Here is an 84439-nt window from a genome sequence, read left to right as displayed (position 1 = left end):
CAACTGCAGCGCCGCTACATGCAACTCGAAGGACTCACGGCGCTCAGCGACAATCAGGCCGCTAGGCTTTCAGCGGTGATCACCGGCTGACAGCCCACCTCGCCGAGCCGCGGTTCATACACCACGCGCTGGGACACGATCACCATCCAGCTTCCGTGTGTCGGGTTCATGGACTAGTTTGTCCTCCGTCCCCAGGTAGGTTCGTTTCCATTGCTTCCAAAGTGCGTCGAAGACGGCTTCATCGGATTCGCGTATTATTACGGCGCCCAATGCAAACGCCTTGAATTTCTCCTTGGCGCTTAATGTATGGCTTCCGCATTCGTCTATATAAACATTGCAGCGTTCCGAGGAGGAGAGCTTTGGGTGAGCACGTCTGATAACTCGACCCTCCGTCGCGGCAATCGTGGCAAACTCGTCTTGACCCTGAGATAGCGCAGCATCTATCAGAGAAATGTCCATCCCCAGATCGAGCCGCGTCCTCCTGGCTAGCCGAAGATAGGTCAAATATTCCTGATAGGCGTGTTTACGCTGCCGCGCCACACGCGCAGGTATTGCGTCAGTGAGCTCTTCTCTGGAACCCTCCTTCTTTGCCATTCGGATTCGATGATACCACAGCCAAAGCGTGCGATTTTCCGCAAATCAGTTCGGCGCGCGACGTTTAAATATATAGAGTGCGCCAAACGGAACGTCGGTGACGAGCGTCCAGCCCCGCGTGCTCTCGATCGTCGCGCGTTCGACCGGCGTATGATACAGCAGCCACGTCTCACCCGGATCGCGGCGCCCCTCGATGCTCGCGAGCGTAGCACGCAGCGCCGTCGCGTCGAACGGATTGAAGAGAAAGGCCACCAGGTCGCCGGGCGGATACAGCGCGAGGCGCGCGTCGGCGCGCTGCACCCGCACGTCGCTGCAGCGAAAGCCGCGTTCGCGGGCGATGGCGAGATTCTCTCGTGCGACTTCGTAGAGGCCGGGCGAGACCTCGATGCCGCAGATTTGTTTGAACGGATACTGCGCGGCCAGGATCATCGCGCGCCCCATACCCGCGCCGACGTCGACGAATGTTGCGCCGGGCAACGCGGCTTTCGGAACGAGCTCGAGCAGCGCGTGAAAGTCGGCGACGGGCACCGCCTCGTAGTGGGTGGCGTGCGCGCCCGCGTCGCCGACCGCGTCGGGATCGAGGTCGGTGAGGAAGAGCACCGCGTGCGTGGTAACACCGTAGTCGTGATCGAACCGGCGTCCTCCGCTGCGCTGCGATTTGGGCACGCGTGAAGCTTCCCTATCGCGCGGGCGACTCATTCGGCCTTCCGCTCGGCAACGGAAGCCTCGTGCGCGCGCGCATTCTCGCGTGCGGGCGTCACACGGTCGACATCGCGGTGGCCGATAGCGTGCTGCGCGTGAGCGACGAGGCGCTCGTTCTGCAGCGATGGCGTTGCATTGATCGCGGCGCTCCCTCGCCCTTCGAGGCGCGCGTTCCGCGCGCATCTCGGGATGACGATGGCGCGAAGTGGACCGGGGCTGCGCACGCCGAGCGGATCGTCGCGACGCGATTGGGGATCGCACTGCTCGAACTGCCGCCGCTCGCCGTTCGTGCGCGCGCGTTCGCGCCCGAATATCCAACCGTGCGCAGCGAAGGCGAACTTGCTGGGATGTTGGCCGAGCAACCCGACGTGCGCGTCCTGCGGATCGCCGCGCGGAATCTCCCGCTCGACGCGCGCCGGCTGCGCGGGCTGCCGCATCTGCAAGTACTCGATTTGTCGGGAGTCGCGCTGCACTCGATCGAGGCGCTCGCGGCGTTGCCGCTGCGCGCGTTGCGTCTGGCGCGTATCGATGCGACGATCGATTTGCACGCTCTCGACGGCCGGCCGCTCGACGTGCTCTCGCTCGAAGACCTGCGTGAGGTGCGCGGCCTCGACGTGCTTCCGCGCTGGGTGTCACTCGAGCAGCTCGAACTGCTCGGGTTCTGGCAGCTCGATCTCGATGCGGTGATGCCGCTGACGCTCATGCCCGCCCTGATGCGCGCCGAGGTCGACATCGGCGGGCGCCGCAAGAACCGCGAGCTCTACCGCCGCGCGAACTGGGCGTATCCGTGGCCCTTTGAAACGATCGCGCTTATGACCCGCGGCCCAGCGCAAGCGCGGCCGCCTGCACGAAGCGATGAAGCTCTTCGGTAACCTTCGGGTCGGGGTCGACCCACTCCAGACTTTGAATGTAGCGTCCGCGGTATTGTTTGATGCCGGGAAGCGCGCGCGCCATGATCCGCATCTCCTTGAACGGCTTCGCGTCTTTCGACCGCAGCACGTCGCTGGGAAGGGTGAAGCTCAGCATCAGCTCCCACTCCTGGCGCAGCACCTTCTCGACGAGCAGACGCGTACCGCCGGTGCCCAGATCCATCGCGGTGGCATCGAAGCTCACCGGGGAATTCGCGATCGCGACCCGCACCGGGACGTTCACGTCGACCCGCCGCTGCGTTCGTTGCTCGTGCAGGCGCGTCTGGACCCCCGGCTTGGACTCCTCGCCGCGCGTCACGTTGATCGTCCGGCGCTGCTCGGCGATGATGAAGCGCAGCAGCGCGTCCCGATCCTCTTCGCTCAAGCCCCCGAACTCGATCGCGTAGTGGAAGGTCCGATCGTTCGGCCAATAGGTCACCTTGCGAATCTTCCCGGCCAGGCGCAAGAGGGGCGCACCGTCCCTGGGCAGATCGAATTCGACCGCGATGTGCGGCTGCAGCATCGTCCGCGCGGTCACCATGCTGCCGCCGCCCGAGAGGTCGACCAACGTCGCCGGCACGGGCGCCCGCAACCCTGAGACCCGCAGATTGATTCGCAGGTACATGGGCTGACGGTAGAATAGCCGGCGGTTCGTAGAAGACGCCATTGCACGTAATCATGACCCAGGTGGGCTTACCCTGTCGAGGGCCTGGCGGACCAAACCTTTCCGCGCGGGGCAGGTTCACCCGCCGGCTCTCCTGAACGTGGGAAGCGTTTTAAGATTTCTATCAGGAGCGGTGCCCTACGGTTGGTGGCCACGGTCGCCAGTATAGACGCTCGCAGCGTCCCGTCATCCTGAGGTGCGCACGCAAGTGCGCCTCGAAGGGCGCTCTCCTAGACAACTGAGGAAAATTTGTCAACCGAGATTCTCATCTCGAGCGACCCGTGGGAAAACCGGGTTGCCATACTTGAGAACGGCACGCTTGCCGAACTCTACATCGAGCGCGAAGAAAAAGTCATCGGCTCGATCTACAAAGGAAAAGTCCAAAACGTTCTGCCCGGGATGGGCGCGGCATTCGTCGACATCGGATTGGGACGCAACGCGTTCCTCTACGTCGACGACATCAACAAACAGCCGCTGAACATCGGTGACGTCGAGATCACCCACGGTCACTCCGGCTTCACGATCAGCGAAAAGGTAAAGAAGGGCGACGATGTGCTGGTGCAGATCGTCAAGGAGCCGCGCGGGCTCAAGGGCGCGCGCATCTCGACCAACATCTCGCTGCCCGGGCGCTACCTGATCCTGATGCCGACCGGCAAGTACTCCGGCGTCTCGCGTAAGATCGAGTCCGCCGAGGAGCGCAATCGCCTCAAGGCGGTGATGAAGCGCATTCGTCCGGAAGGCATGGCCACGGTCGTGCGCACGGCGGCGGCCGGCGTGAGCGAAGCGGAGCTGATCGCGGATCTGGGTGTGCTCATCCGCATGTGGCACGGCATCCTCGAAACGTTCAAGCGCGCGCCGTCGCCGTCGCTGCTGCATCGTGACATGAACCTGGTCTACAAAGCGGCGCGCGATTTCGTGACCGCCGACGTCGAGAAGATTCTGATCGACGACGAAGAGGAGTACCGCAAGGTACGCGAGTTCCTGCAACTGCTCGGACCACAATATCTCGATCGCGTACAGCACTACAATCACGGCCACAATCTCTTCGACGATTACCGGATCACCGAAGAATTGCAGCGCTTGATGAAGCCGAAGATCAACCTTCCCTCGGGTGGATCGATCGTGATCGAGTCGACCGAAGCGCTCACGGTCATCGACGTGAACTCGGGCAAGTTCACCGGCGGTAAGAACCTGGAAGATACGATCGTCAAGACCAACGTTGAGGCCGCGGCGGAGATCGCGCGCCAGGTGCGTTTGCGGGACATCGGCGGGATCATCGTCGTCGACTTCATCGATATGGCTTCCGAAGGGGCGCGCAGCAAGGTGATCAAGGCGCTCGAGGATGGGTTGCGGCGCGACCGCACGCGCGCCACGATTCAATCGTTCTCGAATCTGGGATTGCTCGAGTTCACGCGCAAGCGCGTCGGCAAGGACCTGGGCGCACAACTGCGCGGCGCGTGCCCGACCTGCAGCGGCCTGGGCTCCGTGCTCTCGCCGCAAACGGTTGCGATCGATACGATGCGGCACGTGCGCGAGAACGGTCACCGCAATCACGACCACCATCCGATCCTCGTGCACGCGGCGCCGACGGTTGCCGCGCAGATGGACTTCTGGTACGAAGACGACGTTCAAGAGCTCGTCAAGGAACTCGACACGCCGATCCACGTACGCGTCGATCCGCTGCTCCATCCCGAGCACGCGCGGATCGAACGCGTCGCCAAGCCGATCGAGCAACTGCGTCCGGTTCGCGTCGGTGACGAAATCGAAGTCGAACTCTTGCCGGGACGCTTGCCCAACGCAACGTCGGCGGCGGCGGTTGTCGGCGATCGCGTCGTCGAAGTCGAGAACGCCGCGAACAACGCCGGCAACAGCGCGAAGATTCGCATTCTCGACGTTGACGACGAGCACGACTACGTCTTGGCCGAACTCATGGCCGCGGGAGCGGGCGAGGGCAAGAAGAAACGCCGGCGCGGCGGGCGCAAGGGCGCGCTGACCGCGGCCGAGCAGACCGCGCAGCTGCGAGAACTTGCCGAAGAGGCCGCTTCACAGCAGCAGGCGCGTGCGCCGATCGGCATCACCAGCGCCACCGAGGAAGAGGAGGCGGAAGATCCCGCCATCGCGGCCGAGGTCAAAGGCGAACACCAGCCCGACGCCATCATTATCGAAGGCGAGACGGCCGCGGCCGAAGGCGGGCGCGGCAAGCGTCGTCGCCGGCGGCGCCGTCGCGGACGCGGTGGGCGCGGCGGAGCGGATCGCTTCGACGTTGCCGCGCAGGTGGGCATCACGCCGGCGAGCGCCGCCGCGCAAGCCGATATCGACGAAGAGGACGAGGACGAGGACCAGCAGCCGCCGGTGCATAGCGTCGCCGCGGGCGCCTTCGGCGAACCCGGCCACGGGAAGCGCCGCCGGCGCCGCCGCCGGCGCGGACGCGGTGGTGCCGCTCGCGAGCAGGAAGGCATGACCGGGTCGCTGCCGATGAGTTCGATGGTCCCCGATCGTCACGTCTTCCGCGTTGATCCGGAGGGGCGCGCGCAGCCGACCGGCATGACCGCACCGCGCGAACCCTCACGCGCGATCGCGCCGGTGCGCAAAGCCAAGCCGCTCGCGGTCGAGGCGCCGCCGCCGCACTTGACGCTTCCGAAAGAAGAAGAGCCGCGCCGCACCAAACCGGCGCGCCGCCGCCGCGAATCCGGCAACGGCGTCGTGGCCGAACTCGAAAACACCCCGATGGCCGCGCTTCCTGCGCCGGAAAAGCCTAAGCGCACCCGCAAGAAGGCCGCGGCCGCGCCCGAGGACGGCGAGGTCAAAGCCAAACGCGCGAGCGGCGTGAAAAAGACGTCGACGCGCAAGAAGAGCGCGTCGACGACGAGTACCCGCAAGAAAAAGACGAGCTAGCTATTCCGTAGAGCCGTTGATCTCGTTCAAATGCGCGATGCGATCGTCGACGAACTGCATCGCGCGCCGCAGCTGCGGATCGGTCTTCGGATCGCCGAAACGTGCCGTGCGCGGTTCGCTCACCACGATATCGGGTTGGATTCCCAAATGGTTGATGTCGCGGTTGTGCGGGGTGAGATAGCGCGCGGTCGTGATTTTCACCGCTGACCCGTCCGGCAGCGGGTAGATCGTTTGCACGACGCCCTTGCCGAAGGTCTTGGTGCCGATCAGCGTGCCGACGCCGCTGTCTTGAATCGCACCCGAGGTGATCTCGGAGGCCGACGCGGTGAACTGGTTCACCAGCACGGCGAGCGGAAGCGGCGGAATCGCGGTGTCGTTGGCTTCGAGCGTGGTGATGTTCGAACCGCGCGACTCGACCGAAACGATCGGACCCGAAGAGATGAACTCCGAGCTGACTCCGACCGCCGCGTTCAAATAACCGCCGCCGTTGTTGCGCAGATCGAGAATGATCGCGCGTGCGCCTTTCTTCTGCAGACGGCCGAGCGCCGACGTGAGTTCGCTTGCCGTATCCTTACCGAAGACGGTTAGCGCCACGTAGCCGATGTTGCCGGGCAACATCTTATCGAACACGCTCAACTGGTGAATCTTCGCCCGCGTCACCGTGATGGGCGCGAGCGTCTTACCCGCGCGCAGGATCGTGATCGAGACCTTGGTGCCTTCTTTGCCGCGCAAGTGCGCGCTGGCGCGATCGATTGACCAGCCCTTCGTCGATTGCCCGTCGATGGCGGTGATCAAATCGTCCTGCTGGATCCCGGCCTTGTCGGCCGGACCGCCGGGAACGACGTCGCTGACCGCGATGTACTTGCTCGCGTCATCAGCTTGAATGACGATGCCCGTACCGCCGAAGTCCGACCCGTCTAGGCCGCTGTTCAGTTCGGCGTATTCCTTCGGATCGAGAAAGACCGTGTAGCGGTCGTGCACCGAGTCGAGCATGCCCGAGATGGCGCCGTAGGTGAGCTCGGTCGATGAAACGCGTCTGCCCGCCGCGCGCTCCGCGGCCTCGACGTCCAATTCGATGTCCTGCACGTTCGCCGTGTCGTTCGATGCGTGAAACTTCGGAATCTTCGCGGTGACGTGATGCCGGGCCAACGATCGTGCGATCCCGATGCGCGCGCCGTTCATCACGTTCTGATCGTCGATGCGCTTGTAGAATTCGCCGGTTAGATAGTGGTAGCTGGTCGCGATTTCACTCGCCTGCGTCGCATCGAGATGGGCGGGCGCGGCGTTGACTGCCGGGAATCCGAAAAAGGCGGCGGCGACGCAGCCGGCCAGGGCAAGGGGGAAAAAGCGCTTCATGGTAACCGATCTATTTCAGAAGTTGTGCGAGTTTGGCCTTGGCCGCAGCCAGTTGCTTGTCAGCCGGAGTATCGAGCGGCACGTCGTCGCTCTGTGGAACGATAACGTCCGGAACGATGCCTTTGTGTTGGATTTCTCGCCCGAGCGGCGTTAGGTAGCTCGCGGTCGTGATCTTGAGCGCGCCGCCGTCGGGCATGTCGTAGATACTCTGGATGACGCCTTTTCCGAAGGTCTTCACGCCCACCAGCGTGGCGGCGTGGTAATCCTGTAACGCACCCGCCGTGATCTCGGATGCGCTGGCCGTGTACTTGTTGACCAGAACGACGAGCGGCTGCACGCCGCCGATCGCGTCTCCAAGCGCCTCTTCGATCTGGCGATGTCCTTCGCGGTCGACGGTCGAGACGATCGTGCCCTGCGGGATGAAGAGGCTCGAGATTTTGACCGCGGCTTCGACCAGGCCGCCGCCGTTGTAGCGCAGATCGAGGATGTAGCCCTTGGCGTTGTGCTTGCGCCCGTAGAGCAGCGCGCTCTTCATCTCGGCCGGCGATGTTATGCCGAAATCGCTCAGCCGGATGTACTCGTACCCGTTTTCCATGTGTTTGCTGACGGTGGGCACGTGAATGATCTCGCGCGTGATCGTGAAGCGGCGTTCGGCGGTCGACTTATACTGGTGGGTCGTAAGCACGACTTGCGTGCCCTGCGCGCCGCGAATCCACCGCTCGACGATATCGATCGGCACGCCGTGTACCTTGCGCCCGTCAACGGTGTCGACGATCGCGCCCGGCTTCATCCCGGCGCGAGCCGCTGGTGCGCCGTCGATCGGCTGCAGGAGCACGTCGCCGTCCTTGAGCTGTAAGATGTAGACGCCGATGCCGCCGAAATCGCCGCCGTTGAGCGATTCGTTCAAGCTCTGGATTTCTTTGGGCGTGAGATAGACGGTGTAGGGATCGTCGACCGAATCCATCACGCCGCTCAAACCCGCCTCGGTCAGATCGGTCGCGCCGTCGGCTCCGAGCCGCTTACCGTACGTGTGCTCTGCGTACGCGACGTCGTGCGCGAGCGTTTGCGCGTCCTGCTCGGGATCGCCGGTGGCGAACTCGGTTGGAAGCTTGGGATGCTTGACGTGGTTGGCCTCGAGATACTTATCGATCGCCGCGGTGCCGCCGCGAAAGGGCGCCCGCGGATTGAACGGCTTATAGTACTCCGTGCTGAGATCGGTTATGGCCTTATCGAAAAGGTCGACGGGAGCGGCGCCGCCTGCGCCGCCGGCGGAATCGGGCAGCTCCGCGACGTTGAGGCTGATCAGCGAGTGCGGGGTCCCGCTCGTCATGCTGTGCGCCGCAACGTAAAGAGCGCCGCAGAGAGCGACGATGAGAACGACGAGCGCTGCGATCAGCGCGCGGAACCTTCCGGCCATGGGATCGATCATACCCGCCTAGCTTAACGACGGGTGAGGCACAATCCGTTTCCTTCCAAAGGCGCTACGCCCGAGGCTCCGCGCCCCCCGCTGCGCGGGGCCCCCACGTTATGGGGCGCGTAAGCGCGCTGCCGAGCCGTTGATTCCCCTAGGGCGCCCCTAATAATCGTGTCGTCGTCGCCTACGAATGCAAACGGGGGGCGGGGTCGACCGGTTTGCCGTTGATGCGGATCTCGAAGTGGACGTGCGGGCCGGTACATTCGCCGGTGCAGCCGATCGCGCCGATTGCTTGCCCCTGCTTGACCTGCTGGCCAACCGAGACGTAGAACGCCGAAAGATGACCGTAGCCGGTCGAGTAGCCGCCGCCGTCGTCGATCAAAATGTAGTTGCCGTAGCCGCCGTACCACTGAGCCATTATCACGGTACCGGCGGCCGACGCGGTGATGGTGGTACCCATCGGCGCGGCAATGTCGAGCCCTTGGTGAAACTCCGGTGCACCGCCGAACGGGTTCGAGCGCCAGCCGAAGGGCGAGGTGACCGGCCCGGAAACCGGCCAGTCGAACATCCGGGCAGCCCCGGTCACCTCCGGCGCGGCGATGCCCTCGGCTTTGCGTTGCGCCTCCTCTTCGCGTTCGCGTTCTTGAATCAAGCTTTCGAGCTGCGCCTCTTCGGAGGCGGAGAGTCCCTCCATGTCGGCTACCTCGGTTGCGACGCGGCGCCGTTGCTGGTCGGCGATCGCAACCAGATTTTGGCGCTCCTGCGCCAGCGCGCCGAGTTGATCGCGCGCCTGCGCTTGCGCGTGCTCTTCGTCGTCGAGCTCGAGCTGAGTGCGTTGTAGGTCGGATTGCACTCTCGCAACGCGCTCCTCCGCCGCGCGCCGCTCGCGCACCGCGGTCTCATTCGCATCGATGAGCAAGCGCAGATCTTCCCAGCGCTCGACGAATTCGCTGAACGAGCGCGCCGAAAGCAGCACGGCCGCATAGCTGAGGTCGCCGTTTTCGTAGATGTCGACGAGACGTCGGCGCAGTGCTTCGTCGTGGAGTTTGAACGACCGTTGAGCGGCGTCGAGTTGGATCGTGTTCCAATCGACTTTGCGCTGCGTCGAATTCTCCTGCGCGCTCAAGGAACCGATGCGCGCGTTCACGGTGCCGATCGCAGCATTGGTTTGGTCGAGTTCTGCCCGCAGGCTCGTAACGCGAAGGGTCGCCATGCCGAGTTCGGCTTTCTTGGCGTGCAGCTTCGCCTGGAGTGCCTGGGCCTTGCGCCGCTGGGCGTCGATGCGTTGTTGCAGCGACGAGGTCTTCGCACCGGCCGCACCGGCGGCGGAAACGAAGACGAGCAGCAAAACACAGAAGATCGACCGAACTTTCATGTATGCATCCTCACGGGCGGCGCTTGTCTTTCACGTAAACGGAACCGGCGATCGATTTGGCATAGCGCTTGAGCTCGGCGGCGGCTTCACCAACTTGCGCGTAGTTGCCGAGCTGACCGCGATCGTTGAGTACGAGAGCCATCGAGATCGTCATGATCGGAAAGCGGTTGAGGGCCCCGCGGCGGTCGCGCGTTTCGATATAGCCCGCGCGCAGGTCTTTGGCGGAATACAGATTGCGGATGTCGCGGTCGAATTCGGCAATGATCTCTTTGGCAATTTCTTCGGACCGGTCGGGCTGCGTAACGACGATGAAATCGTCGCCGCCGATGTGACCGACGAAATCCGTGTTGGTACCGCGCCGACGTACGATGTCGACGGTGATCCGGGCGAGCATTTGGATCGCTTCGTCGCCGTGCGTGAAGCCGTAAACGTCGTTGAACGCCTTGAAGTTGTCCAAATCGATGTAGATCACCGCGAATGACTCGGCGTCGTCGATGCGGCGGCGCAATTCCGTTTCGATGGCGAGGTTTCCGGGCAGCCGCGTGAGGGGAGAGAGCGAGGAATCGACCTCGACGCGGCGGATCTTGGCGCGCACACGCGCGAGCAACTCCTGCGGACCGAACGGTTTGGTGATGTAATCATCGGCGCCCGCTTCGAACCCGCGCAGCTTGTCTTCCGTCTCGCCTTTCGCGGTGAGAATGATGATCGGCACGTTGGCAATCGAGGGGTTTTGATGCTTGCGAATCCGGCGCGCAACTTCGTATCCGTCCATATGCGGCATCATCAGGTCGAGCAGCACGACGTCGGGCTGGGCTTGCTCGATCACGCGCAGCGCCTCGGGTCCGTCGGACGCGGACTCGACGGTGAAACCCGCAAGCTCGAGATTGGTCGAGATGATCTTGCGCAGGTTGCGATCGTCGTCGACCACGAGCACGCGATGACCGTCGCCTTGCGCAAGGTCCTTCACGGATCCACCGGCCTACCCGGCAGCGAGATCGTGATGGTCGTGCCGCGGCTGGGCGTACTTTGTACGGCGAGCGAGCCTCCGTGTGCCTGCACGATCTCGTGCACGACGGTGAGACCGAGCCCACTGCCGCCGGTCGCTGCGGTCAAGTTTTGATCGGCCCGGTAGAATCGTTCGAAAATGTAGGGCAAGTGTTCGTCGGCGATGCCGATTCCGCGATCGGTGACGCGCACCTGAGCGGTCGAACCGTCCTCGCCGCCTTCGATCAGCACCTCCGCCGTATCCGGCGAGAACTTGAGCGCGTTGTCGACCAGATGCACGATCGCATCGCGCAAGAGCGCCGGATCGCCGCTCAGCGTGATCCCGGTCGAGCGGCGCTCGATGCGGCTCGCCGCGCTTGGGCCAAGACGCGCCTGCGCGTCGTCGAGGATTGCATCGAGCGTAACGCGCTCGCGCTTGGAAAGCAGATGTTTGGGCCCGACGCGCCCGAGCAGGAGCAGATCGTCGACGGCGCGCGAGAGCCGGTCGGCCTGTTCTTCGATCGTCGCCAAATAGTCGTGGCGCTCGGCGGCGAGCGCTTCCGGATTGTCGCGCATCGTAATGGCAAAGGCTTTGATGGTTGCGATCGGCGTCTTGAGTTCGTGCGAAACCGCAGCCACGATCTCGTCTTTGAGTTGTTCGATCACCGCGAACCGCATCTCGCGGCCGAACGAGATGAGCCATCCCTCGTCGATCGAGAGTACGGTAGCGTGCACGATGCGCTGCCGCTCGTCGCTGCAGAGCATTTCGAGCCGTTCGGGAACGACGGCGAAACCGAGCGGCGGATCGACCCGCGCGAAGAGCTCGTCGAGTCCCGTTCCAATCGCCTTGGATCGGTCGATCCCGGTAATCGCGGCTGCACCGTCGCTCCACGCCGCGATCCGGCCGTCGGCGTCGAGATAGGCGATGCCGTCCGATATGCACTGCGCGAGCGCATCGAAATCGACGTCGACGCGGAGGTGCATCGATGTGACGCTACGTTCGGAGATGGCGCCCGACCGAGACCCAGGACGCGATTGCGCCGATGGCGCCCCCGGCCGCGATCAGCTCCGCCACGAGCACGGGCGCGTCGACGGTCCCGGCGTTCAACTGAATCCACGGAAGAGCGAGCATCAGTTTCGGCCAGAGCGCGTAGCGCGCGATCGTTAGCATGGCGACCGCAAGGAGCGAACCGCAGACGCCGTCCAACAGCCCTTCGCAGATGAACGGCGCGCGAATGTAGAGGTTGGTTGCGCCGACCAGCTGCATGATCGAAATTTCGCGGCGCCGCGCGAAGACCGTCAGGCGGATCGTGTTCGAGATGATGATGCCGGCGACGACTAGGAAGAGCACGATGACGCCGATTCCGACGCGGTGGAGCACGTCACCGAGTTGCAGCAGCCGCGCTACGACGGTCTGCGGAAAGACGACCGTATCGACGCCGGGGCGCGTGCGCAATTCTTGCGCGACGGTTTGCACGAGTTTCGGGTCGCGCACCCAGACACGCAGCTTATCGGGCAGCGGGTTCTCGGTGAGCAGCGAGGTGTCGATCTGGCCGTGCGTCTCGGCGCTCAGTTCGGCCAAGCCTTGCTTCTTCGGGACGAACTGCGTCGAGGCGATGCGCGGGTCGTGGGCCAGTGCGGAGCGTAGCGCGTCTTCCCGAGCGCTCGAAACGTCGGTCGCGAAGTAGACGGAGATCTCGATCTGATTGAGCAGATCGTTCCCGACGCCGGCGAGGGCGGTTCGTACGAAGAGAAACGCACCGAGGAGGACGATCGTCATGGCGACCGTGCCGATTGCGGTCGCCTGCATGCCGGCGTTGCGCGTGAAGTTGCGCAACACCTCACCCAGAAAGAATTTGACCTTGCCCGAGTCCAAGATAGTAGTAGCCCCGTTCTTCGTCGGTGACGACCTTGCCGTCTTCCAGGCGCACGACGCGCCGACGCATGCGATCGACGACGGCCTGGTTGTGCGTGGCAACGAGCACCGTCGTGCCTTTGAGATTGATGCGCAGCAGCAGCTCCATGATCTCGGTCGTGTTGGAGGGATCGAGATTGCCGGTCGGCTCGTCGCAGAGAAGAATCTTCGGATTGTTGACCAGGGCGCGCGCGATCGCGGTACGCTGCGCTTCGCCGCCGGAGAGTTCACCCGGATACATGCGGCTCTTGTGCGCGAGCCCGACGAGATCGAGCGTACGCGGCACCTGGCGGGTGATGTCTTTCGTATGCGCGCCGGTGACCTGCATCGCAAAAGCGACGTTCTCCCAAACCGTTTTTTCGTTCAGGAGCTTGAAGTCTTGAAAAACGACGCCGAGGTGGCGCCGTAGGGCCGGAACGCGTCCGCGACGCAGGTGTTCGACGCGGATACCGTCGACCGTGATCTCACCGTTGGTGGGAAGCGCTTCGCGATAGAGCAGCCGCAGCAAACTGGATTTGCCCGTTCCCGAATGGCCTACGAGGAACACGAAGTCGCCTTTAGCGATCTCCAAGCTGACGTTGTCGAGAGCACGCACGCCATTTTGGTAGACCAGCGAAACGTTGCGAAGGGAAATCATCGCTGCAAAAGGGTTTTTCCGCAGGGCACGACCTATACCTCCGAGCTATGAATTTCGACCTGACCGACGATCAGAAGGCGATCCAACGGCTCGCGCGCGATTTCGCGCAAAACGAGGTGCGGCCGCGGGCCGAGGAGATGGATCGGGAAGAGGCCTTTCCCTACGAGCTGGTCGCGCAGATGGCCGAACTCGGGTTCATGGGTCTGCCGTTTCCCGAAGAATACGGCGGCGCCGGTGCCGACACGGTGAGCTACGCGCTCGCGGTGATGGAGATCGCGCGCGTCGATGCGTCGACCGCGATCACTATGGCCGCGCACATCTCGCTGGGTGCCTCGCCATTTTATTTGTTCGGCACGGAAGAGCAGAAGCAGCAGTATTTGGTGCCCCTTGCGCAGGGGAAAGCGCTGTGGGGATTCGGCCTGACCGAGCCCAATGCGGGCAGCGACGCCGGCAACTGCCAAACCAAGGCGCAGCTGCGCGACGGCCACTGGGTGATCAACGGGACCAAGGCCTTCATCACCAATTCGGGGACGACGATCAGCGCCGGCACGACGATTACCGCGGTGACCGGCGCCCGACCCGACGGGAAGCCGGAGATCTCGAACGTCATCGTGCCGCAAGACACCCCCGGCTTCAGCCGCAGCAAGAAGTATAGGAAGATGGGGTGGCGCGCGTCGGACACGCGCGAGCTCAGTTTCGTCGACGCGGCCGTGCCCGAGGGGAACTTGCTCGGTCCACGGGGCGAGGGCTACCGTCAGTTTCTCCGGATTCTCGACGGCGGGCGGATCTCGGTGGCGGCGCTTTCGGTCGGCCTCGCGATGGGCGCCTACGACGAGGCGTTGCGCTACGCGCGCGACCGCATCGCCTTCGGGAGACCGATCAGCAAGTTCCAGGCGATCCAGTTCAAGCTGGTCGACATGCTCTGCGAGATCGAGCACGCCAAGATGATGGTGCTGCGCGCCGCCTGGGAGAAAGACGAAGGCCGCGACTTCGTGCAGACCGCAAGCTTGGCCAAGCTCTACTCCGGCGAAGTATCACGCCGCGTCGTCAACGAGGCGGTGCAAATCCACGGCGGCTACGGATTCATGGACGAGTATCCCGTCTCGCGCATGTACCGGGATCAAAAGATCAACGAGATCGGCGAAGGCACCAACGAGGTCCAACGTTTGGTCATCGCCCGTCTCATGGGCTTGTAAATCACCCTGCATCGTCCTCGTCTTCATCGAGTTCGTCGTCGTCGGGATTGATGCCCCAGCCCTCGTACGTACCACCGAGCGGCGTAATCACGCCCTCGATTTCTGCGCGCGCGGCTTTGAGGTTCTGCGGCGTGAGCAGCATCGTGCGGCCGGCCTCGACCACGGTTTCGAACTCTTCGTCCTCCTCGGACGTGCTGAAGCCGGCACTCTGCAGGGCGCGCATCGCCGCGCGAACCGATTCCGCCGGAACCTCGCAGTCGAAAATGATCTCATAGCGCCGGGTGAGATCCTCGCCGGCCTCGTCCATCTGCGCGATCTGGTCGGCGTCGCGCGCCTCCTCGAGTTCCTCACCGCGTAAGATGTAGCGTTCGTACGTCGTCCAGGCGGCGTCGCGTTCGACGCGAACGTCGACGCGCAGCGAAGTGCCGGCAGCGGCCGCTTTCAATCCATCGGCCGCGGCCGCATCCGCCGCGTAACTGTAGATTTCGTACGTCCCCGAACGGCTAACCGTGCAGACCGGTTCCGCATCGTGTTCCTCACCCGCAGCTTCGAGGCGCCCTTCGAGTTCGAAAATCTCACTAGCCGCCGCGTCGGTTGGTTGTCCGTCGCCGTCGGTCGCGAACTTCGTGATCGCGAGCGTCACGAGGTACGGGTGGGATCGTTGAAACTCGCGCTCGCCGTCGAAATCGACGTCGATCGAAACCTCGGTTGAAGGGTCATCGCTCGTCGCGTAGGGAATCCATTCGGACATGGCCCGACGGTTCTCCGCACCCGCGAAAACCCATGTCGGGGACGAATAGGGGTGTCAGCATGGTTCGTCAATCCATCCTCGCCGGCCTGATCGCCGGAATCTGCATCATCGCTCCCGCGCTCGCAGCGCTACCGAACGGAACCAAGGCGCCGGATTTCACGCTGCAGGCGACGCAAGGCGGAAACGTGTTCACGTTCAGTCTTGCCGACGCGCTCAAGCAGGGGCCGGTGGTGTTGTATTTCTATCCGGCTGCCTTCACGCCGGGATGCACGATCGAAGCGCACGATTTTGCCGATGCCATCGATCGATACAAGGCGCTTCATGCGACCGTCATTGGTGTCTCGCACGACCCGCTCGACAAACTGCAGAGATTTTCGGTGAGCGAATGCCGCAGCAAATTTCCCGTCGCGGCCGACACCGATCAAACGGTCGAGAAGGAATATGACTCCGTACTGGCCGGGCACCCGCAGTACGCCAACCGCACGTCGTATGTGATCGCGCCGGACGGCACGATCGTCTATAGCTACACGTCGCTCAACCCCAGCGAACACGTTGCCAACACGCTGGCCGCGCTCAAGACGCTCGAGAGCAAGAGTCAATAATTCTGGAAGAGATTCGGCTCGGCCGGATCGCGTTTAGCGCGGCGGTCGCGCGACTCCGCATCGAGCGCGGTCACGGCGCGCGGAGACAAGTCGATCACGCTGGGTTCGGGCAACTCCTCGCCCCCGATCGAGGACTCGTCTTTGAGCTTGCGTCCTTGCGGTAAGAGCCGGGATTCGTACGTGCCGACGGCTTCGTTATACGCGCCGACCGAGCGCTCCAGATGGCGCCCGAGGTTGACGAGACGGTCGGCAAAACGCGCGGTGCGCTCGTAGAGTTCGCGCCCGAGCGCGGCGATGCGTTTCGCGTTCTCTTCTTGCTTGACCGCTTGCCAGCCCATGGCGAACGAGCGCAGCAGGCTTATCAATGAAAGCGGACCCGCGATCAGCACGCTGCGATCGAGCGCGTACTCGATCAGCATCGGATTCTCGGTGCAGGCCGCGCTCAAGAACGCTTCGCCCGGCACGAACATGATCACGAAGTCGGCCGAACCCTCGCCGCTCTGATAGTTGCGCTTGGCAAGCGCGTCGACGTGATCTTGCAGCGCGCGGGCGTGGCGTTTGACCAGGTCGCGCCGCGCGTCGTCGTCGGCCGACTCGAGCGCCGCTTGGAGCGCGTCGGTCGGCGCTTTCGCGTCGACGAAGACGCGGCGCCCGCCCGGCAATTTGATCGTCATATCGGGTCGGCCGCGGCCCGATTCGAACGCGACGGTCTGCTGTTCGTCGAAGTCGCAGTAGGCGAGCATACCGGCCTTCTCGACCACGTTGCGCAGTTGGATCTCACCCCACTTGCCGCGTGTCGTCGGGCTGCGCAGCGCGGTGACCAGCGTGGAGGTTTGATTGGAGAGCGCGTTCGCGGCCGACTCGATCTTGTCGGCGCGGCTGAGCAGCTGCGCGAGCTGCGCGCGCAGGGCACCGCTATCCTCGCTGCGTTTGTTCTCGATCTCGCGCACCATGCGATCGAACTCGCTCAGCCGTTCGGCAATCGGCGCCACGATCTGCCCGACGCGCTCTCCCGCCTGGTGCGTCGTTGCCTCGCGCAGGTCGTTTTTCGCCCGCTCGAGCAGCGCGTCGATCGCGGCGCGCTCGCCGCGCTGACGTACGAACATCACGAATGCACCGAGCGCGATGCCGACGAGCAGGAAGAGCAGATCGACCAACGCGTTCACGATCGATGAACTTCGACTATTGTCGCAAAAGACATGCTGCCGGCACCGCGAAGCTGCGAGCCATGCTCGGCTTTTTGCTCGCGCTCGCCGTCGCCATCGTTGCTGCGGTGTTGGGACACGCCGTACCGATCGTCGGCGCGCCGGTCTTTGCGATCGTCATCGGCGCGATCCTCGCGACGCTGCGCGCGCCGAGCCCGGTGCTGAGCCCCGGCATCACCTTCGCCGCCAAGCAGCTCTTGCAATGGTCGATCGTCTTGCTCGGCGCGCACTTGAGCTTGAGCGAGATCGCGCAGGGCGGCGCGCATTCGCTGCCGGTGATGCTCGGCACGCTCGCGATCGTGCTCGTGCTCGCCTACGTCGTGGGTCGTCTGCTCGGACTCGATCGTAACATTCGCCGCCTCGTCGGTGTCGGCACGGCGATTTGCGGCGGATCGGCGATCGCTGCGGTGGCGAGCGTGATCGAGGCCGATCAAGCCGATGTCGCCTACTCGCTCGGCGTCGTCTTCCTGTTCAACGTCGTCGCGGTGTTGATCTTTCCGGCGCTCGGCCATCTGATGCAGCTCTCGCAACACGCGTTCGGCCTGTGGGCCGGCACCGCGATCAACGATACGTCGTCGGTGGTCGCGGCGTCGTTTTCGTATGGACGGGTCGCCGGGAACGCGGCCGTGATCGTGAAGCTCACGCGCACGACGCTGATCATTCCGATCGTGCTGTTTTACGGGTGGCGCAAGATTCAGCACGCGCGCGGCGAGGCGGCCATCAACTGGCGCGCGATCGTACCCTGGTTCATCCTCTGGTTTCTCGCGGCCGCGACACTCAACTCGTTCGGCCTGATCCCACCGGCGGCGCAAGGGCCGCTGCAAGAACTCGCGCTCTTTTCGATCACGGTCGCGCTGGCCGGAGTGGGCCTGGGAACCGAGGTCGAGAAAATCCGCCGCGCCGGGATGCGCCCGCTCGTCCTGGGCGCGATCCTCTGGATCGCGATCGCGCTCTCGAGCCTCGCGATCGCGCGGCTCGTAGGGGCGGCCTAGCGCCGGGCGCCCCTGGTCGTATCCTCGCGCGCCAGGGCCGGGTTAGAATGGCGGGAAGTCTTACTTTCCCCTTTACTAGGACGGAGCATTCGAACGTGGCTGACGCGGTAGTCAAGGTAACCCTCCCCGAGATGGGCGAGTCGGTCACCGAAGGCTCCATCGTCGAGTGGCGCAAGCGCGTCGGTGACCAGGTCAACGAAGGCGACACGTTGGTCGACGTGACGACCGACAAGGTCGACGTCGAAGTACCGGCGACCGCCGCGGGTGTGATCACCCAGCTCTTCGGCAAAGAAGGCGACACGGTCGCGGTCGGTGCGCCGCTGGCCGAGATCGACACATCGAAAAACGGCAATGGGGCCGTCACCGCGACGGCTGCGCCGGCGACGAACGGTGCGCCCAAAGCGAAAGCAGCAAAAATCGTCGCGGTCACGCTGCCGGAGATGGGCGAGTCGGTCACCGAAGGTTCGATCGTCGAGTTTCGCAAGCGCGTCGGCGACCAGGTCAACGAGGGCGACACGATCGTCGACGTAACGACCGACAAAGTCGACGTCGAAGTGCCGGCACCGGCCTCGGGCGTGGTCACGCAGCTGTTCGGCAAGGAGGGCGACACGATTAGTGTCGGCGCAAAGCTGGCCGAAATCGAAGTCGGCGCTGCGGGTGCGCCCGCTGTGCGGGCTCCTGCGGATGACAACGCCAACCGTCACGCTGAGGTGCAGCGCGAAGCGCTGCCTCGAAGTGCGGGAACGAGCGAAGTCGCCGCCTCGCCGCAGGCGCGCCGCGTCGCGAACAAACTCGAACTCGATCTGGCTTCGATTCGCGGATCGGGTCCGAACGGATTGATCTTGCGCGGCGATGTTTCCGCCCAAGCGAATGGTGCGCGCAAACGCAGCGCACCCGGCGCGCCAACGAGCGCACCCGTACCGAGCGGTGCGAAGGTCACGCCGCTCAAGGGACCGGCCGCGGCGCTGACCGGCTACATGGAGCAGTCGCTGACGATTCCGACCGCGACGAGCTTTCGCACGCTGGCGGTCGACGTGCTCGATGCGCGCCGTAAAGAACTGAACAACGCGGTCAAAGCCGCAGGCCGCAGCGAGAAGATCTCGTTCACGCACATCATCGCCTACGCGATGGTGCGCGCCGCCGCCGAGATGCCGTTCATCACCTACAGCTTCCGCCGCGATCCCAGCGGCGCGCCGCAGCGGCTCGAGCCGGGCATTCATCTCGGCCTCGCGGTCGACTCCGAACGCAAGGACGGCTCGCGTTTCCTGATCGTGCCCGTGATCAAGAATGCCGACGCGCTCGATTTCGCAGGCTTTTACGCGAAGTACCAGGATCTCGTCGCCAAGGCGCGCGACAATAAACTCGGCGCCGACGATCTGCAAGGCGCGTCGTTCACGCTGACCAATCCGGGCGGCATCGGCACCGTCGCCTCTGTGCCGCGCTTGATGGCCGGGCAGGGCGCGATCCTCGCGACCGGCGCGATCGGCTATCCGCCCGGGTTTGCGAATTCGCCGGAGAGCGCGCTGCGTTCGCTCGGCGTCGGCAAAGTGATGCAGATGACGAGCACCTACGATCATCGCGTGATCCAGGGCGCGCAGTCGGGCGAATATCTGCGCCGTATCGATCAGCTCTTGCAAGGCGCGGACGATTTCTACGAAATGCTGTTCGCACAGCTTGGCGTGAAAGCCGGCCCGTTCGAGCCGCCCGCCGTTCGACAAGCTCAGGGTGACGGCGCCGCTTCGGCGCCGCAACAGCCGGTCGCGCCCAGCGACGAGATGTTGCGCGCGGTTGCGGCGGGGATGGCAATCGTCTCGGGCTATCGCACCCACGGACACCTGGCCGCGCATCTCGATCCGCTCGGCGCGGAGCCGATCGGTGATCCCAAGCTCGATCCGGCGACCTATGGTCTCACGCCCGCGCTGCAAGCCGCGATTCCCGCCTCGGTGCTCCACGTGCACGTACCCGGTGCGACGCTCGCGGACGTGCTTCCCAAACTGCGTGAGATCTACAGTTCGACGATCGCGTATGAATTCGAGCACATCTCGAATACCGAGCAGCGGCGCTGGCTGCGCGAAACGATCGAGAGCGGCGCAAGCCGCGTTTCGCTCTCGTCCGAGCGACAGGCGCGCGTGCTCCAGCGCCTGACCAAGGTCGAGACGTTCGAACGCTACATTCGTAAGATGTTTCTCGGCCAGAAAAGCTTCTCGGGCGAGGGGCTCGACATCATGGTGCCGATGCTCGAAGAGATTCTCGAGATGCTCGCGGACGAAGGCACGCCAAATGCCGTGCTCGGGATGGCGCACCGCGGCCGCCTGAGCGTGATCGCGCACGTCGTGAACATGCCGTACGAGGAGCTGATCGGTGAGTTCGAGGCGGCGCATCAACGCGGCGAGATGAGCACCGACGACGACGTCACCGGCGACGTGAAGTATCACCACGGCGCGACCGGCGTCTACGACACGTCGAGCGGCAAGCAGATCATGGTGACGCTGCAGCACAATCCGAGCCATCTCGAAGCCGTCGACCCGGTGGTGGAAGGGCGCGCGCGCGCGTTGCAGACCGATCGCAACGGCGCCGCTCCTTCGCTCGACGTGCGCAAGGCGGCGCCGATTCTCATTCACGGCGATGCGGCGTTCACCGGCCAGGGAATCATCTCGGAAGTTTTCAACCTGCAATCGCTCCCGGGCTACGCGACCGGCGGCACGCTGCACATCATCGCCAACAACCAGATCGGCTTCACCGCCGATACGCGCGATTCTCGCTCGACGCGCTATGCCTCCGACATCGCCAAAGGTTTCGATGCGCCGATCATTCACGTCAATGCCGACGACGTGGACGCCTGCATCTCGGCCGTGCATCTGGCCGAAGAGTTTCGCAAGCGCTTTGCACGCGACGTGGTGATCGATCTGATCGGCTATCGCCGCTTCGGTCACAACGAGCAGGACGAGCCCGCGTACACGCAACCGACGATGTACGAGAAGATCAAATCGCACCCGACCGCACGTGAGCTCTTCGCCAACAAGCTGATCGCGCAAGGCGTGGTGACGGCGGAACAGGCAAATGAAATGGTCGTCGAGGCGACCGCGCGTCTGCAAGAGGCGTACAAGAACGTCAAGGAATCCGAGGGCGGCAGCATGATCGAGAAGATCTCGCAGAACGCCCCGCTGCCGACCGCGACGCTGACGCCGATCACCAAGCAGCAGTTGCTGGAATGGTCCGACGACGTCGTAACCGTTCCGGGCGGCTTCACGATCAACAAGAAACTCGTCACGCAGTTCGAGCGCCGCAAAGCGACGATCGCCGAGAAGGGATTGGTCGATTGGGGCATGGCCGAAGCCCTCGCTTTTGCATCGCTCCTCGCCTCCGGGGTGCCGATTCGCCTCACCGGTCAGGACACGGAGCGCGGAACGTTCAGCCATCGCCACGCGGTGCTGCACGATCCCTCGCGCGACGCCGAATATATTCCGCTGCAGCACGTCGGCGCGGCGAAAGCGAGCTTCGAAATCCACAACAGCCCGCTCTCGGAATATGCGGCGCTGGGCTTCGAGTACGGCTACGCCGCCGCCGTGCCGAAGTCGCTCGTGCTTTGGGAAGCGCAGTTCGGAGACTTTGTCAACGGCGCGCAGATCATCATCGACCAGTTCATCGCGGCCGGACAGGCGAAGTGGGGGCAAACCTCGCGTCTGACGTTGCTGCTCCCACACGGTTACGAAGGCCAGGGGCCCGAACATTCCAGCGCCCGGCTCGAGCGTTTCCTACAACTCGCCGCCGAAGGCAACCTGCGCGTCGCGTATCCGTCGAACGCGGCCAATTACTTCCATCTCTTGCGCGCCCAGGCGAGTTCACCCAATCCGGTACCGCTCGTCGTCATGACACCCAAGTCGCTGCTGCGCGCCGAGGCCGCCTCGGGTTCGATCGACGAAATGGCGAGCGGCACATTCAAGCCCGTTATCGACGATCCGAACGTGAGCGACAAGAGTAAGATCGAACGCATCCTGCTCTGCTCCGGCAAGATCTACTACGATCTGATCGGCTCGGAACTCTATCCAAAGATGAAGAAGACGGCGATCGTGCGCATCGAGCTGCTTTCGCCGATGCCTTCGCAAGAGATCAACGCGCTGCTCGACACTTATCCAAACTTGAAATCATTGGTGTGGGTGCAAGAGGAGCCGAAGAACATGGGCGCACGTGCGTACGCGCGCCGGCGTCTGCTCGAGAAGTTGAAAAAGCCGCTCGACATCGGCTACGCCGGACGCGGCTATCGCGCCTCTCCCTCGGAAGGGTATCCCGGCGCCCACGCCGTCGAGCAAGAGCGCGTCATCAAGATGGCGCTCACCGAATAATGGCGAGCATTCGCAAGGAGGTTCCGCCGGGGCCGCTCGGAGGCGCTTAGGCGACCGTCGTTTGCGCTGGGCCGGCCGATAGCATCACGGCCGAAATCGCCGGTAACCAAGTAAGCGTGAGCGCGCCCGCGACCGATATACTACCAAGGGATCGAAGGGTGAGCTTCACACCGATCTCCTTCTGCGTATGTCTGGGTGCGCGTACGTGTGGCTAACCGTCGTCTCCTCCGAGGTGAGTCCATGAGCGCATTCCGCGACAGCGCACACGCACGCGAAGTACTGGAGCCCTTCTTCAAATATGAAGCGGAGGTCGAGGACCCGTTTTTCGGCGGGAATGGTGTGATCATCGCATACACGTTGAAAGACCCGGTTATCCGGATCGTGCTCGACACGACGTGCAAGCCCGAGCCGGGCCATCGCTACGACGTGTACGTCGACGATCCGAACGCGCCCAAGCCGACCGTCGAACTCTTCATGCGCGCCGACACCTTCGATGCGCTCTACCGCGGCGAAATGTCGCCGAGCGATCTGATGAAAGGCCGCGCAAAGGCGGTCGGTGATCTTACCGCCTCGATGCGGCTGCTCCCGGCGATGGCCCGAGCGATTCCGCGTTACAAGAAGTACCGGAAAGAACACGGTTAGAGTCCCATTGCCTCGAGCAACTCCTCGATGCGGTCGCCGCTGGCGAAAAGCGGGCGACCGTCGGACGAGATAAAACCTTCGGACCGCATGCGAGCGTAGAGCGCGAGCAGATCGTCGTAGTAGCCGTCGTTATTGAGCAGCCCGATCGGCTTGTCGTGGACGCGGAGCTGACGCCACGTCAGAATTTCGTGGAACTCGTCCATCGTTCCGTATCCGCCCGGCAGCGCGATGAACGCGTCGCTCAATTGCGCCATCAACGCCTTGCGCTCGTGCATCGTGTCGACTACGTGTAGGCGCGTAATGCCGTCGTGCGCCACTTCGCTGCTTGCCATCGTGCGCGGGATGACGCCGATGACTTCACCGCCGCGCGCCAGCATCGCGTCGGCGACCGATCCCATCAGACCCACGCGGCCGCCGCCGTAGACGATGCCGTAGCCGGCCTGCGCCAACGCGCCGGCGACCTCCGCCGCGAGTGCACGGTAGCGTTCGTCCTTGCCGGCGTGGGCGCCGCAAAAGATACAGACTCGAGCCATGGAATTGCATTTCATGCCCAAACCCGGGATGCCCGCCGACGGCGTCATCCGCGTCGCGCGCGAGCGCCGCCGAGCCAGCGTCGTCAGCTTGGTGCATGGCCTGGCGCCGGCGGAGGCCGACGAGATCGCCAAAGCGCTCAAGCGCCACTGCGGCACGGGAGGGACCAGCAAAAACGGCGTGGTGGAAATCCAAGGCGACCACCGCGAGCGTATCGTTGCATGGTTTCTCACACAAGGCCGACGTGCCAAGATCGCTGGGGGTTGATCGAATTGAAGCGTTTTTCTCTTTTTGTCGCAGCGGCGTACGCGATCTACGGATTCGCGCCCGCATCGGCGGCGCAGCTGCCGCATTCCATGTTCACGATCGCGAGCGCGCTCGCCGTCGATACCACGAACCACACTGCCACGCTGCCGCTTTATCGCGGCCGTCACGACGGCATGACCGTGTGGTACATCATTACCGACGCGTCGGACGCCGGTGTGGCCAGGCGTTTCGGCGTAAACTTTGCGCCAAGCCTGGCTTCGATCGGTGCCGCCGCAACGCAGCGGGCGATCAAAAATTCCGACGGCACGTACACCTTCGAAGACGCGCCGGACTTCAGCGCCGCGCGCACGTACATCGCCGGACCGGCCGGATTCCCGCCGCAGTCGGCAACGCCCGGCGGAAACGCCGATCGTGAATACTCGCCGTTCGTTCGCGCGCAAGGAATCGCGGGCGTGCTCAACGCCTCGATCGTCGCGACCGGCGATGGACCGTTCGACGTGACCACGCACGGCAACACCGAGGATCGCGTGCTTGCGATCGATACGGCGAAGAAAACCGTGACGGTTGCGCTCGCGCGCGGCTTCTTCGACGACAAACCGGTCTACTATCTGAGCCCGGAAGCCTCGGATGCGGGAGCGGCCGCCGTCGAGCGTGCGACCTACACGCCGAATCTGGCGAAGGCCGCCTCGAGCGCCCAGATTCCGATCGGCGTCGTCGTCGACGGACCGCAGACCGGCGATGCGCCGCAGGGGCTGGCCTATCTCTCGCTGCGCACGCCGCTCGGCGAGGATGCAACGCTCGCGAGCGCCGCGAGCGTGGGTTCGCCGTTCAATCTGCTCTCGGTCGCACCGGACTTGGCCCATCCCTACGCGGCCAACGCGTACGCCCCGCTTTGGAATGCGATGGTCGTAACCGCGCCGCAGAGCACGCGATTCACCAACTACGGGGAAGTGGCGGCGCAGGCCAAACCGGCCGGCTTCGTGGTGAACTGCCCGGTGGTGGCCTACGGTGAACTAAGTTATTAGTTGACAAGACGGCGCGCTCGGGGTATTCTGCTCTTAAAGAATTAGGAGTTAGGAGATCCGCGCATGCCCCGTCGCCCTTCGCCCACGCTCACCGAGGCCGAGCTCCGCGTGATGGAGGTGCTCTGGCGCCTCGAACGCGCGACCGTCGCCGAGGTGACCGAAGCCCTCCCGCCGCCGCCGATCGCGTATAACAGCGTGCTCACCACCCTGCGCATCCTCGAGCAGAAGGGGCATGTCGCGCACGAAGAGGCTGGGCGCGCGTTCGTCTATCGCCCGTTGATCGCGCGCGAGCGCGCCGCGAGCAGCGCCGTCAAAAACGTCGTTGAGAAATTTTTTGGAAACAATTCGGGCGAACTGGCACTACGATTGATTGAGTCCGAGCGGCCCTCGGACGAGGAGCTTGCCCGGTTGCGTTCGTTGATCGAACGTTACGAGGAGAAGTAGCCCGCATGAATCCCTCGCTTTTCGACCTCATTGCCCGCGGCGCGCTCGTCGTTCTCGTCAACAGCCTCTGGCAGGGAATTGCAATCGCCGGGCTTACCTGGCTCGCGCTGCACGTATTTCGTAAAGTGAACGCATCGACGCGCTACGCGGCGTGGACGCTCGCACTGGCCGCAGTCGTCGTGATTCCGGTGGTGACGAGCGTGACGCATATCGTGTATGAACGCGCGAGCGCGCCGGCCGCAGCACCGGTGCCGACGCAGACGGTCAGCACGCACGCAGCGGCGCCGGCGCATGCAGCAGCGCCCAGCTTCGCACCCGCCGCCAAGACGATTGCGTTGCCGAGCGCGCCTCGAGTGACGGTCAACCCGCCGTCGATCGCGACCGCGGCGCTCTTCGGGCTCTGGGTGCTTGCCGCGCTCGCGCTGGTGGCTCGCCTCGTCGTCGCATTGACGCGGCTCGAACGTCTCAAACGAGACTCTCTTCCGCTCGGGCTCGAGTATCGCGACAAGCTGGTGCAGTGGCAGCGCTTGAGTTCCCGCGATCGCGACGTGCGCATCTGCGTCACCGATGCGACCGAGGTGCCGGTCGCGGTCGGCTTGTTCGACGCGATGGTGCTCTTGCCGCAGCACTTGCTGGACCGGCTCGGGCCGGACGAGATCGACCAAATCAGTCTGCACGAGCTCGCGCATCTGCTTCGCCACGACGATTGGACGAACGGCTTCCAACGTGTGATCACCGCCCTCCTGTTCTTCAATCCCGCGGTGTGGTTCATCGCGCGGCAGATGGACGTGGAACGTGAAGTCGCCTGCGATGATTACGTACTCGAATTGACCGGCGCGGTGCGCTCGTATGCGTTCTGTCTGACCAAGATGGCCGAGATGACGGCGTGGCCGCACCAGCCGCTCGCGGCGCCGGGCGTCTTCACGACGCGCAAGAACATCTCGATTCGTATCGAGCGGCTCCTGCGCACGGGCCGCGCGATCGGATCCTCGATCTCGCCCGCAACCGGCGTGGCGGTAGCAATCGGTTTGATTGCCGGCTACGTGCTGGCGCGCGCGTTCACACCGGTGGTTGCATTTGCACTGCCGGCCCTTCCCGCAATCGCAAGCGCACCGTTGAAGCCGCTGCCGCACCCGGCGGTTACGGCGAAGGCGCCGCGTGTCGCGGCCGAGGTGATGGCGAGCCCGCGCCCCCGGAAACGCCCCGAGGTCGTGATGACGACCAGGCCGCTGACCGTCACGATGCCGGCGACCGGCTACACCGTACCGAAGATAACCATCACGGTTCCGAGCGTCAAGGTCACGGTGCCGCACGTACGCGTTGCCGCTGCCGACGTTACCAAGGGGTTCAACTGCTCCGGTTGCGACTTCTCGAAGCAAAGCCTCGCCGGAAAGAATTTCGCGGGTTCGAATCTCTCGGGAACCGATTTCAGCCACAGTGACCTGCGCGGCGCCAATTTCGACGGCGCGAATTTGAGCGGCGCAGACTTCGAGGACGCGGATCTGCGAAACGCGTCGCTCGTCGGCGCCGACCTGAGCGGCACGAACCTCGATCACGCGCGGCTCGAGGGCGCGAATTTCGACGACGCCAACTTGAGCGGCGCCGATCTCGACCCGCGCAGCCTCTCTCCGTCGCAATTGCGTGCATATCTCCCGCATTGCCGCGGCTGCGACCTCGAGCGTACGAACCTGAGCGGCGTCGACCTGAGCGGGATCCATCTGACCGGCGTGGATCTGCGCCATGCCGATCTGCGCGGTGCGAACTTGAGCAACGCGGTGTTCAACGGTGTCGACTTCTCCGAAGCCGATCTTCGCGGTGCGCTCACCAAGGGAACGCAATTCATCGGTTGTGACTTTTCCGGAGCCCGACTCGGCAATCCTTAGCTAATCTTTCACTTCCTCTCGTGACCACGGACGCACGTCCCCGGGCATCGTTTTGCCCTCGTGCGCAGCAAGAAAGGCAGAGCGACGACATGACCTCGCAATTTCGGATCCTGGTTCTGGCAGGGGCGCTGATGGGCGCATCGATCGCCATCGTCGGAGCGCAAACGTCATTCCCGGCACGCTGCACCGGATGCAACCTATCCCAGATGAATTTACACGGCGCGGATTTGCGCGGCGTAGACTGGGTGGGGACGAACCTGCGCGACAGCAATCTGAGCGATGCGGATCTGCGAGACGCGCGCCTGACCGGCTCGAATCTGAACGACGTCGATCTGCGCGGCGCCGATCTGCGGGGCGCGAAGTTCGTAGGTGCAAACCTTCGCAGCGTGCGGTTGGCCGGCGCGCGGATCGATGGTGCGATCTTTACCGGCGCGAACTTGCCGAATGTCGATCTTCGCGGAATGGATCTGACCGGTGCGGGCTTCGTCGGCACCAACTTCAGCGGCGCAGATCTGACGAACGCGCGCTTCGACGGCGACGACATGGTCGGAGCGGACATGGGCGACGCGCGCGTCGACGGCGCCTCCTTTCGCAACGCTTGGGTCTGCGCGCACAACACCGACAACTTCGACGGCGTGACGATTCAGCGCGGGATCGTGTGCATCGATCTGCGCGGAGCATCGGTGCGCGGCGCGGTATTCACCGGAGCGCAGTTGTGCGATCGTACCGCCGATCGGGGGCGAGCGTGCATGACGGTCGGCGCGGCGGTGCTCCGCGATGCTTCACATAACGCACTCGACGGAGCCGTCTTGCCGTGATCGCACCGGTGCTCGCGTTGATCAGCACGTTCGCCGTGCCGACGGCGCCGCCCGCGGCGCACCTCAGTTTGAGGTGGGACGTGAACTCAGCGCGGCCTGCTCGAGATGAGACCGACGTCTACGTGTGGAGCGACGGGAAGTTTCTCTACGTGCGCTTCGACGCGGAGCAAAGCACTCCGATCGTGGCGACGCAGCACGTCGACGATACGGTAAGCGGCGGCAGCAACTTCAACGGCGGCCTCGCCTGGAGCGACGACGCGGTGTGGGTCGATCTCTGGCCGACCGGCCCGGCCGGGTTCCAGTATCAGTTCGAATCCAATCCGATCGGCGCGCACAACGAGGCTTCGACCGAGAACGCGAATTTTTCGCCGCACTGGCAAACGCACGGCAAGCTCACCTCCGACGGCTACACAGTCTCGATGGTGATCCCCCTCGCGGTCATTCACGGCGCGCACGCCGGCAAATGGCGGCTCCAATTCGTGCGGTACGTCCGCACCACCGGAGCGCTCGACGTTTGGTCGTACGATACGGCGCAAACGAATCCGGACGATGCCGCCCGCGCGGGTACCGCAGATTTCCCGCTGGTCGCGCGCGCGCCGCTGCCGAAGCCGCGCGTCGCCCCGTACGCGCTGGCCGAAGGAGCAAGCCGCACGATCGGCGGCGCCACCTCGCGCGTCGGCATGGATTTCTCGATCCCGGTAGCGCAGACGGCGTCCTTCTTCGGGACCTTTCACCCGGACTACTCGAACGTCGAACTCGACCAGCAGTCGATTTCACCGACCGTTTTCCAACGCACCTACAGCGAAGTGCGGCCGTTTTTCACCCAAGCGGCGAGTTACTACGACGCTTTCAACTGCAACGTGTGCAACGGCTTCCGCACGACGCTCTACACGCCGGCGATCCCGACGCCGCGCGAAGGCTATGCGTTCGAAGGCCGCCAGGGTGAGTTCGGCTTGGCAGCCTTCGACGCGATCGGCGACGACCGCACCGACGCCGCGGCGGCGCTGAACTACATGTCGCCCAACACGCACTGGAACGCCGCCTTCCAACACGTGCTGACGGATTTGCCGGGCCTTACCGACGCGACCAGCCAAGGGGGGTTGAGTTGGTGGAACGGCAAGTATCTGAGCGCGTACCTCAACGATGCGCAAGAGACGGGCGCGCTCGTGACCGATCCCTCGCAGGGAAACTGGATCGACGGCGGCGGCGGCTGGGGCAACCAGCACTTCGCGCTCTTTGGGTCGATGCGCAAGGTCGGGAGCCAGTTCAATCCGGTTGACGGCTTCGACTCGCATCCCGGCCTCGCCGGCTACGGCGTCTACTCGGCGCGGGTGTGGACCTTCGACGGAAACGACAAGCTTCTCTCAGCCGGTATCGACGTTTTTCGCGACAGCTACGCGGGCGTCGCGTACGGACAAGCGCAGAGTGATACGCAACTGCTTCTCGACGTGCTGACCAAGAGCACGTGGGACCTGCAGCTCTTTACCGGATCGGACTATTGGCGCTTCGGCCCCACGCTCGAGCCGGTCTCGCAGAGCGCAGGTTTCAGTGTGACATTTCACAGCGGCACGCAGAACAACATGAGCAACTTCCCCTCGCACGGGTCGTCGGCCACGCCGACGCAGATCCAATACTACACGGGACGCTATGGTCTCGGACGGCTCGATACGTGGTATCGCACGACGACGATGCGCGTCGGCTCACGCGGGTTGCTGACGTTTACGGTCGACAGCACCCAGCAGTGGATGGACGGCAAAGCGCCCGATAACGCCCAGTGGTTCGACGACGTGAGTTACAGCTATCAAATCGACCGCGATTCGTCTCTCGCGATCGGCGTACGGCGGATCACCGGAATGCCTCCCGATCCGAACGGCGGCGGCGATTGCGAAGGCGTGTGCGCGAACGTGTCAGTCGCCTATCACCTGCGCTTGCGTGATTACGAGTTCTACCTCGCGTACGGCGATCCGAACACGCTCACGACCGTCCCACAGGCGATCTTCAAAGTGATTTTTTACGCGGGGGCGCAGAAGGGGACATGAACGGCTGTGCGGCGATCGATGTGGGGTTCGGGCAGGTGGCAACGGGACGCGTTTCCTGCGGCGTTTTGATGACGGTCGTATCGAGTATCCAGCAGCTCTTGTTCAGCGAGCAATAGCAGAGCTTCAGACCAATGGTGTGGCGTTTCATCGTGTCGATCGGCGCTCCGGGCAGTTCCATCCGGATCAGCGTCATCGAATCGCCGGGTCGTATCGTGGTGCCGGGCCCGAGGGAAGACGTTGCGATCGATCCGGTGAAGGGCTTGCCCGCGAGAACGTCAGCGGTTTTCTGCTCAAAGTACGCGCGCGTCTTTTGATCCCGCAGCAACGCGTGAAAGAAGTCGCCCCAACCCGGAACGTTCTTGCCGTCAACGATGAGCTGCGCCGATTGCACGAGCGCGGGGCCGAGGCCGTCGTTCACGACGCGCAGGCTCAGACCGGTCGGCGACATACCACTGTCGGAGCTTATGTACGGCCAGATCGTAGCCGCGTACTGCTGACCGATCACATGTGTTTGATACACCAGCGTCGCTGCAGTCAGCGCGCTGACGAGCAGCGCGGCAAGCGCGATGAAGAAGTCGAGGCGAAACGCCTTCTCCGTCATGCAAGAACGAGTTCGTCGGCGGCGTCGCCCGCCCTACGCAGGGCTTCGCGGATCATTTCGTCCTGGATTTCCTTGACCGCCCAGCGCGCCTGCGCTTGCGGCGAGAGTTTGTCGATCGGGTCGAAGTACACGAACGCTTTGTTCTTCTTGACCGCCGGCGCGGTGTAGACGCAGATGCCGTTCTCGCGATCGTAGTAGTCGAACGAATGGATGTCGCGCTTGCCTCCGCCGCCCGGCGCGTCGCAAATGAAGAGCGGTGTATTGTAGCCGGCGGTCGCGCCGCGGACGAACTTCTCGATGTCGATCGAGGTCTGCACGGTGGTTCGCAGCTCCTCCACGCCTTTGACCATGTCGTGCATATAGACGTAATACGGATGGACGTTGACATATTCGAGCCGTTTCACCAGCAGCGCCATCCGCTCGGGCGTATCGTTGACGCCGCGGATCAGCACCGATTGATTGCGTACGAAGATCGCGCGTTCGAAGAGCAGGCGCAGCGCTTTCTCGGTAATCCACGTGATCTCTTCGGGCGCGTTGAAGTGCGTGTGCAGTACGACGTCCTTGCCCATGCCGCGCCCGCGCTCGACGACGCCGGTGAGCGCGTCGAGCCACGCTATATCGGTCATCAGCTTCATCGGCATGATCGCCGGGCCTTTGGTGGCGAAGCGCATGCGGCGCACGTGCGGAATGTCGAGCAGCGCATTGCCGATCAGCGCGATATTCTTGGGCGGAAGCTGATATGCGTCGCCGCCCGAGATCACGATGTCTTCGAGCTCGGGGCGCTCGCTGATGTACTGGAACGCATCTTCCCATTGTTTGGGCGTCTTGGCGAGCGCGACCTTATCGACGTTTTCCGTGTCGGGACCGATCGCGTAACTGCGCGTGCAGAAGCGGCAGTAGACCGGGCAGGTATTCAGCGGAAGAAAGAGCGCTTTGTCGACGTAGCGATGCACGAGGCCCGGCACCGGCGAATCGGCCTGTTCGTGCAGTGAATCCAGCGTGAGGCGCGGATGGTCGGGCAAGAGGGCCGACGCGAGCGGGACGAATTGCCGGCGAATCGGATCGTTCTCCGGGTCGTTCCAGTCGATCAGCGCGAGCGCGTAGGGAGAGACTCGTACCGCCATCGGCGCACGGGCAAATCCGGCCTCGACGTCGGCGAAGAACTCGCTCGAGACCAGATCCTTGATCGTCGCGAGCAACTCTTGCGGCGTCTTCACCGCGTTTTTCTGTTGCCACAAGTGATCGAGAAACGTGGCTTCACCGATCTCGCGGTAAGCAGGCACGTGGCGCCAGAATTCACCTTGCTTGAGCTGCCGGTACTCGAATTGCGACGGCGCAGCCGGAGGTTTGAGGTGGGTGATCGGGGTCATGCGTCAGGGTCCTTCGTGGGTGCCGAATTTTTCGTTGAAGTACGTGTGGATTGCCGGGTTGTCGCGCAACGTTTGCAGGGCGACGTCGGCGTGGCCGCGCGCGTAGCCGTTGCCGACGATCATCGTGACGTCCTTACCCACGCCCTCGGCGCCGAGCGCGGCGGCCGTGAACGAGGTCGACATCGAGAAGAAGTAGACGGTGCCGCCGTCCTTCGTGCAAAGGATCGAGCTGAGTTCGGTGCCCGGGACGTTGACGCAGTTGATCGTGATATCCGCGAGCTGCGGAACGACGGCGGTGAAACGTTCGCAGAAGTCGAGCGTGTCGCGTGCGTCGGCGGCGACGAACGCGTCGACGAAACCATGGTCGATCAAGAGGCGCGCGCCGGCGGTGGCATCCGACGGTGCGACGCCGACCACCAAACCCTGCGGACCGACACCGGCCCGCGCTTGCGCGCAGCAGAGCATGCCGCTTTTGCCGTCGGCGCCCAGCACCGCAACCGTTGCTCCTGGTTTGCAGAGGCGCCGCACTTGGGCCGGCGCGCCGGCGACGTCGAGTACGGCCAGCGCCACGTTTTCGTCGATGTCCTCCGGCAGCTTGGCCCATAGCCCGGATTCGAAGAGCACGGCTTGGCCGCGAATCCAAATCCGGCCGGTCGGTACCTCGACGCGTTCGATCGATTCAATGAAGAGCGGGGTGAGCGTGAGCGAAACCAGCGAGGCGATCCGCTCCCCCGGACGCAGCGGAATGCGGCTGCGCAACGCTTTTCCGACCTCGCGCACCTGTCCGATGAACATGCCCCCGCTTCCGGTTACCGGGTTATGCTGTTTGCCGCGCTCGCGGACGATGCCGCGCACGTGATCGGCGATCTGCGCGCTCTTGCCTTCGCAGAAATCGGCGATCTGCTTGAACGACGCCGAGTCGATGTTGAGCACGTCGACATCGCACAGGATCTCATTCTCGAACGCGACCGGCGTGTTGTCGATCTTCCACGCGTTCTGCGGCATCGCTCCGGGCGGATTGATGACGCGGTGCGCGCCCAGCGGATGGACGCGGCGCTTGGCAGCGGCGTTCACGACACAACCGCTATTCCGCCGCGTTCGAACGGCGTCGAGAGAACGATCGTCGTTTTGGTGCGCGCCATGCCGGGCAGCGCTTTCAAGCGTGAAAGCAGCTCGTCGAGGTGCGCTGTCGAGCGCGTCATCACCTTGCACACGAACGACTCTTCGCCCGCGACCGAATGCACCTCGCAAACCTCCGGCATCTCGCTGAGCGCCCGGGTGAATTGTTCGTACGCCGCGTCCGGCGTGGTGTAGCAGCTCACGAACGCGATGAGCTCCAGACCCAAGCGGCGTCCGTCGAGTTGCGCGCTGTAGCCGCGGATATGCCCGCGCGCTTCGAGCCGCTTGACGCGATCGTGGACGGCCGGCGGCTTCAAGCCGACCAGCATCCCCAGTTCGGCGAAGGTCGAGCGTCCGTTGCGCTGAAGAGCCTCGAGAAGCGCGAGGTCGAGTTGATCGAGGTCGTCGGATACAATCATATTCGCCAAAGTCGCATTTTCTGCCGCAAGATATTCGGCGTTTTGACTATAGCAGCATCGATCCGTTCATTCAACCTGCTCCTGACGCTTGCCCTGCTCGCTGCCTGCGCCAAAACCGGCGCGCCCGCGGCGGCGCCGCCCGGCGTCGTGCGATTCGACCTTGCCAAAGACCCGACGACCCTGAACCCGCTCTTCATTCAACCGGACGCGTCCTTGGCCGACGCGCAGGTCGCGCGCCTGGTCTATGAGCCGTTCGTCGATCTCGATGCGCACGGCCACCCGGTTCCGGTGCTCCTGACGCGGATTCCGAGCCGCGCGAACGGCGATCTCTCCGCCGACGGGCGCACGATCGTGTACCACCTGCGCCGCAACGTGCGCTGGAGCGACGGCTCGGCGCTCACCAGCGCCGACGTGCTCTACACGCTCCGCGAAATTCTCGATCCGCGCAATCCGGTGCGCACCCACGAAGGTTACGAATTGATCGATCGCGCGAGCGCGCCCGATGCGCACACGGTCGTGCTGCATTTGCGCCGCGCGTGGGCGCCGGCGGTGCTGACCTACTTCTCGTACGGCATCATTCCGCAAGTCGTGCTGCCTGCCCACCTTCCGCTCGCGCGCGTGCCGGCGGTCGGCGACGGTCCGTTCGATTTCGTTTCGTGGTCGCACGGCAACATGCTGACCTATCGCGCCAACCCGCTCTACTGGCGCGGCAAGCCCGCGATCGATCGTCTCGAAGTACGCATCGTCCCCGATACTTCGACCAATCTGCTTCTTCTGCAATCCGGCGCGCTCGACTGGAACCTCATCGCGCCGGCGCAGCGTTCGATCGCGGCGCGCGATCCGGACGTGCGTCTCTACTCAACCCCGACCGCGGTGATCGCCGCGCTCGTTTTCAATACCGCACGCGCTCCCCTCGACGACGTTCGCGTGCGGCGCGCGATCGCGATGTCGATCGATCGCGGACTGATCAGCGCGAAGATCACGCTGGGCGCCTATCCCGTGACCGACATGCTGCAGCCGCAGTTCTCGTGGGCGTACGATCCGGCGATTCACGAGCCGGCATACGATCCGCACGCTGCCGACGCGCTGCTCGACGCTGCGGGATGGAAACGCGGGCCGAGGGGCATGCGTGAACGCGGCGGCGTGCCATTGCGTCTGACGTACGTGCAGTTTCCCGAATCGGTCACGGGGGTGCACGTTGCCGCTGCGGTTCAGGCCATGCTGCGCCGACGCGGCATCGACGTCTCGGTCGAGAGCATCAGCAACGCCCAGCTCTTTCTTCCGGTCTCCGGAATCCTCGCGGCCGGCCGGTTCGACCTCGCCTACGTGCCGTTCACGATGGGTGCCGATCCGGACGATTCGGACGTCCTTGCGTGCAAAGCTCCCTCGAACTACATGCGCTGGTGCGACCCGCGTGTCGATGCGCTCGAACGTGTCGCATTGGCGAGCGTCTCGCAGCAGCAGCGACGTCGCCTCTACGGCGAGATCGCGCGGCGCGTCGCGGCGCAGGTGCCGCTACTCTATCTCTTCAACGCGCGCTACGTCTACGCGTATCGCGACCGGCTGCACGGCTTTGCTCCCAACGCGTTTCTGCCGACATGGAATGCATGGGCGTGGAAGACGTAGCCAATGCCGAACGGGTTGCGATCGTCGCGGTGCACGGCGTTGCCTCGCATCCCCGTTATGAGTTTCAGGACCAAGTCGCCGCTGATCTCTGCGCTCGCCTGAACGAGCGCGACGGCGCCGAGGCCTACGGACTGGCGGTGATCAACCCGCGCGGCGTGCTCGAGCCGGGGCAAGACGACCCGTTGCCGACGACCACGCGCGTCCTGCGAAAGGGCGACGACTTCGCCGATCCCAAGGCGACGTTCTACGACGTCATCGAAGCGTATTGGAGCCCGATCGACAAAGGGGCGACCAATTGGTTCTTGGTCCTGCAGTGGATTCTGCAATCGGTCTTCGCGCCGTTCAACACCACGGCGCGCATTCGCGCGCCGTTCTGGAAACAGTTCTTCGACTACAGCTTTATCGGCGGGGCGCTGGTTCTCGCATTCGTGCTCTTTGGACTCTCGATCACCGCCGTGTGGCTCTCGGCGATCCAGGTTTTGACGATCACCGGTTTGATGACGCATTCCAGCGTCGGCGAAGCGCTGACGGTTCTCAACGCGAACGCAGCGGCTCCGGGCGGAGCGCGCGTCAAGATCGTCGTGTGGCTTTTGGTGGGCATCGTCGGTGCGTTTCTGGTGGGCCAAGCACTGGCGGCCATCGTCAAGACCTGGATGCAGCGCGGGGCGTTGCGGGACAATCGCGCCGCGATTTGGCACCGCGCGCTCGCAATCGGCATCCTGGTCGTCCTCGGCGGCGTGCTGATCTATCTCATGGCGGTCGCCAAGTTCCCGCGAGGCTCGATGGGTTGGTCCGGGATCGGCTTGCTGGTCGGGATCTTTCTCGCGTTTCAGATCGGCTATGCGCTGCTGATCGATTTCATCGTCGGATTCTTCGGCGACGTGCAAGTCTACACGACCCGCGATGAAAACGACGCGAAGTTCTACGCGCTGCGCGACGCGATCTTGGATACCGCCGTGACGGCGATCCTGCGCGCGGTCACGCCGGCGCGCAACGGCGGATACCACTACGACCGCGTGATCGTGCTCTCGCACAGCCTCGGCGGTACGATCGCCACCGATGCGATCACGCGGCTCAAACAGGCATGCGAACAGGGTGCGCTCGACGCAGCCGCCTACGGTAAGGTTCGCGCTTTCGTCATGTTGGGCTCGTCGCTCGAGAAGACCCGCTACTTCTTCAACGTCGCCGGCACGACACCGTCGGTATCCTATGAAGAGTGGCGCGGCAAGGCGTTCGAGAAGATTTTCAGCGCCGACGAGTCATTGCTCGAGCAGGAATCGGCATCGACGATTTTCTGGGCGAACTACTGGTACTTCCAGGATCCGATCTGCAACGAAATCAGCTCGTATGCAGACGTCTGCCGTAATGAGGAAGGGAGCCGTCACATGACGCCGCTCCATCCGCTCATTCACTCGGACTATCTCGACGATCCCTGGGTGTGGTTTTCATCGAAAGACGGTTCGCATTTGGGACTGCTCGACATCGTTGCGCCGGTACGACAACGTGTCATCCCGAGCGCCGTCGAGGGACTGGCGTAACGCCGGTGGTGCTCAGAACCCCCTGATCTTTTTACGCAGCCAGCGCTTGTGCTGGTCGGCCACGCGGGTCCACAGGGCTTCGCTGCGATCGATCTTCAGGGCGAAATACTCGCGTAGAATGCGCGTGAAGGACTCGTGCGACGACGCGGACTCTTCGTTCATCTGCTTCGGCGAGAAGATGCGCAGCGCGGCATTGGTCAACGTCACCATGCCGTCCTCGCGCAGCTGCGCGCAGACCAGCGTCTGGACGAAGGGCGATTCGCTGGTCGTTGCCAGGCTTCGGTTCGCGGCTTCGATCGTCTCGGCGCCGGCGTTATCGCCGCTGAAATCATAGGTGGCTCCGTTTTCGCGATGATTGTAGAAGCGCCAGAATTTCCCGTGATTGGTCAGCTTGAAATCGAAGCGCCCGTCGTTGAACGTTCCTTCTTGGAGCGGCGTCGGATTCAAGAATCCGTTACCGAAACCCACGTCGGCCAGATACGGCTCGTCGAGATGCACGAAGAGCGCAACGTGGTTGATCGGCGTGCCCTCCACCGGCTTGGTGCGGCCGACGGTTGCACCGATCACGTCGACGCGTAGGCCGATCTGGCGCAAAACCCACGCGAAGAGCAGGTTGTGCTCGAAACACCAGCCGCCGCGCTCGCGTAGGACGATCTTTTCGAAAATGGCGTCGTGCTCGATCGGCGGCACGAGGCCGAGCTGCACGTCGATATTCTCGAACGGAATCGCGAGCAGATGCGCTCGGTGCAAATTGTGGAGCGTCGTGCGGGTGGGTGAAAGCGGTCCGCCGTAACGGATGCGCCGCAGATACCGGTGGAGTTTGAGCGACATCGCGGTTAATGGGGGATGGCGATCGTGTAGGCGCCGCCGGCGCCGAGAAAAAGCGGCGCCGCCGCACGGCCGTCGCGATCGACCCGCACCAGTGCGTTGTCGCGGTGCAGGATCACCAGCGCGGCGGAGCCGTCGCGCAGCCACTGCACGTCGAAGGGCTGTCCGCCGACGGTGATGGCCGGCTGCGCCGTATTGGTCGCGAGATCGATCGGCGTGAGCGTGGTCGTCGCATAATTCGTCACATAGGCGAGCGTACCACTCGGATCGACCGCGACGGTTTGCGGCTCGACCCCGACCGGCACCTGCGCGATGACGCGACCGCTCGTCAGATCGACGACGCTGACGTCATTGCTGCCGTTATCGGCGACATAGAGCGTCCGGCCGTTCGGGGAGAGCGCGATTCCGGCCGGCCGCTCCCCTACCGGAATCGGCGTCAGTGTGCTCATCGTGCGCAGGTCGACCGGCACGATCGCGTTCGCGCCTTGGTCGCTGACGTAGAGGCGCGAGCCGTCCGGCGCGATCGCGATCGAACGCGGTCCGCTGCCGACCGCGAGCGGTTTTCCGGCGCGCAGCGTGCGCGTGTCGATCGGCTGGATCGTGCCGTCGTCGTAATTGGCGATCCAGACCGTCGTGCCGTCCGGCGTGATCGCGGTCCCGTTGGGCGAGTTTCCAACCGCAACCGTCGCGATGACGCGGCCGGCGACCGTATCGATCACGCTTACCGACTTGGCGGCGCGGTCGGCGATAAAGTAACGGCGATCGTCGGGCGTGAGAACGCCGTCGCGCGGTTCGTCGCCTACGCTTATCGGTGCGCCTAAACCGCCGGTGCGCGGGTCGTACGGCATCACGGTATCGTCGAAGCGGTTCGCGATCCATGCGAGCGGCAGCACGTCGCCGTCCTGCTGCGCTCGTACGTCGACGCTCGCCGGTTGCAGCTGCGCACCGCGATCGTCGACCGCGGTGATATCGACGTCATAGAGTCCGCCGGCTCCCGCCGCCATGACGAGCGAAACGCCGTGCCGCGCATGACCGTCCAGTGTGAGCGTTCCCGCCGGCGGTGTGACCGAGAGCCCGGCTTGCGTTGCTAGTCTCCACGTTACCGACGCCGGCGTCGCACCGGTGTTTTCAAACGTCACGGTTACCGATGCGTTGCTGCCGCCAGGCGTCAGCGCGACGGCGGCATCGGATACCGTCATGCGCACGGGTGTCGACGGAGGGAAGGCAACAGGCGATCGCGCAAACGGCGGCGGCGCATCGGCGGGCGCCGTTCCCCACGAACGATTTGGCGTTGCGGATAGGCGGAACGCGAGATGCAGGTTGCCGGCCCACGGTAGGGCGATCCAGGTGTGTTGGGTTGCGCGCCCGTTGACCGAAAGCGCGTTCACGTAAGGCGCGTCGTCGGCTGCAGCCGGAGCATCGATCGTGATGTGCGGACCGCTGGGCGGCTCGATCGCGATGTGCGGGAAGAGCGGGCTGCCGACGTCGAGCTGCCGCATCGCCGGAAATTGCGGGTAAAGACCGAGCGCGCACCAGACGTACCACGCGCTCATCGTGCCGAGATCGTCGTTGCCGGGAATGCCTTCCGGCGTATCGTTATAGAGCGTCGTCATCACCGACCGCACGATCGACTGTGCGCGCCACGGTTCGCCCGCGCTCAAGAGAGTCCACGGCGACCCGAGGCTCGGCTCGTTGCCCATCCACGCATACGGTTTATCTTCGTCCGCATTCAATTGCGAAAAGAAGGCGTCGAGTTTGGCGACCGCCGCCGGCGCGCCGCCCATGCCGCGGATCAGATCGGGGAGGTCTTGCGGCACCATCCAGGTGTACTGGGCGGCATTGCCTTCTTGGAAACCGCTCTGTCCGTTCTCGCCGATCGGTGTCTGCTCGAACGCGCCCTCGCCGTCACGCGGCGCGATCCAGCCGGTTTGCACATCGAAGAGATTCGCCCAATTCGAGGCGCGCGGGAGAAAGCGTTGATAGGTCGCGATATCGCCCAGCGAGCGCGCGAACGCAGCGATCGAAGCATCGTCGAGCGCGTACTCGAGCGTTTCCGACGCGCCGTTGGGCACCGGCGAGACCGAGGTCGTGTAGAGATTCGGAATGTAACCGAGCCGCTGATAGAGCGCGGATTCCGGGCGTTCGATGTACCAGCCGTAGGCGGGCGGCCCGGTCGTAGCGGTCGCACCTTTGACCATCGCCGCGAGCGCGGTGCGTACGTCGAAGTCGTGCGCGCCGAACGCGTATCCGCCGGCGATTACGGGATCGACCGAATCGCCGCCCATGACGCTGGTAGGTGAATTGACCAGCGCCCAGCGCGGAAGAGCGCCGCTCTGGGCGTAGGCGTCGACCAACGACTGCAGCATGTCGCTGGCGCGATCGGGAACGAGCAGCGCGATCAGCGGCATCTCGGTGCGGTAGATGTCCCAGTCGGAGTAATTGGCGTATTCGGCATGACCCTTTTGCACCTGATGCACGTTTCCGTCGAAGCCGCGATAGCGGCCGTCGGCGTCGCTGATCAGGTTGGGATGCAGCATCGTGTGATACAGCGCGGTGTAGAACTGCTGCCGGTCGCTGGCGGTGCCGCCGGTGATCTGTATGCGCGAGAGCATGTTTTGCCACGCCGCCAGCGCTGCATTGCGAACGGTCACGACGTCCCAGCTTTTGGCTTCGGCGGCAAGGTTGTCGAGAGCGCCCTGCTGGTCGACGAACGAGAGCGCGACCTGCGCGCGCACGAGCGGATTATGCGTCGTATCGAAGCGTAGCCAGGCGGCGGCGTGCGGCCCTCGGCCGTCGTTCAGTACACCCGATTCCGCGAACGGCCGGTCGAAGCGCGCAACATAGTAGACCGTATACCGGTCGGGCATCCCGCAGAAATACCCGCTCGTTGCGGATCCTTCGATCTCGTTCGAACCGACGACGCGGATCGACGCGTCGTCGACGCCGGCTTGGTTCGAGGCCGGGTTGACCACAATGTTGGCCTGCGCGGTCGGCGGAAACGTGAACGAACCCAGGCCCGTCCGGTCGGTGACTGTGAGCGCGACGCGAATCGCCGGTGAACCCACGGAGACGGCGTAATAACCCGGTCCCGCGCTCTCGGTCGCGTGGGAGAACGGCTGGCTCGTGGTTGCGGGAACGCCGATCGTTCCGATCGTCGGCAGCATCGCGAAGTCGCCGAAGACCGAGCAGCCCGGTCCGCTCAGGTGCGTCAGACTAAAACCGGTGATCCTCTTGTCGGTATATTCGTAGCCGCCGCCCGCGTTTTGCGAGGGCGTGTCGGGACTCCATTGGATCATGCCGAACGGCATGTCGGCGCCGGGAAACGTGTCGATCGGGCCGCCGATCTGCGTTCCCGACGTTCCGATGAACGTGTCGACGATCGCGGGAGGAGTGGTCGGAATCATCCGATGTGCGCCTCGACCTCGATCTCCACCAGCAGGTGCGGCGCGATGAGCCGCGTCACCTCGACCATCGTTGCGGCCGGCCGGATGTCGGCGAATGCCTCGTGATGGGCTTTGGCCACCAGTTCCCAGTCGTCGATGTTCACCACGTACATACGCGTGCGCACCACGTCGTCGAGCGATGCGCCCGCTTCCTCGAGCGCGCGCTCGATGCGCGCGATGGCACCCTTGGCTTGAATGTACGCGTCGGGTCCGTCGCTGGTCGTGCCCGAAACGGCGACGAAATCCCCGAACCGTACCGCGCGCGAATATCCGACGCGCGCCTCCCATACGCTTCCGCTGTCGATGTGACGGCGGCGCGTGGACATCACAAAGCCTTGACCGCCGCGGTCAACGCGTCGACCGATGCCTTCGCGTCGCCGAAGAGCATCGCCGTATTCGGCATCTCGTAGAGCGGGTTGTCGATGCCGGCGAAGCCCGAACGCATCGAACGCTTGAGCACGATCACGTTCGCCGCCTTGTCGACGTCGAGAATCGGCATTCCGTAGATGGGCGAACTCGGAATGTTGCGCGCCGCCGGATTGGTTACGTCGTTCGCTCCGATCACCAGTGCCACATCGGTCGTCGGGAACTCGGCGTTCGCGGCGTCCAGATCCAGGAGCTGATCGTAGGGAACGTTTGCTTCGGCGAGCAGCACGTTCATATGGCCCGGCATGCGACCCGCGACCGGATGGATCGCGTAGAACACCTTGACGCCGCGCTTTTCGAGTTGATCGGCGAGCGCTTTGACGCTGTGCTGCGCTTGCGCGACCGCCATGCCGTAACCGGGAACGAACATCACCTTGTTCGCGTAGGCGAGCATGACGGCGACGTCGTCGGCGCTCACGCTGCGCACGTTCTGCGGCGAGCTGCCGGCGGCGGCCGCGGGCTCCGAGCCGCCGGCCGAACCAAACGCGCTGAAGAGCACGTTGGTGAGCGAACGATTCATCGCTTTGCTCATGTCGACGGTTAGAATCGTACCGCTTGCACCGACGAGCGCGCCGCAGATGATCAACAATTCCGAGTCGATCTCGAATCCGGCGATCGCGACGGCGACGCCGGTGAACGAGTTGAGCAGCGAGATCACGACCGGCATGTCGGCTCCGCCGATCGGCATCACGAAGAGCACGCCGAGCGCGAGCGCCGCCGCGAGCAAGAGGAAGAAGCCCCACATCGGCAGCGTTCCGCCGCTCACGACGAACCAGACCCCGAGCACGGCGATGGCCAACGCGACGACCCCGTTGACCACCTGGTGCCCCGGGTAGGTGACCGGACGTCCGGTCATCAGCTCCTGCAATTTGAGGAATGCGATGATCGAACCGGCGAAGCTGATCGATCCGATGATCATCGAGAGCACGAGCGAAACGGAGACGATTGGATCGAGTGCCGCGCCGCCGCCGCGCAGGAAGACGACATATTCGACGACCGCGATCGATGCCGCAGCGCCGCCGCCGGCGCCGTTGTAGAGCGCGACCATCTGCGGCATCGCCGTCATCTTCACCCACATTGCCGCGACCACGCCGATCGTACCGCCCAAGACAATTCCGATCGCGATCGCCCACCAGGCGACGCCGCCCGTCTGTATCAGCACGACGACGAGCGCGATCAGCATACCGACCGCCGCGAGCCGGTTCCCGAACCGCGCCGTCCGCGGTGTGTTCAAGAAGTGCAGGCCGAGGATGAAGAGCGCGATCGCGAGCAGGTCGAAAAGCGAGGCAACCGCCTCGCCTGAGCCGGTCGTAAGGTTCACTTGCCGCCGCCTTTGCCGCGGAACATCTCCAACATGCGCTCGGTGACGGAAAACCCGCCGAAGACGTTGATCGCGCCGAGGGTGACCGCGGCGATCGCGATGACGGTCATCCCCGGGTCGGCGGCGCCGCGAGTGAACAGCGACACGGTTGCGACGATTGCGCCCGCGACCACGATGCCGTGAATTGCGTTGGTCGCCGACATCAACGGCGTGTGCAGCGTGGTCGGCACTTTCGAGATCACTTCGAAGCCGACGAAGATCGCGAGTACGAAGATCGTCAGGAGTTCGATCAGGTGACTGATGTCGGTCACGAAGTAGGTCCTCCGATCAGTGCGCGGCCGTCGCGCGCAACACATGCGCCCTTGATGACGTCGTCCTGCGGGTCGAGTGCGATCGCGCCGTTCTTGATGAAAGGCGAGAGCAGCGCGTAGACGTTACGCGAATAGAGCGCACTAGCGTCGTAGGGCATCGTCGAGGGCAGATTGACTGCGCCGATGATGCTCACGCCGTTCGACGAGATGACGGTCTGGCCGGCTTTGGTCAGCGCGCAATTGCCGCCGGCCTCGGCGGCGATATCGACGATGACCGAGCCCGGCTGCATCGCCGCGACCGCGGCCTCGCTGACGAGTACCGGTGCGCGGCGTCCGGGCACGAGTGCGGTCGTGATGACCACGTCGTTCTTACCGATCTGCTCGACCATCCACGCGCGCTGGCGCTCTTGCTGCTCGGGCGTGAGCTCCTTTGCGTAGCCGCCTGCGCCTTCCGCGCTCTCGCCGAGATCGAACTCGAGGAAGCTTGCGCCGAGCGACTGCACTTGCTCTTTGACGACCGCGCGCACGTCGTAGCCGCTGACCACCGCACCGAGGCGGCGCGCGGTCGCGATCGCTTGCAGCCCGGCGACGCCGGCCCCGAGAATCAGCGCCTTTGCCGGCCGGATCGTGCCGGCCGCCGTCGTGAGCATCGGAAAGAATTTCGGTAATTCCGCCGCGGCCAGAAGCACCGCTTTGTAGCCTGCGATGTTGCTTTGTGACGAAAGCGCGTCCATCGACTGGGCGCGCGTGATTCGCGGGATCATCTCCATCGCGAGTGCCGTAATTCCGGCCTGGGCGAGCTCTTGCACGTAGGCGGGATCGCCGAGCGGATTCAGGAACCCGACTAAAATCGCATCGCGGTGCATCGCGGAAAGCACGGCGGGCGCGGGCTTACCGACGGTGACGACGACGTCGGCGTCGGAGACGAGCGCGGGCGACGAATCGGAAATCGTCGCTCCGGCTTGCATGTAGAATTCGTCGGGAAAGGCGGCCGCAGTTCCGGCACCGCGCTCGACGCGCACCGAACCGCCCGCCTGTATCAGTCTTTTCACCGTCTCCGGAACCAGCGCCACGCGGCGCTCGTTGGAAGCGGCCTCACGAGGAACGGCGACGATCATGGCGGCTAGCCTTCACGCGCCGATTGAGGCAACCCTGCGCTCGCGTTGTTAGGCGATGCTAACGGTGTTGCGAAGGATGCCGATCTTTTCGATTTCGACTTCCATCACGTCGCCGTTCTTGAGAAACTCGGGAGGCTTGCGCGCGAACCCGACGCCTTCCGGCGTGCCGGTCGCGATGATGTCGCCCGGCAGAAGCGTCATGCCCTTGGAGAGTTCCGCAATCACTCGCGGAATCGAAAAGATCATCTTCGACGTGTTGCTGTGCTGCTTCTCGACGCCATTGAGCCGGAAGCGAATTTCGAGCGTCGAAGGGTCGCCGATTTCGTCGGCCGAGACGATCCACGGCCCGTACGGCGAGCAATGGTCGAGACTCTTGCCTTTGAACCATTGCAGATGTGCGCGCTGGAGATCGCGCGCGGTCACGTCGTTGAACGCCGTGTACCCGAAGATCACGCTCATCGCGTCGGATTCATGCACGTCCTTACACTCGGCGCCGATGATCACCGCGAGCTCCGCTTCGAAATCGTATTCGCTCGAAATCTTCGCTTCCAGCTCAAGCGTCTGTTCGTGAGCGGCGATCGTCGTCGGCGTTGCTTTGGTGAAGAACGTCGGAACGTCCGGAAGCTTGACCTCTTTGCCGAAGATCGCGGCGCCCTCTTTGGCGTGCTCGAGATAGTTGCGGCCGACGCAAAAGATGTTGCGAAGCGGTTGTACCGGCGCTGCAAGGCGCGCGTCGCGTATGGCGACCGTGTCTTCGGTGTGCGAGGCGGCGCGTTTTTCGGCCGGCAGCGCGATGTACTCGCGCATCGACGGCGCGTCGATCCGGCGGATCGACTCGCCCTCGAGCAGCCCCGGAGCGAGGGTCCCGGTGCGCGTGACGAAGCTGACGAATTTCATGTTCGGCTAGTGAGATGCCACATGTCGCAGTACCTGCAGCGATAGACCGAGAGCGACACGCCGTTCATCAACATGGCGGCGCGCGCGTGCTCCTCGCTGGGGTAGGCGTCCTTGCTGGTACAACTGCGCTCCCGATCGATGACCGGATCGAGAAAGAGCTCGCGGGGAAGCGGCGCCGCTCTATGGGTGCGGCGACGGCGTCGAGTCAATGATCGCGTTGAGCGGCGGCAAACTCTTCCCCTGGTCCTTCATGCCTTCGTGGGCTTCGCGGTCGGCCGTCTCCATCATCATCGTGGCGGCGCCTTTATCGTTGCCCCAGTTGCCGCCGGCTCGTACCAGTGCAATGCCGCGCCGCACTTTCCCCGTCTTCGGATCGTAATCGTAGGTCACGCGATAGATGCCCACCTCGGCGCTCCCGTCGGGATGGCGAATCCACATCTGGAGCACGTTTCCGTAGACTTGCGCGTTGAAAAACGGATAGCGGCCGCCGGTTCCCTTGGCGGTTCGTACGCGCACGACTTGTCCCTTCGCATTGACTTCGACCGTAAATTCCGCGTGCAGCGGAACGTTGGGAAGCGTTGCATGCGGGACGAGGGCTTTCGCGGTCGGCGTCGATTTCGGGTGCGTCGTCGCCGCGGCGGCGGGAAGCACAAATGCAGCGCCGAGCGCAAGCGCGAGGATCGCAGCGCGCATATCAGTTCGCGGAGAGAACGGTGAATTGGCGCCCGCAAGAACCGCACGCGACGATGACTTGCAGGTGGCGGCGCTCGGCGGGATCCGCCGGCTTTCTGGTCGATTCATCACACCCGCAATAACGGCAACGCGTCGAGAGGGAGTTCCCAGCGGGGTCGGGCTCGTTCACGCCCTCCGCTTTATGCGGAGCCCGCGGCACGACCTGCCCGGGGACCGTTCCTGGGCGGCCGCGAAATCCCGAAGCGTCGTGCCGACAATCCGAACGATTCTGGCAGTGTTGCTGGCGCTTGTGTTGCTTGCAGCTCCGGCCGCCGCTGCTCGCCCCATCGTCGATCTCCATAAACTCGACGCCTACTTTGCTCTCTTTGCGAGCGACTCGAACGTGCCGTGGCAAGCGACGACGGTACGGCTCGACACGTATTCCAGCGCGCCGGTGCAGTTTGCGGTCTACCAAGTCGATCCGGCCGATGTGCTGACGGCCGGATCGAACGCGCGGCCGCGCGCGATCGACACGCGGGGACGCCGCCCCGTCGTCGCCTTTAGTTTTACGCCGCCGGGCGGGTATCAATTCCAATCGAGCGAGGTCGACGTGCGGCTCGGTTCGCGCCAAGGATTCTTCGTCGTCGAAGCGCGGCGCGGCGACGTCGGCGAACAGGTGTGGATCAATCGCACCCGCGTCGGCCTGGTGACGAAGGAAACACCGGGCGAGTTGCTCCTCTACGCGACCGATCTTGGAACGGGGCACGCGCTGCCTCACATGCGCGTGGCGTTCGTCGTGGAGAACAACTTCGTGACGCGTTACACCGACGGTGCCGGCATCGTGCGCTGGAATCGTTCGCCGCGGCCCGTCTTTGCGCTCGCGCAGTGGGGCGACAGCTTCGCCTTCGCAAGTTTTCTTCCGCAAGCACCGCTGCCGCGCACGATCGTCGGCGTGCGCACCGACACGGCGGTGGTGCATGCCGGCGGAACGGTTCGAGTTGCCGGATTTGCGCGCACGCGAGCGGGCGCGATCCTCAAGCCTGCCTCCGGAAACGCGACGATCACGATGCGCTTGGGCGGCACGCTGATCGCGCAAGCCGATGCACCGGTCGATGCGGCGGGCGCCTTCACCGCAGATATTCCGATTCCATCGACCGCGAGCGCGGGTGACTATGCGGTACTCGCGCAAATCGATGGCGGCGTCGGCGGTGCGGCGGTGCACGTGGATGCCGATGCCGACGGGCTTTCGCTCGAGGTCAGCAGCGGATGCGCCGGCCCGTGCGATCCCTCTGTCGACGTTCCGGTCGCAATCACGTCATCCCGCGGCGGGGTTCGCGTCCACGTCGCGATCGTGCGTTCGCCGCACGTGTACGTCGATTACTCACCGGAGTTCACGCCGTGGGGTACCTCGGCATGGCTCAACCAAACCGTCACGACCGATGCGCAGGGTCACGCGACCGTGATGATCCCCCATCCGACCGATGGTCTCGCCTCGACCTACGGCGTTCGCGTCGACGCGGGCGGTGCGAGCGCCGTCACGCGCATCCTCGTGCCGACAGGGCGCGACACGGTGCGGTTGCAACTCGATCGCGACCAGCAAACGCTCGGTACGCCGGTGAACTTCGATGTATTCGGCAACGACGTCGTCAGCGGCGCTCCGCTCGCCGGCGCGCGCGTGACGCTGCAATTGCAGCACGGCCCCTCGACGCAAGAGCAAGTCCTCACTCTCGATCGCGACGGGCACGCGCACGGTACGTTCACGGCGCCCTCACTCGGCACCAATTTCGTTTTCGCGACGATCGACGGGGAGAGGGGCACGGCCATGGACGCCGGCCAGGTCGACATCGTGCCGCAGGCAACGCAAGATACGAGCCTCACCGGAAGTTCAAACGTCCGCATAACCCTCGATCGCAGCGTCTACCGCGCCGGAGAGGACGCACGTGTCACCGCTCATCTCGACGGCGCGCAAGGTGACGCTCTGCTGACGATCGAGAGCGCGATGGGAGCACAAACGGTCGTTGCGCCGGTGCACGACGGTGAGGCGTCGGCGACGATGCGCATTACCGATGCAGCCGGAGATCTGCGCGTCGGCGCCGTTCTCGTGCACGACGGCGCGATTGCGTGGAGCAGCGTACCGCTCGATCTCGATGCTCCCGGCCGGCCGATCGCCGCGAGCGTCGGCATGGCGGACGCGCAATTTCTTCCCGGCGCATCCGCCAGCGTGACGCTGAACGGTGCGATGCCCGGAGCGGGAACGACGATCGTGCGGATCAGCCGCGGCGCACCGTCGGGCGGTGCACTCTTCGAGTCGGTACCGGCGCTGCTCGCGGTGGGACTGGCGGCGACGCAAGTAAGTGCGCCGGAAGGGCGCACCTGGCATCCCTGGGTCGATTCGACCGGCGAGCACGCGCAGGTCATCGGATTCGAGCGCCGTTCCACCCAGCCGCAAAATCTCTCGCTCGAGCAAGCCGACACGCAGGCCGTGTGGTGGAACGTGCAGCGCGGCGACGGATCGCCGATCGCAATCGTGCTGCCGGCTGCCAAGGGCCGTTATACGCTCTCGATCCTGCGCATCGACGACGACGGGCGGGTGATCGCGGCGTCCTCGCCGATTACCGTTCAGTAAACCACTGATGGCAAAGAAACGGCCCAATCGTTTGATGCTCCTCGACACGTACGGGCTGGTGTACCGTGCGTTCTTCGCGCTGCCGCCGCTGACCACGGTGAAAGGCGTACCGATCAACGCGGTCTATGGCTTCACGATGATGCTGAACAAACTCATCAACGACGAGAAGCCCACGCATGTGATTGCCGCGTTCGACAAGGGCATGCCGGCCGGACGCGTGCAGCTCTACGCGGAGTATAAAGCGCACCGCGACGCGATGCCCGACGATCTGCGCAGCCAGTTCGCGCTCGTCCGCGACGTGCTTGCCGTGCATCACATTCCGATCGTCGAGATCGAGGGCCAGGAAGCCGACGACGTGATCGCAACGCTGGCGCGCAAGGCGGAAGAGGCCGGTGAGGAGACGCTCGTTGTCACCGGCGATCTCGATTTGCTGCAGATCGTGGCCGAACGCACGACCGTACTCACGACGCGTCGCGGGATCACCGATCTGGGCCGCTACGATCCTCCCGCGGTCTACGAGCGCTTCGAGCTAAACCCGAATCAATTACCGGATTATCGCGGGCTCAAAGGCGATCCGTCGGACAATCTTCCCGGGATCCCCGGCGTCGGCGAAAAGACTGCCATCAAATTGATCAAGGCGGCGGGGTCGCTCGATGCGCTGGTGGCGGATCCCGCGCTGGCGGGCAGCCCGAAGCTGGAAAAGCTCGTGCGGGAATACGGCGAGCAAGCCCGCGTGTGCCGCGACGTGTCGATCGTCCGGCGCGATCTGCCGCTGACCATCGACTGGGAACGCGGCTACGAGAAGCCCAGCGATGCCGCGCTCTATCCTCTCTACGCGCAGCTCGAATTCAAGACGCTGCTCGCGCGCCTCAAGGCGCCCGTCGACGGGCTGCCGCTCTTCGCCGGCGATGCGAAGATTCAAGGGACGTATCGTACGTACGTCGCGTCGGTCGATCCGCCCGAATTCACCCGGTTGGCCGAGGAGTTGCGCGCGCTCGCGGGTTCGGATTGCCTCGCGCTCGCGGTGCGTGAAGACGCGTTCGGCGTCAGCGGCTCACGCGGCACCGGAATCGCCTTCGGCGCGGGCGCGCTCGCGCACGAGCCGGTTCGCGCGGCGCTCGCGCACGCGCTCGAGAACGCGCAGCGCGTTGCGGCCTACGACGCGAAACGCGTGAGCCATGCCTTACGCGCAGCCCGCGTCGAGTTCGGCGATTTCGTCGACGACGCGATGCTCGCGGCGCATCTGCTCAATCCGTCGCGCACCTTCTCTTCGATCCTGGAGGCTGCGGCGGAGCACTTGGAGGCAGCGCCCGACGAGGATGCGGCCGCACACGCCGACGCAACCCTGCAAGTGCTCGAGATCATGCGGCCCATCCTCGAAGAACGCGCCCAGATGCGCGTCTACGAGGAGGTCGAAGTTCCGCTCGCGCCGCTGCTCGCGCGCATGGAAGCCGCCGGCGTGGCGATCGATCCGTCGGAACTGCAGGTGATCGGCGAGGAAGTCGACGCTGCCGCGTCGCGATTGCAGCGGCAGATCTGGGATTTCGCCGGTGAAGAGTTCAACATCGGCTCGCCCCAGCAGCTGGGCAACGTCCTCTTCGGACGGTTGCAGATTCCCGGCGGCAAAAGAACCAAGACCGGTTGGGCAACCGGCGTTGAGGTGCTGCAAGGTCTGGCACGCGAGTATCCGATCTGCGCGCTCGTGCTCGAGTGGCGCGAGGTTACCAAACTGAAGAATACGTACGTCGACGTGATCCCACAGCTGCTCGATCCGCGCGACGGCCGTTTGCACACCGTCTTCAATCAGACGGCCACCGCGACCGGCCGCCTCTCCTCGACCAATCCGAACTTACAGAACATTCCGGTGCGCGGCGACCTCGGGCGCCGGATTCGTAAGTCGTTCGTCGCCAAGAGCGATGAATACGCGCTGCTTGCCGCCGACTACAGCCAGATCGAACTGCGGCTGATGGCCCATCTTTCGGGCGACGAAGCGATGCGTTCGGCTTTCGAAGAGGGTCAAGACATTCACGATTTCACCGCCCGCCAGATCTTCGAGGTCGGAAGCGGAGCAACGGTCGACGGCAACCAGCGGCGCATGGCCAAAAGTGTCAACTTCGGATTGCTCTACGGCATGTCGGACTTCGGCCTCGCGCAGCGGCTCGAGATCCCGCGTGCGCAAGCGCGCGAAATCACCGAGGCTTACTTCGCGCGCTTCCCGTCGGTACGAGCGTACATCGACCGGACGCTGGAGGAAGCGCGAGAGCTCGGTTACGTGAGTACGATCTTGGGCCGGCGCCGTTACATGCCGGCGCTGAGCTCGAGTAATTACATGTTGCGTTCGGCGGCCGAACGCGAGGCAACGAATGCGCCGCTGCAAGGCAGCGCGGCGGATTTGATGAAGCTCGCGATGGTGAAGACCGATCGTGCGATGCGCGCGGCCGGGATCGACGCGACGATGCTCTTGCAAATTCACGACGAGTTGATCTTCGAAGTACACCGCGACGCGCTCCACGAATTGGCCAACTTGGTGCGCCGCGAGATGGAAGAGGCGCTGACGCTTTCGGTTCCGCTGGAAGTGACGGTCAAGTCGGGCCGCAACTGGTACGACGTCGAAATGTTGAAGGAGGAGAGTTGATCGCACCGATCCTGGCCGTACTGATCGCGGCTGCGACGCCGGCCCCGCAACACTTGCCGACGATCGTCGTGCATGCGCCGCGCGCGACGCTGACGTTGCAAGTGGCGAAGACCGAGAACGAGCGCGAGATCGGGCTGATGAGCGTGACACGGCTGCCGGCGCACACCGGCATGCTCTTCGTCTTCGATTCGGACGAACAGCTCGAGTTTTGGATGAAAAACACGCTCGTGCCGTTGGATATGGTTTTCGTTGCAAGTGACGGAACGGTGCGCAGCATCGCAGCCGACGTCCCGGTCGTGCCCGAAACGACACCGGACGACGCGATTCCGCGCCGGTCGGGTGCCGGAAGATTCGTGATCGAATTGCCCGCGGGAGAGGCTCGTAAGGATGGGATTGCCCCGGGTGTCACTCTTCGCGACGTAATCGCGTTATAGAGAGCATGAAACGCTCATTTCTATCCGCGATCGCGCTGGGAACGGCGCTCGTAGCGGCACCAATCTGTGCGTTCGCTGTGACCAACAATCCGCCTAATCAGCTTGCTGTGCCGGGCGAAGTGTGCGGCCGCGTCGACGCACCGGCGAAGCAAATCGTCGCGCTCGAACTCAAACCGGCGATTCCGGAAAACATCATCGTTGCGCGTTCTGCGACGGAAGTCGTAACGACCAGCGTGGCGCCTGACGGGAATTTCTGCTTCGCACATCTTGCCCCGAATCTTCATACGCTGACCGCCTTCGGCGATTCGCCTGCCGAGTACCAAGCGCAGGTCACCCCGATCCCCGGCCAATCGAAGTTCATCGAGGTTACGCGGGCGGCGGGCTTGTAAAAAGGGCTGCGTGCCCGAATTACCTGAGGTCGAAACGATCGCCCGCGGCCTGGCTCACACGGTCGCGGGCAAGACGATCAAATCCGTAAAGATTGCGTTGCCCAAAATGGCGGTCGCGCCGCCGGGCATCGATTTCGCCGCGGCACTTCGCGGCGAGCGCATCGAGCGCGTCGGCCGGCGCGGCAAATACGTGGTGATGGAGTTGCGATCCGGTCGACGGCTCGTAACCAGCCTGCGGATGACCGGCCGTCTGGTCGTGCAACGCCGGGGTGAACCCGACTATCCCGGCACCCACGTGGTGCTTCATTATACGGATGGAACGCGGCTGAGTTTTGCCGATCTGCGGACCTTCGGCCGCATGCGCCTGGTAGAAGCCGACGACCCCTGGGACGCCGCCCTGGGCATCGAGCCGCTTTCCTCAGGCTTTACACCGCAGGGCTTTATCGGTATGCTCATCGGGCGGACGACGCCGATCAAGAGCGCCCTTCTCGATCAGCACCGCATCGCAGGCATCGGAAATATCTATGCGTGCGAGGCGCTATGGGAGGCCGGGATCCGTCCCGGGCGACCATCCAAGGCGTTGACGAAGCCGGCGATCCATCGGCTTTATCACGCGATTCGCGACGTTTTGACCCGCGCAACCGAAATGCGCGGAACAAGTGTCGATGATTACGTGGATTCGGAGGGCCTCCGAGGGGGATTCCAAAACGTCCTCTCGGTCTACGGCAAACTCGGGGAACCTTGTCCGCGGTGCGGAAAACCGATCGTTCGAACGGTGCTCGCGCAACGCGGAACCTGGTGGTGTCGAAACTGTCAGCGTTGATCCGCAAAATAAAAATTGTTAGGTAGGAACCAAACATCTCTACAACTGAAATCGCTCCCGCTACTTACGAGGAAGATCAACTCGCGCTCGAACAGCGCCTCTACGAAGAGTCGCTGAAAGTCCTCGACGAGGGACAAGTCCTGAACGGAATGATCGTTCAAAAGGACAAAGACGAATTGCTCGTCGACGTCGGCGGTAAATCCGAAGGCGTGCTTCCATTCCGCGAACTCTCGCTCGCGATCGACCCCAAGGCGCTCAAAGTCGGTGACACCCTCGAGGTGATGATTCACCGCATTGACGATATGGACGGAACGCTGTTCCTGTCCGAACGCCGCGCGCGCGCGCTCAAGACCTGGGAGAAGGTCATCGACGCGCATGAAGGCGACGAAGTGATCGAAGCCACCGTGACGCAAGTCGTCAAAGGCGGCGTCCTCGTCGATCTCGGCATGCGCGGCTTCGTGCCCGCGTCCCAAATCCGGCGCCAACCGGTCGGCAATCTCGACGAGCTCGTCGGAGCGAAGCTGCGCTTGAAGGTGATCGATCTCGATCACAAGCGGCATCGCGTCGTGCTCTCGCAGCGTCTGGTGCTCGAAGAAGAGCTGCAGGCCAAGAAGCAAGAGTTGCTCGACACGCTCGAAGTCGGTCAAATTCGCGAAGGGATCGTGGTCCGTCTCGCGGACTTCGGCGCGTTCGTCGACCTGGGCGGCATCGACGGTCTCATTCACAACAGCGAGCTGAGCTACGCCCGCATCAAGCACCCGTCGGAGGTCGTGAAGATCGGCGACGTGGTGAACGTCGAAATCATGAAATTCGACGCCGAAGCGAAAAAAGTCAGCCTCTCGCTCAAGCACGCGCTTCCCGATCCTTGGGACGAGCACGCCGACAAACTGTTCGAAGCGAACAAACTGCCGGCGCAGGTCGTCAAGGTCACGCCGAACTACCTGCTGGTCGAAATCTTCCCGGGCATTCTCGCGATGGTTCCCAAAGGCGAGTTCGACCCGAGCGCGCAGTTCAGCGCGGGCCAAGAGGTCGAAGTCACGTTGCTCACGATCAACAGCGCAACGCGTCGTATCACCGCGTCGATCCAGCACGTGGCGGACATTCCGCCCGAGGAGATCGAAGCGCTGACGCTCGACGAAGAGGTTGGCCTCGGCACGGTCGCGGACGAAGTCCAACCCTGAGCCGAATGGCCCAAGGGTGCGCAGCGCAAGCGAAGAAGGGGCGCGGGAATGATCCCGCGTCTTTTTCTTTTCGGCGTGATCCTGATAGCATCGCTCGCAACGCGCGCAAACGCCTGCGCGCGCCCAGACCGCGAGCCGCAGGCGTTGTACACTCCGCCATTAGCATATCCCGCCTCCGCGTTGGCAGAGCACGTTGGCACGAGGATGGTCTTAGTCGAGGTTGTAATTGATTCGACAGGCGAGCTCAAAAACGCGAAGATCTTGCGAACCTCGGGCAACGCTGCGATCGACATGTCGGCGCTGCTCGCAGCGCGACAAAGCAACTTTGCGGCCGCGATCGCGAATTGCGTTCCGGTGGCGCGCGAGGCCGTGATGCGCTTTGTCTTCAACGCCCCGGCCGGCACCGTCGGCGCGCGTCCCACGTTTAGCCCTCCGGCAGGGTGGACGGAACGGCCGATCGGCGGGGGGTTTGCGAACGGCCCGTATCTCCCGTTCGGCATTTGGCTGCGCAGGGGCGATATGCTCATGCTCAGCGGCGGCGAGAGCAGTGATACGTTATCCAGCCTCAAGATCGTACAAACGTTGACGGGCGCGCGTGCGAAGATCTTGGAGAACGGGATCGTGGAAATATGCCGCAGAACGCAAAAGGCGGCGCTGGTCACGTTTACACGAAATGCGCCCGACCCGCAGCAAGGGTACTGGGCTGTTTTGATCGTCCCGGATCAAGGGACCGAATACGTCGCGGCTTACTATTCACCCGCCGGCGATCCGCCCGATCCCGCTGTAATCGACGCGATGAAATCGACCTGCGTGCCGCAGTGAGCGCCACGAAATGATCCCGCGGCTCATCCTCTTCTATGCGGCTTCCATGGTGCTGCTGCTCACGGCGCCTGCGGAAATTGCAGCGCAACAGCGATCGCCGGTGCCCGGTGGCTCGTGCGCGCAACCGAATCGCCCGGCGCAGGTCGTCACTGCGGTAATCCCTGACTATCCGGATGCGGTTGCGCAATTGCACTTGAAAGCGACGACGGCAACGGTCGGCGTGGAGACGGACGCAACCGGTGCCGTCACCTCCGTATGGATCGCTGTTTCGTCCGGAAACGACGATCTCGACCACGCTGCGCTCGATGCTGCCCGTAAGTCGAAGTTTGCTCCAGCACTCGTGAATTGCATCGCGGTGGCCAGTTCGTTCGGCGTTCAGGAGGACTTCGTTCCCGAGAGTGCGGTCGTTCCCTACACCGTCATGACGCCGTCTGCTCCGGTGGTTCGCAAGCCGTTTTTCACTCCGCCGCGGGGCTGGAAGCCGTTCACTCCGACCGGGACTCCGGATCCCAACTGGCAATTTTTCGCCAGCTGGTACCTGGCGCGGTCAAGCCTCTTTCTCGAAGGTGGTGCGACAACTGATACCGTCGACAGCTTTCATCAACGAGTTGAGCGAGATTTGATAGCGACGGGTGCACGGATAATCACTGATCGGGCAGTTCTGACCTGCAAGGGCACGCAGACCGGATGGCTGTTGGTATATACAATCCGTGACCTCGGTTACGCGGAGATCACTGCGTTCGCGCCGAGCGCGGAGTACGACGTTACGTACGAGACCTACGATCGCGTCCCGCCTAGCGATGACGTGATGGCGTCGCTCACCTCGCTCTGCACGCCCTGATCGTGACCTTATGAGGGTCCGGCACCGCCGCGGGCGAATGAGCCGGGTCTATGCGCGTTGGGCTTACGGGTGGGATCGGTTCGGGTAAGAGCGAGGTCGCCCGGATTTTCGCCGAATTGGGTGCCTTCATCATCGACACCGATGCGCTGGCGCGGGAGGCAGTGGCGCCCAATTCCGACGGCTTGCTTGCCATCGCGCACATCTGGCCGAACGTGATGCGGGCCGGCGCGCTCGATCGCTCGGCGCTCGCCGAGATCGTCTTTGCCGATCCGCAGGCGCGTAAGCGCGTCGAAGAGATCATTCATCCGTTCGTGCGCCGGCTGGCGCGCGAACGCGAGGCGAACGCCAAGCCGGGGCAGATGATCGTCCACGTCGTGCCGCTGCTCTTCGAGAGCAACTACGTGGACATGGTCGATAAGTCGGTCGTGGTGATCGCACCGGACGCGGATCGTATCGCACGCGTGATCGAGCGCGACCATACCGACGAGGCGCACGTGCGCGCTCGAATGAAGAGCCAGATCGACCCGGACGAAGCGCGCGCGCGCGCGGATTTCGTCATCGAAAACGATGGTGACCTCACGCACTTGCGCGAACGCACGCGCGCCGTGTACGATGCGCTCACCGGAGTGAAGCACTAGACCGCAATGCATTACCAATGGATGGGCGCACACCATCGCAGCCGCGACGGCGCGGACGGCGTTGAATTCTCGGTCTGGGCGCCGAGCGCGAGCAGCGCGAGCATCGTGGGCGATTTCAATGATTGGAATCCGGTGGTTCACCCGATGCACGTCGAACACGCGACCGGAATCTGGCGCGTCTTCGTCCCGGGCGTCGACGAGGGCGCGCACTACAAGTTTGCGCTGCGCGCGGGCGACGGTCACGAGCTTCCGCTCAAGGCCGATCCGTTTGCCTTCGCGTGCGAGCTGCGCCCGAATACCGCCTCGGTCGTCTCGCGCCTTCCGGCCGGCGCGGAAGACGGCTGGCCGCAGACGCGCGAAAACATCCAAAACCGGCGCGTGCCGGTCGCCATATACGAGGTGCATCTCGGCTCGTGGCAGCGCGTTCCCGAAGAGAACGATCGTTTTCTCACCTACGACGAATTGGCCGATCGTCTGCTGCCGTACGTGAAGGAGATGGGTTTCACCCACCTCGAGCTGATGCCGATCTCCGAACATCCTTTCGATGGATCGTGGGGTTATCAGCCGATCGGTTTGTACGCGCCGACTTCGCGCTTCGGCACGCCGCAGCAATTCCGGAATTTCGTCGACCGCGCGCACGCGCTCGGCCTCGGCGTGATCATCGACTGGGTCGCCGGTCACTTTCCGAACGACGAACACGGCCTCGTCTTTTTCGACGGAACGCACCTCTACGAGCATGCCGACCCGCGTCAAGGCTGGCATCCCGATTGGAATACCTGCATCTTCAATTTCGGCCGTCACGAGGTCGCCGAATATCTACTGGGCAACGCGATCTTCTGGCTGCAGGAGTACGGCGTCGACGGCCTGCGCGTCGACGCGGTCGCCTCGATGCTGTATCTCGATTACAGCCGCAACCCCGGCGAATGGGTTCCCAACCGGTACGGCGGGCGCGAAAACCTCGAAGCGATCGATTTCATCAAGCGCACCAATGAGACCGTCTACCGCGAAGTTCCGGGCATTATCACGGTCGCGGAAGAGTCGACGGCATGGCCCAAGGTCTCGGCGCCGACCTATCTCGGCGGCCTGGGTTTCGGCTTCAAGTGGAACATGGGTTGGATGCACGACACGCTGCAGTACATGTCGCACGAACCGGTTCACCGCAAGTACCATCATAACGAATTGACGTTTTCGCTGATCTACGCGTTCGACGAGAACTTCGTGCTGCCGCTCTCACACGACGAGGTCGTGCACGGCAAAGGCTCGATCCTCGAGAAGATGCCGGGCGATCGCTGGCAGCAGTTCGCGAACGTGCGTCTGCTCTACAGCTACATGTACGCGCACCCCGGTAAGAAGCTGCTCTTCATGGGCAACGAGTTCGCGCAGCCGCGCGAGTGGAATCACGACCGAAGCCTCGATTGGGACGTCTTGAACGACGATCGCGGACCGCACGCCGGCGTCAAGACCCTCGTGCGCCACCTCAATCATCTCTATCGCAGTATTCCCGCGCTCTACGAGCGTGACAACGAGCGCGACGGGTTTTGGTGGATCGATCACCAGGACGTCGAAAACTCGGCGATCGCCTTCGTGCGACACGGTGACGACCCGCACGACGTGGTGGTTGCCGTCTGCAACTTCACGCCGGTCGTACGCTACGGCTATCGCATCGGCGTTCCGGCGGCGAGCGCGTACCAAGAAATCTTCAACAGCGACTCCGATCGTTACGGCGGCAGCAACGTCGGTAACCTCGGTCGCGTGCAGGTCGACGCGATCCCTTCGCACGGCCGCGAGCAGTCGATCGCGATCACCCTTCCGCCGCTGGCGGCGGTCTATTTCCGGCCGGAGCGCACGTGAAACCGGTCGGGCGCGCGGCGGTATTGCCGGGGAGGCCCTATCCGCTCGGCGCAACGTGGGACGGCAGCGGCGTGAACTTCGCGCTTTTCTCTGAAAATGCGGAGCGCGTCGAATTGTGTCTATTCGATTCGCGCGGCACGCGCGAGCTGCGCCGCATTGCGCTGCCCGAGTACACCGACCAAGTTTGGCACGGTTATCTGCCGGAGATCGAGCGCGGTACGCTCTACGGCTATCGAGTCTACGGACCGTACGATCCCGAGCGCGGCCATCGCTTCAACCATCACAAACTGCTGGTAGATCCGTACGCGAAACAGCTCTTCGGCTTCGTGCGCTGGACCGATGCAAATTTCGGCTACCGGCTGGGAAGCGCGCGTGCCGACCTCTCGTTCGACCGTCGCGACAATGCGGCCGCGGTGCCGAAGTGCGTCGTGGTCGATACGGCCTTTACCTGGGGCGAAGATCGTCGCTTGTATACGCGCTGGCACGAAACGATCGTGTACGAGATGCACGTGCGCGGGTTCACCATCAAGCATCCGATGGTTGCGCCGGAGCTGCGCGGCACCTTCGCCGGCCTCGCCTCGCCGGCGATAATCGAGTATCTCGTCCGCCTAGGCGTCACCGCGGTCGAACTGCTTCCCGTGCATGCCGCGGTCGACGACCGCCACCTGGTCGAGCGCCGCTTGCGCAATTACTGGGGCTACAACTCGCTCGCGTTTTTCGCTCCCGACCCGCGGTATCTCTCCGGTACCTCGCTCGGCGAATTCAAGACGATGGTCAAGCGCCTGCACGAAGCAAAGATCGAGGTATTGCTCGACGTCGTCTACAACCACACCGCGGAAGGCAATCATCTCGGACCCACGCTCTCGCTGCGCGGGATCGACAACAAGAGTTACTATCATCTCGACGGCGGCCGCTATTACGCCGATTATACGGGCTGCGGCAACACGCTGAACCTTTCGCACTCGCGCATCCTCCAGCTCGTCACCGACTCGCTGCGCTATTGGGTCAACGAAATGCACGTCGACGGCTTTCGCTTCGATCTCGCGCCGGCGCTGGGACGCCCGGAAGGCGCGTTCACCCAAGCCAATGCCTTCCTCGCCGCGATGCACCAGGATCCGGTTCTTTCGCGCGTCAAGCTGATCGCCGAGCCGTGGGATCTTTCACGTGGCGGCTATCAGCTCGGGAATTTTCCGCCCGGCTGGTCGGAGTGGAACGATCGCTACCGCGATACGGTGCGCCGATTTTGGCAGGGAACCGACGGCATGATTCCCGAGCTCGCGTCGCGTCTGACCGGTTCGAGCGACATCTTCGATCACCGCGGGCGCCGCCCGCGCTCGAGCGTCAATTTCGTCACCGCGCACGACGGGTTCACGCTGCACGATTTGGTCAGCTACGATCGTAAGCACAACGAACCGAACCTCGAGGACAATCGCGACGGAACCGATGCCAACTACAGCTGGAATTGCGGCGTCGAGGGCCCGAGCGCCGATCCGGCGATTCGCAATCTGCGAGCCCAGCAGAAACGCAACATAGTGGCGACGCTGTTGCTCTCGCAGGGGCTGCCCATGCTCTTGGCCGGTGACGAGATCTGCAACACGCAGTTCGGCAACAACAACGCCTACTGCCAAGACAACGAGATCGGCTGGCTCTCGTGGACCGACGCGCAAGAAGATCCCGAGCTGGTCGACTTCGTGCGCGACCTCATCGAGCTGCGCCGTCTGCACCCGCTCTTTCGCCGCCCGAACTTCTTCGAGGGCAGCCAGACCAGCTCGCCGGGCGGTCTCAAAGACATCACCTGGATCGATCCGAGCGGACGCGAAATGATCGATAGCGACTGGCACGATTCGCATCGCCGCGTGCTGGCAGCGCTCTTCGGCGGCGATACCGGTGACCGGTTCGTGAGCTTGCGCGGCTATCCGGAATACGACGAGACGTTTCTCATGCTGCTCAACGCGCACGATCACGACGTGCCCTTCACGCTGCCCGGCATTCCGGCGTTCGCCGGTTGGCGGCTTCAGTTCGACACCGCGCGTCCGCCCGTGCTTGCGCCGGACTCCCGCTTTCTTCCGGGTGCGACCTTCCCGCTGCGCGCGCGTACCCTCGCTCTGCTCGCCGCGGAATGATCGAAGACCGCTATGCCGACGCGTTCGGCAACCCGGTCGCCGTCTCGCCGGAGACGATGGCGGCGATGCGCGCCGCGCTCGGCGAAGACGCCGGCGAGACTGCTCCGGCGGTGCGCGTGGTGCGCGCCGATCAGCTCGAGGAGCCGATGGAGATCGGCTACTACGGCGACCTGATCGTGGTTCCCGAGCGCGCCTACGTTCCCGAAGCGCTCGAACGCGACCTCGCGTGGGGTATTGCCGTGCAGCTCTACGCTCTGCGCTCGCAGCGCAACGACGGTATCGGTGACTTCGGCGACTTGCGGCGTCTCGCGGCGCTCGCCAATCGGGCTGGGGCGGCGGCGATCGCGCTCAATCCGCTGCATCAATCGAACCTGAGCAATCCGGCGGCGGCAAGTCCCTATGCGCCGCTCAGTCGCCGTTACCTGAGCGCGCTCTACATCGACGTGCATGCTGCTGCCGAAGAATTCGGCTTTTCGCTCGAAGGTTTCGATACGGGTCCGCTGCGCGACGAGCCGCTGGTGGACTATCCGGCGGTTGCCGCCTATAAGCTGGATGCGCTCGAACGCGGCTTCGCGCGCTTGCGCGATGCCCGCCCATGGAAAGCGTTCGTCGATGCCGACGCCGCGCTGCGTGACGTCGCACGCTATGAAGCGATCATGGAGGTGCTCAGCGCGCTCGACCCCGAGATCTACGGGTGGCCGCAGTGGCCGAGCGAGCTGCAAGACGCGCGCGGCGCCGCCGTCGAACGCTTCGCCGCGCAACACGCGGATCGGGTGGAATTCTATTGTTTTCTGCAGTGGCTCGCCGATCGGCAGCTCGCGCGCGCGGCGCGCGCCGCCCGGCCGATGCCGATCGGTTTGTACCGCGACCTCGCCGTGGGCGTCGATCTCGCCAGCGCGGACGTCTGGAGCGATCCCGGCGTGTACGCGCTCGGACTCGCCATCGGCGCACCGCCGGATCCGCTCAACGCGGCGGGACAGAACTGGGGCTTACCGCCCATGCATCCGCGCGTGTTGCGCGAACGGCGTTACGCACCGTTTATCGCGCTGCTGCGTGCGAACATGCGCCACGCCGGCGCGCTGCGGATCGATCACGTCATGGGCCTGCGCCGTCTGTTCTGCATTCCGCGGGCGCTGCCGCAGGGCGGCGGCGCGTATGTGGACTACGATTTCGACGCGATGCTCGGTATCCTCGCGCTCGAGAGCGTGCGCAATCGATGCATGGTCGTCGGCGAAGACCTCGGTACGGTTCCGCCCGGCTTCCGCGAGCAGCTCGCACCGGCGCGTGTCTTTTCGTGCCGCGTTCTGCTATTCGAACGCGAATGGGACGGCCGCTTCCGCGCGCCCGAAGAATACCCGGCGGGCGCGGTGGCAAGCACGGGGACGCACGATTTACCGACGCTCGCCGGTTACTGGAGCGAGGCTGACGTTGCGACGCGCGAACGCCTCGGATGGGAGAGCGGCGAGGCGGCGGCGTTCGACCGTGCGGAACATGCCGCGACGCGCGAGCGGCTGCTCGATGCGCTGGTCGAACGGGATTGCCTGAGCGCGGAGAAAGCCGCCGCGATTCGAGCGAGCGGCGCAAATCCCAGCGTAGACCAATTGACGGCGCTCATCGTTGCGGCCTATCGTTACCTTGCGCGCGCCCGTTCGCGCCTGGTACTGCTGCAACTCGAGGACGGGATCGGTTCGCAAGCGCAAGTAAACGTTCCGGGTACCGTCGGGGAAGAACCGAATTGGCGGCGCAAACTCGATGTGCCGATCGAGGCGCTGCCGAAGCATCCGGTGTTCGCGGCGGTCGTGCGCGCGCTCGAGGACGAACGGCCGCGGAGAGGGGGAGCGGGATGAAAGCGGTAGTGATGGCAGGCGGTGAAGGTTCCCGCTTACGCCCGCTGACCTCGCGGCGTCCGAAGCCGCTCGCACCGATCGCCAACAAGCCGGTGATGCATCACATCATCGAGCTGCTTGCCCGGCACGGCATCACCGAGATCGTCGCTACGCTCCACTATCTCGCCGACGAGATCGAGACCTACTTCGGCGACGGCTCATCGCTCGGCGTTTCGATTCAGTACGTGGTCGAAGATACGCCGCTGGGGACGGCCGGTGCGGTGAAGATGGCGGAAGCCAAACTGCGCGACGAGACGTTCGTCATTATTTCGGGAGATGCGATGACCGACGTCGATCTCACCGCGCTGATCGAGGCGCACAAACGCGCGAACAACGCCGCGACGATTGCGCTCTGGCGCGTGACCGATCCGCTCGAATTCGGAGTCGTGATCGCCGAAGACGACGGCCGAATTACGCGCTTCATGGAAAAGCCCTCGTGGGGCGAGGTCTTCTCGGATACCATCAATACCGGTATTTACGTCCTCGAGCCGGAGATTTTCGGCTACATGGAGCCTGGCCGCAACTACGATTTTTCCAAAGATATCTTTCCGTTGCTGCTGCGCGACGGCAAGCGGCTCGGCGGCCACGTCATCTCGGATTACTGGGCCGATGTCGGCAACTTGCAGCAGTATCAGCAAGCGAACTACGATGCGCTCTCGGGCGCTGTACGCACGCGCCGTCCGCCGGATCAACTCGCCTATAACGTGTGGATCGGTGCCGATTGTTCGATCGATCCGTCCGCCTCGATCAGCGGTCCCGTGCAGTTCGGCGACGGCGTGACCGTCGGCCCCGGCGCCGTGATCGAGGGGCCGTCGTGCATCGGCGACGGATCGATCGTCGAAGCGGGCGCCACGATACGGCGCTCGGTTCTGTGGGAGAACGTGTACGCCGGCGACGACGCACAGTTGACCGATTGCACGATCGCCAACCGCACGATCGTCAAGGCGCGCGCATCGATCGGCGAGGGAACCGTCGTCGGCGAGCGCTGCGTGATCGGCGAGTCGGCGGTGGTCCGTCCGCATCTCCGTCTGTGGCCCGAAAAAAACGTCAGCTCGGGCGCGATCGTCTCGATGTCGCTCATCTACGGTATCAAATGGCCTGGCTCGCTCTTTGGGGGCGTCGGCGTGACCGGCTTGGCCAATTTGGAGATCACGCCGGAGTTCGCGCTCAAACTCGGGCAGGCGTTCGGCTCGTTTCTGCGCGCCGGCGATTCGGTGATGACCAGCCGCGATACCCATCCCTCGAGCCGCATCATGAACCGCTGCATCATCTCCGGGCTCCTGAGCGTGGGCGTGAACGTGCTCGATCTGCGCTCGTATCCGCTGCCGCTCTCGCGGTTCGCCACGCGTACCGGGGGAAACGGCGGCGTGCACGTGCGCATCGCTCCGGGCGATCCGCACTCGCTGCTGGTCGAGTTCTTCGATCGCAGTGGAATCAACGTCGACAAAGCGACCGAACGCAAGATCGAGAATCTGTTTTTCCGCGAGGACTTCCGGCGCGTCGCGATGGACGACGTCGGGCTGCTCGATTTTCCTGCGCGCGCGCTCGAGAGCTACACTGCCGCCTTCCTCGAGGCGCTGGCGCCGAAGGGCATGCACGAACGCCGCTTTCGCCTGGTCATCGATTACGCCAACGGCAACGCTGCGCTGGTGCTCCCGCGCATTCTGAGCAAACTCAACATCGAGACGATCGCACTCAACGCCTATTTCGACGACAACCGCGTTCACGCCGGGATTGCCGATCGCGCCAAATCGCTCGACCAGCTCAGCGACATCGTCTGCACGCTCAAGACCGACTTGGGTATCTTGTTGGACCACGACGGCGAGACGTTCGCGTTGGTCGACGATCGCGGCCGTATCGTCGACGGCAACGCGCTGATCGCGCTGCTCACGCTCTTGGTGGTGCGGGGCGGCGCAAAGACGATTGCGGTACCGGTGATGGCGCCGGGCGCGATCGAGACGATCGCCGCCGAGTACGGCGCGAGCGTGATTCGCGCGCGCAGCGACCGGCGTTCGCTGATGGCGCTGGCCGAAGCGCGCGGCAAGGAACTAGCGTTCGCGGGTGGCGCGAACTACGAAGTGATCTTTCCCGAGATGCATCCGGCCTTCGACGCGCTCTACGCTTCGGCGAAGGTCATGGAGCTGCTCGCGCGCGAAGGCAGGCGCTTGAGCGAACTGGTCGACATGCTTCCCGACTGGCACGTCGCGACGGTGCGCGTGCCCTGCCCCTGGGAGCACAAAGGACGCGTGATGCGCTCGCTGATCGCCGAACAGCCGCGCGATCAGATCGAACTCTTCGAGGGTTTACGCGTACGCCATGACGACGGTTGGGTGCTGGTGCTCCCGGACGCCTCCGATCCGACCTTCAGCATTTACGCCGAAGCGACGAGCGACGGCGAGGCCTACGCGTACGCAGAACGCATGGGCACACGCATCGAGCAGCTCGCCGGCGTATGAGCCCCGATCCATCGGTCTTTCGAGCGTGGGGAAACTTCTACGTGATGACCGGCTCGGCGGCTGCGGCGTTGACCGGCTTGATGTTCGTGGTCACGACGCTGGTCGCGCAGCGACCGCCGGCGGTACGGCAGAGCGCGAGTCCCAGTGAGGGGACGAGAACCTTCAGCTCGCCGACGGTCGTGCATTTCTGCGCGGCGTTCTTTATTTCGGGAGTCCTCGCCGCGCCGTGGCACAAGATCGGATACGCCGAACTGCTCGTGGCGCTTTTAGGTCTATTCGGCGTCGGATACGTGGTGAGCATCGCGCGCCGCATGCGGCGCATGACGCGGTACAACGTGGACTGGGACGAGTGGCTGTGGTACGTCGCGCTTCCCATGCTCGCGTACGCGGTTCTCGCCGTGGCCGGAGCCGGTCTGGCGATAGGACCGGCGCAATTGCTCTTCGCGCTGGGCGGCGCGACGATGCTGTTGATCTTCATCGGCATCCACAACTCGTGGGATATCGTGACCTATTTGGTGATCTTCAACGCGGAGGAATGACCGCTATCGAGCGCGCCGGCGACCGTTCCGGAGTCATTGACCGAGGTCGCCTCGCCGGCGAAGTAAAGTGTTTCGCCGACGGGCGCGCCGAGCGAGGCGCGCGCCTCGCCGCCGCCGACGCGCAAAAACGTGTAGGCGCCGCGCGCAAACGGGTCTGCTTGCCAGTCGTGATAATATGCGGAGCGCAACTCCGCGCGAACGTCGACCGATGGGAAGAGGGTCTGAGCGGTCTCGAGTGCCGCGTCGATCGGATCGATGCGACGCTCGATCAGGCGCAGAGCCGCGCCGCCGCCGGCCCATGCCGAGAGCAGCGTCGTGCGTTCGGGCAGCCGCGTCCACAAGGTGCGTAGCGGACAGCCCGGCGCCTGAAAGAAACCGGCGTCGCGATAACGGCCGCCCTCGACCGTTTCCCAGAAGCGCGAGCGAAAATCGAGCATCACTTTGATGACGGGGCCCATCGCAATTGCGGCGATCGCGGTTCGTTTATCGCCTGGTAAGATCGGATCGAAGAGCTTTGGTTCGGCGTGCAGGACGCCGATCGGCAGGGTGACGATCGCGCGCCGCGCCTCGATGTGCGTGCGGCCACCCGGACGCGACGCGTTGATGTGTACGCCTTGCGCCGACCAGCGCACGTCGTCGACGCGAGTTTGGAGCAGGGTCCGATCGGTTACGCTGCGCGCCAGGTGCCGCATCAACCTGCCGTACCCGTTGACCGCGCGAGTCGACGTATCGTTGATGCCGCTGCGCCACTCTTTCGCGATCGCGATCGCACTAGCATCGCTCGTAATCGCAGCATCGAAGCCTTCGATCAGATACCGGACCGCGTCGCGCTGGTCGTCGGAAAGCTCCTCTCGCGCAATGGTGTCGAGAAACGCTTCGACGCTTTGGTCGCGACCGCGAACGTCGACGCGCGTAAGGACGCGTTCGATGGTTTCCCAGACGTCCGGCGCTTCTTCGAGCCGGCCGTCGCGGCGTTGGAAGGCGCGGAACTCCTCGCCCATCTCGGCTTCGCCGCTCTCCTGCAGCAATGCGAGCGTGGACTTCGGCCGCCCGTGAATGAATTCGGCGCCGAGCTCGACCGGCAGCGAGCCGTCGTGCGATCGCAGGGTGTACGCGCGGCCGCCGACGCGCTCACGTGCTTCGATCAGCAGATAATCGACGCCGCGCTCGTGCAGATGCCGCGCCGCCGCGAGTCCGGAGGCACCGGCACCGATGATTGCGACCTCCGTCCGGAGTTCCGTCATCGGCGTGCGTTCATGAAGGCGAGCTTCGCATCGAGTACCTCGAGAACCGACGGCCAGGTAAACCGGCGCGCGGTTGCGAGCGCACTTTCGCTCATGCGCTCGCGCAAGCCTGGATCGCCGAACAGGCGCTCGAGATAGCTCGCGAGTTCGGCCGGATCGCCGGTATCGCAGACGATTGCGTTGTCGAAGGCGCGCGCGTAATCCTCACCGGTCGAGCCGCAAACGGCGATGCCGCCTGACGCCATCACCTCCAATCCGACCAGGCCGAACGGTTCCTTACCGCTGTTCGCGAGCACGGCGTCGGCCGCGGCGTAGAGCGTGAAGAGCAGCGCGTCGGGCAGGAAGCTGCGCACGTTGACGATGTCGGCGTGCGTGTTGGCCAACACGCCGGCGAGCGACTCGGGTGAAGGCGCATCGATGTTTACATCGTCGATCTCGAGGCCGCGATCGCGCGCGCGCGCGAAAACCTCGCCGGCGTAGGGTTCCTTGCCGCCGCGAATTGCGAGCACGACGGAGGTGCCCGCGGCGCGCAGATCGGCGAGCGCATCGATCGCCTGAAGCCAGCGTTTATCGGGGTCGAAGCGGCCCACTTTCACCAAGAGGCGGCGATTGCCCAACATGCGCCGCAGGTAGGCGGCGCCGGCCGCACTCGCCTCGGAGAAAACGCGTTCGGGAATGCCGTTGGGGATCACCAATGCCTGTGCTCCGTGTTGCGCGAGCTCGAATTTCATATAACGGCTCACGCAGGTGATGTGCGCTGCCTGCGCGAGCGCATGAAAGTCGATGGTATGAAAGCCGTAGGTATTGTTGGCGTTCCAGGCGATCGTGAGGGCGTCGCGCATCCCCGCCTCGCGCGCGAGCCGATCCAGGCCGAAGACCGCCGGCGCGACCTGCCAGTCCTCCGCCATCACCAGCACGCGCTCGCCGCGCTCCGCCGCGTGGCGCACGAATTCCTCGACGACGAACGGCGGCACGCTGCGCGCGTAGTCCTCGATCTTTCCCCACTCACCGTCGTACACGCCGTGCGGATGATGCACGGAGATCCATTGACACCAGCGCCGTAGCGTCAGTTCCGAGCCGCGCCGCTCGACCGGCTCACGCTGCGGATCGCCGACGAAGATCAGGTCGGTGCGCACGCCGGCTTCGTCGAGTGCGATCGCCAGTTCGCTCACGCGCACGCCGAGCCCGCCGACCATCGCGTAACGATCGGGGCCTTCGAACGCCAGAATGACGACTTGACTCCTATTAACCGTATTCACTGCGCTGCTCTATGAGTTTTGCAACCAGCGCCGTCCAGCCGGTTTGGTGGCTCGCGCCCAGACCCGCACCGTCGTCGCCGTTGAAATATTCGTAGAAGAGAAGGTTGTCGCGCCAATGCGGATCGGCGTTGAACTTCTCGACGCCGCCGAAAACCGGCCGGTGGCCCTGTGCGTCGGGAAGAAAGATGTTGATCAGGCGTCCCGAAAGCATCGCGCCGACCTCCCACAGGTCCAGCATCGTTCCGCTTCCGGTCGGCGCTTCCACTTTGAGCGTGCTGCCGTAGTAGTAGTGAAAGCGCTGCAGGGCTTCGACGAGCAAGAAGTTGAGCGGATACCAGATCGGACCACGCCAGTTCGAGTTGCCGCCGAAAAGCCCGCTGGTCGACTCGGCCGGCTCGTAATCGACGCTGTACTCTTGGCCGTCGAGGCGCAGCACGAACGGGTGCTCCTTATGATAGCGCGAGAGCGCGCGCAGACCATGCGGGCTCAAGAACTTCGACTCATCCAGCATCGCGCTCAGAATGCGCACCAGCCGGTCGCGGCCGACGATGGCGAGTAACCGGCGCTCGCCCATGCCCGGCTCCGTGATGCTCGCGACGTTGCGCGCCAGTTCCGGCCGGTGCGTGATGAACCACTCGACGCGCCGCTTGAACTCGGGCAGCGAGTTGAAATCCTCCGGCTCGATGATCTCGACCGCGAGCAGCGGCAGCAGTCCGACCATCGAATGGATCCGCATCGGGATCTGCGTCCCGTCGCCCAGCATCAGCATGTCGTAATAGAAGCCGTCCTCGTGGTTCCACAGGCCGTGACCGCCGAGATGGTTGATCGCATCCGCGATGTAGAGGAAGTGTTCGAAGAACTTGATCGCGATGTCTTCATAGACGTTCTCGTGCATCGCCAGCTCGAGCGCGATCGCCAGCATGTTGAGGGTGTAGACGCCCATCCAGCTCGTACCGTCGGATTGATTCAAAAATCCGCCGGCCGGCAGCGGTTTACTGCGGTCGAAAACGCCGATGTTGTCGAGCCCGAGAAAGCCGCCCTGGAAGACGTTGTTCCCTTGTGCGTCCTTGCGATTGACCCACCAGGTGAAATTCAGCAGCAGCTTTTGGAAGACGCGTTCGAGAAATGCGATATCGCCGCGGCCGTGTTCTTTCTGCTCGATTTGGTAGATGCGCAGCGCCGCCCAGGCATGGACCGGCGGATTGACGTCGGCGAACGCCCACTCGTACGCCGGGAGCTGCCCGTTGGGATGCATGAACCATTCGCGCGCGAGCAAGATGAGCTGCCCCTTCGCAAAGGCGGGATCGATCAACGCGAACGCGACCGTGTGAAAGGCGAGGTCCCAGGCCGCGAACCACGGATACTCCCACTTGTCCGGCATCGACATGACTTCGGCCGAATCGAAGTGGATCCAGTCGTGATTGCGGCCGTGCAGGCGTTCCGGCGGCGGCGGCGGCTGTAACGGATCCCCGGTCAGCCAGCGCGGCACGTTGTAGTGATAGAACTGCTTCGTCCACAACAGACCGGCGAATGCTTGGCGCTGAACGCGCCGCGCTTCGACGTCGGCATGAAACGGATTGATCTCTTCGTAGAACGCGTCCGCCTCCTCGATGCGCGTGGAAAAGAGCGCGTCGAATTCTTCGCCGAACGGCGGATCGTGCGGGTTGGCCGAGAGGCGCAGCTCGAGCGTGCGGCTCTCGTCGGGCGCGAGCGTGATCGGATAGTGCGCGCTGACCTTGGTGCCGCGCGCGCTCGCGCTGACCGCGGAGCGCTCGCCGTGTACGATAGCGCGCTCGATCCCGTCTTTCACGTGCGGCGTACGGTTCGAGATGCCGTAGAGGTGCTCGAAGTTGGTTTCATTTTCGGTGAAGAGCAGTTCGGCCGCCTCTTTGGCGTAAAACCAGTAGTCGCCGAGGTTGGCCTGATGCGCCACACAGGCGTGAATCCCGTGGACGTGATGGCGCAGCTCGATCGAGGAACGCTCGATGCCTTCGCGCCAGCTCCACTCGTTGCGAAACCAGAGCGTCGGCAGCAGATGCAGCGTATGTTCCGCGGAGCCCCGATTGGTGGCGCGGACTCGAATGAGGATGTCGTCGAAGTCCGACTTGGCGTACTCGATCTCGACGTCAAAGTACGCGTTGGCATCGAAGATGCCGGTGTCGATCAGCTCGTACTCCGGCTGCGCGCGCGAGCGCCGGCCGTTTTCGTCGATCAAGTCCCGATAGGGAAACGCCGCATGCGGATACTTGTAGAGTGCGCGCATGTACGCGTGCGAGGGCAGATTGTCGAGATAGTAATAGTACTCCTTGACGTCTTCGCCGTGATTGCCCTGCGTTCCGGATAGTCCGAAGAGTCGCTCTTTGAGCCGGTCGTCGTTGCCGTTCCACATCGCCAGCGCGAAGCAAAGATGCTGGTGGAGATCGGAGATGCCGAAAATGCCGTCTTCGCCCCAGCGGTACACACGCTGCCCGGCGATGTCGAACGGAAAATAATCCCAAGCCTCACCGGTTGCACTGTAATCCTCGCGAACCGTGCCCCACTGCCGGTCGCTGACGTAGGGCCCCCACTGCCGCCAGTTGTGACGCGAGCTGTGCTCGAACATCCGCGCGTGCTCGGCGGTCGGCGGCTCGATCATTCCTCGATCTCCTCTAATGCGTGCCAGGTCCGTAACGCTTCGCCGACGCTCCATGCCTGCGCGATGCAGCCGCGCGGATCGTGCGGCGGATCACCGTCGGCGATCTCGGCGAGCGTCCCGATTCCGTACGTGTTGATATGCGCGGCAACAGCCTCGATGAAACGCAGGGCTCGACGCCGGTCGCCGTATGCATTTGCGTAAGCGCGGGCAAATGCCCCTGCGAGAAAGGGCCAGGCGGTTCCGCGATGATAGGCGGCGTCACGGTCGCTCGGCGATCCGGCATACCGGCCTACGTAAGCCGGATCCGACGGCGCGAGCGAGCGCAGGCCCATCGGCGTCCACAGCTCGCGCGCGATGCGATCGACGATCGCATGTTCGCGGCGGCTCTCGAATGCTCGGAACGGCAACGCTACGGCGTAAACGGCGTTGGGGCGAATGGCCGCGTCGTTTCCGTCGGGACCGTCCAGCACGTCGAACGGGTAATTCGTCTGCTCGTTCCAGAACCGGCCGAATGATGCGCGCGCGCGCGAGCCGAGGTCGCGGTAGCGCGTGGGATCGCGACCGAGCTTCTGTGCGAACGCGTCCAACGTGCACAGTGCGTTGTACCATAGCGCGTTGATCTCGATCGGCTTGCCGATCCGCGGGGTCACGACCCAATCACCGATCTTGGCGTCCATCCACGTCAGCTGCACGCCGGGTGTGCCGGCGCGAAGCAAGCCGTCGCGTTCGTCGACCGCGATATCGTAGCGCGTTCCTCGCGCGTACCAATCGACGATCGCGTGCAGTGCGTCGAACAATTCCTCGAGCAAGGCACGATCGTGTGTTGCCGCGTGATAGAGCCGCACCGCTTCGATGAACCAGAGCGCGGCATCGACCGTGTTGTACTCGGGCGCTTGACCGCTATCCGGAAAGCGATTGGGCAGCATGCCGCGATCGAGCGTTCGCGCGAACGTGCGCAGGATCGAGCCTGCGACCTCGGGCGCGCCGGTCGTCAGTGCAAGACCGGGCAGCGCGATCATCGTATCGCGTCCCCAATCGCCGAACCAATGATAGCCGGCGATGACCGTGCAGCCCGGCGCGCCGTCGATCGTGCGTGCGACGACGAACTGATCGGCGGCCAACACGAGGGCCTCGATCCAGGCCGGCGGATTCTTCAGACGCGGATTCGCGTTTTTCCAGCGCGCGAGCAGCTCGCGTTCACGCGCATGCGGGTCAGCCGGAACACCGGGGTTTGCATCGAGCGAAGCGGTGACGAGCAGGTTCGCGCCGGTCCTTGGGAGCTGCGCGTGAATCGTCAACGCGTGGTACAAGTCTTCGACGTCGTCGAGCCCGCGCTCGCGCTCGGCGTCGTAGCGGAAACCGTAGTACCAATCGGCTGCGGATTCGAGCCGCGCGCCGGGCGCCTTCAGGTGCCAGGCCGTGCCGTCGCCCAGCCTGATCGTGGCGGCGTCGTCCTCGACTCGGGCGACGTCGCACACGTCGAAGGCATGCGTCAGCGCATGGTAGTCGCGATCGTTGACGTAGGCCTTGAGGACGAGCTCGACCGGAGCGCTCGCATCGCGCAGGGTCCACTGCACGTAGGTCGTGTTGGCGCCGTGTTCCATCCAGATCCGGCGCTCGAGCAGCGCATCGGCGAAGGCGTACGTCCAGGCCGGGACGCGGCCGTCGAGACGAAAATCGACGAGGAGACGAAAGCCTTGCGGCGCGAGCGTTCCGTCGTGCCAGCGATTCGACGAAAGATCGTACGAGACGCCGTTATAAACGGCGGAAGCGTCGAATTTACTCAGCAGCACGCGCCGTCCGAGCGGCGGATCGAGCGCGGCAACCAGCAGTCCGTGATAGCGCCGCTCGAGCACGTCGCTCTTGGTGCCTGAAGCATAGCCGCCCAAGCCGTTCGTGCACAGCCACTCCGACGTCATTGCAGCGGCGCCCAGCGTTGTACGAAAAAGACGAGGGTGCGGTCGGGGCGGCGGATCAAATAACCGCGCACGGCAACCGGCTCGTCCGGTGCGGTGATCAGGCGTCGCGCCAGCACGAGCGACCCGCTGGAATCGGTAAGAATTTGCTTGGTGGGATCGAGCGTGCCGGAAACCGTTACCGAGTTCCCGAGTTTGAGCTTTTCGACCGCGGCGAGCGGAACCGGCGGGATGAAGTGCAGCATTGCCGTGGCTTGCGGTGCGAGGTTTTGGCCGAGCAGTTGCGCGCGCACCGTATAGTCGCCCGGATCAGGCGTCGAGCCGTCGGACTCGATCGTATTCCAAACGTAAACCACCAAGACGCTCGGCCCTTGCACGAACGTGTGCTTGTGAATGGGAAAGGTCACGCCGGCCGGTTCGGCGGTCGAGCTGCTCCAAATCACGCGGTCGCCGCGCAGCACCGAAATCCGATATTCGGCCGGTTGCGCGAACGCCACCGCCACCGGGGCATTCGCGCTGTTGTGAACGGCGACTTCAATTGAAACGCCGTCGAGCAAATCGTAACTCGTCTGCTGCAATTGCAGCGAGAGCGTGAGCGCGGCCAGCGCGAGCATTTTTTAGCCTTCAACCCCGGCGGCGCGGATACCGGCCGGGGGAGGACAAAGAGAGCGAGCGCTCGCCCTGGCCGCCGCTCGCCGTCGAACTCACGCTTGTGAATTCCTGGGTTTAGCGACCGGGCGTCTGGGCATAGTACGTCCGTATCCTTTTCCGCAAGGAGAGATGAAATCCAGATGTCGATTCAAGAGGAGCCGCAAGGCGGCATGAGCGTGCGCGAAGCAGGTCGTCGCGGCGGCGAGCGCGTCAAAGCGAAGTACGGCACGGAGTTCTACGAAGAGATCGGCCGCAAGGGCGGCGAGGCGACCAAAACCAAATACGGCCCCTCGTTCTATGAAGTCATCGGTCAAAAAGGCGGCCAAAAGCCCAAGCGTAAGTCGTAAGCTCCACTTCATCCCGAACGGTAATCCAATTTATGGCTGGCAAAAAAGGCGGGAGCGGAGCCGATGACGACGCTGCGAAAGACATGTCGGTGCGCGAGGCCGGCAAAAAGGGCGGCGACACCGTGCGCGATCGCTATGGATCGACCTTCTATGAAGAGATTGGCCGCAAAGGCGGCAAGGCGACACGCGATCGGCATGGCGTAGAGTTCTACGAATCGATCGGTCAAAAAGGCGGCAAAGTCGTCAAAGAAAAGTACGGCCCGGATTTCTACGAAGAGATCGGCCACAAGGGCGGTCAGAAGGTGAAGAAGCTGATCGCCGAGGCCAAGAAGAAGCGGGTCGACGAATCCAGCGAGGAAGAGAGCTGAGGCGTCAGCGGCATCCTCCAGCCGCGATCAACCGCCTCGCTTCCGCTTCGACGTCCTTGGGGTCGACGCTCCCGTCGGGCTGAAGCGTCATCGCAAGGTTGCTCTTCGTCGTCCATGCAACGCCATCGGCTTTATAGTGTGCGATCTTACACGGCGTCGACGTGATGTCTTCGCCGTGTAAGAACAGCAGCGTGAAGTTTTGCTTCGGCCATTCCGAGAGCAGCATCGCCTGATTGCCGTATTGGTATTCGAACGCAACGCCGCGGTGGCTCGGCGTGTCCAAGTCGCCGAGCGGCGGAATGACTGCGTATTTCAGAATCTGCCGCGGCGGTACCCAGGGACGGTAGGAAATCTTCGTGACCGCTTGCTCGAGCGGCATCACGACGCCCCGGTCGTCGATCAGCATCGGCGGAAGCGACGGCTGCGCTGCGGGTCCTTTGTGCGCGCAGGCGGGAAGAGCCAAAAGGAGCACACAGGTAAGAGCCGAGCGTAAGCGGCGCATGCCTTATCTATCGGCCGACCGGCTGCTCCGCGCGAGCCCGATTTCCGCAAAAATAGGAAGGCGGCCGAACGATCTAATGTTCTATCTGAGTGCTTCCCTCGATCGAGCCGAAGTGAATCTGATCCGTTGCGAAGTTGATCGCGACCGAGCCGAACTCGAGCGTGTGATGGCCGGAATGCAGGAAGCTGGGATGCTGCATGAGGAGCATCTTCGAGCCGTTGGTCCAGATGACGAGATCGGTATCGAACGAGCGTTTGAGGGGGTCGCCGATCAGGGTTACCGTGACCTTTCCGATCGCGGTGAAATTCAGTGACAGCGTATCGACACTGATCCGTTCGGCCGTGATTCTGAGGTAGGGTTTCCCGTGTTTGAAGACGATGCCGTCGTGCACCCCCTCGACCGTTCCCACCGTTCCATCGGGTGAGAGCTGTGCCGTCGTGTAGTCGAAGCTCCAGGATTTGGTCGTGATGCGGTTGCCCAAAACGTGGCCGCCGCGCAGGGTAATGCCGGTCTGATCGGGCGGCAGGGGCGGCGTGCCGATCCCGGCGAGGATCACTTCGACGATCACGTAGATTGCCAGTACCCCGCCGGCCGCCAGCGCGACCCAGCGCCACTTAATTCGTTTCTTCACGCTGCCTCCCGAAGAGGACGAGCAGCAAATAGAGCACGATCGTCGCGAACAGGATCCGGGTCGGCCCGATGCGCGTGAACGGTGCGCCGGCGGGAGGCCCGACCATGCCGTGAACGTCCCCTCGCGTGTCGAGCGGCAGCTTTGCTTCCCAGCTTCCGTCGGGCGCGACGATGCCGCTGATGCCCGTCGCCGCGGCGCGGACGACGTATTCGCCGGACTCGATCGCGCGCATCTGCGCGATCTGGGCATGCTGGTACGGACCCGACGACGTCCCGAACCACGCGTCGTCGGTTGCCACGATCAGCACCTGTGCGCCGTGGCGCACTTCATCGTAGGCGAGATCTCCGAAGGCGGACTCCCAACAGATCAGCTCACCGACGTTCAGTCCGGCCGTGGTCGGAAAGACGCCGGTCCCCGTACCCTCGGCGAAATTACCGTTCAATTCGCCGACGTAGGGCAGCCACCACAAAAATTGTGCGCCGGGAAAATGTTCGGCGAACGGTACCAGTTGCCGTTTGTCGTAGACGCCGGTAACTCCGCCGGGAGTGAAGAGGTAGAGCGAGTTATAGTAGAGTCCTTCGCCGGTACGAATGCTTCCGACCACGACGCTCGCGTCGGCTTGCGCAGCGAGTGCGGTGAATTGCGTCATGAGTTGCGTGTCGGTGTTGAGTCCGCCTCCGCGCATCGCGATAACGGTTTCCGGCCACACGATCAGCCGCGGATGATAGGCGATCGCGCTGCGCGTCATCGCCGTGTAGACGTTGACGGCACGCAGCAGCGAGCCCGGCTGCCACTTGAGCGATTGCGCGATGTTGCCTTGTACCGCGACCACCGGAACGGACGGCGGCGGCGCGGTACGCGCGGGCCATGCGGCCCACGCGGCGCCCGTTGCCAACGCAACTGCGACGAGCACTGCGGCGAATGCGCGCCAGGTGCGCGTGCGCAGCGCGTAGGCCGCATACGCTCCCAGCAGCCACAAAACGAACGTGAGGCCGCTCGTGCCGGCATATGCGCCGAGCGCGCGCAGCGGCGTTTCGACCTGCGTCGTTCCGAGTTGCGCGAACGGGACGCCGAACACGCCGATCGAGCGCAGCCATTCGGTTGCCGTGAATGCAAGCGCGGCGGCGAGCGGCACCAGCGCCGGTGCGATGCGTGCGCGAGCGATGACGGTCATGACGCCGGCAACCGCGATGGCGAGCGCTTCGATCGCGGCGCTCACGATCACCGCGGCGTAAGCAAGCGGACCGACCGCAGTGCGAATCGTCGTGCTCCACCACCAAAACGAAATCGTGAAAAATACGACCCCACAGATCCACCCCAGGATGAGCGCGTGCTTCCAGGATGCGCGTTGCCAGGTCCAGAACAGCGCCCCTGCGGCAAGGGGGGGCGCCCACGCGTATCCCGCGCGCGGAAACGCCAGCGCAAACAACAAGCCCGCGAGTGCCGCAATCACCATCGAGCGCAGATGTTCCGAGGAAGACATGATTCGTAGAGCGGGTTTCGTGACGGGTTCAGCAGCGGTAGTCATCGCCTCGGCCTGCGGAAGACAGGTTACGCCCACCCGCGCGGGTATCGGACCCGGCGGCCTGGAGTCGGGCTTCATGAGCGTGAAGTTTAACGTTCAGAGCGCGTTCAACTTCTCCACTGATTCCTACGCCATCGTCTTCAACACCTCGGGCAGCGGCGTAACGCCGCTTCCGGTCACGACCAGCAACAACTACGCCGGCTATTCGATCGCGATCGTGGTCGGCGGAAACGGCGGCAGCGGCGTTCAGGCACAGGCGTACTACTACTACCGGCCCGCCAATACGTCGCAGGCGCCGGTGCTCTACCCGATCAGCCCCACGCCGCAGCAGCTGATCCTCACGCTCTACAGCGGCGGTCTCCAGACTCAATTCACCGTCATCTTCGCGCGCATCATTGCGAGCTTCAGTGCCACGACCACGCCGACGCCCAGCCCCACCGCCTCGGCTGCGGCTACCGCGAGTCCGACAGCGAGTCCGTCGCCGACCGCGACCGCCTCCGGTGTGGCCGTCTCGAATCTGTGGAACTTCAACTTCTTCGTTTTGCAAGGTCAGGTCTCGCAGTACGAAAGCCAGGGAAGTCTCCAAATCGTCGATTCGCTCGGCGCCGGCGGTGCGAACGACACGACGTACACCTCGCCGCAATTGGACGTCTCGACCTCGTTCGATACCGGAGCGTTTTACGTGCAGGCCGGTACGCATCCGTCGCAATCTGACGCACTGGCCGGCGGCGACATCGCCAACAATCCGTAGATCAGAGGTTGTTGAATGACGTCGGGATCAGCGGGCCGCCTTGACCGAGGGCGAACGTCGCGCCCTGCGTCGGGAACGCGAGGATGTTGATCTGCAGTGTCACGAGCTTTTGTGACTCGTTGTAGAGCCCTTCCAGTTGATAGCAGTTCCCGATCGTGTGCGTGACGTAAAGCACCTTTTGCTCGAGGCGTGCGTGCATCGTCCAGTCGATGGTAGTGACGAATTGCAGTGAGGTATCGCGGCCGAACGGCGTCGAGAGCTGCAGGTTCGTGCTTCCGAACCCTTGTCCGGGCCCCGGCGCGAACGAACCGCCGATGAGCACGATCGATTTCGGCGTCGGCGCGGCCGTGAACTGATAGGTCACGGGTTGCGCCTTCGCGTCGAAGTACGTCGAGAACCCGAGCGCGAGATTGTAGACATTGCCGTTGAGGACGCGCACCAGATCCTGCGCGTTCTTCGTGTTGGTACCCGGAAATTGATCGAGCGTGTAAAACGGCACGGACGCCGGTCCGTTATAGTTCTCCTCGCTATAAGTCAGCGTGTTGACGAAATGCTGGCTGAACGGGGTCGTGAGCGAAGCTTGCTGCTGAATCGACGCCTTGAGGTCGCCGGTTCCGTAAGCGTACTGATTCACGTTGACCGTCCCTTGAAAATCGCTGCCGAAGATTTTTGCGATCTCGGGACCGAGAACGAACGCCATGTCGGCGCGCTGAGTCGCGAAGGCATAAGACGGCTCGCTGTACTCACCGATCGTGAAGTTCGCCGATGTCGGAATCCAAAAATCCGGAAAGAATTTGTAAGGCCGGATCTGCAGCTGCGGGATCTCGTCGGATCCGTACGGCTGTGCCGCGAAGGTCTTGTTGTAGGTCATCTGGTAGTCCGCGCCGGGCGTGGTCAGGTGCAGCAGGTCGTTGACCGTCGCGGTCGAGTTGGTGGAACCCACGCCGCCGAAGCTCGACGAGCTGCTCGAAAGCGTGAAGTTGAACGCGTTGCTCAGCTTCTGATTGAACTGATCTTGATCGGTGAACGAAAAGCTGTTGCTGCTCGATTGCGAACCGGTGGCGCTGCGGCTGAAGCCGTACTGCTGCGAAGTGTGGGCGGTTTGATGGGCGACCGTGAAGTTCAGACTGGTCGTCGCCGGCAGGTTCGTGTACGGGCCGAAGTTCGACTGATAGCCGAGATTGAAGTTGGCGCGCAGCGTCCTGGAGATGTTTTCGGTCTCGGTCAAGGTCAAGTTGTCGGTGGTAGCATCGACGCGCCGGTCGTGGATCTCGTAGAAATTGATGCTCGCGTCGCGTCGCCCGTTTTTCTTCTTATAAAAGGCAACGTATCCCAAGCCGAGCCCGACCTTGGTGAAATAATTCAGGACGTAATAGCCGTAGAAGTACTGATCCTTCCCGAACGTCGTACGGGTTTTGATCCAGTAGCCTTCGTATTGGTCGTAGCCGACGTCGGGGAAATACTTGGGCCGCTGATTCGGATTGTCGATCGTGCGCAGCGGGATGACGACCTTGGGCAAGAAAAACACGGCAGCGGCGCCGAGCCAGAGGATCGCTTTATAGATGACGATCTTGTCGCCCGGATAGACGTCCATGTTCTTGCCGGTGATGTGATAACCGCCGCGCTGGTTCTCGCAGGTGGTGACCGATGGTGCAAGGCCGTGGCCGACACCCTGCGCGTCGGTGTGCAGGTCCTTGGCGCTGAAATGGACGAGGCCCTCATTCACGCCTTCCGAACTGGTGCCGCGTCCGTTGGTGAGGATCGCGGTCTGATCGATCGTGTCGAAGGTGATCTTATCGGCTTGGAGCACCGAATCTTTGGCGTGGTTGATGATGAAAGGGTGACCGGTGATCGTGATCGTGCGCAGTCCGTCGTAGTGCGCTTCGTCGCCGACGATCTCTTCCGCGCCGTAGAGGATGTGCACGTTGCCGGTCGCCTCGCCCGGTTTTCCGGGACTGGTGTTTCCCGAGACCTTGTCGGCTAGCACCGCGATGTAGTTCGGGGCAAGCGTCGGCACGCCGGTCGGCTCCGCGGTGGCTTTGGGCCGCGGCGCTCCCGCGGGTACGATCGGCGAAGGCGTCTCGCCGCCGCGCTGCACGAAGACGGGCTGATTCTGATCGAATGGATTGGGTGTCGGCGTGGGAACGGGCGGCGGTGTCGTCCCGGGCGAGCCGGTGGGCCTCGGCGTTGCGTACAGCGTGGTGGTCGAGTTCGGGCGCGTGCCGAATGTCGGCGTCGGCATCGGTGAGACGCCGGGCGACGCGCTCGGCGTCGGCGTCGGATTGAATTGCGCGACGTAACGGCTGCCCTCGGGTTCGTACGAGTCTCCGACTTCCTTGGCAAAGAGGCGCGCCTCGTGAATCGCGCACGACTGCCCGTTCATCAGCGCCAGCACGCGCGCGTTTGCCACCGTCTGATCTTCCGCCGCGAATCCGCGGGCCGGAACGTTTCCGCACAGCAACGCAAAAAGGCATACGCTTGCCGCGACTGCCCGGCGGCTCAACGATCTCGACTTCACGCCGTCAGTGTTCTTCCAGCCAGAGCAACACGAGTCCGGTACCGCCCATGATGATGTTCGGCAGCCATGCAGCCAGCAACGGATCGATTTTTCCGTTGCGCCCCAACGCTGCGGCGGCCGACGTAAGCAAAAAATATCCGAAGAAGGCAAGGATCGCCATCGCGATGCCGAGCATTTGTCCGCGCTTACCGTACCGCATTGCAAGCGGAACTGCGAGGATGACGGCGATGAACGACGCAAACGGCCACGAGAGTTTGTTGTAGAGGTTGATCTCGAGATTGCCCAGCGCCGATCCGCCGATGCCCTGCTGCTGAAGCGACTTCACTTGCGCCGACAAATTCTTGCTCGACATCGTCCACGGATCGGAGTTCTGATTGCTCATGAACTGCGCGGCGGTCTCGGCCAACGGCAGCCCGATCAACGCTTCCTTGACGTGCTGCTGGCTGGTCATCATGCCGTCGGCGCCGTAGCGCGTGTCGATCACGTCGTGCAGCGCGAGCTGCGTCCCTTCGACGGTGGCCGTCTTGGCTTGCAGCGTCTCGACGAAGATCCCGTAACGTCCGAGTTTGAAGACCTGAACGCCCTCCATCGTCTTGTTGTCGGGCAACACTTGGTTGACGTAAAACACGTTCCCGGTGTCGGGGTCTTTTCGGAAGAACTGCGGCTCGACCGGCAGCGCGTCGGTATGGTAGAGGATCTGATAGAACGTGCGCGTCGAGATATCGACTGCGGACGGCGCGATGTTCTCGTTGATCGCGTAGGATAGACCGAACATTACAAAGCCGAAGAGCAGCGGCGTGAGCGCGATGCGCCATACCGGAACGCCCGAGGTACGCATAGCCGTGATCTCGTTATCGCCCATGAGGCGCCCCATCGCCAGCAATCCGGCGAGCAGCACCCCGAACGGAAACGCCATCGGCGTCGCCTGCGGAACGCGGTAGAGTACGAATCGCAGCACCAGAAAAAACGGCGCGTGCTGATTGATGATGTAATCCGCGGCGACAAAGAAGATGTTCAGCGCCCAGAAGATCAGATAGGCGAAGAGCCCGGCGAAGAACGGCAAGAGCATCTCGCGCAGGAGATAGCGATCGAGAATCGGGATGCGCAGTGCGGCGAGACGGAGGCCCGGATGCGGCTGGCGTTCGGTGAGCGTCGCCATCGATTAGCCGGCCCGGTTACGCCGCGGCACTCAGTAGCTCCGGTAAGCGGAGACCACCCGGGCGACGTAAGCGCGCGTTTCCGGATAGGGTGGCACGCCGTGATAGCGATCGACCGCACCCGGCCCGGCGTTGTACGCGGCGACGGCGAGCGTCACATTTCCGTGATAGCGATTGAGCAGTCGCTTGAGATAGGAGGCTCCGCACTGCACGTTCTGGGTTGGATCGAATGCATCGCTCACACCGCAGCCGCGCGCCGTGCCAGGCATCAGTTGCATCAGCCCTTCAGCGCCGGCGAGGCTGATCGCGGAAGGATCGCCCGCGGACTCCGCCATCATCACCGCGCGCACTAAACCAGGCGGCGTCCCGGTGGTCAGCGATGCTTCCGACACGAGATCGCTGACCTGCAGCGAATCGAGCGAGCGCGGCGCATAGGGTAAATAGCCCCCACCGCTGCAGCTGTAGAGCAGGCTCAAGAGGCCGAGCATCCCGAGCAACCTTTTCATGGCTTCGTCATGTTCTCCGGGCCGGGGCCCCGGCCTCTCATAGGCCTACCAGCTTTACGTTAGCGTGAAACGCAATTCCCCGAGTTTCGAGATTTTGGTCGTGATGCGATCGCCTGCTTTCAGCCAGACCCGCTTGTCTATCGGGTATCCCAAAATCACGCCGCTCGGCGTTCCGCTGTAGATCACATCACCCGGCTTGAGCGTGATGAACTCCGACATGTAACTGACGATCTTCGCGCACGAGAAGATCATCTGCGCGGTGTTCATGTCTTGCCGCGGTGTCTGCTCGTCGTTGACGAAGGTTTGAATCTGCAACGTCTGCGGGTCCGGGATCTGATCGGCAGTCACGAGCCACGGGCCGAGTGGAGCGAATTGATCGGGCGTCTTGCCGGTCATCCATTGGGAGACTCGCAGCTGCGCATCGCGCGCGCTGAAATCGTTACCGCAGGCATAACCGAAGACGTAGGACAGCGCGTCGGCTTCGGAAACGTTGCGTGCCTCCTTACCCATGATGAGTACGAGCTCAGACTCGTAATCGAATTGCGTGAGCGGAAGCGTGGATACCGCGACCGTGCCGTTGTGCCGGTTGAGCGCGGTGTTGTATTTATTGAAGAGATCGGGATACGGCTGCGCCGTCATGTTGGTCTCGGCCAAATGGGCGCGGTAGTTCAAACCGACGCAGAGGATCTTTTCCGGCGACGAGACGAGCGGTGCGTATTCCACCGAGGATTCGCTGCGTATCGCGCCCTCGGGTGCCGCAGCAGCGATGCGCTGCAGCGAGGCGACGTCACCCCGGCCTACGATCACATCTTCGATCGTTTGCGGCGGATCGGAGATCCCGAGCGCGCCGGCCGCGCGCGAAACGTCGATGATGCCGTGCCGGCCGCGAATCCCGACGTGGTCGGCGCCGCCGTCGCGCAGCATCGTGAACGTCAGGCCCGTAACCGTGGCCGAACCGCTCTCGCCCGCGACGAGCGAGGGTGCGCCGCCGGCTACGGCGGCTGCCGCAGCCGCGGTTCCGGCAAGAAAGCCTTTGCGAGATACGTCCATAATGAACACCTCCGGTTTAAGGGCTTCGCTGCCGCTTTTGGGCGTCCCTCAGCGGCGCTCAATTCGCCGGAAGCTCGTTCGGCCGGCGAACGCCTGACGCACCGGTTGCGGAGCAAGAGCGTTACGAGCAGCGCTTCCGGTCTCATAAAGTCCTGTACTCACACACCGGCCAGGTAGCTCCCGCAAGATCGTGCCGCAACCGCTCCTTCGGTTTGTTCAAACCGCTTCGCCATGAGGCGAACAGGCGTTCGGCGTGCCCCCATCGTACCCTGAGTTTTGCGCAGCAAGTAGTGCTGGGGCGTATATTGGTCTCTGCACATACTCTGGAGGCGGAATTTCGGTTTGGTCCGCGAGAGTAGTACTCGATGCGAACCATCGGTGCGCGGGCACGAGAGAGCATGGGCGCGGCAGCCGCTAATTGTCAGCGGTATAACGTGCCGCTTTCTTTAGAGGCGATCTTCTTTTCTGCGGTCGAAACGTGGGATCCGTCGCGCGAAATACTACGAGAAGCGCAACTCGCCGAGATCTTTGTCAGACTTAAGGCCGTAACTAGGCCTGATGCTCCAAACGAAATCAGCCCTTGGTTTGAGGCTATAAGTCGCGACGACTTTCCGACACCATACATTTCGTTGAAGGACGTTATTGTGAGCTTGGCGTTACGGATTGGCGAACGCCTGGATACATTGCTCGTTGAAACAGGCCTCGATGTCGCAGCCTTACTTCGGCATGTTGAGGAAACGGCGGGAAACATTGTAGACGGACCCATTCCCGTCGAGCCTCCGTCGCCATTGCGATACGCGGTCGTCATAAGCGGCCCCGGATTTGACCACGCCGGCAATCGGTATGAGAGAAGAGAGCAGGCGGAGGCCGCAAAGCGCCATTTTGAAGCGTTGCTTCACGGGGCGAATCCGATTGTTCCCCGCCCCACAGCTTCATTTGGCTTCCATCTACCGCCCAATTTCTACCAAGCGACGCAAATTACGATTCGTGAATTAGGCTAGATCGTTACCGCGCTGCCAGTTTACAATCCGGTGCAGGCGAGCACGGATTCGATACCGATTCGACCCGCGTGGATGAGCCGTCCGTCGTGATCGCGACAGCGGCGTTTTCGTCGGTGCGGTAGACGGTTGCGGCGCCTTTCTGGAGCGTCTCAATCGTCGATGATCCAGGATGGCCGAAGAGGTTGTGCCGCCCCACCGAGATGATAGCGCTGCTGGGATGTGCGGCGGCGATGAATTCCGGCGACGAACTGTACGCTGATCCGTGATGTCGGCCCTTGAGGACGTCGGCATGCGAGTCGATGCCTTCGGCTAGGAAGCGTCGTTCCGCCGCAACGCCCGCGTCACCCATAAACACCACCCGAAACGAGCGATACTGCAAGATGAACGCGATCGAGTTGTCGTTGATCGCGTTTTTTCCGCCGATGAACGGCAACGACGGGCCGATGAACGTCAGCGTTATGCCGTCTCCGCGCCACACCGCCCCGGCGCGCGGATACACGATCGGCACGCACTCAGCATGTGCAACGTCGAGGCAGTCGTGATAGGCGTGACCGCCGTGCGTCTGACCGCTATCCGGCGATCTCCGCAACGCGTAATTTCCGCAACACCGGCGAACACCCGCGGACGTGATCTCATAAAGCCTTGTACTCACACAACAGAGCATCCGGAGTCGCATCGACGCGGAAAGTCATCTCATACTCGCATCAGTCGCGAGGAGCTACATCGGGAAAGCTTTCGAACCTATCAGCGTGCTTCTCGCACGGGACGAGGACCCACGTGTCCTCAGGGAAGTTCTTGGGATCGTACTCGATGACGGTGTACGGCAATCGATTCATAGCCGCGCAATTGGACGGACAGCCCGCTTCGGGATCGGCGGTCTTTATCGGATCGCAGATCCACAGCAGCCTGGCGGTGCGATATTGGGGAAGGCGTGGGCCGGGGCCAAAGCTTACACCTACGTCCCCACCGGCCGGTCTCCCGAGATTTCGAAATAACTCAGGCATAGGCACCCTCTTTGCCTGCGACACCTTCTAGCCGTTCGGGTAAGCCGCGTTGCAGTTCCCGCTAATGTATTCTTGTTGTGCCCAACCTGAGAAAACGGGAACGGGGAGCGGCGAAGCCGATCGTGTCCCAGGCCGTGGTGTATGAGAGGACTATCCTGGCCGCATAAATGAGAGCGGCCACCGTGGCTTTCGGCGAAGGTTGTTTTTGCAGAAAACAATCGACACGAAAGGAAACCACGATGACCAAGCCTAGTATGGC

General features: G+C 63.6%; 71 protein-coding genes. 33 read left to right on the top strand and 38 right to left on the bottom strand.

Annotated features, from left to right (window positions below; translation table 11 throughout):
• Positions 1-639 precede the first annotated feature (639 nt).
• The gene (locus VMF11_02895) at positions 640-1260 is read right to left on the bottom strand and encodes a class I SAM-dependent methyltransferase (GenBank protein HTU69244.1); all 621 of its coding nucleotides are present in this window, start codon (positions 1258-1260) and stop codon (positions 640-642) included.
• A 2-nt stretch (positions 1261-1262) separates the two neighbouring features.
• Here VMF11_02895 and VMF11_02890 point away from each other — a divergent pair, with 2 nt between their 5' ends.
• Positions 1263-2168, top strand: coding sequence for a hypothetical protein (locus VMF11_02890; GenBank protein HTU69243.1), 906 nt, complete (start codon positions 1263-1265; stop codon positions 2166-2168).
• Here VMF11_02890 and VMF11_02885 read toward each other — a convergent pair.
• Positions 2107-2871 carry a PilZ domain-containing protein gene (locus VMF11_02885; protein HTU69242.1) on the bottom strand — a complete coding sequence of 255 codons (765 nt, stop codon included), beginning with the start codon at positions 2869-2871 and terminating at the stop codon, positions 2107-2109. The two genes, VMF11_02890 and VMF11_02885, sit on opposite strands and share 62 nt — an antisense overlap.
• A gap of 246 nt (positions 2872-3117) precedes the next feature.
• Between VMF11_02885 and VMF11_02880 the strand changes: the two genes are divergently transcribed.
• Positions 3118-5763: an Rne/Rng family ribonuclease gene (locus tag VMF11_02880; protein ID HTU69241.1), complete on the top strand. Its 2646-nt coding sequence runs from the start codon at positions 3118-3120 to the stop codon at positions 5761-5763.
• On the opposite strand, the gene VMF11_02875 is transcribed toward VMF11_02880, so the two are convergent.
• The 7 genes from VMF11_02875 to ftsE form a co-directional block, all read right to left on the bottom strand.
• Positions 5764-7119 carry a S41 family peptidase gene (locus VMF11_02875; GenBank protein ID HTU69240.1) on the bottom strand — a complete coding sequence of 452 codons (1356 nt, stop codon included), beginning with the start codon at positions 7117-7119 and terminating at the stop codon, positions 5764-5766.
• A 10-nt stretch (positions 7120-7129) separates the two neighbouring features.
• Entirely contained in the window at positions 7130-8548 is a 1419-nt protein-coding gene (locus tag VMF11_02870; GenBank protein HTU69239.1) for a S41 family peptidase, read from the bottom strand.
• A 169-nt stretch (positions 8549-8717) separates the two neighbouring features.
• On the bottom strand, positions 8718-9908 hold the full coding sequence (locus VMF11_02865) for a peptidoglycan DD-metalloendopeptidase family protein (GenBank protein ID HTU69238.1): 1191 nt from the start codon (positions 9906-9908) through the stop codon (positions 8718-8720).
• A 10-nt stretch (positions 9909-9918) separates the two neighbouring features.
• The gene (locus VMF11_02860) at positions 9919-10875 is read right to left on the bottom strand and encodes a response regulator (GenBank protein HTU69237.1); all 957 of its coding nucleotides are present in this window, start codon (positions 10873-10875) and stop codon (positions 9919-9921) included.
• A complete protein-coding gene (locus tag VMF11_02855) occupies positions 10872-11876 on the bottom strand; it encodes a PAS domain-containing sensor histidine kinase (protein ID HTU69236.1) in 1005 nt (334 codons plus the stop codon). The genes VMF11_02860 and VMF11_02855 overlap by 4 nt, the downstream gene beginning before the upstream one ends.
• Before the next feature lie 10 nt (positions 11877-11886).
• On the bottom strand, positions 11887-12768 hold the full coding sequence (locus VMF11_02850; protein HTU69235.1) for a permease-like cell division protein FtsX: 882 nt from the start codon (positions 12766-12768) through the stop codon (positions 11887-11889).
• Entirely contained in the window at positions 12734-13444 is a 711-nt protein-coding gene (gene ftsE / locus VMF11_02845) for a cell division ATP-binding protein FtsE (GenBank protein HTU69234.1), read from the bottom strand. The genes VMF11_02850 and ftsE overlap by 35 nt, the downstream gene beginning before the upstream one ends.
• Positions 13445-13491: 47 nt before the next feature.
• On the opposite strand from ftsE, the gene VMF11_02840 reads away from it, so the two are divergent.
• Positions 13492-14640 (top strand): acyl-CoA dehydrogenase family protein, encoded by a 1149-nt coding sequence (locus VMF11_02840; protein ID HTU69233.1) that lies wholly within the window; start codon positions 13492-13494, stop codon positions 14638-14640.
• 1 nt (position 14641) lies between these two features.
• Here the strand turns inward: VMF11_02840 and VMF11_02835 are convergent, their stop codons facing one another.
• Positions 14642-15391, bottom strand: coding sequence for a DUF695 domain-containing protein (locus VMF11_02835; protein HTU69232.1), 750 nt, complete (start codon positions 15389-15391; stop codon positions 14642-14644).
• A gap of 59 nt (positions 15392-15450) precedes the next feature.
• Between VMF11_02835 and VMF11_02830 the strand changes: the two genes are divergently transcribed.
• Positions 15451-15993 (top strand): peroxiredoxin, encoded by a 543-nt coding sequence (locus VMF11_02830; GenBank protein HTU69231.1) that lies wholly within the window; start codon positions 15451-15453, stop codon positions 15991-15993.
• Here the strand turns inward: VMF11_02830 and VMF11_02825 are convergent.
• Positions 15987-17159, bottom strand: a complete 1173-nt coding sequence (locus VMF11_02825) for a DNA recombination protein RmuC (GenBank protein ID HTU69230.1) — start codon at positions 17157-17159, stop codon at positions 15987-15989. The genes VMF11_02830 and VMF11_02825 overlap by 7 nt on opposite strands.
• 62 nt (positions 17160-17221) lie before the next feature.
• Here VMF11_02825 and VMF11_02820 point away from each other — a divergent pair, with 62 nt between their 5' ends.
• The 3 genes from VMF11_02820 (at position 17222) to VMF11_02810 (ending at position 23175) form a co-directional block, all read left to right on the top strand.
• Positions 17222-18190, top strand: coding sequence for a putative sulfate exporter family transporter (locus tag VMF11_02820; protein ID HTU69229.1), 969 nt, complete (start codon positions 17222-17224; stop codon positions 18188-18190).
• Between the two features lie 95 nt (positions 18191-18285).
• Positions 18286-22533, top strand: a complete 4248-nt coding sequence (locus VMF11_02815; protein HTU69228.1) for a multifunctional oxoglutarate decarboxylase/oxoglutarate dehydrogenase thiamine pyrophosphate-binding subunit/dihydrolipoyllysine-residue succinyltransferase subunit — start codon at positions 18286-18288, stop codon at positions 22531-22533.
• 240 nt (positions 22534-22773) lie between these two features.
• Positions 22774-23175 (top strand): hypothetical protein, encoded by a 402-nt coding sequence (locus tag VMF11_02810; protein HTU69227.1) that lies wholly within the window; start codon positions 22774-22776, stop codon positions 23173-23175.
• Here VMF11_02810 and VMF11_02805 read toward each other — a convergent pair.
• Positions 23172-23708: a TIGR00730 family Rossman fold protein gene (locus VMF11_02805; GenBank protein HTU69226.1), complete on the bottom strand. Its 537-nt coding sequence runs from the start codon at positions 23706-23708 to the stop codon at positions 23172-23174. The two genes, VMF11_02810 and VMF11_02805, sit on opposite strands and share 4 nt — an antisense overlap.
• Between VMF11_02805 and VMF11_02800 the strand changes: the two genes are divergently transcribed.
• The 6 genes from VMF11_02800 to VMF11_02775 all read left to right on the top strand — a co-directional run bounded on the left by VMF11_02800 (position 23707) and on the right by VMF11_02775 (position 30182).
• On the top strand, positions 23707-23973 hold the full coding sequence (locus VMF11_02800) for a hypothetical protein (protein HTU69225.1): 267 nt from the start codon (positions 23707-23709) through the stop codon (positions 23971-23973). The genes VMF11_02805 and VMF11_02800 overlap by 2 nt on opposite strands.
• Positions 23970-24998, top strand: a complete 1029-nt coding sequence (locus VMF11_02795; GenBank protein HTU69224.1) for a hypothetical protein — start codon at positions 23970-23972, stop codon at positions 24996-24998. Before VMF11_02800 ends, VMF11_02795 begins: the two co-directional genes overlap by 4 nt.
• A gap of 63 nt (positions 24999-25061) precedes the next feature.
• Positions 25062-25442: a BlaI/MecI/CopY family transcriptional regulator gene (locus VMF11_02790; GenBank protein HTU69223.1), complete on the top strand. Its 381-nt coding sequence runs from the start codon at positions 25062-25064 to the stop codon at positions 25440-25442.
• A 5-nt stretch (positions 25443-25447) separates the two neighbouring features.
• Positions 25448-27325, top strand: coding sequence for a pentapeptide repeat-containing protein (locus tag VMF11_02785; protein ID HTU69222.1), 1878 nt, complete (start codon positions 25448-25450; stop codon positions 27323-27325).
• Positions 27326-27414: 89 nt separating this feature from the next.
• Positions 27415-28143 carry a pentapeptide repeat-containing protein gene (locus tag VMF11_02780; GenBank protein HTU69221.1) on the top strand — a complete coding sequence of 243 codons (729 nt, stop codon included), beginning with the start codon at positions 27415-27417 and terminating at the stop codon, positions 28141-28143.
• Complete coding sequence (locus tag VMF11_02775; protein ID HTU69220.1) at positions 28140-30182, top strand: hypothetical protein; 2043 nt, start codon at positions 28140-28142, stop codon at positions 30180-30182. The genes VMF11_02780 and VMF11_02775 overlap by 4 nt, the downstream gene beginning before the upstream one ends.
• On the opposite strand, the gene VMF11_02770 is transcribed toward VMF11_02775, so the two are convergent.
• From VMF11_02770 to VMF11_02755, 4 genes are read right to left on the bottom strand one after another with little or no spacing between them, the layout of a single operon-like run.
• Positions 30142-30783 (bottom strand): hypothetical protein, encoded by a 642-nt coding sequence (locus VMF11_02770; protein HTU69219.1) that lies wholly within the window; start codon positions 30781-30783, stop codon positions 30142-30144. The genes VMF11_02775 and VMF11_02770 overlap by 41 nt on opposite strands.
• The gene (locus VMF11_02765; GenBank protein HTU69218.1) at positions 30780-32153 is read right to left on the bottom strand and encodes a KamA family radical SAM protein; all 1374 of its coding nucleotides are present in this window, start codon (positions 32151-32153) and stop codon (positions 30780-30782) included. Before VMF11_02765 ends, VMF11_02770 begins: the two co-directional genes overlap by 4 nt.
• A 3-nt stretch (positions 32154-32156) precedes the next feature.
• Complete coding sequence (locus VMF11_02760) at positions 32157-33227, bottom strand: L-erythro-3,5-diaminohexanoate dehydrogenase (protein HTU69217.1); 1071 nt, start codon at positions 33225-33227, stop codon at positions 32157-32159.
• Positions 33224-33691: an Lrp/AsnC family transcriptional regulator gene (locus VMF11_02755; protein ID HTU69216.1), complete on the bottom strand. Its 468-nt coding sequence runs from the start codon at positions 33689-33691 to the stop codon at positions 33224-33226. The genes VMF11_02760 and VMF11_02755 overlap by 4 nt, the downstream gene beginning before the upstream one ends.
• Before the next feature lie 42 nt (positions 33692-33733).
• On the opposite strand from VMF11_02755, the gene VMF11_02750 reads away from it, so the two are divergent.
• Both VMF11_02750 and VMF11_02745 read left to right on the top strand, forming a co-directional pair.
• Positions 33734-35317: a peptide ABC transporter substrate-binding protein gene (locus VMF11_02750; GenBank protein HTU69215.1), complete on the top strand. Its 1584-nt coding sequence runs from the start codon at positions 33734-33736 to the stop codon at positions 35315-35317.
• Entirely contained in the window at positions 35305-36855 is a 1551-nt protein-coding gene (locus tag VMF11_02745) for a hypothetical protein (protein ID HTU69214.1), read from the top strand. Before VMF11_02750 ends, VMF11_02745 begins: the two co-directional genes overlap by 13 nt.
• 12 nt (positions 36856-36867) lie before the next feature.
• On the opposite strand, the gene VMF11_02740 is transcribed toward VMF11_02745, so the two are convergent.
• The 8 genes from VMF11_02740 to VMF11_02705 all read right to left on the bottom strand — a co-directional run bounded on the left by VMF11_02740 (position 36868) and on the right by VMF11_02705 (position 45892).
• Complete coding sequence (locus VMF11_02740) at positions 36868-37686, bottom strand: arylamine N-acetyltransferase (GenBank protein HTU69213.1); 819 nt, start codon at positions 37684-37686, stop codon at positions 36868-36870.
• Positions 37687-37691: 5 nt separating this feature from the next.
• Positions 37692-41087: a GH92 family glycosyl hydrolase gene (locus tag VMF11_02735; GenBank protein ID HTU69212.1), complete on the bottom strand. Its 3396-nt coding sequence runs from the start codon at positions 41085-41087 to the stop codon at positions 37692-37694.
• Complete coding sequence (locus VMF11_02730) at positions 41084-41452, bottom strand: RidA family protein (GenBank protein HTU69211.1); 369 nt, start codon at positions 41450-41452, stop codon at positions 41084-41086. The genes VMF11_02735 and VMF11_02730 overlap by 4 nt, the downstream gene beginning before the upstream one ends.
• Positions 41452-42873: an NAD(P)(+) transhydrogenase (Re/Si-specific) subunit beta gene (locus VMF11_02725; protein ID HTU69210.1), complete on the bottom strand. Its 1422-nt coding sequence runs from the start codon at positions 42871-42873 to the stop codon at positions 41452-41454. The genes VMF11_02730 and VMF11_02725 overlap by 1 nt, the downstream gene beginning before the upstream one ends.
• Positions 42870-43184 (bottom strand): NAD(P) transhydrogenase subunit alpha, encoded by a 315-nt coding sequence (locus VMF11_02720; protein ID HTU69209.1) that lies wholly within the window; start codon positions 43182-43184, stop codon positions 42870-42872. Before VMF11_02720 ends, VMF11_02725 begins: the two co-directional genes overlap by 4 nt.
• Positions 43181-44302 carry a Re/Si-specific NAD(P)(+) transhydrogenase subunit alpha gene (locus tag VMF11_02715; protein HTU69208.1) on the bottom strand — a complete coding sequence of 374 codons (1122 nt, stop codon included), beginning with the start codon at positions 44300-44302 and terminating at the stop codon, positions 43181-43183. Before VMF11_02715 ends, VMF11_02720 begins: the two co-directional genes overlap by 4 nt.
• Positions 44303-44350: 48 nt before the next feature.
• A complete protein-coding gene (locus tag VMF11_02710; protein ID HTU69207.1) occupies positions 44351-45199 on the bottom strand; it encodes a fumarylacetoacetate hydrolase family protein in 849 nt (282 codons plus the stop codon).
• Positions 45200-45379: 180 nt separating this feature from the next.
• Positions 45380-45892 (bottom strand): hypothetical protein, encoded by a 513-nt coding sequence (locus VMF11_02705; GenBank protein HTU69206.1) that lies wholly within the window; start codon positions 45890-45892, stop codon positions 45380-45382.
• Between the two features lie 247 nt (positions 45893-46139).
• Between VMF11_02705 and VMF11_02700 the strand changes: the two genes are divergently transcribed.
• The 14 genes from VMF11_02700 to VMF11_02635 are packed head-to-tail and all read left to right on the top strand — an operon-like array spanning position 46140 to position 65115.
• Positions 46140-48497: a hypothetical protein gene (locus VMF11_02700; protein HTU69205.1), complete on the top strand. Its 2358-nt coding sequence runs from the start codon at positions 46140-46142 to the stop codon at positions 48495-48497.
• Positions 48498-48504: 7 nt separating this feature from the next.
• Complete coding sequence (gene polA / locus VMF11_02695; protein ID HTU69204.1) at positions 48505-51132, top strand: DNA polymerase I; 2628 nt, start codon at positions 48505-48507, stop codon at positions 51130-51132.
• Positions 51129-51566, top strand: coding sequence for a DUF192 domain-containing protein (locus tag VMF11_02690; protein HTU69203.1), 438 nt, complete (start codon positions 51129-51131; stop codon positions 51564-51566). The genes polA and VMF11_02690 overlap by 4 nt, the downstream gene beginning before the upstream one ends.
• 5 nt (positions 51567-51571) lie before the next feature.
• Positions 51572-51955, top strand: a complete 384-nt coding sequence (locus VMF11_02685; protein ID HTU69202.1) for a hypothetical protein — start codon at positions 51572-51574, stop codon at positions 51953-51955.
• A 10-nt stretch (positions 51956-51965) separates the two neighbouring features.
• The gene (gene mutM, locus VMF11_02680; protein HTU69201.1) at positions 51966-52778 is read left to right on the top strand and encodes a bifunctional DNA-formamidopyrimidine glycosylase/DNA-(apurinic or apyrimidinic site) lyase; all 813 of its coding nucleotides are present in this window, start codon (positions 51966-51968) and stop codon (positions 52776-52778) included.
• A gap of 35 nt (positions 52779-52813) precedes the next feature.
• Positions 52814-53959 (top strand): S1 RNA-binding domain-containing protein, encoded by a 1146-nt coding sequence (locus VMF11_02675; GenBank protein ID HTU69200.1) that lies wholly within the window; start codon positions 52814-52816, stop codon positions 53957-53959.
• A gap of 48 nt (positions 53960-54007) precedes the next feature.
• A complete protein-coding gene (locus tag VMF11_02670) occupies positions 54008-54781 on the top strand; it encodes an energy transducer TonB (GenBank protein ID HTU69199.1) in 774 nt (257 codons plus the stop codon).
• 10 nt (positions 54782-54791) lie between these two features.
• Positions 54792-55622 carry a TonB family protein gene (locus VMF11_02665; protein ID HTU69198.1) on the top strand — a complete coding sequence of 277 codons (831 nt, stop codon included), beginning with the start codon at positions 54792-54794 and terminating at the stop codon, positions 55620-55622.
• Between the two features lie 50 nt (positions 55623-55672).
• Entirely contained in the window at positions 55673-56260 is a 588-nt protein-coding gene (coaE, locus tag VMF11_02660; GenBank protein HTU69197.1) for a dephospho-CoA kinase, read from the top strand.
• Positions 56261-56266: 6 nt separating this feature from the next.
• The gene (glgB, locus tag VMF11_02655) at positions 56267-58111 is read left to right on the top strand and encodes a 1,4-alpha-glucan branching protein GlgB (protein HTU69196.1); all 1845 of its coding nucleotides are present in this window, start codon (positions 56267-56269) and stop codon (positions 58109-58111) included.
• Positions 58108-60234, top strand: a complete 2127-nt coding sequence (gene glgX / locus VMF11_02650) for a glycogen debranching protein GlgX (protein ID HTU69195.1) — start codon at positions 58108-58110, stop codon at positions 60232-60234. Before glgB ends, glgX begins: the two co-directional genes overlap by 4 nt.
• Positions 60231-62081, top strand: a complete 1851-nt coding sequence (gene malQ, locus VMF11_02645) for a 4-alpha-glucanotransferase (GenBank protein HTU69194.1) — start codon at positions 60231-60233, stop codon at positions 62079-62081. Before glgX ends, malQ begins: the two co-directional genes overlap by 4 nt.
• A complete protein-coding gene (locus VMF11_02640; GenBank protein HTU69193.1) occupies positions 62078-64576 on the top strand; it encodes a mannose-1-phosphate guanyltransferase in 2499 nt (832 codons plus the stop codon). The genes malQ and VMF11_02640 overlap by 4 nt, the downstream gene beginning before the upstream one ends.
• Positions 64573-65115 (top strand): hypothetical protein, encoded by a 543-nt coding sequence (locus VMF11_02635; protein HTU69192.1) that lies wholly within the window; start codon positions 64573-64575, stop codon positions 65113-65115. The genes VMF11_02640 and VMF11_02635 overlap by 4 nt, the downstream gene beginning before the upstream one ends.
• Here VMF11_02635 and VMF11_02630 read toward each other — a convergent pair.
• From VMF11_02630 to VMF11_02610, 5 genes are read right to left on the bottom strand one after another with little or no spacing between them, the layout of a single operon-like run.
• Positions 65085-66359 (bottom strand): NAD(P)/FAD-dependent oxidoreductase, encoded by a 1275-nt coding sequence (locus VMF11_02630; protein HTU69191.1) that lies wholly within the window; start codon positions 66357-66359, stop codon positions 65085-65087. The genes VMF11_02635 and VMF11_02630 overlap by 31 nt on opposite strands.
• Positions 66356-67618, bottom strand: coding sequence for a glycosyltransferase family 4 protein (locus VMF11_02625; protein ID HTU69190.1), 1263 nt, complete (start codon positions 67616-67618; stop codon positions 66356-66358). Before VMF11_02625 ends, VMF11_02630 begins: the two co-directional genes overlap by 4 nt.
• Positions 67605-70253, bottom strand: a complete 2649-nt coding sequence (locus VMF11_02620) for a hypothetical protein (GenBank protein ID HTU69189.1) — start codon at positions 70251-70253, stop codon at positions 67605-67607. Before VMF11_02620 ends, VMF11_02625 begins: the two co-directional genes overlap by 14 nt.
• The gene (locus VMF11_02615) at positions 70250-72172 is read right to left on the bottom strand and encodes an amylo-alpha-1,6-glucosidase (GenBank protein HTU69188.1); all 1923 of its coding nucleotides are present in this window, start codon (positions 72170-72172) and stop codon (positions 70250-70252) included. Before VMF11_02615 ends, VMF11_02620 begins: the two co-directional genes overlap by 4 nt.
• Positions 72169-72783: a BsuPI-related putative proteinase inhibitor gene (locus VMF11_02610; GenBank protein ID HTU69187.1), complete on the bottom strand. Its 615-nt coding sequence runs from the start codon at positions 72781-72783 to the stop codon at positions 72169-72171. The genes VMF11_02615 and VMF11_02610 overlap by 4 nt, the downstream gene beginning before the upstream one ends.
• A gap of 177 nt (positions 72784-72960) precedes the next feature.
• Here VMF11_02610 and VMF11_02605 point away from each other — a divergent pair, with 177 nt between their 5' ends.
• Both VMF11_02605 and VMF11_02600 read left to right on the top strand, forming a co-directional pair.
• Positions 72961-73167 (top strand): hypothetical protein, encoded by a 207-nt coding sequence (locus tag VMF11_02605; protein ID HTU69186.1) that lies wholly within the window; start codon positions 72961-72963, stop codon positions 73165-73167.
• An 89-nt stretch (positions 73168-73256) separates the two neighbouring features.
• On the top strand, positions 73257-73535 hold the full coding sequence (locus VMF11_02600; protein ID HTU69185.1) for a hypothetical protein: 279 nt from the start codon (positions 73257-73259) through the stop codon (positions 73533-73535).
• A 4-nt stretch (positions 73536-73539) separates the two neighbouring features.
• Here the strand turns inward: VMF11_02600 and VMF11_02595 are convergent, their stop codons facing one another.
• The 3 genes from VMF11_02595 to lnt form a co-directional block, all read right to left on the bottom strand.
• Positions 73540-74037, bottom strand: a complete 498-nt coding sequence (locus VMF11_02595; protein ID HTU69184.1) for a hypothetical protein — start codon at positions 74035-74037, stop codon at positions 73540-73542.
• Positions 74038-74110: 73 nt separating this feature from the next.
• Positions 74111-74668 carry a hypothetical protein gene (locus VMF11_02590; GenBank protein HTU69183.1) on the bottom strand — a complete coding sequence of 186 codons (558 nt, stop codon included), beginning with the start codon at positions 74666-74668 and terminating at the stop codon, positions 74111-74113.
• Positions 74652-76151 (bottom strand): apolipoprotein N-acyltransferase, encoded by a 1500-nt coding sequence (gene lnt, locus VMF11_02585; protein HTU69182.1) that lies wholly within the window; start codon positions 76149-76151, stop codon positions 74652-74654. Before lnt ends, VMF11_02590 begins: the two co-directional genes overlap by 17 nt.
• A 118-nt stretch (positions 76152-76269) precedes the next feature.
• Here lnt and VMF11_02580 point away from each other — a divergent pair, with 118 nt between their 5' ends.
• On the top strand, positions 76270-76944 hold the full coding sequence (locus tag VMF11_02580; protein HTU69181.1) for a hypothetical protein: 675 nt from the start codon (positions 76270-76272) through the stop codon (positions 76942-76944).
• A gap of 1 nt (position 76945) precedes the next feature.
• Here the strand turns inward: VMF11_02580 and VMF11_02575 are convergent, their stop codons facing one another.
• From VMF11_02575 to VMF11_02560, 4 genes are read right to left on the bottom strand one after another with little or no spacing between them, the layout of a single operon-like run.
• Positions 76946-79462 carry a hypothetical protein gene (locus VMF11_02575; GenBank protein HTU69180.1) on the bottom strand — a complete coding sequence of 839 codons (2517 nt, stop codon included), beginning with the start codon at positions 79460-79462 and terminating at the stop codon, positions 76946-76948.
• 4 nt (positions 79463-79466) lie between these two features.
• Positions 79467-80621, bottom strand: a complete 1155-nt coding sequence (locus VMF11_02570; protein ID HTU69179.1) for an LptF/LptG family permease — start codon at positions 80619-80621, stop codon at positions 79467-79469.
• A 30-nt stretch (positions 80622-80651) separates the two neighbouring features.
• Positions 80652-81125: a lytic transglycosylase domain-containing protein gene (locus tag VMF11_02565; protein HTU69178.1), complete on the bottom strand. Its 474-nt coding sequence runs from the start codon at positions 81123-81125 to the stop codon at positions 80652-80654.
• A gap of 54 nt (positions 81126-81179) precedes the next feature.
• The gene (locus tag VMF11_02560) at positions 81180-82175 is read right to left on the bottom strand and encodes a fumarylacetoacetate hydrolase family protein (protein ID HTU69177.1); all 996 of its coding nucleotides are present in this window, start codon (positions 82173-82175) and stop codon (positions 81180-81182) included.
• 365 nt (positions 82176-82540) lie between these two features.
• On the opposite strand from VMF11_02560, the gene VMF11_02555 reads away from it, so the two are divergent.
• Positions 82541-83176: a hypothetical protein gene (locus tag VMF11_02555; GenBank protein HTU69176.1), complete on the top strand. Its 636-nt coding sequence runs from the start codon at positions 82541-82543 to the stop codon at positions 83174-83176.
• Positions 83177-83180: 4 nt separating this feature from the next.
• On the opposite strand, the gene VMF11_02550 is transcribed toward VMF11_02555, so the two are convergent.
• Both VMF11_02550 and VMF11_02545 read right to left on the bottom strand, forming a co-directional pair.
• Positions 83181-83765 carry a hypothetical protein gene (locus tag VMF11_02550; GenBank protein HTU69175.1) on the bottom strand — a complete coding sequence of 195 codons (585 nt, stop codon included), beginning with the start codon at positions 83763-83765 and terminating at the stop codon, positions 83181-83183.
• 476 nt (positions 83766-84241) lie between these two features.
• Positions 84242-84439, bottom strand: a 198-nt coding sequence (locus VMF11_02545; protein ID HTU69174.1) for a hypothetical protein, incomplete at its 5' end; no start/stop codon positions are given.

The sequence above is a fragment of the Candidatus Baltobacteraceae bacterium genome, assembly GCA_035502855.1.
In the GTDB taxonomy this organism is placed as follows: domain Bacteria; phylum Vulcanimicrobiota; class Vulcanimicrobiia; order Vulcanimicrobiales; family Vulcanimicrobiaceae; genus Aquilonibacter.
This window is presented reverse-complemented; position numbering and strand designations above follow the sequence as displayed.

Excerpts from the sequence above, each read along its gene's own strand:
- VMF11_02885 (HTU69242.1), bottom strand. The coding sequence starts at position 2,871 with ATGGCGTCTTCTACGAACCGCCGGCTATTCTACCGTCAGCCCATGTAC.
- VMF11_02875 (HTU69240.1), bottom strand. The coding sequence starts at position 7,119 with ATGAAGCGCTTTTTCCCCCTTGCCCTGGCCGGCTGCGTCGCCGCCGCC.
- VMF11_02870 (HTU69239.1), bottom strand. The coding sequence starts at position 8,548 with ATGATCGATCCCATGGCCGGAAGGTTCCGCGCGCTGATCGCAGCGCTC.
- VMF11_02865 (HTU69238.1), bottom strand. The coding sequence starts at position 9,908 with ATGAAAGTTCGGTCGATCTTCTGTGTTTTGCTGCTCGTCTTCGTTTCC.
- VMF11_02855 (HTU69236.1), bottom strand. The coding sequence starts at position 11,876 with ATGCACCTCCGCGTCGACGTCGATTTCGATGCGCTCGCGCAGTGCATA.
- ftsE (HTU69234.1), bottom strand. The coding sequence starts at position 13,444 with ATGATTTCCCTTCGCAACGTTTCGCTGGTCTACCAAAATGGCGTGCGT.
- VMF11_02840 (HTU69233.1), top strand. The coding sequence starts at position 13,492 with ATGAATTTCGACCTGACCGACGATCAGAAGGCGATCCAACGGCTCGCG.
- VMF11_02835 (HTU69232.1), bottom strand. The coding sequence starts at position 15,391 with ATGTCCGAATGGATTCCCTACGCGACGAGCGATGACCCTTCAACCGAG.
- VMF11_02830 (HTU69231.1), top strand. The coding sequence starts at position 15,451 with ATGGTTCGTCAATCCATCCTCGCCGGCCTGATCGCCGGAATCTGCATC.
- VMF11_02820 (HTU69229.1), top strand. The coding sequence starts at position 17,222 with ATGCTCGGCTTTTTGCTCGCGCTCGCCGTCGCCATCGTTGCTGCGGTG.
- VMF11_02810 (HTU69227.1), top strand. The coding sequence starts at position 22,774 with ATGAGCGCATTCCGCGACAGCGCACACGCACGCGAAGTACTGGAGCCC.
- VMF11_02800 (HTU69225.1), top strand. The coding sequence starts at position 23,707 with ATGGAATTGCATTTCATGCCCAAACCCGGGATGCCCGCCGACGGCGTC.
- VMF11_02805 (HTU69226.1), bottom strand. The coding sequence starts at position 23,708 with ATGGCTCGAGTCTGTATCTTTTGCGGCGCCCACGCCGGCAAGGACGAA.
- VMF11_02790 (HTU69223.1), top strand. The coding sequence starts at position 25,062 with ATGCCCCGTCGCCCTTCGCCCACGCTCACCGAGGCCGAGCTCCGCGTG.
- VMF11_02785 (HTU69222.1), top strand. The coding sequence starts at position 25,448 with ATGAATCCCTCGCTTTTCGACCTCATTGCCCGCGGCGCGCTCGTCGTT.
- VMF11_02780 (HTU69221.1), top strand. The coding sequence starts at position 27,415 with ATGACCTCGCAATTTCGGATCCTGGTTCTGGCAGGGGCGCTGATGGGC.
- VMF11_02770 (HTU69219.1), bottom strand. The coding sequence starts at position 30,783 with ATGACGGAGAAGGCGTTTCGCCTCGACTTCTTCATCGCGCTTGCCGCG.
- VMF11_02765 (HTU69218.1), bottom strand. The coding sequence starts at position 32,153 with ATGACCCCGATCACCCACCTCAAACCTCCGGCTGCGCCGTCGCAATTC.
- VMF11_02755 (HTU69216.1), bottom strand. The coding sequence starts at position 33,691 with ATGATTGTATCCGACGACCTCGATCAACTCGACCTCGCGCTTCTCGAG.
- VMF11_02740 (HTU69213.1), bottom strand. The coding sequence starts at position 37,686 with ATGTCGCTCAAACTCCACCGGTATCTGCGGCGCATCCGTTACGGCGGA.
- VMF11_02735 (HTU69212.1), bottom strand. The coding sequence starts at position 41,087 with ATGATTCCGACCACTCCTCCCGCGATCGTCGACACGTTCATCGGAACG.
- VMF11_02730 (HTU69211.1), bottom strand. The coding sequence starts at position 41,452 with ATGTCCACGCGCCGCCGTCACATCGACAGCGGAAGCGTATGGGAGGCG.
- VMF11_02715 (HTU69208.1), bottom strand. The coding sequence starts at position 44,302 with ATGATCGTCGCCGTTCCTCGTGAGGCCGCTTCCAACGAGCGCCGCGTG.
- VMF11_02710 (HTU69207.1), bottom strand. The coding sequence starts at position 45,199 with ATGAAATTCGTCAGCTTCGTCACGCGCACCGGGACCCTCGCTCCGGGG.
- VMF11_02705 (HTU69206.1), bottom strand. The coding sequence starts at position 45,892 with ATGCGCGCTGCGATCCTCGCGCTTGCGCTCGGCGCTGCATTTGTGCTT.
- polA (HTU69204.1), top strand. The coding sequence starts at position 48,505 with ATGGCAAAGAAACGGCCCAATCGTTTGATGCTCCTCGACACGTACGGG.
- VMF11_02685 (HTU69202.1), top strand. The coding sequence starts at position 51,572 with ATGAAACGCTCATTTCTATCCGCGATCGCGCTGGGAACGGCGCTCGTA.
- VMF11_02670 (HTU69199.1), top strand. The coding sequence starts at position 54,008 with ATGATCCCGCGTCTTTTTCTTTTCGGCGTGATCCTGATAGCATCGCTC.
- VMF11_02665 (HTU69198.1), top strand. The coding sequence starts at position 54,792 with ATGATCCCGCGGCTCATCCTCTTCTATGCGGCTTCCATGGTGCTGCTG.
- coaE (HTU69197.1), top strand. The coding sequence starts at position 55,673 with ATGCGCGTTGGGCTTACGGGTGGGATCGGTTCGGGTAAGAGCGAGGTC.
- glgB (HTU69196.1), top strand. The coding sequence starts at position 56,267 with ATGCATTACCAATGGATGGGCGCACACCATCGCAGCCGCGACGGCGCG.
- malQ (HTU69194.1), top strand. The coding sequence starts at position 60,231 with ATGATCGAAGACCGCTATGCCGACGCGTTCGGCAACCCGGTCGCCGTC.
- VMF11_02640 (HTU69193.1), top strand. The coding sequence starts at position 62,078 with ATGAAAGCGGTAGTGATGGCAGGCGGTGAAGGTTCCCGCTTACGCCCG.
- VMF11_02635 (HTU69192.1), top strand. The coding sequence starts at position 64,573 with ATGAGCCCCGATCCATCGGTCTTTCGAGCGTGGGGAAACTTCTACGTG.
- VMF11_02630 (HTU69191.1), bottom strand. The coding sequence starts at position 66,359 with ATGACGGAACTCCGGACGGAGGTCGCAATCATCGGTGCCGGTGCCTCC.
- VMF11_02620 (HTU69189.1), bottom strand. The coding sequence starts at position 70,253 with ATGATCGAGCCGCCGACCGCCGAGCACGCGCGGATGTTCGAGCACAGC.
- VMF11_02615 (HTU69188.1), bottom strand. The coding sequence starts at position 72,172 with ATGACGTCGGAGTGGCTGTGCACGAACGGCTTGGGCGGCTATGCTTCA.
- VMF11_02610 (HTU69187.1), bottom strand. The coding sequence starts at position 72,783 with ATGCTCGCGCTGGCCGCGCTCACGCTCTCGCTGCAATTGCAGCAGACG.
- VMF11_02605 (HTU69186.1), top strand. The coding sequence starts at position 72,961 with ATGTCGATTCAAGAGGAGCCGCAAGGCGGCATGAGCGTGCGCGAAGCA.
- VMF11_02595 (HTU69184.1), bottom strand. The coding sequence starts at position 74,037 with ATGCGCCGCTTACGCTCGGCTCTTACCTGTGTGCTCCTTTTGGCTCTT.
- lnt (HTU69182.1), bottom strand. The coding sequence starts at position 76,151 with ATGTCTTCCTCGGAACATCTGCGCTCGATGGTGATTGCGGCACTCGCG.
- VMF11_02580 (HTU69181.1), top strand. The coding sequence starts at position 76,270 with ATGAGCGTGAAGTTTAACGTTCAGAGCGCGTTCAACTTCTCCACTGAT.
- VMF11_02570 (HTU69179.1), bottom strand. The coding sequence starts at position 80,621 with ATGGCGACGCTCACCGAACGCCAGCCGCATCCGGGCCTCCGTCTCGCC.
- VMF11_02565 (HTU69178.1), bottom strand. The coding sequence starts at position 81,125 with ATGAAAAGGTTGCTCGGGATGCTCGGCCTCTTGAGCCTGCTCTACAGC.
- VMF11_02560 (HTU69177.1), bottom strand. The coding sequence starts at position 82,175 with ATGGACGTATCTCGCAAAGGCTTTCTTGCCGGAACCGCGGCTGCGGCA.
- VMF11_02555 (HTU69176.1), top strand. The coding sequence starts at position 82,541 with ATGCGAACCATCGGTGCGCGGGCACGAGAGAGCATGGGCGCGGCAGCC.